This is a genomic window from Adlercreutzia sp. ZJ138 (assembly GCF_011038935.1).
Taxonomy (GTDB): Bacteria; Actinomycetota; Coriobacteriia; order Coriobacteriales; family Eggerthellaceae; genus ZJ141.
This window is the reverse complement of record NZ_JAAKEA010000007.1, coordinates 1-101436: the sequence shown is the minus strand read 5'-3', so window position 1 is coordinate 101436 and position 101436 is coordinate 1. Positions and strand designations below refer to the sequence as shown.

The 101436-nt window shown below is 55.5% G+C and carries 80 protein-coding genes; 24 read left to right on the top strand and 56 right to left on the bottom strand.

The features are described from left to right. The first annotated feature begins 283 nt into the window (after positions 1-283). The 4 genes from G7Y43_RS04730 to G7Y43_RS04715 all read left to right on the top strand — a co-directional run bounded on the left by G7Y43_RS04730 (position 284) and on the right by G7Y43_RS04715 (position 3873). Positions 284-787 carry an NYN domain-containing protein gene (locus tag G7Y43_RS04730; protein ID WP_165044614.1) on the top strand — a complete coding sequence of 168 codons (504 nt, stop codon included), beginning with the start codon at positions 284-286 and terminating at the stop codon, positions 785-787. Positions 788-1027: 240 nt separating this feature from the next. Beyond that, the gene (locus G7Y43_RS04725; protein ID WP_165044612.1) at positions 1028-2170 is read left to right on the top strand and encodes a hypothetical protein; all 1143 of its coding nucleotides are present in this window, start codon (positions 1028-1030) and stop codon (positions 2168-2170) included. A 252-nt stretch (positions 2171-2422) separates the two neighbouring features. Then, positions 2423-3466, top strand: a complete 1044-nt coding sequence (locus G7Y43_RS04720; RefSeq protein ID WP_165044626.1) for a branched-chain amino acid aminotransferase — start codon at positions 2423-2425, stop codon at positions 3464-3466. A 41-nt stretch (positions 3467-3507) separates the two neighbouring features. After that, positions 3508-3873 (top strand): histidine triad nucleotide-binding protein, encoded by a 366-nt coding sequence (locus tag G7Y43_RS04715; RefSeq protein WP_165044610.1) that lies wholly within the window; start codon positions 3508-3510, stop codon positions 3871-3873. Between the two features lie 110 nt (positions 3874-3983). Here the strand turns inward: G7Y43_RS04715 and G7Y43_RS04710 are convergent, their stop codons facing one another. Next, positions 3984-4949, bottom strand: coding sequence for a DMT family transporter (locus G7Y43_RS04710; RefSeq protein ID WP_165044608.1), 966 nt, complete (start codon positions 4947-4949; stop codon positions 3984-3986). Positions 4950-5111: 162 nt separating this feature from the next. Here G7Y43_RS04710 and ybaK point away from each other — a divergent pair, with 162 nt between their 5' ends. Further along, entirely contained in the window at positions 5112-5591 is a 480-nt protein-coding gene (ybaK, locus tag G7Y43_RS04705) for a Cys-tRNA(Pro) deacylase (RefSeq protein ID WP_165044606.1), read from the top strand. 89 nt (positions 5592-5680) lie between these two features. Here ybaK and G7Y43_RS04700 read toward each other — a convergent pair whose 3' ends face one another. Both G7Y43_RS04700 and G7Y43_RS04695 read right to left on the bottom strand, forming a co-directional pair. Next, entirely contained in the window at positions 5681-6109 is a 429-nt protein-coding gene (locus tag G7Y43_RS04700) for an Rrf2 family transcriptional regulator (protein WP_165044604.1), read from the bottom strand. A gap of 85 nt (positions 6110-6194) precedes the next feature. Beyond that, complete coding sequence (locus tag G7Y43_RS04695) at positions 6195-7280, bottom strand: HipA protein (protein WP_165044602.1); 1086 nt, start codon at positions 7278-7280, stop codon at positions 6195-6197. A 408-nt stretch (positions 7281-7688) separates the two neighbouring features. Here G7Y43_RS04695 and nifS point away from each other — a divergent pair, with 408 nt between their 5' ends. Together nifS and nifU are read left to right on the top strand one after the other, a co-directional pair. Next, entirely contained in the window at positions 7689-8912 is a 1224-nt protein-coding gene (gene nifS / locus G7Y43_RS04690; protein ID WP_165044600.1) for a cysteine desulfurase NifS, read from the top strand. Between the two features lie 92 nt (positions 8913-9004). Beyond that, complete coding sequence (gene nifU / locus G7Y43_RS04685) at positions 9005-9436, top strand: Fe-S cluster assembly scaffold protein NifU (protein ID WP_165044624.1); 432 nt, start codon at positions 9005-9007, stop codon at positions 9434-9436. A 366-nt stretch (positions 9437-9802) separates the two neighbouring features. On the opposite strand, the gene cysK is transcribed toward nifU, so the two are convergent. The 5 genes from cysK to G7Y43_RS04660 form a co-directional block, all read right to left on the bottom strand. Continuing rightward, positions 9803-10732, bottom strand: a complete 930-nt coding sequence (gene cysK, locus G7Y43_RS04680; protein WP_165044598.1) for a cysteine synthase A — start codon at positions 10730-10732, stop codon at positions 9803-9805. A 170-nt stretch (positions 10733-10902) separates the two neighbouring features. Further along, the gene (locus G7Y43_RS04675; RefSeq protein WP_165044596.1) at positions 10903-11613 is read right to left on the bottom strand and encodes a thiamine phosphate synthase; all 711 of its coding nucleotides are present in this window, start codon (positions 11611-11613) and stop codon (positions 10903-10905) included. Between the two features lie 141 nt (positions 11614-11754). Next, a complete protein-coding gene (locus G7Y43_RS04670) occupies positions 11755-12051 on the bottom strand; it encodes a thiamine-binding protein (protein ID WP_165044594.1) in 297 nt (98 codons plus the stop codon). Positions 12052-12638: 587 nt separating this feature from the next. After that, positions 12639-13613, bottom strand: a complete 975-nt coding sequence (locus G7Y43_RS04665) for a hypothetical protein (RefSeq protein ID WP_165044592.1) — start codon at positions 13611-13613, stop codon at positions 12639-12641. Further along, positions 13601-14017, bottom strand: a complete 417-nt coding sequence (locus G7Y43_RS04660) for a group II intron maturase-specific domain-containing protein (RefSeq protein ID WP_165044590.1) — start codon at positions 14015-14017, stop codon at positions 13601-13603. Before G7Y43_RS04660 ends, G7Y43_RS04665 begins: the two co-directional genes overlap by 13 nt. A 311-nt stretch (positions 14018-14328) precedes the next feature. On the opposite strand from G7Y43_RS04660, the gene G7Y43_RS04655 reads away from it, so the two are divergent. Together G7Y43_RS04655 and G7Y43_RS04650 are read left to right on the top strand one after the other, a co-directional pair. Next, positions 14329-14679, top strand: coding sequence for a type II toxin-antitoxin system VapC family toxin (locus G7Y43_RS04655; RefSeq protein WP_241158160.1), 351 nt, complete (start codon positions 14329-14331; stop codon positions 14677-14679). Positions 14680-14816: 137 nt separating this feature from the next. Further along, complete coding sequence (locus G7Y43_RS04650; protein ID WP_165044588.1) at positions 14817-15446, top strand: TetR/AcrR family transcriptional regulator; 630 nt, start codon at positions 14817-14819, stop codon at positions 15444-15446. Positions 15447-15594: 148 nt separating this feature from the next. Here the strand turns inward: G7Y43_RS04650 and G7Y43_RS04645 are convergent, their stop codons facing one another. The 3 genes from G7Y43_RS04645 to thiM form a co-directional block, all read right to left on the bottom strand. Further along, complete coding sequence (locus G7Y43_RS04645) at positions 15595-16392, bottom strand: ABC transporter permease subunit (protein WP_165044586.1); 798 nt, start codon at positions 16390-16392, stop codon at positions 15595-15597. Positions 16393-16562: 170 nt separating this feature from the next. Beyond that, positions 16563-17285: an ABC transporter ATP-binding protein gene (locus G7Y43_RS04640; protein WP_165044584.1), complete on the bottom strand. Its 723-nt coding sequence runs from the start codon at positions 17283-17285 to the stop codon at positions 16563-16565. A 216-nt stretch (positions 17286-17501) separates the two neighbouring features. Further along, a complete protein-coding gene (gene thiM, locus G7Y43_RS04635) occupies positions 17502-18332 on the bottom strand; it encodes a hydroxyethylthiazole kinase (RefSeq protein ID WP_165044582.1) in 831 nt (276 codons plus the stop codon). Positions 18333-18632: 300 nt separating this feature from the next. Here thiM and G7Y43_RS04630 point away from each other — a divergent pair, with 300 nt between their 5' ends. From G7Y43_RS04630 to G7Y43_RS04620, 3 genes are all read left to right on the top strand, one after another. Beyond that, positions 18633-20060 (top strand): amidophosphoribosyltransferase, encoded by a 1428-nt coding sequence (locus tag G7Y43_RS04630; RefSeq protein WP_165044580.1) that lies wholly within the window; start codon positions 18633-18635, stop codon positions 20058-20060. Positions 20061-20188: 128 nt separating this feature from the next. Next, on the top strand, positions 20189-22354 hold the full coding sequence (locus G7Y43_RS04625; protein WP_165044578.1) for an ATP-binding domain-containing protein: 2166 nt from the start codon (positions 20189-20191) through the stop codon (positions 22352-22354). Beyond that, on the top strand, positions 22347-22862 hold the full coding sequence (locus tag G7Y43_RS04620; RefSeq protein ID WP_206215090.1) for a phosphatase PAP2 family protein: 516 nt from the start codon (positions 22347-22349) through the stop codon (positions 22860-22862). Before G7Y43_RS04625 ends, G7Y43_RS04620 begins: the two co-directional genes overlap by 8 nt. Positions 22863-22885: 23 nt before the next feature. Here G7Y43_RS04620 and G7Y43_RS04615 read toward each other — a convergent pair whose 3' ends face one another. The 10 genes from G7Y43_RS04615 to G7Y43_RS04570 form a co-directional block, all read right to left on the bottom strand. Then, positions 22886-23938 carry an inorganic phosphate transporter gene (locus G7Y43_RS04615; RefSeq protein ID WP_165044576.1) on the bottom strand — a complete coding sequence of 351 codons (1053 nt, stop codon included), beginning with the start codon at positions 23936-23938 and terminating at the stop codon, positions 22886-22888. Between the two features lie 124 nt (positions 23939-24062). Continuing rightward, the gene (locus tag G7Y43_RS04610; protein ID WP_165044574.1) at positions 24063-24737 is read right to left on the bottom strand and encodes a methionine ABC transporter permease; all 675 of its coding nucleotides are present in this window, start codon (positions 24735-24737) and stop codon (positions 24063-24065) included. Positions 24738-24748: 11 nt separating this feature from the next. Then, positions 24749-25531, bottom strand: a complete 783-nt coding sequence (locus tag G7Y43_RS04605; RefSeq protein WP_165044572.1) for a methionine ABC transporter ATP-binding protein — start codon at positions 25529-25531, stop codon at positions 24749-24751. Between the two features lie 139 nt (positions 25532-25670). After that, positions 25671-26528, bottom strand: a complete 858-nt coding sequence (locus G7Y43_RS04600) for a MetQ/NlpA family ABC transporter substrate-binding protein (protein ID WP_165044570.1) — start codon at positions 26526-26528, stop codon at positions 25671-25673. A gap of 360 nt (positions 26529-26888) precedes the next feature. Beyond that, complete coding sequence (locus tag G7Y43_RS04595) at positions 26889-27779, bottom strand: DegV family protein (RefSeq protein WP_165044568.1); 891 nt, start codon at positions 27777-27779, stop codon at positions 26889-26891. Positions 27780-27918: 139 nt separating this feature from the next. Next, the gene (locus G7Y43_RS04590; protein WP_165044566.1) at positions 27919-28344 is read right to left on the bottom strand and encodes a 6-carboxytetrahydropterin synthase; all 426 of its coding nucleotides are present in this window, start codon (positions 28342-28344) and stop codon (positions 27919-27921) included. 79 nt (positions 28345-28423) lie between these two features. Next, the gene (locus G7Y43_RS04585) at positions 28424-29656 is read right to left on the bottom strand and encodes an acetate/propionate family kinase (protein ID WP_165044564.1); all 1233 of its coding nucleotides are present in this window, start codon (positions 29654-29656) and stop codon (positions 28424-28426) included. Then, a complete protein-coding gene (locus G7Y43_RS04580) occupies positions 29653-30039 on the bottom strand; it encodes a LytTR family DNA-binding domain-containing protein (RefSeq protein ID WP_165044561.1) in 387 nt (128 codons plus the stop codon). Before G7Y43_RS04580 ends, G7Y43_RS04585 begins: the two co-directional genes overlap by 4 nt. Before the next feature lie 193 nt (positions 30040-30232). Further along, entirely contained in the window at positions 30233-31462 is a 1230-nt protein-coding gene (locus G7Y43_RS04575; protein ID WP_165044559.1) for a hypothetical protein, read from the bottom strand. Between the two features lie 18 nt (positions 31463-31480). Beyond that, complete coding sequence (locus G7Y43_RS04570) at positions 31481-31651, bottom strand: hypothetical protein (protein WP_165044557.1); 171 nt, start codon at positions 31649-31651, stop codon at positions 31481-31483. Here G7Y43_RS04570 and G7Y43_RS10775 point away from each other — a divergent pair. Then, positions 31619-31693: an ABC-three component system middle component 8 gene (locus G7Y43_RS10775; RefSeq protein WP_370514639.1), complete on the top strand. Its 75-nt coding sequence runs from the start codon at positions 31619-31621 to the stop codon at positions 31691-31693. The two genes, G7Y43_RS04570 and G7Y43_RS10775, sit on opposite strands and share 33 nt — an antisense overlap. Positions 31694-31815: 122 nt before the next feature. Here the strand turns inward: G7Y43_RS10775 and G7Y43_RS04565 are convergent, their stop codons facing one another. The 5 genes from G7Y43_RS04565 to G7Y43_RS04545 form a co-directional block, all read right to left on the bottom strand. Further along, complete coding sequence (locus tag G7Y43_RS04565) at positions 31816-33450, bottom strand: class I SAM-dependent methyltransferase (protein WP_165044555.1); 1635 nt, start codon at positions 33448-33450, stop codon at positions 31816-31818. Further along, positions 33447-36455 carry a DNA methyltransferase gene (locus G7Y43_RS04560; protein WP_165044553.1) on the bottom strand — a complete coding sequence of 1003 codons (3009 nt, stop codon included), beginning with the start codon at positions 36453-36455 and terminating at the stop codon, positions 33447-33449. The genes G7Y43_RS04565 and G7Y43_RS04560 overlap by 4 nt, the downstream gene beginning before the upstream one ends. 91 nt (positions 36456-36546) lie before the next feature. Beyond that, complete coding sequence (locus G7Y43_RS04555; protein ID WP_165044551.1) at positions 36547-36750, bottom strand: hypothetical protein; 204 nt, start codon at positions 36748-36750, stop codon at positions 36547-36549. Positions 36751-37027: 277 nt separating this feature from the next. Continuing rightward, positions 37028-37195, bottom strand: a complete 168-nt coding sequence (locus G7Y43_RS10770; protein ID WP_370514638.1) for a hypothetical protein — start codon at positions 37193-37195, stop codon at positions 37028-37030. A gap of 41 nt (positions 37196-37236) precedes the next feature. Then, positions 37237-38127, bottom strand: a complete 891-nt coding sequence (locus G7Y43_RS04545) for a methyltransferase domain-containing protein (protein WP_165044547.1) — start codon at positions 38125-38127, stop codon at positions 37237-37239. Between the two features lie 225 nt (positions 38128-38352). Between G7Y43_RS04545 and G7Y43_RS04540 the strand changes: the two genes are divergently transcribed. Continuing rightward, on the top strand, positions 38353-40410 hold the full coding sequence (locus G7Y43_RS04540) for an elongator complex protein 3 (protein WP_165044545.1): 2058 nt from the start codon (positions 38353-38355) through the stop codon (positions 40408-40410). Between the two features lie 84 nt (positions 40411-40494). Here the strand turns inward: G7Y43_RS04540 and G7Y43_RS04535 are convergent, their stop codons facing one another. Together G7Y43_RS04535 and fdhF are read right to left on the bottom strand one after the other, a co-directional pair. Beyond that, positions 40495-41349, bottom strand: a complete 855-nt coding sequence (locus G7Y43_RS04535) for a formate/nitrite transporter family protein (protein ID WP_241158159.1) — start codon at positions 41347-41349, stop codon at positions 40495-40497. A gap of 33 nt (positions 41350-41382) precedes the next feature. Continuing rightward, entirely contained in the window at positions 41383-44094 is a 2712-nt protein-coding gene (fdhF, locus tag G7Y43_RS04530) for a formate dehydrogenase subunit alpha (protein ID WP_165044543.1), read from the bottom strand. Positions 44095-44647: 553 nt separating this feature from the next. On the opposite strand from fdhF, the gene hydE reads away from it, so the two are divergent. The 8 genes from hydE (at position 44648) to G7Y43_RS04490 (ending at position 51580) form a co-directional block, all read left to right on the top strand. Beyond that, a complete protein-coding gene (gene hydE / locus G7Y43_RS04525; RefSeq protein ID WP_165044541.1) occupies positions 44648-45700 on the top strand; it encodes a [FeFe] hydrogenase H-cluster radical SAM maturase HydE in 1053 nt (350 codons plus the stop codon). A gap of 185 nt (positions 45701-45885) precedes the next feature. After that, positions 45886-47340, top strand: a complete 1455-nt coding sequence (hydG, locus tag G7Y43_RS04520) for a [FeFe] hydrogenase H-cluster radical SAM maturase HydG (protein ID WP_165044539.1) — start codon at positions 45886-45888, stop codon at positions 47338-47340. Between the two features lie 149 nt (positions 47341-47489). After that, a complete protein-coding gene (hydF, locus tag G7Y43_RS04515) occupies positions 47490-48710 on the top strand; it encodes a [FeFe] hydrogenase H-cluster maturation GTPase HydF (protein WP_165044537.1) in 1221 nt (406 codons plus the stop codon). Between the two features lie 265 nt (positions 48711-48975). Beyond that, positions 48976-49221, top strand: a complete 246-nt coding sequence (locus tag G7Y43_RS04510; protein ID WP_165044535.1) for a TM1266 family iron-only hydrogenase system putative regulator — start codon at positions 48976-48978, stop codon at positions 49219-49221. A gap of 202 nt (positions 49222-49423) precedes the next feature. Next, the gene (locus G7Y43_RS04505) at positions 49424-50134 is read left to right on the top strand and encodes a DUF3990 domain-containing protein (protein ID WP_165044533.1); all 711 of its coding nucleotides are present in this window, start codon (positions 49424-49426) and stop codon (positions 50132-50134) included. Continuing rightward, positions 50118-50798, top strand: a complete 681-nt coding sequence (locus G7Y43_RS04500; RefSeq protein ID WP_165044531.1) for a helix-turn-helix domain-containing protein — start codon at positions 50118-50120, stop codon at positions 50796-50798. The genes G7Y43_RS04505 and G7Y43_RS04500 overlap by 17 nt, the downstream gene beginning before the upstream one ends. A gap of 160 nt (positions 50799-50958) precedes the next feature. Continuing rightward, on the top strand, positions 50959-51156 hold the full coding sequence (locus G7Y43_RS04495) for a type II toxin-antitoxin system HicA family toxin (RefSeq protein ID WP_165044529.1): 198 nt from the start codon (positions 50959-50961) through the stop codon (positions 51154-51156). Positions 51157-51178: 22 nt separating this feature from the next. Beyond that, positions 51179-51580, top strand: a complete 402-nt coding sequence (locus G7Y43_RS04490; protein WP_165044527.1) for a type II toxin-antitoxin system HicB family antitoxin — start codon at positions 51179-51181, stop codon at positions 51578-51580. Between the two features lie 61 nt (positions 51581-51641). On the opposite strand, the gene G7Y43_RS04485 is transcribed toward G7Y43_RS04490, so the two are convergent. The 7 genes from G7Y43_RS04485 to G7Y43_RS04455 all read right to left on the bottom strand — a co-directional run bounded on the left by G7Y43_RS04485 (position 51642) and on the right by G7Y43_RS04455 (position 72925). After that, positions 51642-53018: an ATP-binding protein gene (locus tag G7Y43_RS04485; protein WP_165044525.1), complete on the bottom strand. Its 1377-nt coding sequence runs from the start codon at positions 53016-53018 to the stop codon at positions 51642-51644. Positions 53019-53223: 205 nt separating this feature from the next. Continuing rightward, positions 53224-67584 carry an InlB B-repeat-containing protein gene (locus tag G7Y43_RS04480; protein WP_165044523.1) on the bottom strand — a complete coding sequence of 4787 codons (14361 nt, stop codon included), beginning with the start codon at positions 67582-67584 and terminating at the stop codon, positions 53224-53226. A 5-nt stretch (positions 67585-67589) separates the two neighbouring features. Continuing rightward, complete coding sequence (locus G7Y43_RS04475; RefSeq protein WP_165044521.1) at positions 67590-68453, bottom strand: hypothetical protein; 864 nt, start codon at positions 68451-68453, stop codon at positions 67590-67592. A 75-nt stretch (positions 68454-68528) separates the two neighbouring features. Next, complete coding sequence (locus tag G7Y43_RS04470; protein WP_165044519.1) at positions 68529-70220, bottom strand: signal peptidase I; 1692 nt, start codon at positions 70218-70220, stop codon at positions 68529-68531. Then, positions 70207-71358: a hypothetical protein gene (locus G7Y43_RS04465; protein ID WP_165044517.1), complete on the bottom strand. Its 1152-nt coding sequence runs from the start codon at positions 71356-71358 to the stop codon at positions 70207-70209. The genes G7Y43_RS04470 and G7Y43_RS04465 overlap by 14 nt, the downstream gene beginning before the upstream one ends. 136 nt (positions 71359-71494) lie before the next feature. After that, the gene (locus G7Y43_RS04460; RefSeq protein WP_165044515.1) at positions 71495-72220 is read right to left on the bottom strand and encodes a hypothetical protein; all 726 of its coding nucleotides are present in this window, start codon (positions 72218-72220) and stop codon (positions 71495-71497) included. A 15-nt stretch (positions 72221-72235) separates the two neighbouring features. Beyond that, a complete protein-coding gene (locus tag G7Y43_RS04455) occupies positions 72236-72925 on the bottom strand; it encodes a signal peptidase I (RefSeq protein ID WP_165044513.1) in 690 nt (229 codons plus the stop codon). Between the two features lie 458 nt (positions 72926-73383). Between G7Y43_RS04455 and G7Y43_RS04450 the strand changes: the two genes are divergently transcribed. Next, positions 73384-73899, top strand: a complete 516-nt coding sequence (locus G7Y43_RS04450) for a GNAT family N-acetyltransferase (RefSeq protein ID WP_165044511.1) — start codon at positions 73384-73386, stop codon at positions 73897-73899. 153 nt (positions 73900-74052) lie between these two features. On the opposite strand, the gene dxs is transcribed toward G7Y43_RS04450, so the two are convergent. The 7 genes from dxs to efp all read right to left on the bottom strand — a co-directional run bounded on the left by dxs (position 74053) and on the right by efp (position 81487). Beyond that, a complete protein-coding gene (dxs, locus tag G7Y43_RS04445; RefSeq protein WP_165044509.1) occupies positions 74053-75954 on the bottom strand; it encodes a 1-deoxy-D-xylulose-5-phosphate synthase in 1902 nt (633 codons plus the stop codon). An 87-nt stretch (positions 75955-76041) separates the two neighbouring features. After that, a complete protein-coding gene (locus G7Y43_RS04440) occupies positions 76042-76335 on the bottom strand; it encodes an exodeoxyribonuclease VII small subunit (RefSeq protein WP_165044507.1) in 294 nt (97 codons plus the stop codon). Further along, the gene (gene nusB / locus G7Y43_RS04435; protein WP_165044506.1) at positions 76325-77092 is read right to left on the bottom strand and encodes a transcription antitermination factor NusB; all 768 of its coding nucleotides are present in this window, start codon (positions 77090-77092) and stop codon (positions 76325-76327) included. The genes G7Y43_RS04440 and nusB overlap by 11 nt, the downstream gene beginning before the upstream one ends. 13 nt (positions 77093-77105) lie before the next feature. Next, positions 77106-77450, bottom strand: coding sequence for an Asp23/Gls24 family envelope stress response protein (locus G7Y43_RS04430; RefSeq protein ID WP_165044504.1), 345 nt, complete (start codon positions 77448-77450; stop codon positions 77106-77108). Further along, on the bottom strand, positions 77447-78805 hold the full coding sequence (gene accC / locus G7Y43_RS04425; RefSeq protein WP_165044502.1) for an acetyl-CoA carboxylase biotin carboxylase subunit: 1359 nt from the start codon (positions 78803-78805) through the stop codon (positions 77447-77449). Before accC ends, G7Y43_RS04430 begins: the two co-directional genes overlap by 4 nt. Continuing rightward, on the bottom strand, positions 78805-80682 hold the full coding sequence (gene accB, locus G7Y43_RS04420) for an acetyl-CoA carboxylase biotin carboxyl carrier protein (protein ID WP_165044500.1): 1878 nt from the start codon (positions 80680-80682) through the stop codon (positions 78805-78807). The genes accC and accB overlap by 1 nt, the downstream gene beginning before the upstream one ends. 244 nt (positions 80683-80926) lie before the next feature. Beyond that, positions 80927-81487, bottom strand: a complete 561-nt coding sequence (gene efp, locus G7Y43_RS04415; RefSeq protein ID WP_165044498.1) for an elongation factor P — start codon at positions 81485-81487, stop codon at positions 80927-80929. Between the two features lie 408 nt (positions 81488-81895). Between efp and G7Y43_RS04410 the strand changes: the two genes are divergently transcribed. Continuing rightward, the gene (locus tag G7Y43_RS04410) at positions 81896-84184 is read left to right on the top strand and encodes a hybrid sensor histidine kinase/response regulator (RefSeq protein WP_165044496.1); all 2289 of its coding nucleotides are present in this window, start codon (positions 81896-81898) and stop codon (positions 84182-84184) included. Between the two features lie 83 nt (positions 84185-84267). Here the strand turns inward: G7Y43_RS04410 and G7Y43_RS04405 are convergent, their stop codons facing one another. The 14 genes from G7Y43_RS04405 to G7Y43_RS04340 form a co-directional block, all read right to left on the bottom strand. Beyond that, positions 84268-85398, bottom strand: a complete 1131-nt coding sequence (locus G7Y43_RS04405) for a M24 family metallopeptidase (protein WP_370514637.1) — start codon at positions 85396-85398, stop codon at positions 84268-84270. Positions 85399-85547: 149 nt separating this feature from the next. Next, a complete protein-coding gene (gene aroQ, locus G7Y43_RS04400) occupies positions 85548-86069 on the bottom strand; it encodes a type II 3-dehydroquinate dehydratase (protein ID WP_165044494.1) in 522 nt (173 codons plus the stop codon). A gap of 68 nt (positions 86070-86137) precedes the next feature. Then, positions 86138-87250, bottom strand: coding sequence for a 3-dehydroquinate synthase (gene aroB / locus G7Y43_RS04395; RefSeq protein WP_165044492.1), 1113 nt, complete (start codon positions 87248-87250; stop codon positions 86138-86140). Next, a complete protein-coding gene (locus tag G7Y43_RS04390) occupies positions 87232-87786 on the bottom strand; it encodes a shikimate kinase (RefSeq protein ID WP_241158158.1) in 555 nt (184 codons plus the stop codon). Before G7Y43_RS04390 ends, aroB begins: the two co-directional genes overlap by 19 nt. 109 nt (positions 87787-87895) lie before the next feature. Next, complete coding sequence (gene aroC, locus G7Y43_RS04385; protein WP_165044488.1) at positions 87896-89068, bottom strand: chorismate synthase; 1173 nt, start codon at positions 89066-89068, stop codon at positions 87896-87898. Positions 89069-89167: 99 nt separating this feature from the next. Next, positions 89168-90109: a shikimate dehydrogenase gene (locus G7Y43_RS04380; RefSeq protein WP_165044486.1), complete on the bottom strand. Its 942-nt coding sequence runs from the start codon at positions 90107-90109 to the stop codon at positions 89168-89170. 209 nt (positions 90110-90318) lie between these two features. After that, positions 90319-90894, bottom strand: coding sequence for a YqeG family HAD IIIA-type phosphatase (locus G7Y43_RS04375; protein WP_165044484.1), 576 nt, complete (start codon positions 90892-90894; stop codon positions 90319-90321). Positions 90895-90996: 102 nt separating this feature from the next. Continuing rightward, a complete protein-coding gene (gene mltG / locus G7Y43_RS04370) occupies positions 90997-92175 on the bottom strand; it encodes an endolytic transglycosylase MltG (RefSeq protein ID WP_165044482.1) in 1179 nt (392 codons plus the stop codon). 19 nt (positions 92176-92194) lie between these two features. Then, positions 92195-92605, bottom strand: coding sequence for a Holliday junction resolvase RuvX (gene ruvX, locus G7Y43_RS04365; protein WP_165044480.1), 411 nt, complete (start codon positions 92603-92605; stop codon positions 92195-92197). 205 nt (positions 92606-92810) lie between these two features. Then, positions 92811-95447, bottom strand: coding sequence for an alanine--tRNA ligase (alaS, locus tag G7Y43_RS04360; RefSeq protein ID WP_165044479.1), 2637 nt, complete (start codon positions 95445-95447; stop codon positions 92811-92813). A gap of 86 nt (positions 95448-95533) precedes the next feature. Beyond that, the gene (locus tag G7Y43_RS04355; protein WP_165044477.1) at positions 95534-96847 is read right to left on the bottom strand and encodes an AI-2E family transporter; all 1314 of its coding nucleotides are present in this window, start codon (positions 96845-96847) and stop codon (positions 95534-95536) included. 36 nt (positions 96848-96883) lie between these two features. Beyond that, positions 96884-97570 (bottom strand): DUF948 domain-containing protein, encoded by a 687-nt coding sequence (locus G7Y43_RS04350; RefSeq protein ID WP_165044475.1) that lies wholly within the window; start codon positions 97568-97570, stop codon positions 96884-96886. A gap of 152 nt (positions 97571-97722) precedes the next feature. Continuing rightward, positions 97723-99069, bottom strand: a complete 1347-nt coding sequence (locus G7Y43_RS04345; RefSeq protein WP_165044473.1) for a replication-associated recombination protein A — start codon at positions 99067-99069, stop codon at positions 97723-97725. 463 nt (positions 99070-99532) lie between these two features. After that, positions 99533-100849, bottom strand: coding sequence for an ATP-binding protein (locus G7Y43_RS04340; RefSeq protein ID WP_165044472.1), 1317 nt, complete (start codon positions 100847-100849; stop codon positions 99533-99535). Between the last annotated feature and the right edge of the window lie 587 nt (positions 100850-101436).

The window sequence follows — 101436 nt, the reverse complement described above, 5'->3', positions numbered from 1 at the left end:
GTGAAGGCAGGATTGTTGGAAACCTTCGACTATGAAGGCCGCACCTGGATAACTCGCCACAGCGTGGAAGCCCGCAAGGCCGAATCCCCTAAGGCGGGACGCCCCAAGAAAGCGATACTTGCTTAAATATCGCACCTCACAAACACTGGTTCTCTCACCCGACAGCTTCAACCCCGCGCACGAAGACATCGTCATACGAGCAACCGACGACCACATCATAGAATTCGGCGGCCGAGTAGTCTGGTTCCAATCAAAAGACGAGATGGAATGAAGAGATGACATCATGAGCAATATTGCGTACATAGACGGCCAGAATCTCTACATGGCAACTACCATGGGAATCGACCCGTGGCATATGGACATGCGACGGTTTAGAGTGTACTTGCAACAAAAATACCACGTAGACGAAGCGTACTATTTCATTGGCGCATTCGACGATTCCAAGATCGACCTGTACAGTTCACTTCAAAAAGCAGGCTATATCGTCATATGGCGCTTGCACGGCATTAAGCTCAAAAGCAACAAGAAGGGAAATGTGGACGTTGATATCACGTTTCAGATGATGCGAGACCTATACGAGCGCGGGAGCGAGTACGATAAGGTGCTGCTCGTTTCCGGAGATGGCGACTACTACAGAGTCGTGGAGTACTTCGATGAGAAAGACAAGCTAGAAAAGGTGCTTTTGCCCAATAGGCAGTTCGCTTCGTCGCTGTACAAGCGGCTAACACGCAGCAAGTGGGCCTACGTCGACACGCCAGATATGCGTGAGAGATTGAAAAACAGATGAGACGGGGAGCTAAGGTATTAACCGTCGCGGCCCGCCTCGTGTTGATACCTTTATGCTAGCAGACCTGCGCAATAAGTCAAACTCTTTTCTCCGTCTGTTTTAGAAAACTTGACAAGCGAAGGCGATGCTGGCTTAAGGACGATTCGAACGCAAGAATCCCCGCGCATATGGGCGGCAACCCTGCGCGGGGAACAGCAAACACCCCTGCCGACGAATCGGAAAGGCACGGTGAATTGTAACATGGCTAATAAGAAACGCCGTCGTTCATGGGGAAGCGTCACAACTATTACCCGCGATAAGCACGTGTTACGGTGGATGGAAAACACCGAAAACGGCCGCAAACGCCGGTCGCGCACGGTGCGCTGTAGCTATCGCGAAGCGTGCCAGGAACTCGCGCGTTTACAGGTGGCACACGCCGACGATCGCCCGGTGCCAACTGTCGGAGAATGCCACGACGTCTGGTGGCTGCCCTGGATGCAACGTCGCATAGCCGATGGCCTGACAAAGCAAAAGACATTCGACAACTACGAGCTTAACTGGAAAACCCACGCGAAACAGCGCTGGGAAAATGTACCGGTCGATTCGGTAAAGCCGGTTGAAGTGCAAAAGTGGCTACTCGAGTTGCCACATGCTACAGCAAATGTTTCTCTAACCATACTCCGACGCATCTGCGACTTTGCCGTGCAGTACGAGGTAGTTGAGTCAAACAAGTTCCGTATTTCATACGAGATACCTAAACAAAGCGCATACAAGAAACGTGGTGGCCTTCTTACGCTTGAACAAGCCGATGCAGCGCTTTCCGAGCTGCGCGGCTCCTTAGTGGAAGCGCCTTTTATTCTTGCTTGCTTCGGCGGAACACGAACAGGTGAAGCGTGCGGGGCCCGTGCCGACGAAGTTACCTTGATAGAGTTTCATGGTGTGCGTATGGCGTTAGTTCCCATTGTTCGCATGGTGGGCGAAAAAGGATGCGATGCGACACCAGACGGCGTGCTTAAGAACGCGCAAAGCGTAAGAACTGCTGCTATACCCGAGCCGTACGGCACGCGGCTTCATGAGATAGCGTGCGCCCTTCTATCAGACGGGCGCGAGTGGCTTGCCGACCGTGGCGACGGGCTCCCGCTGAACACGCATGCACTCAATCGCTTGTGGGAGCCTTACTCTTTAGCATCCGACGTTCCCTTCGCCAACTTGCGCAAATCATGGCGCACTTTCGCGCAATACGATTGGGGCATCGACTACGACACTTTGGAGCTTTTAATGGGTCATAAGCTTCCCGGAGTAACCGGCACACATTACCTAAAACCATCGCCAGAAAAGCTCGCCGAAGCCCTCGCAAAGGCGTACGCAAAATCAGGCTTTCTTCGCAAAGTTCAAGCAACTTAGGATAAGTTAGGATATTTTACATTCATGAATTACAAAACACCTGGTCAGAATAGGGTAAATATTACACGAAGTTAAAAGTGGATGAAATTCGCCGTGCTCGCGCTTCGCTTCGGTAAAGCAGGAGTAAGATGAGCGCGGCAACAAAGCGGCGGGAAAGACTCGACGGATGCTGCTCTGCGCCGCCTACACGGTGCATTGCTCTGCCCATGCCCTTCCCACCCATGCAAGCACAAAGGTTTTCATAAGGAGACGATACCCATGGAAAAGAAGAATCTGGACTGGGGCAACCTCGGATTCGCCTACATGCCCGCCGATTACAGCTACGTGTGCAACTACCGCAACGGTGTCTGGGAAGAAGGTGGGCTAACTACCGAGCACTCCCTCACGCTGAGTGAATGCGCTGGTATTTTCCATTACTGCCAGGAAATCTTTGAGGGCTTGAAGGCTTATACCGCCGAGAACGGTGACATTGTTTGCTTCCGCCCCGACCTAAACGCCCAGCGCATGGGCGATTCGGCGCAGCGTTTGTGTATGCCCCCCTTCCCCGAAGACCGCTTCGTGGAAGCCGTGAAAGAGGTCGTGCGCGCAAACGCCGCATGGGTGCCACCCTTCGGTTCGGGCGCCACGCTATACATCCGTCCCTTCATGATTGCAACCGGCAACGTTATCGGCGTGAAGCCCGCTGACGAATACCAGTTCCGCATCTTCGTTACGCCGGTGGGCCCTTACTTCAAGGGTGGCGATACCGCCATCACCATCACCGTGGCCGACTACGACCGTGCTGCACCGCACGGCACCGGCAACATCAAAGCCGGCTTGAACTACGCCATGAGCCTGTACCCGGGCGAGAAGGCGCATGCTGCCGGCTATTCTGAGAACCTGTACCTCGACTCGCAGACCCGCACCTACGTGGAAGAAACGGGCGGCGCGAACGTGCTGTTCGTGGATAAGCAAGGCGATCTGATCGTGCCACAGTCGGCAACCGATTCTATTCTTCCCTCCATCACACGCCGTTCGCTGGTTACGGTGGCCAAAGACTACCTGGGACTTACCGTCATCGAGCGCCCCGTGAAATTCGAAGAAGTGTTAAACGGCGACTTTGTGGAATGTGGATTGTGCGGCACCGCTGCGGTTATCTCACCAGTGGGCCATATCGAAGCCGAAGGCGTTGATGTCACGTTCCCCGACGGCACAGAGACGTCCGGCCCCGTGATGAAGAAGCTGCGCGCCACGCTCACCGACATCCAAGCCGGCAAGATCGAAGGACCCGACGGCTGGGTCGTAAAGATCCTGTAACATCATACGCCCGCAACGCACGCGCATCGAAAGGACACCTTATGAGCAACGACTGCCTGTTCTGCAAGATCGTGGCCGGAGATATCCCGTCGGCCAAAGTGTACGAAGACGACCTGTGCTACGCCTTCGACGATATCGAACCCGAAGCGCCGGTGCACACATTGGTAGTTCCCAAACAGCACTTCGACAACCTGCAAGACGGCGTTCCCACCGACCTTTTGGGGCACTTGCTGTCCGTTGTGCCCGAAATTGCAAAGATTAAGGGCGTAAGTGAGTCGGGCTACCGTACTGTCATCAACACCGGCCCCGATTCCGCCGCCACCGTGGGCCATTTGCACCTGCACATACTCGGCGGCACGAAGATGGGGCGTTTCACGTTCGAGAATTCCCAACGCGTGGAGGGTTAGGAAAACAATAGAGAAGAAGACGATCGTGTGCAGGCTTATTGTGTGGCCTGCGCACGATCGTCTAGACGCTGATTAAAGCCGTCCCGTCTGCGCGGGGCTGGCGGAATTAATCAGCGTTTCCCTAACCACGCAGGCACGCACTCACTCACCACAATGGCGGCGAACACGAGCACAAAGCCTGCCACCATAGAAGCAGTGAGCACTTCACCGAGCAACGCCACGCCGAACACCGTGCCGAATATCGACTCGGTCGCCAAGAACAGCGACGCCGACGAAGCGGGTATGTTCGCCACAGCGATGTTTTGAAGACCAAGCGTGATAATGCTCGCCGGAATAGCCAGATACGCCAGCCCACCGATCATCCGCGCATCGAATACCTGCGGGTCAAGCGGCACCCCAAACACCACGGCCCCGATAACTCCCATGACCCCGGCCACCAGGAATTGCAGCCCTGTTATCACCATGATGTCACATCCTGGCGCATATTTCGCCGTTGCCACCAGATGAAGTGCGCAGAAGAGCGCCGACACCAACGTGATGGCATCACCCCACCCAAACCTCGCGCCCTCCGTTGGCTGTAACGCAATAAGCCCTACACCGGCAATACAGAGTACCGCTGCCAGAAGGCTTGTCGACGAAGGCTGGATACGCTGCATAGCCCACGCCACAAACGGGACCATCACGCAGTACGTGGCAGTGAGAAACACGCTTTTCGACGCTGTTGTATCTAACAGCCCAGAGGTGTTACACAAATACGTTGCTCCCGTGAGTACACCGAGGATTATGCTGACGCGAACATGCTTCGCGTCGAAGTTCGCCTTCATGCGGCGAGCCATCACTGCACACAGCACACCGCCCGCAACCAGAAAGCGAATGCCCACAAGCCACACAGGGGCAAGCGCATCCACGGAGTCTTTGATAACGATGGTTCCCATGCCCCAAATAGCCGCCGCAAGCAGCAACATGCAACCGTATCCCCAGTAAGGAATGCGGCTCTGCTTGGAAGGCGTGGCAGGCTTAGGGCTCACGTCGTATGAAGAATGCGTCGCGCGGACGCTGTCAGATGTGTGCTTCATAGCAAACGATTGTATCAGACGCCGTGCAAGGTTTCGTTACTCCACCATCTACCCACGGCTCAATGCCAGTGGTAAATACCGGTACGCAACGACAAAGCACAACAAGCCCACCCGGCACGTTTTTCACCCCATACGGCACTTATGCGCTAAGATATTGGCACTATGACGAAACCAGATGGAAAAACCAACGCCATCCGCACGCTCGATGCAGCGCACGTTACCTACACCTTCCTTACCTTCGAATGCGACGGCGCGCTTGCGGGCACCGAGGTGGCAGCTAAACTCGGACAAGACCCCGACTGCGTGTTCAAAACCTTAGTCACGCAAGGGAAATCGGGGGAGTCTTACGTATTCATGATCCCCGTTGCTGCAGAACTCGACTTGAAGAAAGCCGCTGCGGCAGCTGGTGAGAAGGCTATTCATATGATCAAGTCACGAGATCTGTTACCGCTCACCGGGTACATTCACGGAGGATGCTCGCCCATCGGCATGAAAAAGCGCTTCCCCACGTTCGTCGACGAAACTGCCCAGCTGTTCGATCGCATCATGTTCTCGGGAGGGCGCATCGGTTGTCAGATCCAGCTTGCCCCCGATGATCTGGCAGTAGTGGTGCCGTTCTCATACGCCGATCTGACTGTTTAGGAAAACACGAAGACGAAAAAACACTGGTGAATTCCGCCAACCCTGCATTTACAGGGAGACTTTAATCAGTGTCTCCTTGCGAAGAACCGTCAGATCACATACATGTTCACATCGGCACCGCGTTCGAGCACGTCTTGCAACGTGATACTCGCAAGATAGTCGGCCATAACGCGTTCGAGTCCGAGCCAGATGTCCTTCGACAGGCAAAAGCTATCGCGCGGACATGCGAGCGCGCCATTCGCGCAATCGAGAAGCCCCAGGCCGTCTTCGGTGGCTGCCACAATATCGGCGCAGGTGATATGACGAGGATCGCGCGCAAGCTCGTAGCCACCTTGGTTGCCCCGTGTCACATGCAGCAGCCCTGCCGATACCAGCGGTGCCACCACCTGCTCCATATACTTCTTCGATATCTCCTGCCGCTCAGCAATGTCGCGAAGCGCCACACGACCTGCTCCCCAATGCTGGGCGAGATCGATCATGAGCCTCATTCCGTATCGAGTTTTTGTCGAGATCCTCATTCGAGCTCCCTCCTCGCTCACCACCCCGCCCCTCTTATCGAGCATATCTTTGAGGCGAAGTGCGTTGCGGAAATGCGTACTTCGTCTACGCCAAAATATCAGTGATCATGCGGTCCTTCAGGCGGTTAACGGCGGCGAGCTTCCATGTGGGGTAGCCAAGCCCTGGATCGGTGTACTCGAAGTCCATGAGCGCTATCAACTTCGCGCGAATACTGGGCGTAAGCAGCGCGCGGGCTATGCTTACGAACGTTGTGCCGATCTTTGGTCCAATCATGCTCAGGTAAGTGTCGAAGTCATCGTACTCCATCATCATAGGCAGACATGCCATGTTCTGATCGAACAGCGGCGCCATATGCAAAATTTCGCCCGTGTCGTTGTCGACCAAAAAACCGTAGTTGCCCGCATGACGGTCGACATTGGCCGTGACGGCATCCATGACAACCATCTCGCGAAAGCGCTCTTCTGAGTTATTGCGCTTACAAAACGCAAGCATATCCTCGATGTCGAAAGGTCCATCAAAGAAGCGATGAGCCGACACGAATCCGACTTTTTCCGAGGTAAACAGAGGGCACTTGCTGGCAAGCTTGCCATGATAGTTCACGATGGTATAGGGAACATGATCGATGCTTGCTGCATCGAGTACATTGGATGCGAGCACCTCCGAATAGGGCTCAAACCCAGCGTTTGCATAGCCCGACGATCCGCGCTTGAGAAGCGAGATTTCATTTCCTTCGCGAACCCAGCATTTCGCAAAGGAACCAGAGGTGGCGTACTCGGGCGAAGTGGGAGAATTCTGTCGGCCGTACATGCCGGTTCCGTCGAAAGCAATGCGTGCAATCACGTCGTCAAACGGATTGTGATACAGCGATACCTCGTTCCAAGAGATGTTCTCGTCTGCCCGCTTCATCCAGAACGTGTCAGTGAGCGAGAGACAACGTGCCATCGCAATAAAGTCGTGTCGCGTGGTAAGTCCTAACTCGCGCATGAGTTTTTCGATTGATGTGCGATGCTTGGCTATTTGACGCCCATCAATCCAGTCATTGATGTTCACAAACCCGTAAGGAAGATATGCGTCAAAACGCTCAATTACGCTGTATCGATAATCGTCGAGCTGTTTCTCTTCCCGATACGTTGCCACAACCACATCTTTGTTCATCAGCTGGTAGAGCATCAAGCACCTCCTCCACGTTCATTGCTCGACTTCCCATTATACTACCAGGCTTTCGTGTTTCGATTTCCTTGCTGAGGGATTGAGGAAGGGGTCATATGTCGGTCATGCATCCGTTGAGTGCGTAAGAGGCTGCTCTTGATGCTTAGAAAACCGAGCACGTTACTCAGAGAAGAGGGGGCAGGCATGCCGTGCTCACACAGTGCTCGCTTCGCTGCGCAACTGCGCGCGGCACACCTGCCCCCTCTTCTCGAGCGTTGCTTTAAGGCGAGGTGCATTGTGGGCATTGGGCTTGGTTTCACGTCCGTTCATCTAAAACCTACCATTTCACTTGACTATCGTTTCGGTCGAACGGTAATATTCCTAGTATTCTACTAGGAATACGAACTTGCATCTGAGAGGACCAAGCACATGAGAACTATATACCTCGACAACGCAGCCACCACGCGCGTTCGCGACGACGTACTGGCAGCTATGCTTCCCTTCTTCACCGAAGAATACGGCAACCCGTCATCCATCTACCAGTTGGGACAGAACGCCTCCGATGCCGTGGCCGATGCGCGCGAGACTATCGCGCACGCTATCGGAGCGAAGCCGAAACAGGTGTTTTTCACCAGCGGTGGGTCGGAGTCGGATAACTGGGCTATCAAGGGCACAGCGTGGGCAGCGCGAGATCGCGGCAACCACATCATCACGAGTGCGGTCGAGCATCATGCTGTGTTACACGCCTGCCAGGCACTCGAGCGCGAGGGTTTCGAAGTCACTTACTTGCCTGTTGACGCCGACGGCCTGGTGAGTGTACACGATTTCGAAGCTGCCATCAGGCCCGATACCGTACTCGCTTCCATCATGTTTGCAAACAACGAAATAGGCACGCTGCAACCCATACGAAAGCTTGCCGCCATCGCGCACGAACATGGCGTCATTTTCCACACCGATGCCGTGCAGGCACTCGGTCACGAACACATTGATGTGCGCGAACTTGGCGTCGATTTGCTGTCGGCCTCGGCGCACAAGCTGTACGGCCCAAAGGGTGTGGGGCTGCTCTACATCGGCGCAAACGTGAAGCCGCGCAACTTGATCGACGGCGGACAGCAAGAACGCGGCCGACGCGCTTCCACCGAAAACGTGCCTAGCATCGTTGGTTTCGCGAAGGCAGTCGAACTTGCCTGCGCTGAACGTGAAGCTGAACATAAGCGTCAAACCACGCTGCGCGACCATGCCATACGTCGCATCATGGACGAGATTCCCTACAGCAAGCTGAATGGGCATCCCACGAAGCGCTTGGCGAATAACGTAAACATTAGTTTCGAATTCATCGAAGGCGAAGGTATGCTGCTGCAGCTATCGTTTCGGGGAATATGCGTCTCCAGTGGCAGCGCTTGTACGTCTGGCTCGCTCGATCCCAGCCATGTGCTGCTGGCCATTGGGCTTCCCCACGAGATCGCCCATGGATCAATGCGCCTCACTATCGGACGCGACACCACACGTGACGACATCGACTACGCGGTTGACACCCTTGCGCAAACCATCGCGAACCTGCGCGCAATGAGTCCGCTTTGGGAAGACTTCCAGGCAGGAAACGCAACCTCGATTATCGAAGAGCGCTTCTCTGGTATGGCTGCGCAGGAATAACGAACGACTCGCTTGCGGCTGTGTACTGCGTTCGCAAGCACGCTCAAATACAACGTAAACTCTCCCAGTGAACAGGAGCACCTATCATGGCAATGAATTATTCCGAGAAGGTTATCGATCACTTCACCAACCCCCGAAATGTCGGCGAGATCAGTTGCGCATCTGGTTGCGGTACCGTCGGTAACGCGGTGTGCGGCGACATCATGCGTGTGTATTTGGATATCGACGACAACCAAGTGATTCGCGACGCGAAGTTCAAGACGTTCGGCTGCGGCGCGGCCATAGCCACCAGCTCTATGGCAACGCTGCTCATCAAAGGCAAAACCGTTCAGGAAGCACTTGAGGTTACCAACAAGGCAGTCATGGAAGCACTCGACGGCTTGCCGCCCGTGAAAGTACACTGCTCTCTTCTGGCTGAAGAAGCCATCCATGCGGCACTGTGGGACTACGCCGAAAAGCACAACCTAACCATTGAGGGGCTGGAAAAGCCCGTAGATGACATCGAAGAGCTCGAGCATCACTAGCGCCAAGATCGCGAAAGACGCACGAAACAGCAACGCCCTTACCTTCGCACAATCAGCGGAGATAAGGGCGCTTGTGTTACTTCGCGCACGGTACGCGCGGTGCGCACAGGGATGAGCGAGGTGTACCGTATTCAAACAGTGCTCGCCATTCCCACAATACGCCTCACTTCAAAACTACGCTCCGAGAAGAGGGGCGGGGCACGCCGTGCTCACACAGTGCTCGCTTTGCTGCGCAACTGCGCGCGGCACGCCCCGCCCCTCTTCTCGGGAATGCGCAACTGCGCGCGGCATACCCTGCCCCTCTTCTCGGGAATGCGCAACTGCGCGCGGCATACCCTGCCCCTCTTCTCGGAGTTGAACGTGTATTTAGAACCCGAACATCGCCGTGGTCAGGTAGCGCTCACCGGTGTCGGGTAATATGACCACGATCATCTTGCCCTTGTTTTCGGGACGCTGCGCGAGCTTCGCCGCAGCCGCTACGGCAGCACCCGACGATATGCCTACGAGCAGCCCCTCTTTGCCAGCCAACTCGCGCCCAACAGCAAACGCTTCTTCGTCTTCGATAGTGAGCACCTCGTCATAAACGCTGGTGTCGAGTGTGTCCGGCACGAAACCCGCACCAATACCCTGGATTTTATGCGCCCCCGCACGCCCCTGCGACAGCACCGGAGAGGACGCCGGCTCCACGGCAACCACCTTGATATCGGGGTTTTTCGACTTCAGGAAACGGCCCACGCCAGACAACGTACCGCCGGTTCCCACGCCCGAAACGAAAATATCGACCTTGCCGTCGGTCGCTTCCCAGATTTCCGGACCGGTGGTTGCTTCATGGACAGCAGGGTTCGCAGGATTAGTGAACTGACCTGGAATGAACGAGTTCGGAATCTGCTCGGCCAGCTCGTTTGCCTTCTCGATGGCTCCCGTCATACCCCGCGCCCCGTCGGTAAGCACGAGTTCGGCACCGTATGCCTTCATGAGATTGCGGCGTTCAACCGACATGGTTTCAGGCATGGTGATGATGATACGGTTGCCACGCGCAGCAGCCAACGCGCACAGCCCAATGCCAGTGTTTCCCGACGTGGGCTCGATGAGCACGGTGTCGTCGTTGACCAGACCAGCACGCACTGCTTCCTCGATCATGTTCTTGGCAACGCGATCCTTCACCGATCCAGCGGGGTTTACCAGCTCAACCTTGCCGATGATGGTTGCCTCAAGCCCGTTGTTGCGCTCAAAGTTGCGCAGCTCCAACAGCGGGGTGTTGCCAATCAGGTCGGCAACGCTTTGATACACGGTCATTGTGAATCCTCTCTTTCGTTTCAACAGCGAATACCAAATGTGCAAGCAAGTCCGGAATTTGACCATCAAGCTAGCGATGAGATCAACAGCAACGCCCACACAGAGCACTCGTAACGAACGAAACCTGTTTAATAGCTGTTATCCTACTAGTTACCTAGGTTTTGTCAACTTTAATTGTTGCCTTCACGCGAATCTTCCGCACGCCATGCGTCTACCAAGCTTTTCGCTGATTCATATGGGTTGGTGGCACCGCATACTGCCGACACCACGAAAAAGCCCGCCACACCCGTGCTGCGCACAAGCGGCACATCAGCCAACTTCACGCCGCCGCCAACCACAATAGGAACGGGACTTGCCTGCGCGAGCTGCCGGAGGTCATCGAAGTCTTTCGTGATGACGTTGCCTTGCGCATCCATGCCGCAATCGGGCTTCGTGGCAGTTTCGTGCAATGGCCCCACACCCAAGTAGTCGACCACACTCATGTCGGCAGTCTTCACGTACTCGAGCATCTCAGCCGTCCGCGCCGACAGTCCCACGATAGCATCCGGCCCCAACAGCTCACGACACACGTCAACGGGTATGTCGGATTGCCCCACATGCACGCCATCGACCTTCGCTCCTCGCGCCCGCGCGGCCAATGCCACGTCAACGCGGTCGTCCACCAAAAGCGCCACCTGTTCGCCCATACCCCGCCGAGCAATGACATCGGCAACAGCAACTGTACAGTCGATAAGTTCGCGCGCTGAGCACTCCTTCGAGCGCACCTGCACACACGTAAAACCCGCATCGATAGCCTGCCCCACCACGTCGGCCACAGCACGACCGTTTGTATTCTCGGGGCCTATCACCAGATAGGCAGAAATATCCAACGAACCTTTCATAGGTAAACCTCCCCTTCCCTTCTCTTCAATCCTGCGGCTTTGTGAGAGTGCACTACGGAAACGCTGATTAAAGGGTGAGAAATGTGCCAAAGGTCACACCTCATAGCACGCTCTCACCCTTTAACACTATAGAACACTCCGTTACTTCAGAATCGCGTCGACTTTCGCCACTTTCTCTTCCATCATATTCTCGAAGCCCGGGCGTACGTCGGCCTTTAGCACCACCTCGGTGCGAATACCCTTCTCTGCCAGTACGAACGTGGCATCACGAACCACGCGAAACACCTCGTCCCATTCGCCCTCGATCTCGGTGAACATAGAATTTGTGCGATTCGGCAAACCTGATTCGCGAATAACGCGCACCACCTCGGCAACCTCGGCGGCAAGCTCATCTCCCACACCGAGTGGTGCAATAGCAACAGCAACAAGCGTATTCATAACGTCTGACTCCTTTCGTCATACCTTCATTTCCCCAAAGAAAGCTCGTACGCGAACGGCAAGCAAACTATGGCGTCGCCATAGGGTCACACCTAATACCTTTGGCACATGTGACCCTGTACATTTCTTTCCAAATTCGGATCATTTTACGGCATGGGAAGTTAGGGTTCGAAGGAATTTTACTCTGTCAGTCTGTTTTCATAACTACCTGCTACAATCAAGCTGTCCGTGCGGGCCGTTTCGGACGTAAGTCCAAGGGCTACAATCGTTGACATCAAATAGCGTTAATACCTGTCATATGAGTCACAAAAGCCGCCGAACGGTGAGGAAGCACCTTCTGGAGCTTTCGTTTCTGTCATTCAGCGACAAGCTCTTCGACCTCGGTCTTGTTCACGGAATCAGTCGAAAAGCAGAGCGCCCCTTCCTTTGTGGCACAGCAGTGTTCATGGTGCTCCTTTGGGTAGGGATACTCATCTTCTGGCTCTATCAAATTGGCCAGACCCCCCTCTAGCCCCTCAGCACGTCCCCATCACGGCATAGAGTATCTCTTCATTTCTCTTGCTCTTTGGCCGTCTCGGCACAATGGGCTACGAACGAACAGACGCACTCTGTAACCCACTGCATCCGTTTTCGATTATTCCGTCAATAATGGCTTTCACAACATATGGATTGTTATACCGCCCGTACATCGATACACCTCTGCGCATCAGTTCAGCATTGGCTCTGTAACAACAGTCAAGCACAACATCTTTGTCTAATGCACGTCGCATGCTGTCAAGATCGCGAAAGCACAGCCTGAAACTGTTCGGGAGCGATTTATAGGAGCCCCGACGCCGTTTGATGCCTCTCGGCAAATACCCACCTTCCGGCTTTTTCACGTTGATGAAACCACATACGCGCTCTCTGCCCCAGTGTTTGTCCTTGTAAATGACCAGCGTTTCAGCGTTTTGAACAGATACACAACAAAGCCTTTGTCCTCTACCTGTGGACGGCAGGGCCGTAGCTATCCAGATTTTCCCTGCTGTATCAGATGGTGCAGCTATAGTCGCATTTACGTATGTTTGCAGGATGTCGAGAATGTGTTCGAATTCAGAGAGCTTCGCAAGTCTCTCGAATTGATCCAGCTTGGCTGCATCTTCGTTGAAAAGAAATGTTGACTTACGTTTAGGAAGCTTTTCTCTCTCCCAAGGTATCGGCACGCCCCAACTGTCACCAGTATCCACCATCACGACGTCATTTCCTCTTGGGCGTCCTGTCTTCATAACGTTTCTCAGCGAATAGCCCTTGGATTCTAATGCAGCGATAACTTGCGTCTCGGCGAAATCGAGCTGCTGCACATCGCCTTGGACAGGTGCCCACCACATGCGCTCGATAACGCGGAGAGGTTCTTCCTTGGCATATTCATGTTTATGTTGGACGTGTCTGTCTCGCACGTCTTTAGACTTGCCAACGTAATACATTCCGTCAGTGAACCTGTATACATAGATCCCAAAGCAGTTATCTGACGTGAAGTCTCCCGAAATCGAGTCGCGATCAGGAGTGGCTATTTCTACGAACTCCAAAGTAATCTCCTATAATCGCACAACAGCAAGCGTTCAATGTAGTCCGAGAAAAACAGATAGCCTTGACGGCGTAACTGCTCGGTTTTGATTGCCATACTCATTATTGGACTTCCTGCTACACGCCAGTAAGCCTTACGAGTGTTGGCAAACTCCCACGCCTTGCCCTTTTCAATGCCACATTTCTGTAGCATCTTGAATCGGGTGCGAACACGTTTCCACTGCTTCCAGTAGACCATGCGAATACGTCTGCGCATCCATTGGTCAGTGTCTTTTAACAGCATCTTTATGTCCGCCAGCTTGAAGTAGTTGACCCATCCATGTACAAACCATGTTACCGCTTTTGGTCTGTACTCATTAGACATAGCATTGCTTCGTGCGGTGAGTTCTCGAATGCGCTCTTTCATCGTCTTGATGCTTTTGGGATGTACACGAAAGCAGCACGTGCACCACACGGTCAACTACGGTAGGTATTCCGAGTTTTCTTACCTTGCCTTTCTCTTTCTTAGGAATCTCTACCCTAAGCACAGGGCTTGGGGTATACCTTCCCTCTTTGATTTGTATTGCAGCCTTACCCGCCCACCTACGCCTAATGCGATTTCTGTTCGTCAGGCCAGAGGTTTGCCTTAAGGCAACCTTTCAGATTCCACCTCGCGATGGACACCCTTGCCTTTGGCTATACACTTCCCGCTATCGGGCGTGCTAGGGACTTTCACCCATGAGAAACGTGCGCATGCTCGGAGAACAGCTGATAAGCTGCGATTTATTTCGCGTTGAAGTGCGCAATTCTTTTTGGAAGTACGTCGTCGCTCAAATAATGTCTGAGGAATGTGCACAAAAACGAGCAGCTATCGCCATCGACTATGTTGATACATACATTCCTATTGAAGAACTCAGCGACGAAGCGTTCCTTGAAGCAATCCGACACAAGCACCCCGTATACGATATGCTCTACTTTTGTTTAGCTCGGCGTAAGGGTGCAACCTTGATGACGCTCGACAAAAAACTCGCGAAACTCTGCCAAGACACCGGCGTGAACTGCATCGAAGAAGTGGCGCTTTACGCTTAAGCCCCTCGGCGGGGCACTAGGAACGAACAGAGACACTGGGGATCTGTTGTTCTTCATATACTTACCGTGGCAGAGACTATCCATGCGCTACTATGGTGTGCAGTTGCTGACCGACGAGTCAACAAAGGAGAGCTGCCGTGGCAAAGCATGGAGATTTCGACCACCTTCCAAAAGATCGTCAAGAGGCCCTGATCGCAGCTGGCGTGGAAACGTTCGGGCGTGTGGGCTACAAGGATGCCCGCACCGATGACATCGCGCATAGGGCCGGCATTTCCAAGGGGCTGCTGTTCTTCTATTTCCACAACAAGCGCGACTTCTATTTTTACTTAATACAGTGCATGCGAGAAAGAGCGGTGGCTGCAGTTGTTGGTCCGCAGTATTGGGAAATTGACGATTACTTTGATTTGATGCGGTATTGCGCCGAGACGAAGATGGCTATGTTCGCGCAGTTTCCCTATTTGATCGAGTTTTGTCTGCGTGCGTTCTACCCGCAGCACAAAGATGTGAGCGACACGGCAATGCGCTGGATGTATGGGCAGGTGGACGAGCTACTTGAGCAGTATTTTCACCATGTGCGCACCGATAAGTTCCGTGACGGCGTTACTATGAAGCAGGTGACCGACCTGCTCATTTGGTTAGCTGACGGCTATATGCACCAGCAACAAAGCCTAGGACGCGCCATTGTGTGGGACGAGATGATGGTCGAGTTCAAGTCGTGGTGTGAGATGGTACGCGCATGGGCTTATCGCCCGGAATATCTGGGGTAGGAAGCGAAACAATCGGATGCAATAAGCGAAAGCAGCAGACGCGATGAATGAAGCTGACAGGTGGCGCTAGCTTAGGATAGCGTGCCGCTAGCTTAGGATCGCGTAGAACAGCTCGACGCTTGTGCGGAACAGCCAACAACGTTTGCGCCTATACGCTTAAATCGCGGCGTGTGAAGGCCAGCACCCCCAAGGCGAACAGCCCGCAGCCGATAGCGCCCAGCAGCAGAGCATCCGTCACGGCACCGGCGGTATTCGATACCAGATCGGTTGCTTGATACAGCTCATAAGGGTTCGCTACTTTCAGAATGTCCCAGTCTTTTTGCAGGTCAGCAAGCATTCCCATAAGATAGAACAAAAGGCACACTCCGGCTCCCGCAAAGAACCCTCTGTCGGGGCGAGACAGCACACACACGCCAAGAAAGACGAGTCCGCCCATAAAAAGCCAAAGTCCCAGCAGTCCCGCATTGGCCCGCAGCAGAGCGGATACATCCAAGTCGCCGGGGAACAGCAGTGCCGCGCACGCTATTTCGCACAAGGTAGTGGCCACAAGTAGGCCAATCAGCAAAGCCGCGAATGCACCGATAAAAGAAAGCACAATGCAGCGACGCGTCAACGGAAGAGCTAGCGTGAAAGCAAGCGATCCGCTTTCGAGGGGCTTGACCAGCTTCTTGTGTACCGCCATCAGCATAAACGCCAAGGGGAACAGTACCAAAAGGAACTTCTGAAGATAGTTCACCATGAAATCAACTAACGTGGTTGTGGGGGAAGCCATGCCGAAAGCGGCAAACAGTTCCGGCATGGCTTCTTGCATGGTGCTCAGGCTGGCTTCCAGCGAGGGGTCATACATGATCACGATGCAAACTACGTACAGCGCTATCACGCCGAAAAACATCAGTGCGGAAAACAGGTTCGATTTGATTTCACGTCTCACAAGAATCAGGTTCATGGGAGTTCCTTTCGTCGCCTACGTTAACTGGCGTTATGCTGTGCGTTGGTGAGCATTGTGTCAGCCGGCCGGTGAACGAGCGCCACACTACGTGGTGACCAACTGGCGAAGGGATGTCGTGCCTTGTGCCAGCCCGCGTTCTTGCTCGTCGGCGTCGTTCCACGTGCTAGCTAGCTGGCGTCGTGCCATGTGCCGGCCAGCGCGTCTTCTCCGTACAAATTAACCAGCGCGCCATCCATGGTTAGCTCGGCCGGTTTACATTCCATGATGCGTCGCCCATGGCGAATGAACAGAACGCGATCACACAGCCGTTCCACCTCTCCCAACAAATGCGACGACATGAGCACCGTAGCACCCCGCGCGCGCTCAGCTTGCACAAGCTCGACAAAACGCCGTTGCATAAGCAGATCAAGACCGGTTGTGGGCTCATCAAGCAGCAGCACGTCGGGTGTGTGAAAAAACGCGCAGACAATTCCAACTTTCTGCTTGTTTCCTTTCGACATGGACCCTATGCGCATGCTGGAGTCAAGCTCGAAGAATTCGATGAGACGCTGTATGCGCCCCAGGTCGTGCAGTTCGCGCACCTGCGCCTGAAAGCGCAAGAAGGCGTCGGCGGTCATGTGGGGTGGCAGGGCCAATTCTCCGGGCAGGTAACCAAGCGTGCGCTGGATGCGATCGCGATGCGCAAAGCAGTCAAGGCCTGCAATGCGGGCGCATCCCTGGTCTGCGCGGATGAAACCCATAAGGGTGCGCAGCGTCACGGTCTTTCCAGCGCCGTTTGCCCCCAGAAAGCCCAGCACTTCACCGGGTGCAACGGAAAACGTCAGGTCAAACACGCCTCGGTTGTGCCCGTAGTCTTTGGTGAGCCCCTCTACGTGAACGATGTCAGCCATGGGCGTTTCCCTCCTGTCGCGCCGAAGAGCCGGCGGTTGAGTACCTGATAGCCACAACCTTAGTGTGTTGACTCGATTTAGGAAGCCCCCTGTGCTGACATTTCCTCAGTTTTACTGCTGCCAATTTGGCGCAAATTGACCTAACCCTATTGTCACAATCAACCTCACAATCAAGCGGGACAAGAGACCATCCCTGTTGTCCCGCTTGTATTACGCCTACTCGACCGTAAGCTCGCAGTGTGCAATGTCGGTGGGCTGGATGAGATAGAGTTCGTCGATAAACGCCTGTTTGAACGACGCCGGTGCCGCGTGTGTAGCGGCCGCACGCAGCCCCACGACGTTGTAATGTGCCGTTGCCGCAAGCGCCGCCGTGAACGGATCGGTTACGGCAGCATACACGGCGCAGACGCCGCCCAGTGAGCAACCGAAACCCGTCACGCGCTCCATCAGCTCAGAGCCACCCTGCACATGAACGATCGTCGTACCGTCGGTCACCAGGTCAACCTCACCCGACACCGCAACCGCACCACCCGTATAGCGAGCCAGCGCGCAAGCAGCACCTCGTGCTGCGTCAACCGCATCAGTCGTATCAACGCCATGAGCACGTCCCAGCTCCGATGCGTCGCCTTCAAGCTCCCATAAGCCCGCAAGCGCAATGATCTCCGACGCATTGCCACGAACGATTCGCGGCTTGAACGGCTTGAGGGCGCTTAAGATATCGGTGCGCAGCTGTCCGATGCCAATACCCACCGGATCGAGCACGCATGTTTTGCCCGCAGCGTGCGCGGCTTTCACAACCGCGGGGATTGTCTGCTCGTGTACCGGCAGTAGCGTTCCCATATTCACGTACACGGCGTCACCCGCTGCCACCAGCGCTTCGCCCTCGTCAGGCAAATACACCATGGCCGCCGATCCGCCGACGGCAAGCTGGGCGTTCGCCACGAAGTCCGTGGTTACACCGTTGGTTACCGAACCCGCTAACGGTCGCCGCTCGCGCACGGCAAGCACGGCTTCCTCAATGCCCTTTCTCAATTGTTCCGCATTCATTCCACTCCCCTTTCTCATTCGCTGGCTCAACACCCATCCCAACGCCGTGGGCCTTCGTTTGGGTGCAAACCAGCATCCAATGACTCAACCGGGAAGTATATACAGAAGCCACACGGCACAGACACACCGTGCAGCGCAATGAGTCAAATTTTTCGACGGATGATTTCCTCTACTCCTGCAGAAAAACAGACAGCATACGGAAATCGTGACGTTTTTCACTCCTGTAACACACAGTTCACGCCGTTCGGCTATGCTTGCATCTTCACTGGGCGGCAGAACATGAAAGGTGCGCGAACAGCAATGGGTGGATTCTTTGGGGCAACGGCAAAGCACGACGTGGTGCTGGACGTCTTCTTCGGCGTCGATTATCATTCCCACCTCGGAACACGCCGCGCCGGCATGATTTTCCACGACGATGAGAAGGGCTTCCAGCGACAGATCCACTCCATCGAGAACACGCCATTCCGTACCCGCTTCGAAGAGGATCTGCCGCACTTTTGCGGCACTGCGGGCATCGGCTGCATTAGCGACACCGATCCGCAGCCGCTGCTGGTGCGATCACATTTGGGCGTGTACGCTATCGCCACAGTGTGCGCCATCAACAACGCCGAACAGCTGGTGGAAGACTACTTCACCGACGGTTGCAGTCAGTTCATGGCAATGAGCTCAGGGCGAGTGAACTCAACCGAGCTGGTGGCGGCGCTCATCAACCAAAAGCAGGACTTCGTGTCGGGCATCAAGCACGCGCAGAAGCTCATCGATGGCTCGCTCACCCTTACTATTATGACCGCAGACGGGTCTATTATCGCTGCACGCGACGCGCTCGGCCGCCTGCCCGTGGTTGTGGCCAAAGCGGAAGACGGTTACTGCGTGTCGTTCGAGAACTTCGTGTACCAGAAGCTCGGTTACGTGAGCGATTACGAACTTGGCCCCGGCGAGATTGTCCGCGTAACGCCCGACGGCTACGAAACGTTAGCGCCCGCCGGCAACGACATGAAAATCTGCGCCTTTTTGTGGGTGTACTATGGGTACCCCAACAGCACCTACGAAGGCGAAAACGTGGAGGTCATGCGCTACCGCAACGGTGCTATCATGGCGCGCGATGAACGCAAGCGCAACGGACACCTTCCCGACGTTGACTTCGTGGCGGGCGTGCCCGATTCCGGCCTGCCGCACGCCATCGGCTACTCTGCGGAAAGCGGCGCGCCGTTCGGCCGCCCCTTCATCAAGTACACCCCCACCTGGTCGCGATCGTTCATGCCCCAAAACCAGACCATGCGCAACCATGTGGCGAAGATGAAGCAGCTGCCCGTGCCCGAGCTTATCGAAAACAAAAAGCTGCTGTTTGTCGACGACTCCATTGTTCGCGGCACGCAGCTGCGCGAAACGGTTCGATTCCTGTACGAATCGGGTGCCGCGGAAGTGCACATGCGTAGTGCCTGCCCGCCCATCATGTACGGATGCAAGTACCTCACCTTCTCTAGCAACAAGTCGGATATGGATCTTATCGCCCGCCGCACCGTGCAGGAACTCGAAGGTGACGAAGGCCAGAAGCACCTTGACGAATACGCCGATGCCACCACCGAACGCGGCAAGTGCATGCTGCGCACTATCTGCGAACAGCTGGGCTTCGACTCGCTGGAGTTTCAGTCGCTTGATGGCATGATCGAAGCTATTGGCATTGATCCGGCGAAGGTGTGCACCTACTGCTGGACCGGCAAGGAATAGGTGAAGAATTAACACGAAACAGAAATGACGATAAGCTCACGCTGTCACAAGTGCTCGCTTCTGGAAAAATCGAATGTGCTACCATAGTACATTCGATTTTTCAGTTTGAGACATCGCAAGGAGGCAACGTGAGCACAAGCGTCACCGCACCGCAGCCAACCGAGCAGACCGACCCCGTATTCGAACACGAGCAGCAGCATCTGACGACGACTTACGAAAAGCTAAAAGCTATCGCCCGCGATGCGCAACGCAAGCTCGAGGAAACGGCGCGCGCCGCAGCGGCCGATAAAGAGTCGATGACCGCCGACATTGCGCACAACTTCACCACCGACGATGAAGCCATGGAAACCTACGCAGCCATTGCCGCCGTGAACCGCATCATCGAGGGGTACAACATTTCACAAGAAGTGAACTCTCAGCGCTTGGCCGATGCGCAGCTGCTGCTACGCCAGCCGTACTTCGCAAAGATTTCGCTGCAGTTCAAGCCCGATGAGGACCCCAAAGAGCTCTACATCGGCAACGCGGGCATGTCGGACGAGAACTGTAAGCGGCTCGTTGTCGACTGGCGCTCGCCGGTTGCTGAGGTGTACTACAACCAAGAAAACGGTGCCACCTCATACGTGGCGAACGGGCGCACTATCAACGTTGATTTGCTGCTTCGTCGACAATTCGACATTTCCGAAAACGTGCTTGCCGCCTACTTCGACACGAACGTGGCTATCCAAGACTCGCTGCTGCTTGCGTCGCTTTCCAAACAGCGAACCGCGCAGATGCAGGCCATTACCGCGACTATCCAAAAAGAGCAGAACGTTATCGTGCGTCACGATGACGTTGACGCGTTGCTGGTACATGGCATTGCCGGCAGCGGCAAAACTTCGGTGCTGCTGCAGCGCATCGCGTATTTGTTCTATCAAAACCGCGACACCCTGCGCCCCGACGAGGTGCACTTAATCACACCGAATCCCGTGTTCGGACGCTACATCGACAACGTGCTGCCCGACATGGGCGAACAAAACCCACACATCGAAACATGGGCTGATCTCGCAGAAAGCCTGATGCCTCAAGGCCGCGGTCGCGAGCGTAGCCATGCCACCATAGCTGACCTAGCCGCACTTGATCGCGGCATGCGCGAGCTTGTACTCGACCACGGTGATTTCAAGGAAATTACCTGCGAAGGCACACGTTTTGTGTCGGTCGGGCAAATCCAACAGGCAATTGGCAAGTTCAAGAACGTGCCAATTGGGCCTCATCGCATTACGCTTGCGCGCGAAGAGCTGCTCAAACGTGTCCGCTCGCGCATCGCACAGCTTGCCGCAACCGAACGCGCCCAAGATGAGCTGCTGGAATTAAGTACCGACGAGCAGCTTGAGCTGTTCCGCGAAACCATTGAACCACAAACCGAAGCGGAACTGAAATCGTACACACTCCGTTACCTGAACACGAAGTACGCAGGAGCCATCGAAGCCGTCGAGCGCGATGAATGGCTGCGCATCGACCGTATTGGCATGCGCATGTTGGGCGCACAAGGGCTCGATCCCGTCACGTGGCTTTACACGAAAATCTGCCTAACTGGATTGGGGGACGCCAGTGCGAAGTACGTGATGATCGACGAGGTGCAGGATTATACCGCCGCACAACTTGCCGTGCTTGCCCGCTACTTCAGATACGCCCATTTCTTGCTGCTCGGCGACGCTCATCAGGCGATTAAGGAAGAGACTGCCACCTTTGACGAGATACGACAGGTGTTCGAACGCGAACGTGGCTCGGTCACATCCTGTAGCTTGATGACCAGCTACCGATCATCACCCGAGATTACCAACTTGTTCGCAAGCCTACTGCCACAAGACGAACAAGCGCACGTGTCATCGGTCCAGCCCGAACACACTTCACCGAGCATTGAGGTGTGCCTCACCGAAAACGAACGCATCGCACGAATTGCCGCTATCATTATCGAAGCCGGCGACCAGGCGGGGCTTGCCGCCATCATAACACCCGACTCCAATCAAGCCCGCCTACTACATGCCGCCCTACTGCCTACGCTGGGAGAGAAAACACCTCATGTTATGGACACCACGATGACGCTTCCCGACGACGGCGTTGTTATCGTGCCGCTCAAGTTGGCGAAGGGCCTCGAGTTCGACTGCGTGATCGTGCCTGACGCATCGGCTCGCGTGTTCGGCGAAGACGAGCTATCGCGCAACCGCCTGTACACTACCATCAGCCGTGCCACTCACCACCTTCACATCGTGTCGAGCGAGCCGCTGACCCCGCTGCTGCAACGCCGTGGTGCGTAAAACTATGAAGCAGGAAAGCTACCTTCGGCTGCATACATTTTTGCGCGGCCACCCACGCTTGCTACGGGTGGCCGCCGGCGCAAACACTGCCATCACAGGGGCCATCTACCTGGCGTATCCCTGCCTTATTGTGTGGCTGTTCGCACACGACGGCCTACTGGCGGCTTTTCGCGCTGTGGTTGTTCCAGCGGTTGGATTTGTTGCGGTCACGCTGCTGCGCCAGGTCATCGATGCACCACGACCTTACGAGGTGTTCGGCATTGAAGCATCCGTACCGAAAGATACTCGCGGAAAGTCGTTTCCCAGTAAGCATACGTTTTCTATCTTCGTTATCGCAACCGCGTTTCTGGAATGCCTCGCTACGCCGGCACCTGCCATTATCGTGTTCGCGCTCGGCGTCGCACTCGCCACGCTACGCGTAATCATTGGCGTGCATTTCCCCCGCGACGTAATAGCAGGTGCGCTCGCAGGCACGCTCACCGGACTCATTGGGTTTGCGCTGATCTAACATGACAAAGAAACAAATGGGTGCTACATAAACGCGAGGAACACGTGCGTGAACGCGAACGCCAACAGGCCACATCCGGGAAACGTGAGCACCCAGGTGAGTATCATGGATCCAACAAGGTTCCATTTCACCGAGCGAATGCTCTTCTCGGCACCCACACCCATGATGGCGGTGGTTTTGGTGTGCGTGGTGGAAACAGGCAGGCCGGTAAACGTAGCAAGACCAATGCAGAAGCATGCGGCAACACACGCCGAGAACCCCTGTGCTTGATCCATGCGCACCATGTTCATACCCACCGACTTGATGATCTTACGACCGCCAACTGCCGTACCCAATGCCATAGTCATCGACACGAGAACGATTACCCACAAAGGGAAATTGACGTCGGAATATGCCACGCCGTCAACGCCTAACATGATACCTAACATACAAAGCGACAAAAACTTCTGACCATCTTGCGCGCCATGGAGCACGGCAACACCTGCGCCCGATATAATCTGCAGCCATCGAAACGCCTTGTTCGCCGCAGCACGCTGAACATCGCGACACACGATTTTCAACAGGCGCATGAACAGCCAGCCGCTCCCGAAACCTAAACATGTTGACACAAGCAGACCGTAGATAACCTTTACCCATTCGGCACCATTCACGCCTGCAAGCCCGCCCTGCAACGCAATAGCGGCACCCGTAATACCAGCGATCAGCGAATGGCTTTGGCTCGTGGGTATGCCGAAATACCACGCCGCAACACCCCATACAATGATAGCTACCATGGCAGCTGCCAGCGCAACCAATGCTGCGTGGTTGTCGCCTCCGAAATCGACCATGCCGAAGATGGTTTTCGCCACCGCCGATGAGATCATGGTGATGCCCACCAAGCCTATGAAGTTACACACCGCGGCCATCGCAATAGCGGCGTTCGGGCCCATCGCACGAGTACCTACAACGGTGGCAATGGCGTTCGGCGCATCGGTTGCACCGTTCACTACCGTTGCCCCCAGCGTCAACACGACAATGAGCGCCAAAGCGGGATCGCCCATCATGGCCTGAGCAACTGTGACGAGACCAAAATCCATTCCCTACCCCTACCTTCCGTCATCGGGCATACACGTTCTTTATAATCGTGCATACGTGTATGATGACAGATAAGTGAGTGTAAAGGTCAGGTAAAGTTAGACAAAGCAGTGCAAATTAGGTTTTTTACCGCCGCTTATCGATGCGGTTAACCAGAAAATCGCCGCCAGCCTGAAACAGAATAACAATGATCACGCACAACGTAACGGACACCAGCATCACGTCGCTTTGGAAACGCTGGTAACCATAACGAATGGCGATGTCACCCAAACCGCCGGCACCAACGGTACCTGCAATGGTAACGTACCCGAAAAGCGTAACAAACGTAATAGATACGCCGCGCACCAGCGAAGGCAACCCTTCGCGTAGAAACACCTTCGACACCACCTGCGGCACGCTTGCGCCAAACGACAGCGACGCTTCAACCAGCCCGCCGTCAACCTCGGCTAAGCTCTGCTCAACGATGCGAGCAACAAACGGGGCTGCTGTAACCACCAGGGGCACCATCGCGCCCCGCACACCAAGTGAGGTTCCCACGATCAAGCGCGTGATAGGAATTAATGCCACCAGCAAGATTACAAACGGTACAGAACGCCCAATGCTCACCACCCAGCTGAGCACCGTGTTGAGCACTCGATGGGGACGCAGACCCCCTGGTGCAGTAACCACCAGGGCAACACCTAACGGTATACCAATAAGATAGGCAATGAACGTGGCACCAAACGTCATGACCAGCGTGTCGATTGTGCCTTCGAACAGCAGCTCGCCATATTCAGCGAAAAAAGCAGCTACGGACTCCATTGTCAGATCACCTATCTTCCAAACCGATTAGCCGAAGCAAGACCATCGAACTCCAAGAGCTCGCGCGTTACCGGACTTTTGGGATTCGACAGCACCTCGGTTGTCGTTCCCTGTTCGACGATGCGCCCTTCATCAAGCACCACAATGCGGTTACAAATACGGCGCGCCACGGCTAGCGAATGGGTGATAAGAACCAACGTGACACCTAGCTCTCGATTGATCTGCTCGAGCAGGCTTAAGATGGAAACCGTCGTGCGCGTGTCAAGCGCACTTGTTGCCTCATCGCACAAAATGATGCGCGGGTTGTTCGCCAAGGCGCGAGCAATAGCCACCCGTTGCTGCTGCCCACCCGAAAGTTCACTGGGATACGAGGTAGCCTTCGCCGATAACCCCACGATGTCGAGCAGTTCCATTGCGCGGGCACGCATGGCTTCCGCCGAACGCGGCTTACCCTTTGCCACCCCGCCAATTTCCAAGGGAAACGTAACGTTTTGTACTACGGTGCGCTGCTGAAACAAGCTGAAGTTCTGAAACACCATACCAATGCCCTTGCGCAGCTCGCGCAGTTGGGCCCCGGAATAATCCGTCACGTCAACCCCGTCCACCAGCACGCGCCCCGATGTCGGCCGTTCAAGCAGATTGATGCAGCGCACCAATGTCGACTTGCCCGCACCCGACTGCCCGATAATACCGAACACATCACCTGCGTTAACATGCAGGCTTACATCGCAGAGTGCATGGTGTTCTCCTCTGCGGGCGTCGTAGGTTTTACTCACATGGTCAAACGTGATCATCGATTAATCGCTCCTTTTCACGGTAGGCGCAGCGCACTCACGCCCAGCCTTATGAGCGGCTGGGCGTGAGCAGCAAGGTCATCGCAGGGCTATCGTAGCACCCTTGAACCGTAAGGGCGCAGACAGGATACCTTATGGTTTAAAACACCGGCACAACCGCGCCGTCATAAGTGATGCCAATGTAGTCGCGCACCTGGTCAGACACGAGCGCGTTCTTGAGCGCCTGAACAGCCTCGGAATCCTCGTTGCCTTCCTTCACTACCAGCACGTTGGCGTAGGTTTCGGCTCCCAGCGAGTCGGCACCCTCGGCAGCAAGCGCGTCGGCAAGCGAAAGACCAGCCTGTGAAGCATAGTTACCGTTCAGGCAAGCGATGTCAACATCGGCAAGCGTGTTGGCGATAGTTGCCGCTTCGAGCTCTTTGATCTCAAGGTTAAGTGGGTTTTCCTCAATGTCCTTCGGCGTTGCCTCAAGACCCACGCCTTCCTTCAGCTTAATGAGACCCTCCTGCTCGAGCAGCAGTAATGCGCGCGCCTCGTTGGTGGTGTCGTTGGGCACTGCCACAATGGCACCTTCCTTCAGATCCTTAAGGCTTTCGATCTTCTCGGAGTAAATGCCAAATGGCTCATAGTGCACTGCCGCCACCGACACCAGATGCGTTCCCTGGTCGGCATTAAAGTCGTCCAGGTACGGCTGGTGCTGGAAGTAGTTTGCGTCAACCTCGCCAGCCTCCGTTGCTGTGTTCGGCAGCACGTAGTCGGTGAATTCCTTCACCTCAAGCGTGTAGCCCTGGGCTTCAAGCAGCGGAGCAACTGCGTCGTTGAGAATCTCGGCGTGGGGCGTGGGGCTTGCCGCCACGGTGATGACTTTGTTCTCGCTCGCACCGCCGGCGGTATCGGAAGACGAGCCGCAGCCCACCAAACCAAGCGAGGTAACCAGCGCTGCAGAGGCACCCAGCGCCAGAAACTTCCTACGGGTAACGCGTGCATTCAGGTTCATCTGTTTCATCCTTTCACAGAAGAAGGGGCCACTGCATAGGGCCTCCCAGTTTTCAGTCGTTCGCCAAGCCGCAACCGTCTCATCAGCCCTGTTCCGGATCAAGGTGATGCTTACAGGCGGTTGCAGGCCTTGAGGAAACACTGACTAAATTCGTGTTTCTTCAAGCGATGGATTCGATTCTAAAGGCAACAGCGAAGTTTGGGAATTTCGAAAACCCGATGCGACGCCATCAGAGAAAGCGATGACGATACTACCGATGCGTAGCTATCGAACGAAGCGATAGGAAACATATACGCGAAACGGCAGCCTCGAAGATGGGCTACCGTTTCGCGTATACATGAGCAACGTGAGATTTGTTCGCTAATCGGCCCAGCGCACCGACGGCATATGCGCTAACCCCACACCCAACGCGTCGGGGCCGATATGACAGCAGATAGCGAGCGGCAGGTCGCCATAAAGCACCTTCATGCCAGGGAACGCCTCTTCGAGCTGGGCGATCCACTTCGCTGTTTTTGTCTCAGACGAGCTCCCGGCTGCAAGAAGTGCGATGCTTTTTGCTGGCAGGCCGCCTGCCAGCAGCTTCTCGAGGTCTTTGCGAACAGTATCGATCATCGACAAGCGCGCCTTTGCCATACCGCGCGCGGTCTTCGCCAGCTGCAGACCCTTAGCCGTAAACTCTACGATAGGCTTCACGTTTAACGCCTCGCCAATTACCGACACGGCCTTCGGAATGCGACCGCCGCGCTGAAGGTATTCAAGCGTGTCAAGGGCCACATACGTGCATGACTTCATGCACGTGGCCTCGAGTGTCTTGCGAATTGTTTTGGCGGGAAGGCCGTCTTCAATAAGTTCGCACGCATCCATGACCGAACGCAGCTGCGGAGCCGACACGCGCTTGGTGTCGACCACGGTCACGCGCCCTTTATACTTGGAATCGCGCGCCAACTGACATGCGGTGTCGTACGACCCCGACAGCATGCTGCCAATGGGCACGTACACGATCTCGTCGGCTGTACGCAACGCAGCGTCCCATGTTTCCATCAGCTCACCTGGTGCGGGCTGGAATGTGTTCACAAGAGCACCGTCGCGCAGCATCTGCATGAATTCCTCGCGCGAAATGCTTCCGTCCTCGCGAAAAATCCGCCCGAACACGCCATACGACGCCGGAAGAACAGTTACGCCTAACTGCTCGGCAAGTTCTCCGCTGATTCCACAGTGGCTATCGGTCACAACACCTATTCGGTTTGACATGGGCTCCCCCTCAATCATCTCATGTCTCAAGTATCGCCGAAACGAAGCGATGCCACCCACACCGCACGTGCATAAGCATAAAGAATCAACAGGATGTGATGTGATGCATTAAGGGGTCATGTGCCAAAGAGTCACGTGACTACGAGGAAGCAGTCCAATACGCGCAGTTGTTGGGCGTTTCGTACACTTCCACCCGCGACACGGGATAGCCTGCATCCTGCAAGCGACGTGCAAAATGAGCTGCGAGGTTTTCCGCCGTTGTTCGCCAGGGCACCACCGTAAGCGAAAAACCCTCGGCATGCAGGCATTCCATAGTCTGAGGGGCAAGCGAGCCCTCTTCCACTAGGAAGGTGTGGTCAAACTCATCGACAATGGCGCGGAAATCGCGTTTGAACACGCCGAAGTCGATCACCATGTCACGCATCGTGCCTTCGGTCTGAAGTGCCGCTTGTTCGATAAAAGCAATCACGCGCCAGCGGTGCCCATGTAAGTTCTCGCACTTTCCGTAGTACTCGGTGAGGAAATGTGCCGCATCGAAACAGTGCTCGGTCTTCAGTCCGTACATTTCCGCGCCCCTTTCTCAAGCCTTCCCATCGCTCACACGCCAGCGGCACCTTCGGATGCTGCCGCACGCTACCCTGCCGTTAATCGCTGTACGGATCGGATATGTCCACACCCGCAGCAATAAGCGACACGTCACGCGCGATTTCGGCCTCTTCATCGGTTGGCACCACCAGCACCTCAACCGTGGAATCGTCGGTGGATATGCGCCGATCGGCTTTGCCCACCTCCATGTTGCGTTCCTGGTCGATACGGATACCGAACGGCTCAAGCCCGCGGAAAATCAGACGCCGCGCATACGGGTCATTCTCCCCCACCCCAGCGGTACACACGATGACGTCCACGCCGGCCAGCTCGAAGAAGTACGCGCCGATCATGCGACGAATTGAGGTAAGGAAGATGTCGTAGGCAAGCTCGGCTCGTTCGTTGCCAACTGCTACCGCCTCTTTGAGCTCGCGCAAGTCACCCGACACACCCGACACGCCTAACATGCCCGACTCGCGGTTTAGCACCGCATCCATTTGTGCAGGTGTGAGGTTTTCGCGTTCCATAATAGTAGTGATGATAGCCGGATCAACCGACCCCGACCTCGTGCCCATCACGATGCCGTCAAGCGGTGTGAAACCCATTGAGGTGTCCATAGAAATGCCGTGATCGATGGCACACACGCTGGCACCTGCACCCAAATGACACGTGATCATCTTAAGGTCGCGACGACTCTTGCCCAGAAACTCCGCCGCACGGCGGCTCACGTACTTGTGCGACGTACCGTGGAAGCCGTAGCGCCGAATGCCCATGTCGGCGTAATAGCGATACGGAATGGGATACACGTAGTTGCGCGCAGGCATGGTTTGATGAAAGGCCGTATCGAATGCGGCAACTTGCAATTTGCTCGGCCCGAACAAGCGGCGGCAGTGGTCGATAACCGCAAGCGCCGGCGGGTTGTGCAAAGGCGCCAGCTCAGCGAACCGCTCGATGGTGGCAACCACATCGTCATCAATGGCAACCGAGCAGGTGAACACGTCGCCGCCGTGCGCGATGCGATGCCCCACCGCCTGCACATCATCCAAGCTGGCCAGCGGCGCACCGTCGCCTTCCACCAAGCTTGCAAGCACATGCTCAAGCGCACCGGCGTACCCCTCGCCCGCAACGTCTTGCACCACAGCCCCGCGCTTATCGGTACACACAAAACGTGCAGGAGCGCTTGAACTGCCAATACGCTCCACCACACCGCGCGAGAGCACACATTCGCTTTCTGATTCGAGCAGCTTGAACTTCAGCGAGCTTGAACCCGCATTCAACACCAAAACGATCACGGACGCACCACCTCTCGCTGGTAGCTTTCCTCAATGAGCGCCACAATCTCATCGAGCTTTCGATTGTCCACTGGCTTCACCAAAAAGCCCAGCGGCTCCATGCCAAATGGGTCATCCATCACGTCGCTGTACGCCGTCATATAAATAAACATGGGAACCTTCGGAAAATCAGGCAGTGCGTCGGGCAGCATCGTAGTACCCGCGCCAGCAATGTTGTGGTCGACAAACACCACATCAATGCCGCCCTTCCTTAATTTGGCGATGCCCTCTTGCAGGCACACGGCCTCGGACACCACATGAACGCGACCCGTACGTTCGAGCTGATTGGTTAGCTCAACACGCGCCGGAGCCTCGTCGTCAACAATCATCGCTTCAAAAATCATAGTCTTTCGCCTTTGCAAACAACGTAAACATGCAGCTTTTCATTACACCACATTCCAGCACACCGGCGAGCAGATAATTTGAAAACTGCGAACACGCAAGTAAGCGACACTGCGACGCGACGTGGCAATAGGGTCAGGGCGTTTTGTGACACAACGGCGGCGGGTTGCCAACCACCGTCCCCGCCGGGCATCCCTACCGCGCGATATGGCCGAGCACGTCGATCCTCTTCTTCACCTCAGCGACGATAGTTGCGATGCGCCGTTCGGGAATGTTAGGGCTGCAGCCGAGAACGGCGCGTACAGTTTCGGGATAATCGGCAATAGCCTCAATGTCGAGCCAGTCGAAGTACCCTTCAAAAAGCTTCACCTGCTCTTCTGGACGCATGCCGCCCATCTTGAACGGCTTGGCCATGTATAGGAAATCGGCAGGCACGTCCAAGAACTCAGCGTCGGACCAGAGACATGAACCCGTATCGAAAACAGGAGCCACACGCGTCACCTTCAACGTCTCCACGTTGCGGATGATGCCGAAATTGCGATAATGGCGATCACGATTGGCTACAACGAAATCCCCCGCGAACATTTTGGCAAGCTTCGTCATGACCACATGGCCGTCTAAGCCTACGTCAGTGCATCGTTTTACGTAGAACTGCAGATCGGAAAGGTTGTTCGGCTGCTTCGCACCGCGAATGACATCCCATGCGGGAATAAGCTCTTCGTCGGGGCCGAGCAGGTTGGCGCATGCCGAATACACGCGTCGGCCATCTTCGAACAGCCAATAGGGCACGAACTCGCCGGGTTCCATGAGGCGACGATGCAGCTCGGTAGCCGCAAGCTCGTTGTAAGGTTCCTGATTGAACGCGCCCAAACCCGACTTCAGCAGCACGCGCTGCCCGCGAACGATCTTCCACTTCTTCAGTAGATCGCCACCAAGCGTGCCGTTAGGCGACGAAAAGTTCACCGAGCCATAGTCGAACGCGTTAAGCGACGATCCCGCCGAATCCTGACCCAGCGTAAGAAACCCCAAGTCGTCGCTAAAATCGTTATCGAAAAAGTTGACAACATCCCAGTTTTTCGGATCGCGCTCGTCGTTGAGCCAATAGCAATCGGAAAGCGAGAGGCCGAAGCTCTTCTCGGCAAGCTCCAACGTACTTTCAAGCTTCAGGTTTTCCAGCAAGAGCTTGATCTGCGTGCGCGAAGCGGGAATGGCGCGGTGGTGCCACCAGTAATTCAGCTCTTTTTTCGAAACGCGTCCGTGGCGATCCACCATACCGAACGGCGCCGCTTCCACATTCCTACTATCGGTGATACGCACGGCTTGGTGACTCTGCATGTCGTATTCGAACGAGAGCACAGGCGTGTTCTTGTTCATGAGTGTATAACGAACAAGCTCCATGAGCACCACCACCTTTCGCATCCTCACGCACGAAGAATGCTTTCATTATATGACAGGGGCAAAACAGAGACAAAATCGCATGTACCATGCGCAAGGAAACCCGTCAACACCACACTTCAGCGCCGCGATCCTCTCGTCGCGCTCGGTGACTGCCTTCTCCCAGTCCACACCACTCACCTGCGACTGCTCTTCCTGCTTGGTGCCGTTGACTACCACAAGAAGTCTGACGCCTTTGAGTACGTGGGGGCGGCAAAATGATTATCAGACTGTACTGCAATAAAGATGAATTCGAAGATATCGTGTTCCACAGTGGATTCAATGTAGTTCTCGGAGAAATCTTTGGACTATTTGTCCAGTTGATGTCATGATCACCTACCAAACTATCTCGTACTGCGTCCCAGACGTCTGGCCTGTAATGTCTGCCATATTCGCCGGCATCCTTTACACACCTCTTCGTCAAATCCCATATGATCGACTAGTACGGCCCTGTCTACGTAATCGAGCGCGGTCTCTATGTTCTCTCCTGTACGTATTACATCGTCCACTCTCTCTATCACGTCAGATTTCAAGGCGTCATCAATAGCGAGCTGCGCGGGATCCAGCACTCTGATGTTGCCGACCTCCTTGGGCAATATCTCAAGTACTCCACCTCCATAGCTCCTGCCACAAAGCTCGGTGAACGCAAACGCGATGCTGTTGTAATATGCGATGACTGCCAATTCTGGATCGACGCCGCCTTCGAATTTCATTCTGTGCATTGTGTCCGTCGAAATAGCGTTGCATCGGTTGAGCACAAACTTCGGATAGAGGTTGTTCCTTCTAAGGAAGAAGGCGTCAGGTATCCAAATTGAAGGGACGGCATACCAATAACCACGAATGGAGCACTTGTAGCCCTTATCCTCCCCGCGCTCTTCGCCTTCATCGATATAGGCCCGCTGCACCTTTGTCATCTTTGCGTATTGACCGTCTTCGAGTACGAGCAACCTGGCCCTTTTGCCTTGGCTTCGATTTCGCTCCCAGTCGTCGTTTGTGAAGAATACGCCTGACGCATGAGAACTCCTGCCTATGAGGGGGAGAGTAAAATCGTCTAACTCGTATGCCGCTGATGTCTCGTCGGTCAAAGAGAAAAATGAATTGTTGCCAGTCGTTACGCCGACGTTGATGATAGCAATGTCGGAAAACGACACAAGGCGTTCATCCTTGTAGAGACTATTAAGTACCTTCGCGTCGCATGCATTTATGAAGTATCTCGTCCATTTCTCGTCGAAAGATACGAAAGGCTGAAATTCGACTTCATCAAAGGATCGCCCCATAAGGTCTTCTACTCTATCTGCCTCGATTACGCGGATGGAGCTTTGGTCAGCTCCCTTCTTGCCAATGAAGACAACGATTTCCTGTTCGATATCGCTAAACACGAGTTTCGTGAATGCAAGTAGGGTGATGTTGCTGTAGTGGCGTGCTAAGAACCTCCGAAGGTCTTCCGCATAGACTACTTGCAGGATATCGGCTGGGATTACGAATGAGAGCGTCCCTCCCTCGGCAAGAAGGTCGGTGCATGCGACCATGAAGCCAACCCATGCGTTTACTAGCTTATTTGCTCTCATTCCCTGCCGGTTTAGTATGTCCGCGAGCAGCGTGCGTTGCTCAGGCTCAAGGTATTGATAGCGAATGTAGGGTGGATTGCCAACGATGAGGTCATAACTACCAGGCTTGGCCTCCTCATAGAACTCAAAGAAGTCACGATGCTGGTAGTTCACAGTTGCTTCGCCGCATTGAATACTCTGAGCCTTAAGTAAGGCTTCTTCGTCTATCTCGATCGCATCCACCAAAGCGTCGTTACGAAGGTCTATGCACTCGCCAAGCGCCTCGATGAAGACGCCGTCTCCACAACTTGGTTCCAGGATGGCTTTGGCGTCGCTAACGCCTGAGAGTCCCACCATTACCTCGGCTAGACTCTTAGGCGTATAGTAGGCGCCCCGCAGCTTCTTATCAGTGTTATGTTCCTTCAACCTCATGCGAAATCCTTCAATGCATAGACGCCATCTATCAATTTGCTGATGCGCCTGATAGCTACCTCTTTCTCCCTGTTCAAAATGATTTCCTTCCGATGTGATGGGGTATTGAGCAGGTCTTCGTTGATTTTCTGGATGCGCTTCGAGAGGCTCGTAACCTCATCATGGAGCGCCTTGTGCTTCGGATTACCGAAGTCAAGTTCGATGAACGGCAAGGTCTCCTGGAGTGAGGTGCCACGAGATTTGAAGCCGCCCTCGAAATCGCTTCCAATCATCTCAAATATCTTCTCGGTGTTCCCATTTGTCAGCCACGCCTGCATATACTCGAGCGAGTACGGGCTGCCAGCCTTGATCCTGGCGGCACAATAGCCTGCGGTGCCGCCAGCCGCAATTATCCAAAAATTACGGTCAATGTAGTAGAGGGGTTCCCTGCTCAGCACCCCGATAATTATCTTCTCCCTGCCATTGAAGGTTGTGAGGTGCTGTGTGCGTCCGTACTTGTACCAGTTCTGTTCGGTTGCATCGGGCACGTCTCTCGTCCCGTTTCCAGTAAGCTGCTTAGGCCAAAGCTCGTCCTTCCGGCTAAGCAGGTAGCGCCATGCACCCGAGTAGTCCCGTTCCATTTTCTCGATGGGTATCAGCTGGCCGTCCCTGTCATAGGGGAAGATAATCCACTTGTCGCAAGTCAAGGCGCTGTAAGAGTTGAATCCATGCTCTTGTGTTGGCTTGAAGAAAGGGCGAAGTATAGCGCGCTCTATTACCCATTCGCTTCCGTTGCGCGAGAAGGTGATGCTGGCGCCGTCTTGCGAAACAATCTCGCTGTGAAGGAACCAGTATGTCTTCTTCCTTTCGGCGCTGGTCTGTATGCCGTTGAAGAACTCGACGTGCTCAGTTATGGGGACAGCAACCGTCTCCAACGCCTTTAGCTGCTTGAGAAACTGGATATCGGTGGAAAGCTTCCAGGGCTTATCACCAAGCGTGCTGCTGTCGAGCGCTACGGATCTCTCTTCGCTTTCAAGCCACAAGTCGCTCGGCATGGTGACTGACGAATAGGTGAATTGCGGGTGATCACATTTTTGCAAGCAGACGATTGAGCTGTAGATAGTCTTGTCCTCGAATAGCTGCGCGTCGCCGAAGTCGTCAAGCGATGTGAGGTAATGCCCGACGGAGATGACCTTGCGTAGCATCTTGCCAGAGGCGATCTTGAAAAACTTGTTCGGGACTATGAAGCAAGCATAACCACCTTCGACAAGGCGGTTGAGCGCCCTCTCGATGAAGAGGAAGTACTTATCGAATTGGCGGTAGGAGGACGCATACGCACTCTTGTAAGCCCGGAACTCGGCATCAGGCAGAAAATTGTGGAGGTCTTCCGTCTTCACGTACGGCGGGTTACCGACGATGGCGTGGAATGGCCTGCCATCGTTGATGAGCGCCCAGTCGAGTGGAACTATGCTTTCAAGGTCGTGGTTGTTCGCGTTAGCCTCCCTGGCCTCATCGGGCGTAACCAGGGCATTGCCGACCACAATGTTGTCGTCGAGGTTGGGCAGTATGGGTTGGACTGACTCAACAGTTGGCGCGGTCTCCTCCTCGATGAGCTTAATCAGGAGTGAGAACTTTGCAATTTCAACCGCGTGCGCGTCAATGTCTATACCGTAGAGACACGATGCGAGGATTTCCTTTTTCATTTCGAGAGGCAGCTTGTATCTTCCGCCCTCAATAGGAATGAGCTTCTCGCGGGCGTTCTCATACATCCAGTCGAGACATCGGTCCATCAGAAACTGGAACGCCTCGAGCAAGAAGATGCCCGATCCACACGATATGTCGGCGCAGCGCAGCTCCGTGATCTGGTCGGGCGTCTTGCCTTCGCATAGGGGACGCAAGGTGCAATCGACGATATAGCGAGCAATTTCAACTGGGGTCGCAACGACCGACCGGTCCTTGTATTCGCGTTTTCGGGCAAGGCTGGGCGTGCCGTCATTTGATACGACAATATGCTCGGAAAGGAACATCTCATAAATCTGGCCGAATATGTTCGAGTCGATGATATCGAAGAGGTAGGGACTCTGCGGATAGTAGAGAGCTTTGACGATCTCAATAACAACCTTGCCATCGATATAGCTGATTGCGGAAGTCTGAGAGAACATTCCTGAATTGTAGCGCCTGTCGGCTGCACGGAGTAGCTCCATCATCGATGTTTCGACATCATCCTCGTTTAATTCGCAAAGCTTATGGTAAATAGGAAGATTCTTGTCCTCGCAGATTCGCAGGAAGACGATCTGATTGATGAAGTCCTGAACGGCGTCGTTCAGTCGCTCTTCATCGTGAAACAGGCTGTTGGCCGAAATAAGCGACTGCGCAATCATCAGCCTCCACTCGTTGATTTGGTCTAGAAAGACGTTGTCAACTCGTTCTTTGCCGCTCCCAGAACGAGGGAATTCCTTTGCTGTAAGCTCGTAGTAATATCCATCGTACACGCTTTTCCGCGACAACAGCGCATATATCTCGTCAAAGTGATCGACATACTCACAATGGTTGTATCGCCTGTATCTGGCCGTATTGGGTCCGTCGCCTACCTTGGGCATTACGCAGGTGTCGAAGATAACGAGGTCTTCGAAGTTTGTAAGTACAGATATGCTGTGACCAGCATTCCATCCATACTTGCGTGCCTGTAGGGCGGGTTCCTCGTCATGAATGATGTTAACGCTTGGCTTTTTGGCTTCGACAAAGAAGCAAGGTTGCCCGCTAACGGTCATGGTGTAGTCAGGCCGCTCACTTTCGGAGGAATAGTTTTCTGCAATTACCTCACGGTACTGAGGTGCGATGCCTTTAACGTTCCCAACGTCCCAACCGAGGATCCTGAGGAACTCGTTAATGAAATCGTCGCGGCACGAGTGCTCGTTGTAGTTCTTGGAAGGGCTTGTGTAATAATCTGCGTGCGCATCATAACGTGCAACAAGTTCAGCAAGTTCTAATACGCTTTCCGCACATGGCGATGGCTTATCTGACATCAAACTCACCTCCCTGCGTTTCGCTTGCTAGAGGGCACACAATAACATGTAAATTGGCCAATAATTCGTGACGGAAGTAACCAGTCATGTGTTAGTCCTTCTTGGTCAGCTTCTCGATGAGGCACTGCTTCACGAGCGAGGTGAAGGTGAGCCCGTTGAGCGTGGCGTACTCCTTGGCGGAGTCGCGCATCGTGCGCGGAAGCCGGAACGTAACCGTAACCAGCTCGGAATCGGTGAGATAAGCTTGCATCTCTGGGGTCGAGGCACCCGATTTGACGAGATCCTTGTAGCTCATAAGAATCCTTACCGAGTAAAGCAAACGTAATTACATAACGCAACGCATTCTAACAGTCCGCAACGGTTCAGAGCTGAGCGCACGGCTAAGAAGAGCGCGAAAGGAAGAGAAGAAATGAGTTCCATATGCCCTCAGAATTCAAACAGTGAATAATTCAAGCAGACACACTTTTTGAGCCATAACCCGAATTCTCGCCCCATAAACAACTAGAGCCAGTCCCAGTAGGACCGGCCCTTACAAAACCTCGAAGGTTTTTGCGTCTGCAAGTATAGTGGCATCAAAGCCCCGCCGCGTCAAGCACCTTCGCAACCAACCCAAGATGGGAAGCTAGGGGGTTCTGCATCCCGTAGCGTTTCACGCAGTGCAGGTAGAACGTGAGCATCGTCCCGAAAGGGATCACCTCAAGGAGCACCCACACGGGCATCTTGTTGCGGTAGTGGTCTATCAGTGTGCCGGTGTACTCGTCATCGTGGCATCGCCGCGAAACTACCGCGCGATGCGACGCAGCACCAGATATTCGTTCAGGTTGCCCGTGCGGCCATCGGCGAAAAAGCGCGTTTCCACCTGCGCGCAGTCGGACACCTCGCGCACCAGCTCGTCTACGTCGCGCGAAGTGAAGTTGTGGCAGTAGCGGTATGCAGCACGCTCGTGCTGCCACCCTAAAATGAAATCGCCCTCGTCAAGGTCATCGGGTGCAAGGCCTAGGTCGGCGAGCGCACGCTCATGCGACAGCAGCGCTTTTTCGCGAAGGCGGTCATCACGCAGAAAGCCCCAGAACGACACGATAACGTATCCACCTGGACGCACGCTTTGCACCAGCTCGCGCAGCAGACGCACGCGAAGGTGCGCCGTGGGCACATGGTGCATGAACCCAAACGCCACCGCAACATCAAAGAGGGGAGTGGAATTGTGAACAGCAAGGCTGCAAATTACGGAATCACGAGAAGCGGGGCTACAGGTAACGAGATCACGGGTAGTGCACCCCGTGCGCAGTACGCCGATGACATCGAGCTCGCAAAATCGCACGTCAAATGGCACCGTGCCAGCAGCCTCGCCAGGGTCATCCACGTGTGCGATGGCGAACTCGCCCGCAAGCGGTGCACAACTGTCAACCGCACACACATCAAAGGACACCTGCGGCACCTGCTCGCGCAGAAACGCTTCGAAACGTAAGTTTCCACACGCCACATCAAGCAAGCGACACCGACACTGCAATGCGCCCTGACTCGCCACGTTCTGCGCCGCGTTCTGTACGTAAGGCAGGCAGTGTTCCCATCCGGGCCATGAGGTGCGCCTCGTTTCGGAAAACGACTTCGCCTGCGCGGCGTAAAACCGCTCGTTCAGCGCAACCAGCGTGTCAATTGTCGCTTCATTCATGCGCCCCACCTGCCTTTCGCCTTCGCCACTTCAAAGCGGACGCGCCATTCCGCACACCGCCCTACCACACGCATTACTCGCCCGCACACCACCCTGCCACGCTCATTTCGCGAACTACACGCACTGCACCCCACGTGCCTTTCGCCATAGATGCGCAAGTAAGGCAAGCCACATAATCACGCCACGCGCTCCGTTTTCTCATTCTAGTATAGAATTCCCCTTGCTATGGAATCGCTTCTCTTGGACATACTTGCTCGCCTGAACGCTGACGAACAGCTCGACGCCAAACGGCTCGAAGCGCTCGTGCGCTCACACAGCGGACGGGCAGACGCCGAACACACCCGCTATTCAAAGAAGATGATTCTCCCCTTCTACCTGAACGTAAAGGCAAACGACCCTGCCCGGTGGCAGCGCTGGCAGATAAGCACTGAAACCGAACGGCAGTTGTTTGAGCTGCTGCGAATGAAACCGCGCCGCACGGCGTCGGGCGTGGCCACCATCACCGTAATCACGAAACCGTGGAAATGCGGCAGCAACTGTCTGTACTGCCCAAACGACCTGCGCATGCCGAAAAGCTACCTATCGGAAGAGCCCGCCTGCCAACGCGCAGAGCGTGTGTGTTTCGACCCGTACCTGCAAGTGGTATCACGTCTGCAAGCGCTCATGCACATGGGACACGTCACCGACAAGGTTGAGCTTATTGTGCTTGGCGGCACCTGGAGCGACTACCCGCACGCATACCAAATTTGGTTTGCAACCGAGCTCTTCCGCGCCCTGAACGACTGCGGTGCGCACGAAGCAACGCAGCCAGATGACATCGCGCGCTTTTGTATCGCCGAGGTCGCCCAACAGCACGCCGGGATGCGCCGCGCGTTCTACCGCGCCTGCGGCGTGCCAACCGAAAAGGACGACGCACGCGCTTTTGTGGCCGAGGCACAAGCGCAGGTGAATGCGGGTAAACTCACCTACAACCAGGCCGCCGAGCAACTCTACGAGCACGGCGAAGCATGGAGAAATGTCGCGCGCATGCAAGTGTCCACGCTCGATGACCTGAAGATGCAGCAACGGAAAAACGAAGCCGCGCGCCACCGCGCCGTTGGCTTCGTCATCGAAACGCGGCCCGACACCATTACCCCCGATAGCCTTTTCCTTATCCGACAGATCGGCTGCACGAAGATTCAAATGGGCATCCAAAGCCTTGATGCACGCATTTTGAAAGCAAACCGGCGCGGCATCGGCCCCGAGCGCATCGCCCGCGCATTCGAGCTCGCTCGTCTGTATGGTTTCAAGCTGCACGCGCACTTTATGGTAAACCTGGTGGGTGCCACGCCCGACGCCGACAAGCGCGACTACCTCAAACTCGTAAGCGATACCGCCTACTTGCCCGACGAGGTAAAGCTCTACCCGTGCGCCCTGGTGGCAGGCACGGGGCTGTGCGAGCACTACGAGCGGGGCACGTGGCGCCCCTACACCGAAGACGAGCTTGTCGACGTGCTGGCAGCCGACATGCTGGCTACGCCTGCCTACCTGCGTATCTCTCGCATGATTCGCGATATTTCGGCAGGCGACATCGTGGCGGGTAACAAGAAAACGAACCTTCGACAGCTTGTCGAACAGCACATCGAGCAACAAGCCGAAGAAAACGCCGCACGTCTCCTATCTGCGAGCACGGCGCGGGAAGAAGCACTTTCGGGCACCACACAGGAAGAAACACTCGCGGACGTCGCGCAGGAAGAAACACCTGCAGACGCTACTCACAAAGAAGCATTCGCAGACACCACACGCAAAGAAGCGCTTTCCGTTCGCGCTCCCCTGCGCGAGATCCGCTACCGCGAACTGGGCTCGAGTGTGGCCGATGCGTCCGATCTTACACTCGACGTTATTGCGTTTGACACCTCGGTTACCTCAGAGCGGTTTTTGCAGTGGGTCACACCTGAAAACCGGATCGCAGGGTTTTTGCGGCTGTCGCTTCCCCACCAACACGTGGTGCGCGAACGCGCCACCGACCTGGCAATAGGCCCACATGAAGCCATGATCCGCGAGGTGCACGTGTATGGCAAGGTGGCCGGCATCGGCGGGCCGGGACAAAATGCACAGCATTTGGGGCTTGGTCGCACACTCATCGAACGTGCTTGCGCCATCGCCCGCGAGCACGGCTACACCACCATAAACGTGATCAGTGCCGTAGGAACCCGCGAATACTACCGCCACCTTGGCTTCCACGACAACGAAAACGGGCTCTACCAGCAACGTCTCCTGGTAGAGCCCGACAGCGCCCACTGACAACTCCCGCTAACAGCGCGAAGCACAGCAGATTGGCAGTATGGGGCTTAAGCGCAACCCTGCCCTCGAGCTCAATAGCGCCCGCTACGCCTTCTGACGCCCGTAGGCAGCCCAGTACAGAAGCCCAATGAGTACCGCACCGCCCACGATGTTACCCAGCGTAACAGCCGAGATGTTGCTCAGCAGCCCCATCATGGTAAGCGCCGACACGTCAGCCGCACCACTGTACGCAAACCCACTTGCTTGCGTGATCATTCCCATGGGAATAAGGAACATATTGGCGACACAGTGCTCAAACCCGCAGGCCACAAACGCAAAGATGGGAAAGATCGACGTAAACATCTTGTCCACAACGGTGCGTCCCGCAAAGCCCATCCACACAGCAGCGCACACAAGCGCGTTACACATGATGCCGCGGAAAAACGCTACACCCCACGGCAGCGCTGCCTTGCCAGCGGCAACTGATATCATCGCATCGCCCACGCCGCCGCCGTTCATGCCGGCAAAGTTCGCAAACAGCAAGATAACTACCACCAAAAGCGAACCAACGAGGTTTCCCACATACACGATGCCCCAGTTTTTCAGCATCGCGCCCCACGACACCTTCTTGTCAGCCACGGCGGCAACCATCAGGTTGTTTCCGGTGAAGAGCTCAGCCCCAGCAATGATCACGCACACCAGGCCCACCGAGAACACAAAGCCGCCCAGAAGCTGCGATGCGGCAAATCCCAGCTCGGCATCGCCTTTCACCAGCAGCATAAACGTGCCGCCAAACGCGATGAACACGCCTGCCAGCACCGAAAGCGCAAAGCAGCGCAGCGGTGCCGAGCCAGCCGTGCTGGCCTTGCCCACCGCAATGCCCTGAGCCTTCTGAAGCAGAGCAGCCCCCGACACACAGTCGGGCTTGGCCGCCAACACATCCTCTTTCTCGATCGTCATATTCCTCGCTCCTTCCCGTAGCGATTCTTTAGGTTAAGCCTTCTCCACCGACACGGCGCACACCTTGTATTCGGGTGCCTTCGCAACACCATCCAGCGCAGCATTGGTGAGCCAGTTCGAATTTCCGTCCTGGAAATGGAACGGCATCCACGTTTCTCCCTCATTCGTCTTGCCGCTCACTCGTGCGGTCGATTCAATGCTCCCGCGGCGGCTCGACACCTTCACGCGATCGCCGTCGGCAATACCTAAACGCGCGGCATCCGCATCGTTGATTTCGATAAACGACTCGCTGGCGATCTCGTTTAAACCTGCGGTTTTATCAGTCAAAGCACAGGCGTTGTACTGGTACAGAATGCGACCCGTCGACAACATCAGTGGGAACTCATCGTCGGGCAGCTCAACCGACGGACGGTATTCGGCCAGCGAGTAGCCACCCTTGCCGCGTGCGAATCCACCTACATGCAGAATGGGCGTGCCCGGATGATCGGGCGCGGTGCATGGCCACTGCAAGCCCCGGCCAGCAATCTCGGCGCTGTCAAGACGCGCATGACTGATACCCGCAAAGCTGGGCGTAAGGCTGGCGATCTCGTCCATAATCTGCGCAGCGGTCAAATGAGGTTGCTCATACCCCATCAAGTTCATAATGTCGATGAAGATGTCGGTATCAAGCCTCGTGTCGCCCGACACCTCCACCGCCTTACGCACGCGCTGCACACGCCGCTCGGTGTTGGAGAACGTGCCTTCCTTTTCCGCATAAGAACGGCCCGGAAGCACCACATCGGCGTACTTCGCCGTTTCGGTCATGAAGAGGTCGTCCACCACCAAGAACTCGAGCGATGAGAGCGCTTTGATAACGTGATGCGTGTCGGGGTCGGTGCGAACCGGGTCTTCACCGCAGATAAACAGGCCGCGAATCTCGCCTTTAATCATTTTGGGGAAACACTCGGTTGCCTTGGTGCCCACCTTAGGGTTAAGAGAAATTCCCCACGCTTGCTCGAACTTGCGCAGCACATCGGGGTTTTCCACCTTCTGATACCCCGTGAAATCGGTAGGCAGCGCGCCCATGTCGCACGCGCCCTGCACGTTGTTCTGACCGCGAATGGGGTTCACGCCGCAACCGGCGCGTCCAATTTTGCCACATACCATGGCGATGTTCGACAAGCTCATAACGCCATCGGTACCCGTGGAATGCTCAGTCACGCCCAAGCAGTACAGAATGGGCGCACGGTCGGCCTGCCCATACAGCAGCGCTGCGGCGATCAGGTCGTCTTCTGGAATGCGGCAGATCTCGGCCACGCGCGCAGGTGTGTAGCTAGCCACCATAGCGGCCAGCGCGTCAAAGCCCTCGGTGTAGCGGTCGATGAAATCACGGTCGATAAGCCCATGCTCTATCAGGATATGCACCATGCCATTCGCAAACGCCACGTTGGTGCCGGGACGCAGCTTCAAATGGATGTCGGCGCGGGCAGCCAGCCCAATGTCGCGCGGGTCGACCACGATGAGCTTCGTTCCGCGCTCAACGGCAGCGCGTATCTGCATGCCAAACACCGGATGAGCTTCTTCGGGGTTTGTTCCCACTAGCATAATTACGTCGGAATTACGCGTGACGTCGTAGATCGGATTCGTCATAGCTCCCGAGCCAAGTGTCGTTGCCAGACCGGCAACCGTGGGAGCGTGTCAAACACGTGCGCAGTTGTCGACGTTGTTCGTCCCGAACGCACAACGCGCCATCTTCTGCAGCATGTACACGTCTTCGTTCGTCGATCGCGAGCAAGCGAACGCGGCGAGCGCATCAGGCCCTGCCTGCTGCTTGATGCGCGTGAAGTTGCTTGCCACGTAGCGCAGCGCCTCATCCCACGACGCTTCCTCAAATTCGCCGGTTTGCTTGTTCTTGATGAGCGGCGTACGCAAACGTTCGGGGCTGTGAACGAAGTCGAAGCTGGCCGAACGGCCTTTCACGCACAGCATCGAATGGTTCGACGGACCGGCTACTCCCTCGGTGTCAACGATGCGGTTATCCTTCACCACCAAGTTCAGCTGACATCCCACAGCGCAATGCGGGCACGTGGTTTGAACCTTTCGCGTTTCCCATTCACGATAGCTGGCACGACGCTTTTCAGTGATGGCCCCTGTGGGGCACGCCTGAGCGCAGTTGCCGCAGTTTTCGCAGTCGGTCGCGCGCCAATTCTCGCCGAACGGTGCCTCAATCGCTGTTCGCACACCCCGCTTGCTAGTATGTAGCGTGTGGTTGCGCGCCGCCCGGTTGCATGCCCCCACGCACCGCTGGCACGCGATGCACAAGTTTGGATCGAACCGCAGAAACGGGTTGCTGTCGAGCACGGCCTTTCGCGGCTGAGCCACGTAGTACGGCGATTCAACGACCCCCTGCTCACGACAGACCGTTTGCAGCTCGCACGCGCCATTCTTCACGCAGCTAAAGCAATAGTTCGTGGAATCAAGACCATGACGTGCAAGTATCAGCTCGAGCGCTGTCTTCCGCGACGATCGGACGCGCTCGGAATCCGTTGTCACAACCATGCCTTCGGCAACAGGCGTGTTGCACGCCGTTACTAGTTCGCTTCGTCCCTCAACTTCAATTGCGCAAACACGACACGACCCGATGTTACTTACATGCTTTAGGTAACACAGCGTGGGAATACTCACGCCAGCCTGGCGTGCAGCTCCCAAAATGGTCGTGCCCTCCCTCACGCTTATCGCACGGCCATCAATGGTCACATTCAGCATCTTTACCTCACCCCATTTCTCGCTCGCTTCGCCTTCGCCGCTTTTGAAACGCGCTACTTACGCACCGTTCACGACAAAGGCTTACCGCGATAAATATTCACATCTGTCGTGTTTCGCAGGCGTTTCAACTATGGTCAAGTTCGGTCAAACGCCGCTTTGTTGTTTTGAGCGGCGCGGCGAAAAGAAACGGGAAAGAGACAGGGGGAAAGCCGGGGGGAACCGAAAAGAAGGCGGGGAAGGAGGCATGAAGAAGGCGACGAACCACCCGCTCGCCACACCGCGCCACCCGCCCGGCGCATCGCATCCGTTGCGCCACCCGCCCGCCACACCGCGCCACCCGCCTGCTGAAACAATTCGGTGATGCGACCCATGTATACTTATGTGCATGCAAGCGACACCACAGCAGGGGCACACCCTTTCTGAGGTGCCGCGCGCGATACGCACCTGATATGAAGGCGAGTCGTCAAAGCGGGCTCCATTTTGCAGGAAAGGCCTTTAAGCCCCCTTCGAAGAGACTCTTGGCAACTCGTGCTGAAGGAAAGGTCGGACTACTATGAGCAGCACACGCTACCTTGTGGACAAGCTCGCCGAAGAGCGACGCCTGTCCGTCGAGCAGTACGAGCAGATCATCCTCAACCGCTCACCCGAGCTTGCCGCTCATGCACGCGAGCTGGCCTGCGCGCAACGCAAAGCCGCATACGGCACCAGCGTGTTCATACGCGGACTCATTGAGGTGAGCAACTACTGCAAAAATGACTGCTACTATTGCGGCATCCGCAAAAGCAATGCTTCATGCAGCAGGTACCGCCTAAGCGCCGATGACATCTTCGACTGCGCACAAACGGCCTACGATCTGGGGTGCCGCACGTTCGTGTTGCAAGGGGGCGAAGACCCCTGGTTTACCGACCAGCGGGTTGCAGAAATTATCGGCCAGCTGAAGCACCGCTACCCCGATTGCGCCATCACGCTTTCCTTAGGCGAGCGGAGCTTTGAGAGCTACCACGCGCTGCGGCAGGCCGGTGCCGACCGCTACCTGTTGCGACACGAAACAGCTTCGGCACGCCACTACCAAATGCTGCACCCAGCCGATCTGGCGCTGCAAAATCGCCTGCGCTGCTTGTCCGACCTGCGCGACCTTGGGTTTGCCGTGGGTAGCGGGTTTATGGTAGGAACGCCCGGGCAAACAGCCTACGAGCTTGCATGCGACCTAAAGCTCATCGAAGAGTTACAGCCCGCTATGTGCGGCATCGGCCCGTTCGTGCCGCACCACGCAACCCCCTTCGCAAACGAGCCGCAAGGGTCAGCCGAGCTCACCTGCTTTCTGCTGTCGCTTCTGCGCATCATGCGACCCAGCCTGCTTTTGCCCTCCACCACCGCCTTGAATTCCATTCAGACGGCTGGCATGGAGCAAGGCATTTTGGCCGGCGCGAACGTGATCATGCCGAACTTGTCGCCGTTTTCGTGTCGCAGCAAGTACGAAATTTACGACAACAAGGTTTTCGGCATCGAAGACGCCGCCGCGCAGTTGGAAAGCCTGCGGAAGCGCATCCGCGCAATTGGCTACGAAATTGTCACCGACCGGGGTGACCCCCAAGCCCCTGCGTAGTGCGCACGGCACGCGACCGAGCACACCGCACAACGCTACGAACCCGGCACGCGGGTACGTAGCACGCACGGCACGCAGACGCGCAACACGAACCGAAACTACACGCCTGCCACGCAAGCAAACCGAAACGGACCGAACCGCCACCAAACCACCGCCGAGCGGTGCCAACGAGAAAGAAGGACCTCATGACTACCTGCACGTATGACCCGAAATCGCCTCACGCCGACGAATTCATCAATCATCAGGAAATTCTCGACACGCTTGAGTACGCACAACAGCACAAAAACGATCTCGAGCTCATCGAGCGCATTCTGGAGAAAGCCCGCCCGAACCTGCATCCCGCGCGCGACCACTGCTCGGTTATCACCCACCGCGAAGCCGCAGTGCTTATGGCCTGCGACGACCCAAAGGTCAACGCCGCCATCAAGCAGCTCGCGCACGACATTAAGCTGGCCTACTACGGCAACCGCATCGTGCTGTTCGCGCCGCTGTACCTGTCGAACTACTGCGTGAACGGCTGCTTGTACTGCCCGTATCACGCCAAGAACAAGCAAATTCCCCGCCGCAAGCTCACGCAGGACGAAATCCGCGCCGAAGTTATAGCGCTGCAGGATATGGGACACAAGCGCTTGGCTATCGAAGCGGGTGAAGACCCGAAGAACAACCCGCTTGACTACATTCTGGAAAGCATGGAAACCATCTATTCCATCAAGCACCGTAACGGCGCCATCCGCCGCGTGAACGTGAACATCGCCGCAACCACGGTTGACGACTACCGTCGGCTCAAAGAGGCCGAAATTGGCACCTACATTCTCTTCCAAGAAACCTACAACCGCGAAAACTACGAGCGACTTCATCCCACAGGCCCCAAGCACAACTACGCGTGGCACACCGAAGCCATGGACCGCGCCATGGAAGGCGGCATCGACGACGTAGGATTAGGCGTGCTGTTCGGCCTGGACAACTACTTGTACGAGTTCGTCGGCCTACTCATGCACGCCGAACACCTGGAAGCCGTTCATGGCGTGGGTCCGCACACCATCAGCGTGCCGCGCTTGAAGCCTGCAAGTGACATCAACCCCGACGACTTCGATAACGGCGTGCCCGACGACATGTTCGAGAAAATTATCGCGTGCATCCGCGTTGCCGTGCCCTACACAGGCATGATCATTTCCACCCGCGAAAGCGAAGTCGTGCGCGAACGCGCGCTGCGTTACGGCATATCGCAGATATCGGGTGGCAGCCGCACAAGCGTAGGTGGCTATACCGAAGAAGCCCGCCCGCACGACACCGAGCAGTTTGACGTGTCGGACCAGCGCACCTTAGATGACGTGATCAGCTGGCTTATTTCGTGTGACCACATACCCAGCTTCTGCACGGCATGCTACCGCGCGGGGCGCACCGGCGACCGCTTCATGAGCTTCTGCAAAAGCGGCGAAATACTGAACTACTGCCATCCCAACGCGCTCATGACGCTGCAAGAGTATCTGACCGACTACGCCACACCCGAAACCAAACGGGCAGGTGAAGCCATTATCGAGCGTGAGCTTGATAAGATCACGAACGAGAAGACCCGCAGCATTTGTGAGGCCCGCATTCGAGACATTAAGGAAACCTCGCTGCGCGACTTCCGCTTCTAGCGCAGCGTGCACTACGGGCGCGCATGTTGCTGCTCGTGACGCGCCCACCACGTACACCCACACCGCAGCGGCGCCCACCGCGTGCGCCTGCCACGCGCACGCGCCGTACCGCCCCACACCCGTCCCGCGACCAAGCAAGGAGGCCTGCAATGGGACTGAACGATACCCCCGCGAGCGAGCGAGCGACCATTGGCTTTTTCGGCATCTGCAACGCCGGCAAGTCGAGCGTCGTTAACGCCGTCACCTCGCAAGACCTATCCATCGTGTCAGGCACACCTGGCACCACCACCGACCCAGTGCGCAAGACCATGGAGCTTTTGCCTTTAGGGCCCGTGGTGATTGTTGACGCCCCTGGCATCGACGACGCGGGCGAGCTTGGCCAACTGCGTGTGCGCAAGGCGAAGCAAGCGCTTGCCACATGCGATATTGCCGTGCTGGTAATCGACACCGCGCGCGGCGAGGAAGCAGCCGATCGCGAGTTGGCACAAGCCGTGCGCGAGCGCGGCATTCCGCTCGTGCGAGCATGGAACAAGGCTGATTTGCTGTCACCAAGCGAGCGGCAGCGCATGCAACGCCGCGAAGGCGACGTGCTCGTAAGCGCCGTCACAGGCGAAGGCATCAACGAGCTGAAAGAAACGATAGCTCGCAGCGCCCGCACAAGGGAGAAGCAGAAGCGCCTGATTGCCGACCTTATTCAGGAAGGTGATACGGTGGTGCTGGTTGTGCCTATTGACTCGTCGGCGCCGAAGGGCCGGATTATTCTTCCCCAGCAAATGGTGCTGCGCGACGTGCTTGACTCACACACCCAGGCGCTCGTGTGCCAACCCTCGCAGCTGGCAGGTGCGCTTACGTCGCTTCGCCAACCGCCGCGCCTTGTGGTTACCGATTCGCAAGCGTTTGAGCAGGTGGCACGCATTGTTCCGGACGATGTGCCACTCACGTCGTTTTCCATCCTCATGGCACGCTACCGGGGCGACCTGTCGTCGTTTACAGATGGCGCGCGCGCACTTGCCGGGCTGCGCGACGGCGACCGCGTGCTCGTATCGGAAGCGTGCACGCACCACCGCCAGTGCGAAGACATTGGAACAGTGAAGATACCGCGCATGATTCGGGAATGTACTGGAAGCAACCCGACGTTTGAGTTCACATCGGGTGCGCATTTCCCCGATTCGCTTGCCGGCGTATCACTTGTCGTTCACTGCGGCGGCTGCATGATCAGCGACGCACAGATGAAGGCACGCACCGATGCGGCACGAAGCGAAGGCGTGCCGCTTATCAACTACGGCATGGCGCTCGCGTACATGACCGGCGTGCTGAAGCGGAGCTTACAACCGCTCCCTGAAGCAGAAACGCTGCTCGCGGACTTGTAAGGGAAACGGCAGCAGGCGTGACACAGCGAGACGCGGCAGCGGGCACGGCGGCACGGCAGGCAACGGCACGGCGTGCGCCAAAGGGTTACGCGACCCGATACACGGCGGCAGCAGGTTACCCTTCGTGTCTTGCTGCCGCAGCCTTTCTTGACACTTTGTCACCCTGCTCCGTCACCCAACCGGCGACGAAGCTAATCCGTCGCCCCCGGCGGGGCGGCGACACGATACAATAAGGCAAGTGGAACCGAAGCCAAAGGAGGCTGCCATGGACACCAGGGTTGCTGCAATATCGATCATCGTCAAGAACACCGAGTCGGTCAACCAGCTCAACGAGCTGCTGCATGAGTACCGCGACTACATTATTGGCCGCATGGGCATTCCCTACCGCGAACACAACATGAACGTGATCATGATCGCCCTTGACGCGCCGCACGACGTTATTTCGGCACTGTCGGGCAAAATCGGCGCACTCGACGGCGTCACCTCAAAAAGCGTGTGCTCCGCACTCTAACGCTTTAACGACCTAACATCCTAACGGTCTAACGCTCCAACAATCCAAGCTCGTAAAAACGCCCCTGTCACCCGCGCAGGGGCGTTCTTGTGTGCTCTTGTGCCCCTTGATTCCAGCTGACTCCCCTTAATTCCCCTTAATTCCAGTTTGCTTCCCTTCTGGTATACTATAACTCTACAGAGTCATAGTGTTTGGAGGGTTCATGAGTGCGCTACTTCTCTATCACGGTTCCACAAGCGCGGTGCGTCATCCTTGTATAGAGCGGTGCCGCCCTCATAATGATTATGGTCGAGGCTTCTATTGCACTCCCACCGCGGAAATGGCCAAAGAATGGGCTTGTCAAAAAGGAACCAATGGGTTCGTCAGCTGCTATGAGCTGCCCTTGAGCGGACTTACGATTGTTGACTTAAACAAACCAGAATTCACCCTTCTAAACTGGCTCGAAGTGCTGCTGGATAATCGCTTGGTGCGACTCAGCACACCTACCATGCAGCGGGGTGCCCAATGGCTGAAAGCAAACTTCGCTGTTGATCTTTCCACTGCCGATGTAGTAACCGGCTACCGTGCAGACGATTCCTACTTTGGCTTCGCCCGCGCCTTTCTGCGAAACGAAATCACCTTCGGTCAATTATCAGCCGCCATGCGCTTAGGTCAGCTGGGCACACAGTACATGATGAAGAGCGAACGTGCCTTCGCCGCCTTACGATATATAGGCTGCGAACCAGCAGAAGCTTCAATCTACTGGCCTTTGCAGGTAGAGCGCGAAAACAAGGCACGTGCCGATTTCGCGACAATGCTCGAAGAAGCACCCCGGGGCTCCGCCGCGTTCTCTACCGAGTCCGACACAGATAGTCTTTACATCAGTGATCTTATGCGCCTGAACTGGGAGGATACTTATGCCCGCCTACGCTGAAAGCTACCTTATGGACGCAATGGAAAACCTCGGCGAAATGGCTGATTGTGCCGCGGCAGCCCCGAATGTCAGTCTGGCCGAATTCTGGCATGTTTTCGTGTCAAGCACCGTCGCGCGCGAAATCGCCAAGGGATCACCCTTTACCATTGTGGGGAAATCGGGGCTTGAGTTGGCAAACGAAGTCTGCGAGCAGGGAGGCCTCGCCTTTCCCGATGACCCGAACACCCTTTCGGTCAGTGACAGCTTCAACCTTTCGCCCTCGTATTGGTGCGGCTGGATTCTTGCTTTCTATCAATGGAGCACAAGCCTTACCTTTGCGGAAATTAATCGTCACCTTCCCATTAGCACCGTGTTCAACATGTACAGAACATATCATGAGCAATCCGAAGACCGTTTCCGAGAAGCAGCCGATGAAATTATCGCCGCCAGCAGTTACCCGCAGGGGCTGAAACGCCAGCGCACCCTTATGGGGCTTTCCCAATCGCAACTGGCACAACGCTCTGGCGTGGGAATTCGCGCAATACAGCAATATGAACAGGGCTCGAAAGACATCTCGCGGGCGTCGTTTGACAACGTGCGGAAACTCGCCAAAGCGCTGCATTGCCAACCACAAGACCTCATGCCGCCAGCACGTCGATTCGAATACGGAGTAGTGGCACTGTAAAAAGCTTCAATGAAACTGAACTTACAACAGGATTACGACCCCCTTTGCAGCTTAGCCGTAGCGGGGAATACCTTGAAGGTACGACAATAACAAATATTCTTCTATGTGTTATATACACTTGTTATTCTATTCGTTATACTGATTTGCAGGAGAGATAGGGTTGAAAAGCTATTCGTCACGAGAGATCATCGCACAGCTCAAGGCTGATGGGTGGTACGAGGTCGCAGTAGTTGGAAGCCACCACCAATTTAAACATCCGACAAAACACGGACGAGTCGCAGTGAAGCATCCAACAAAAGACATACCACCAAAGACGCTAAAGAGCATCGAGACGCAGTCGGGGCTGCGATTCGAGTAACCCTCCCTCGAAAGGATCATACATGAAAAAAGCCGACCGGTACTTCTATCCAGCAATTTTTACTTACGAACAGGGGCAGGAAATCGCGGTAGAGTTCCCTGATTTAGGAGTAGCAACAAGCGGTGTAGATGACAATGACGCGCTGCTATCCGCACGCGAACTTTTGGGCTGTGTACTGTTCGGATTAGAAGAAGACGGAGAAGAAATACCAGTTCCCACACCTTTAAGCCAATTAACCGTCGAATCGAATGAGCGCACCGTACTCATTGACGCATATATGCCCTCAGTGCGGCAGGCCCTATCGTCTCGAGCAGTGAACCGCACCGTAACGCTTCCCGCATGGCTGAATGCTTTGGCTGTCGAACATGGTGTCAATTTCTCGCAGACCTTACAAACAGCCTTGCGCCAACAGCTGCGTGTGTAGCAGACCCCCGAAATGGTTGCGATTACAACCATAAGGGAAAGGGTTTTACTTTGTCGAGCGTTTAACCGAGCTTGGGTAGCGTGATGGTAAACGAATCTTCAGTGTCGACACCTTTTCTCAATCCAAGCGCTTCGGGAAGGCAAAGGGCTGCATACCACGGCAGATACACCACCTTGTCACGAACCTCTACATTAAGACGCGAGAACACAAAACCACGCTTGATATCGTAATCATCCGTAGCCAGCAACTTATTCAGTGCTTCGTGAGCCCGGGGAGAACGGCCAGACTTGATTTCAATAGGAACTACTTCCCCACGGGCACCCTCAACAAGGAAATCAACTTCGCCGCGCTTGCGATTCATGTAATAGTACAGAGAGCAACCACACGATACGAGCGCTTGAGCAAAAACGTTTTCAAACATAAAGCCCAGGTTAACCGTACGATCATCAGTGTAGAGTGCGCGTGCAACTGAAATGTCGTAACGACTTGCCAGCATGCCCGTATCCGACTCGTACAGTTTAAAGTTGCCTGAATCCTCCGTTGCCTTAAGCGGGCTTTTCGGATTGCGTACCACATTACACTTAAGCCCAACATGAGCTGATACAAGCCAATTGAAATCGAGACTAAGCTTGTCGTAGCGGGCCTTAGAATCCAATGAATTCAAGCGGAAACGCTGAGATTTCGCATCAAGCTGCACGGGAAGCTGCTCAAAAATAGCGCGCACATTCGGAGCTGCGTTTTTCGCGTATTTTGTAATATCGTGAACGTAAGACACGACAAGCTCGCTTTGCACCGTTCTCACCGACCGCATGTTGCCACCGTCATCCACAAACGCCTGCACAGCTGCAGGCATGCCGCCCACCACCATGTACGTGCGAAAGTAGCTAAGGAGCGATTCGTGCAGGTAGTCGGGCACAGGCGTAAGCGCAGCGCAGCACTCGCCTACCACACCCAACACATCTGGCTTCAGGCCGTTTGCCCAGCAGAACTCTTCGAAATCCATGGGGTACATGGTTACTTCCGTTACGAATCCCACCGGATATGAACACACATGCCGCAACTCGGTACCAAGCATCGAACCAGAAAACGCATAGCAGAAGCGACCGTCCTGAACGAGTGCCTTTACCAAGGTCATAAGATCGGGAAGCTCTTGAATCTCATCTATAAATACCAACGTTTTGCCTGCAATGAGTTCGGCATCCGAAAGCAACGACAACCGCACAATAAAATCTTCAACACTCGAAACATCCGAGAGAACACGCTTCGCATCTTTATTGAGAACAAGATTGACTTCCGCAACAGACTGAAATCGCTGCCGACCGAGATGTTCGATCAAGTAGCTCTTGCCGATTTGCCGCGCACCAGTAACAAGGAGAGCCGTCTGACCCAGCCTGTCTGCCCAACGCTCAAGCTGATTGTAGGCTTTCCTTTGAAACACGTTGCTACCTCGTCAATCTAGAAGAGTATTTGCAGGTATCAGGAAGTGTGCAATTTTGCTAATCTTTACTGCTGGATATTTTACAATTTTGCTAGTCTTTATTTCAATCTATTCCGCAATTTGTAGCTTCTTTAATAAGCAATAATGCTGAATTTCCTACCGTACGAAACAGGCGACCCCTGGTTGAGAGGCCGCCTGCTTACCACTAACGCACGATGAACGTGTAGAATACGTCGTCGTCGTTTTTGCTGGTGCCGGTGATGGAGAATCGCACGCGATAGGTTCCTTTGGCGGCAGGGATTGCAACGTTGGCTGTGGCGGTGGCCAGCTGAGGATCGCCTGCAGAACCAGATGACACTGTGGTCGGCGATATAGTTTGCGAAGACGAGCCTTCGATCGCCTGGAAATTCCCCAGAAGGGTGCTTTGCTTTTCCACAGTCACAGTAATTGTGGAACCGGCGTTTGTGGTGCAGTCGAATGCCACCAAATGATCCGGATTCGTCGAATCCAATACACGACTGCTCTGCTGCGGATAAGTCACCTTAAGCATTGGCTGTGCGGCGGTAGGCACGGTAAGGGCGCTCTGGACTTCGTTGCTGCACACGTCGCGCATTATATTGAGCGTTGTGTGTGTCGCACCAGCTGCCGCACCCGGCGTGTTGGTTCCCGCACCTGCTCCGCCCGGCGCGCCAGATCCTGCATCCGTTGCACTTTGCGCTTTGCCTGCGCAGAGTTTCCATGTGATGTTGTATGAGCCTTCGGGCAGTCCGACGAAGGAGAAGGAGTGACTTCCTGCCGCAACGCTTTCATAAGTACCTAGCTCGAACGCCACGGTATTGCCATTTACCCAAGTGCCTTTGATATCGGTGCCCGCAGAATTCAGGGTTGCTGTCGCATCGAAGGGAACCGCGAACGCTGAAGTACCCGCAGTGTCACCCGTCTTGCTCAATGTACCGACCAAATACACCTTCGAACCCTTGAGACGTTCTTCACCCGCAGGCGCAGTATTCACCGTAACGGAGGTATCGATTGCCGTAATCGCGCCAGGGGTCACCGAGGTTACCGTGTAGCTCACTGGGTCACCCATCTTATATGGATCAGCGTTCTCAGCCGGAATCAGCGAGAAGGTTACCGAACCGCCCGCCGGGCTAGCATTCGAACCAAGCTCACCGAAGTCGGCACTGAGCAGGAATTTTTCACTTTTCCCTAACGCGCGGTCAGTAAGCACAGGCGGGGTTGTCTCTGTGGTTCCCATCTTGGTGAAGTCCGAGAACTTAACGGTTGTCGTGCCGCCAGAAGGAACCAAGTAGTGGTAATACGCGTTTGGTGCAGCCTTGGTATTGGGATCAGTATTTTCCTCGGCAAGCACCGTGAGGGTAAGATCGGTGCCAGCAGGCAGGGGCTTTTCAAACGTAACCTGATAGTCGCGCCCAGTTACATTTGCGCCATCGCTTACCAGCTGTGCCGTCCATGCGCCGCGTTGCGAAACCGAAACTTGTTTGTCCGTGTAGCCGCTTTTGAAGCTCGTAAACACCCTGCCGCTCTTGATAAGCGCCGTCCCTGTCGGGTTCACCCAAGCATGCACGGTGAGCGTCTTTGTGCCATCAGAATCAGCGGCACTCATGTCCTGGGATGCGGTATTCGCCGAGAGCTTCGTCTTACCATACAATCCGCTCGGCACGGCCTCAGTATCGAGCAAGCCAAGACGCGTCGTGCCATCCTCGTTTGAAATATACCAGCAATTGAATTTATCCTTGTCATCACCCGTCGGGTCTGCCGGTATACCATTAGGAGGATCAACGGGCTCGGCTGCACCATCAGTTTGAGTACGCAGCACAGTGGGTAGTCCGTTCAAGTCGAGGTCCAAGCTGCCCGTGTCGTAGGCGACACGGTAATGGTCCTGCACCAAGTTGCCAGTAATCTGCGGGTTGCTTTCCGTCTTCACAAACGTGAAAGTGCTGTTCTGAGCTCCACACGCACCGATGGTGGCCGCCGTAACGTTACCGCCATTAATGGTAACCGTGGAAGCAGTGCTTGGAGTAATTGCACCGTCGGCTCCCGTAGTCGCAGCGCTGCCACCATTGCTGCCTAAGTTTTTGGTTCCGCAGTTTGCCGTCACATTGTTCAAGGTCATATTGCCCTTGACCACCACATCGGCATTGCCAGTAAGCTTGCCACCTGTTTGTTCATAGTTGCCTTCACCAGTCAGACCCGCCTCATACGTCACGCCATAGTTGGCTGCGGCGTCTGTATTCGCGTTCTCAACGGTGAGCGTCTGGCCCGCCGCAACCGTAGTCGCACCAGTCACCTTAAGGTTGCCATCCAAAACCACCTTCGCATCATCGTTGATGGTCAGCGTCCCCACGGTCACGTTTTTCGACGTGCTACCCACGGGTTGCGCCGGTTGCTGCACCGTGATCGTCTTGTCCTCGCCAAGGCTGGTCACCGTTAAAGACGGAGGTGTATCAGGAAGTTGCTTTTCCTCCAGCAGCAGGTAGCTCAAGCCTGCATGATTATGCGTTACTGCATCTTGTGTTGCACCACCAACAGCAATGGGGGTTTGCGTTACGCCCTCTGCATTAATAGCGATACTGCCATTACCTACCTCGACCACTTGGACACCATTGATTGTTACATCAGAGACGGCATCTTGGATCACCATCTGACCTGTAAACAATTCTTTAGTCGAACCATTACCCGTAAAACTTGCCTGCAACGTTGTATTCGAAACGGTAGTTGTGCACCCATCAGTACCAATCATAGCTCTATCGGTCAGCTGGCTCTGGTATTCCTGATAGACCTTACAGTTGATAAACTCTAGACTCTTTTGTGCATGAATTGGCTCTTTTATCGGATTATCACTCGTGCCAATGCTTGGGCAATTCTGCAGCGTTACCGCAACGCCATCTATTGCACGCGCACCATGGTTGCTGCTGGTGGCATCTTGACAAAGCTGCGTATTATCCATAGTCACACTAGGTACGCTGGTACCACCAATCCACGCACCTTTGTATTGCCCACTCGCGCTCGTTGCTTCCTTCACAGTTATTCGGCTGTTTGCTATTGACACATTGCCGTACGAGTTTGTTTCTCCGGGAGACACTTGATTCCCAGATCCGATACCCGAAGAAATCGACGGAGCATTCAAATCCATCGACACATCGACCTTCTCCAAGGTGATAGCGCCGTTTGCAGGATTATCGCTCGTGGTACCAATTGCAGCTCGGTTTGGCACCGGCGCAAGCTTGATGGTCTTGTTTTGCGAGGCATCGCTTGCATTATAACCCCCCGTCAACGTTAGGTTCGTACCTGCGGGAACGAGGATGTTCTTTGCTTTGATGTTGCCTTCTTGCGTCAGATTCACCTTGGTAGAAACAATTTGTCCGCTTGCATCTTTGTTTATCAGCTCAATGGAATCGCTGCTCGCAATGTTCAGGTTACCAAGGGTAATCGTACGTGGCTCGTTCGCATCCTGGCTCCCTGATTGCACCGGGATATCCTTACGATTCAGCAGATCTCCGTTCAACTTGAGCACATTGTTAGTCGAATGGGAATCTGCGTTATCGTTCGCGTCTTGCAGAATTCGATAGTTACCTGGCCAAGTGACCATTTCGGTACCGTAAGCTTGATTCGCCACTTGCTTGAATCCGTCTGGGAACAACTCGATGGTACCGTTATCCAGGTAAAGATCCATCGTGTTGCTATAGCTGATAGTCACTTCACTTGCTGGCATAGTAAAGACATAGCTGCCGTTCTGCTCTGCGGCACACGTATCCAGACGATGCGCTTTCGCGTCCCCCTTCTCGTTTTCGGCATACGTTAGCGTGATGTACTCCGCTGGCTGATTGGCGTTCGGAGTAAAAGTAACTTGGGAGTGATAATTCACCTGGGCTTCAGAGGCATTATTCTCGAATGCCACCGTTGGAGCCACTGCGTCATTTGCACCTGCACTGTAAGCAACGGTCCATGCGTTATTTGGCAGGGTGTTATCTTTCTTGAGCTTGTATTCCTTAGCTACATAGTCGGCCTGCACCGTAACTTTACCGTCTTTTAGTTCTTTCTTCTTCGCCGTGCTATCTGAACCAAAAACATCCTCCAGCGACAGAATCTTTATCGAGGACGCCGTGCTAGATCCACCGGAATCGCTATCTCCGTAGCTCCATATTGTCGTCTGCGTATCACTTTCTAGTGTGTGTTCTTTCAGATCATAGCCCTCCAGCGACAAAGTGTCTTCCTTTGATAACAGACTTGAACCATATGCTTGATTTTCTGTGCAGGAATATGCATTAGCATCCGTTGCCTGCGTAAAGACATGGTTAGTCTGAGGCTGAATCAACTTCAGTTTATTCTTTGCCTCTGGCAGATTTGCTTGATATTCCACGTTGTAGAGGGAAGGTGTCAATTTCACCGTGACCTTGTCCGTCAACTTCTGTTGCGCCAGTGTATTTGGATCACCTTTTGTAAAAGCATACGAGATATCGAAAGTGTATTGTGATTCTTGGGTCATTACCTTGGAATGATGCAACGTCAGAGTGATATTCCAGCCCTTTCCGATATGCTGATACTCAGAACTGCCAGACCCAGTCCTTTGTCCGAGCTTGTATGGCCCACCTCTCGCCAAATCAACCTCATAGGAAGTGCCGCCCTTTTCCAGTTTCAGCGTAATGGCAACCGTGTCGTTTGCTGTATGCGGAGCGTTGCTGGCATCTGTCCAATTCACATCGTATTGGTGCTCCTCCATATCCTCCTTACTAACCAGCTTCAAAGTGCTCGAGCTTTCCGAGCTAGCCGGATTGGTAAGCATATAGCTCAGTTCGCCTTCTTGCATACTGCCAGGTAAGGTATAAGATGCGGTAGATACTCCGATGCTGGCGGGATTAGAGTTCGCATTCAGTTCCTGCTTGATACTCTGCTGGGCAACATAGGCGGTATAGACGTTGATATCGTACTTGTTGTTAGCACTTTGGTTTGTTTTCCACGTATCAATGTTGTTAGTGTAATTATTATTTGTGTACTCCCGTGCTGAATCAACGATAGTGGAATCCACATACCAGCCTGCTAAAGCATAACCACCATCTGAAGCGGTTAGCTTTGAATAGCTGCTTCTCGGATCCCTCTTATAACCCGATTCTAATTCGTCGTAAGGATAGTCCTCGTATGTGTTCCAGGGAGAAGAATACATAACCTTGCTCTGAGTTACACCATTACCGTCCACGTATTCTTCGATGAACACCAAGGAGCGTTCACGGTATACACTATACAAATCAATTTCACTGCCCGTAGGATAGTCAGGCACCGTGAAGTTCGTAAGATTTTTGCTTGCCGTAGCACCTTCTACATCCTTGCGATACTTTTCATCATCAGGAAGGAAGAATATGTCACCCTTGTCGAACATAGTGCCACTATTCAACATGTTAGTGACTGCACTTGCATACTTAAGATAAATACTGTTTTCGCTAGTTTTCGTGCTGTCGCCTGGATCGAGCGCTGCGAAGGTCGCGCCAAGCATGAAACGCTTAGTATCATCTGTAATGTTCGTGACGCTCGGGTTATGGGCATGCCACTGTGTCTTATCTGGCCAAGTACTATCAGGACCAATGGCTTCGCCCACCGTGACATTACTAATAGCCGCATTGCTAGGATTAGGTGTATTAAATGCAGACTCGTACCCATCGGTAGTACCATCCGCTTTTTTGTAATTCTCGTCTTTGACGTGAAGGTTTAGAGTATAGGTGTTCGGCGTCCAGTCTGCCACCAAGTTGAGATTGTTAAAACGGGGAGCGCACCCATAGTGGACGGTAGGAGAGGTTTTGTCGCCTTCTTCTTTCCAGCCGTTGAAGGTGTAACCCTTTCGCGCGAGTGTTTTGCGATAGTCGTTGGTCACGAAATCGCTATTATTTTTGAAGTAACCACTCGTTGTACTGTGCACAGAATACGTAGTGCCGTCAGCGCTTTGCGCCACGCCAAGCTTGTCATAGTTGGTTGAGCCTGAACCATCCACAGAGTACCCCGCAAGTGGATCCCCATATTTCGGCTTATGTTTGTTGTCTACGAACCCAGAGCCCTTCCACACACCGCCATTCAGATCATACGTGACCTCCACCGGGCTATAGGACGCATACAACGTCAACGCAGGCTCTGTGTTGGAGCCTTCGACATATTTCTTAGTAACATCAAGCTTGTCAATAATTAACTGATCCAGCTCGCTTTCACTGGTGACTTCGCAATCCTTGCCATTCTTCTCGCTATGATAGAACCAACCCTTAAAGACATACCCTTCGCGCCATGCAACAGGAAGTGCCTCGATATTTTCAGGGCCACCGCCAAGCAGTGTTATGCTGTCTTTATTCGGCAAAGTATCGTACACCCAGGTATAGTTCAGCTCATGCTTGGGATCTTGATTAGCGTCCGGAGCAGTAATATCTGCCGTCACCCAACGGGGTTCGTCATCAGAAAGCTGGCTTTCTTCAAGCGTTTTTGCACTGAACTGCACCACATAGGTGTTCGGTGTCCACTTGGCATACAGCGTAGTAGTCTGATTGTCATGCAAAACCTTGAGTGTTGTCGTGGAATTAACTTTCGTTCCCTCAGTACACCCCTTATCCGTGTACCAACCACCAAAAGTATAGCCTGGCGCAGTCGGATTGATCAGACCATCCCCGCCATCTGGCTCACCCGAAACCGCGAATTGCTCGATGTCGCCCAGTGTACTCGTGATGGGCTCGTAGACGGCTACCTGATTAGACGTGTTACCGCCAGTCAGGTCTTTCTCTAACGACAAATTGAATATCGCATCTTTCGGGCGACCCTTATCTTTCTTGTTCTGATCCAGTGTAACCTTAATCTTCTCTACTTGGGTGCTCGTGACTTTCAGAACCAGCGACGTATTCCCGCCAGTTACATAAGCATCCGCCATTTCCGGCGTTACTATATCGGTATCGGTATGCTGAATGACACGGTTGTCATAAGAGACTTCCAGAACACCAAGCGTGTTGGTGGTATAGTTCTGCAAAAGAACGCCCTGGGCTGAAAGAATCGGGTCACCGTAGGCAACAGAAGCCTTCTGATTGAAGCGATACAGATTCTTGCCGTCCGTCCCCTCTTTAACAAGATTCATGGTCGCAGAATCGTACTCGCTTTCTTCTACTTCGATTTGAAGCTCGAACTCAACCTTAACCTTCTCCCACTTGGCTCCCAGATAAATGGTACTGGAATTGGTTTTGTCGATTTTGTCAACTTCTGTATCGTTCTTAAACTTCTGTGTTTGAGGATCATACTCATACCAACCAAGGAACTTGTAACCACTGCAGGAAGCGTCTTTGGTGTAGTAGTATTTATCTTCATCGCTTGCGCCGCTTGCAACGACCGTGTAATAAGGTAAACCTGATGCCTGGTCAAGATTGGGATTGCTTACTTTATCCACATCGTCTTGAAGCAGGACATCTTCTGGCTGAACGACGTAGTGAACGTCTACCATTTTCGTGCCGTACACGTTTTTCTTAAGCCCTAACGGGTCATTCGCAGTATCAATGTAGCTGGAGTTGCATTCGCCCTCGCCGATAGCACCATAAGCATCGGTGGTATAGAGATAGGCACGATTGCCGTCAGCATTTGCAACTTCAATTCTGCCCGACTCACCCTTTGGCACATTGGCACACGCGTAAGCGGCATAGACTACTGAGCCATTCTGGATAGTAAGGTTCTTGGCAGACAGCTGATTGACCACGTTCACGGCAACTTTATCATGCACCCTGTCATCGCCGATATATGTATTGTTGCACGTTGCCCCAGTAGCCCCGTCGATGGTTATGTCACCACAGTGGGCTATCATGTTGTGCGCCTGAATGGCGGTGCTGGCGCCAGAAACGTTTATTATGCCGTAAGGCATGAGTATGGAGCCGCCCTTTTCAGATGCGCTTAATTCATTGATCGCGCCACCGGTTACCTTTAGCGTTCCGCTGTAATCGGCAGCCGAAGTTCCATGTGTACTTGCCTCAGTCTCAAGAGCTGTCTGTTGTTCTTTTGTGATACCAAGAACAGCACCCTCGCCCAAGTTTACCGTGCCGCCACTGACGTTGATGCCCGTACGAATGCCACCGAGATATGGAACCACATCACCTTCGGTGGCGCCTGCTGGACGAGCCACATTGACCGTGCCGCCCGTGATGTTGACCGTAGCGCCTACAGGGATCCTTTCGTAGGTGTAGATGTATTCCTCACCTTTCCTGGGTACATACTGCGTGTAACCGTAGAGTTTGCCGGTAGTTCCGATAGCCGGGGCATTGACGGTACCGTCCTTAACGGTGATCTTGCCGTTCACGTCACCGGTGATGTATTCCTTGGCTGTTACCGTGCCGCCGTTGACCACCAGGCCGGGGCAGTTCTTCCCGTCGTAAATGTATTTTTCGGCAGCCATGGCATTCCGGAACTGGCCTTCTGTTTGGATTTGGAATTCATTTTCGCCATTGTAGAAGCCGGAGACGATAATCCCGCCCGCCTCCAGCGTCGCGCTGTCGTTCACCTGAATGTCCTCACACAACAGGTAGCCGGTTCCTGTCTGCCCGGCCTTGACCGTGCTTGTGTCGTCGGACTTGGTACTGTCACCAATTACCAGCTTATTCAGACGGGCGTGCTGCTCCAGAACCAGGGTCGCGTTGTTTGTGAGCTTTACTTCCTGCGGAAGACTTCCCGCACCCTGATACACCCGATAGGTTCTGCTATCATCCGGCACGCGAAGGGACAGATCCAGGGTGGCGTTATCTATGACCAGGCTATTCTTGATCCTCAAATAGAAAGGGCGGGCTGGATCTGTTTCGGTGGCACCGTTATCCATGACGGTGATCTTTGAATCGCCTTTTATGGTGACGTTCTTGCTTTGGTCACAGAAGGATCCCGGCCAGTCTCTCGATATCTTGAGGGTTATTTCGCATCCGTCAAAGATCACGGTTCCGGCATTATAGGCAAAATAGCTACGGTTATACCAGCCGCGATTTCCTGTTCCTACCTGCGACGATTTATATCTGCAGTTTATGTACTGTACGGTATTATCGCTTGATTCTTTGCTGTACCCCAACGCTCCAAGCAAACCCTGTTGTCTGCCGAGAATGGTCAGGTCCTGCAGGGTGATATTGCCCGCCTTACCAGTAAAATTGCCAATGGCAGCAATGTCGTGGCCGATCAGCGCATCTCCATTGTAGATCGGATAGATCGCATCCATATTCCTGTCGTTATTTTTCCCTTTGACCGCGAAGTCGGAACCCTGAGGAACATATATGCGACAGGTTCGTATGGCTCCATCCACCAGAAACTTGACTTTTGCCCCTACTTCCAGCTCGATGCCGCGAGAAGTGGGGGTTCCGTTCTGGTAAATCCGGCGCAGGGTTACCGTTCTTCCACCTGCGCTGTTGTCAAAGGCGTCATCTACCAGAATTCTATTAGTGGTTTGAATTATGTCATTATTGGACTTCCTGGGCGCAATCAACTGTTCCGACGCGAGGGCATTATTACCCGCATTGACAACAGTATCTATATCTTGATATTGCATATCCTCTTTTATGGATCCCTGATGGATCACCAGATTGCCTAGGTAGTGGAAGGTGGAATCCGTTCGCTCAGGCTCTGCGTTGGCCTCGGTACGAAAGCCGTCCTCCAAGAGGGTATAGGAAGCTTTATCCAAATCCAGTTCCACTTCATTCGCGGCAAAGATCTCCACGTCGGAATTGGGCATGGTGAAGCTGATTTGACCATTGACACTTCGATCGGGCAGGACACTGTGAATGAACCCGCTGCCGTCGATGTACCAGAAGACGGAATAATCCTTCGCCATAGTCGAATCCGCAAATGTCAGCACCACTATTTTTCCGGCAGTGACAGTTGCGGTGGGTGTTTCGCCTGCATCCTCCGTTTTCGTTATCGCTTCACCGTCGCAGGTAATGTTCGTAATCTGGGAAGCGCCCGCCTTGAAAATCAGGTCGTAGCTGCCTTTGACGGCGTACAATTTCATCTGGATTCGATCGTATGCGCTTTTTTCTCCATCAAGCGCACTGCTGCCGTTTTGCGGTATGCCCGAACCGGATATTGAATCCACCTGCTTGCCGGTCAAACTGTCCCAAGTCCAGCTTCCGTTTCCGCCGCTTGTGTCAAGGACATGAGGAGCAGTAAAACTCAAGGAATTATTTGTCCATGTCTGCGCTGCAAAGGTTTCCTCCTGTTTCCAGGTGGTTTCAAAGCGCAGTGTATTCTGGTTCGCGGGCGTTCCGTTATTGTTGAACAGCGCCGAATCGAAGATATAGTTGATGTACACGTCGTGGTAGATTTTTGGTGTATCCACGATAGTGGCATTCTCCCCGATGGTGACGGTGCCCTTCGGCCGATTCATCTCTGTGGGCCCTTCCGCATCAGACACCCGTTTTTCAAATGCGCCGATCCTGTCCGCCGTCACCGTGCCGCCCTGGATGTCGGTACGCTTCCAGCGGATGGTCTTATCCTTTAAGGTTGTTTTAAGATTGTAGGCGTTGCCCACTGTGGTGGCGGTAATGCTGCCGCCGGTGACCGTCAGGTCGCCCTTGCTGCCAAAGGATCCGTTGCAGGTGATGGTTCCCCCGGAAACGGTAGTGTCGTTATAGAAGGTGATATTGCCCGCAGCGTAAATCTCAGCTCCGGAGATGTCAACGGAACGCCTTTGGCTGTAGTAATCGTTGCTGTTGCCTAGGACGATGCACTCGTTGTTCTTCAGACTGCTGGTTTTTACTGCGTCCTTCACAGCATCGATATTCACAGTTGGGCTTTCCACCAGGTCGCCCTTGGCATCGAAAAGCGGATTCATAAAGTGTGCAACTGGGTTGTCACTATCTGTTGCCTTCACCGTGGAATCGTATACTTTGTTATTTGCCTTATAGTGTCCCAGCAGGTAGATTTTGCCTCCGCTGAAAGTATAAGTATTCGGCTGCTCACTTTTGTGGTGGTATACAGTAAAGGGGTAGTTGTCAGAATTGCTTTGCGATCTCTGTGTCTGATTGTTCCCGACCGGATCATAGCTATATTCATGATTGTTTGGATCGTACTTCCAGAAGCCCACAGCCTGGTTGGTGATCTGGTTGGCAATGACCGTGCCACCCTTGATGCCACCGACACGACCGAGAACCAGCGTGTTGCAGATCAGGGTTCCGGCTTGCCAGGTGCGGTTGGAAATATCGCAGAAGGTTCCCTTGACAATAAGCAAATTATCCTGCGACTCATCCGTTATGCCTTTTTTCTCAGATGTATCTGAGTCAGCCCAGTGGTGGAAGTTCATCTCCAGATTACCATCGATGACTACTTTGCCGCCTTTTTCAAGGCGAATCGGGATGCTGCCCAGCCGTACATTTTCATGTATGCGCATATAAGAGTTGATCACTTTGACCGTCCGGCCAACACAGAGACTAAAAAGCTCTACCGTAGAGTTTGTAAAGGAAACCGCCTTGCCCGCGTCTGTCAGACAACCCGCATGCACGTTCTTACTTGGTGCCTTGATAACGGCGTTATTAACCACACCGCCCGTTTGATTGGCAAAGTAAAACAGATATTTGAAGTCGTTCGGCTTGTTCTCCTTGGTATATTCCTTTACCGAGATATCAAACACCGTATACTCGAAGTTACCGAAGGCGGTACCAAGCTTAACGGTGCCATTCTCGATGCCTTGTAGTTTCAGAGAATTAATGTAGTCAATGTTCGCCCGGAATTTATCCTGCATGATCGCACCGACCGTGTTATTTGCTCCCTTGAAATACAAGGTGGTGGCGTAGGTTTTCCTGTTGGTGTTATTGACGACAATGTTAGCGTAATCTGCTAGATTAACATTCTTGAGACCTGCCTCGACTTTTTCAGAGGTATAGTCAGTATGTGTCTTAATGGAACTCTCGCAGTCCACGTTGTCGATCAGGCTTCCGTTGGCATTGTTCACATAGACATCGCGCATTTCAAGGTTTACATCTTTAAAATACACGCCGTTTGTTAGGGTATTTACCAACGTCAACTGGTTTTTGGTGGCTTTATTTTTACTAGTAACACAAAACTTGTCCGTGAAATTCCACTGATAGAAATAGGCGCCTTCAGAAAGGGCGGTAGTTCCATCCTCCTTTGTGCCGGATAACATTTTGCTCTCATCCCGAGACAGCGGCGTCATGCCATCAATGAGGTCGGCATACCAGAAACCATTGACAGTACGACTGTTGTGATTCACGTTCTCTTCGAACGTAATGGGGCTTTTGGCGATGTCTACCCAGATCTCCTGTCCCTTGCCATATTTTGCCGTTACTTTGGCCGCAGGCATAGCGAACGTGTAGAGAAACTCTGAATTACCGGAGTTGTGCCCCTGTTCCTCCGGAAGGATCTTGTTGCCATGTTCGGTCGAGGCACTCGATTTAAAATCCCATAAGCTGAAATTCTGGGCGCTCGCCACTTTCGTAGTAAGTGTTACCGTGCTGCCTTGCTGCACTTGGATAGTGCCACCTGTTTGACTCTTTTCACCGATGGTTTTCATGGCACCATCTGAACCGGTATAGGTCAGACTCCATCCCTCTGGCATAGCATCTGGCAGCGTCAAACCGTAGCTCATCACACCCCAAACAGCGTTAATCGCAGGATTGTTCTTACGCAAGTCTTCTTGATACTCTGTCAGCTTCTTTCCGCCCGGTGTGAGCATACCCCCTTCGCCGTAGCAAAGAGTGGTTGCATCATTGATAGCACCCGTAGCGCTCGACCAACCGCTAAAGGTTTGCGCTTTGCCGTCTGGAGTCGTGTCCTGCAAAACAGGGAGAGTGCCTTCAGGCAAGTCTTTGAAAAATTCTTTTAAGTATGCGCTAATACTCTGGCCATAGGTTATTTTACTGCCAAACGTAATCTTTCGATCAGCCACAGTTACGCTTGGAGTATTGTTTAACTCCTCAAGCGTTATATAAGTTGTCCCACCATCAACTGAAATCTTAAGATTACCCTCATTCTCTACACTCGAGCCCAAGAATAGGGTGAGATCAAACTTGTCAGCCTCCCACTGAGCCTCCATAGTAACGACGGACTGTTCATTTTCAAGCTTACAATCCGCCATCACTACCTTGTAGGATATTTCCGTCCCACCAGTGTAAGAAAGAACCTTTTCGCCAGAACCACTGGTTATCTTCCATCCTTTGAACTGATAGCCAAAGCGAGAAGGAACAGGGAGAGTAATCAATTCATCGAGCTTGGAGACTATCGTTTTCTGTCGTTCGGGAAGATTTCCATCAGCATCCTTGTCATTTGTGTAAGAAGTTGGACCGAAACCAAGGTCCATCTTTACGGCAACTGCGCCTGGTTCCAACACTGCCAACAAGGTGATTTTGCCATTTACAGCAGTAATTGCTTTTACGGGGTTTTCGGAATCGCTTAACTTCCAGCCTTTAAGGTTATATCCAGGTTTCGGGGAATCCCCTGGAAGAGGAACAGTTGTGTCTGGCGTATAGGCAGTACGAGTGTGATAGCCTTGAATCGTTGCGTCAGTAAAGTCGGTAGAACTCGCAGAACTGAGTTTGGCACGATAAGCAACCGACCAGCTTTCTAGCGGTTCAACAGTCGCATCATCGGACATATAAGTGATCGCGTAGTCATTGTAATACGTAGTATTGTCGCTAGAAGCAATAGTGCCGATTCCATCAATCGAAACCTTCAAGGCACTGTCTGCTTCACACCCTACCGCCGTGACGTTGGAGAATGCATTGCTTCCACTGAGCGTGAGTGTTTTCTGAGTGTTTGTATCTGTACCCGTATAACCAAACAGCGACGCATTATTCACTCGGCCATTCGCCATAGAAAGCGCATCGGTTGCAGTGACCGCCTGATTATTCGCATCCACTGTCACGCCGTTCAATGACAGGCTCTTAGCAGAAATACCCTTGTTTGCCGTTACGGTTCCACCATTAAGGTTTACCGTTCCCTGACTTGCAAAGTCTCCAGAAACAGTGAGCGTACCGGCACCAGTATTAGCATCTGTTATCGTAAGCGCACTATTCTGACCCAGAGTAATGCTTCCTATCGCTAGATTTTCAGCAAGGATTATTTCTAGCTTGGCATTATCTCCTACCACCAGCGCACCCAAAGAAGAGGCAACATCAACAGTGATAACCGTCGTCTTATCGTTGTTTGGACCTACCGGCTTGATAGTCATAGTGCCGGCCATATTGAGAGATCTCAGAGAAATGGGGATATCCGCATCCAATGGGTTGGTTTTATTATTCCCCGCTACAGCATGGTTGCCGATGATGATGTTGCGCTCTGAGAGAGTGTTTTCCCCCGTAATGCAGTAGCTTCCACTACTGTTCGTAATTTCGCCATTAGCGTTTGTATAGTGCAAATAATTGTAAATTTCCAAGTCCCGGTTCTGGTAACCATTGAACATTACGTCAGTCTGACTCGAAGCCTCTCTCGTTAGCTCGCTGGCTATGGCGGCGGTGCCGGTTGGGCCGAGGCAGGTTAGGACTAGTAAAAGAGAGAGCACTATCGAGAGCACGCGCTCAAAGGTGGTGTTTCTTTTTTTGTTCGTTTCCCTTGCTATCATCGTTCTTACTCCAGCGTTATTACTGTACCGGTGCCTGATTTTTTGGCGCCATCGTTATAGCGGTCTGCGGTGTGCTTGAAAAACAGCAGCTTGTAGGTGGAGTTGGGCTCAGCCGTAAACGTGCCTTGCGAACTGCCCGGCGTAGCACCGTCTATGCTTGCATCTGTCCACGACGACATCAGTTCGTTCGTGTTGTCGGGCGAGAACCTGGTGTTGTTCCACTTCAGCGTTACTTCACCAGCGTAGTCGTTGGTTTCGACCGTCACTAATACCGTACCGTCGCCCTTATCGACAATCGTGTAGCTGGGCACACTGCCGGCAACCGTAAACGTCGCAGTGAGCTTCTTGTCGTAGGGAGAAGTCGTTTTCACCGTCACCGTAATGGGATTGTCTGGCGAAGTCGGTTTTGTGGGGGTCACGTGGAGCACCTGTTGTGCTTTGCCATCTTCGCCCGTTGCCTTCGCGAGCTGATAACTACCGCTCGCACCGAGGTCTATCTCCGTCCCATCAGCGGCTTTCACGCTCACCGTCGCGTTTTGGGCTGTCACCGTGTACGCAATGTCCACCTGCGAGATAAGCGCGACGTTTTCTTTCTCATAGTTGTATAAGTGAATGTCGAAGGTGTCTGCGTATGGCACAACACGCGATACAGGATTTCCTTCCTCAGTAAGCTCAACAAGATAGTCGGAGCTTATATGGAATACAGCCGACTCCATTTCGGAGCTGTAAGGGTTTTCCGTCACGTAGCGCGCCGCCACGCTGCCAACTGCTAAAGCCACCACGCAAACGATCAGCGCCGCCCATGCGACAGCACGTTTGCCGCCCTTGATGGGCGCGCTCTCGGCAATCTGTCGTTTATCGTTTCGCATTCCTACTCTCTCTTCCGTGCTGAGGTTTCGCTAGCCTGCTCGGACGCACAACGCGCTGTGCAGGCTGGCGGAGTCTCAGTCAATCTGCTCTGCTCTCACAGTTAACTTCACTTCCGCAACAGCGCTGCGCGAGGCGTACTTCGCGTCGTTTTTGTTATTTGGCCAGCGCACGGTGAGCTTATACGTGTCGGTGCGCTGCGAAGCGGCCTCAAAAGTTCCCGCCTGAGCCTCTGCTGTCGTCGTGCCAATCGTGGGACCTATGCTCGTACCACCCGGGGAACCTGCCTCCGCGCTGCCCGAGGAACCCGCATCCCCATCTGTCAGCGCCACGGAAAGCACCGTGTCGACCGGACCGGTTGGGTTCGTTGGATCTGTTGGATCGGTTGGGTTAGTCGGGTTTGTCGGGTTCGTCGGGTTCGTCGGATCAGCGCCACCTGTACCCTGGCCATCCACTTTCTCAATCGTGCAGGTAAGCGGCATGCTGCCGTTCAGCTCCACCGTGAACAAGCAACGCAGCGCCACTTCGCTTATCGTACTGTCCTTTTTGTTGCTTACCGTGAAGGTGTACGTTGCTTCGTCGCCTGGCTTTTCGATTTTGCCCGTGTCATAAGTGATTTTTTCTGAACCCGGCATCGTGAATGCGAATGCCGCCACACGAGCGCTGTCGCTGGCGGAGCCATCCGACGCAAAGCGGGCTCCCACGCCCACAGCCAGGCACAAGCATACAACCAGCGCCAGCAGCGCACACACCGCTCTGCCGGTGTTTATAGGACGCATAACCTGAGACATGGAGACCTGTGACGCAGCGACCTGTGAGTGGTCTGTCGCAGACGCATTGCACTTCGAGCCCTCTGAGAAACCTCCCCTATTAGAGCTGTCCATAAGAGTCACACCCGTCGCGCACATGGCTTGCGATACAGCGCGCTGCGATATGACATAGGCGCCAACAGTCTGCGAAGCTGCGCCCGTATATGCGTCCGCATGTGTGTCCGCAGATACATCTGCGTGTGATCCCCGCAAAGGGCCCTTGGAGCGCGCGTGAGACAGCTGCTCCCTTAAGCTGGACACTTCGTTTTGAAGATCGTTCAGCTGCGCTTCTTCCCTGCTGCGATGCGGGCGGAATGACAACCACAGGAAAGCGACGGCAGCCAGCAGCAGCGCCGCGAACGTCGCCGGAGTTTGCAGCGCGCCAACCGCTGCGTCCACATACGGAACACTAAACACCACTGCGCCCTGCACGGCGTTTTTGTTGATAGGATCGTCGGGTGCGTTGTTCGCGTCGCCTTGTGTGGTAAGGGTGTCGCCTTCGCTCGCAACCACCCGATGCATCACCAGGTTTTGCCCCGACTGGTACACAACAACATCGCCCACCGCGTAGCTCTCCTGCGGCCGCACAACAACCAGGTCGTCAACTTCGAGTGCTGGAGACATACTGCCCGACATAACCACTGCCACGCCAAACCCAAAGGGCATAGGCAGCGCGTCGTCCTGCGGCGCCGTGGCAATGCGGAATGCGCCGAACCCCAGCGCAATGCACAGCAGCGCAACAACGATGAAGCGTACCGCCGAGAGGATGCGATGCTCTTGTGCGTGGGGCTCACAGGAAACGCTGACTTCGCGGGACATATGGAACTCACAGAACTCGCGGGATTCATGAGACTCGGGCACGCGGGACTCGCGAGACACATGAGACTCACGGAACTCGCGAGTCTGGGCATGCTGAACCTGGGAGCGCCCGTTTCGCCGCATCGAACTACCCGCGCGCATGGTCAGCGTCCTTTTCTCGTTTGCGGCGCGCTATCACTACCACAATCAGCGCGCATGCCGCAACAGCCAGCAAACACGCCGCCACAAGCGCAAGCGTGGAATCACCCGTTTGTGCTAGCAGACCAGCGACGATATCTTGTGGGGTTTTCGGCGTTTCGGCGGCAGGTGGCGCAGGCGCTTGCTCTGCCCGCACGAAGATAGTCGCCTTCACACCGAAGTCTTCGAGTGCTGCGTGGTCGCCGTGTGCCGTATCGGCAGCATCCGCTGCGCTTGTGCCGCCTTGCTCGTACGCCCAGCGCCACTCGATGGCATAACCCGCTTGACGCCCGGCATCAAGCGTGGCGGCATCCAGCACGCTAACGTTTTCGCCGTGCGGCTGCCAGTCGCTTACAGGATCACCAGCCGCGGTAAGCAGCCTCCATTCCAACGGAACACCTACGGAAGATGAAGGCTCTTCCGTTGTTGCAGCTGAACCCGCCGCGTCGGCAACACCTGCGTTATCTGCTGCACCTGCGGACCATGACTCAACCTTAAGTGAGACTTCGTAGCCCAGTGGAACCTCGGCATTGTTGCGCAGCGTGAAGTCGTAGCGGTTTGTCGTGCCCGGAGCGATGAGCTTGTCGCCATCGGCGGATGCCACCGTGTTGTTGTAGTTGCTCCGGAAAAGATCGACTTGTGTTTCGGTGCTCCACACCTGCGGGGTTCCGTAGACTTGCATCTCTCCAGGTTTCGCAGCGGCCGCAGGATCGCTTGCCGCAGAGCTTTCGACAGTTGATCGTGCGGAAACGGAACTATCGCTTGTTTCCGCAGAGTCGACCGATGCGGAATTAGCGCTTTTGGCGGCAGGCTGCGATGTGCTTTGCGCTGCTCCACTGCTCTGCTCGGCTGCGACCGATGTTGTCGAAGCGGATGTATCACTCACAGCAGCTACGTCAGTTTCGGCAGCGTCGGGCACAAGAGGAATGGCGCAGGCATCAGGCGCAGAGAAGCGCCCTAAGCTGCTTCCGAGCAACGTAGCAGTTAACACAACGCCAAGCGCTGCCAGCACGCAAAGCACTGGCAGCCACGGAGTGAGGTTCTTCTTTTGAGAGTTGGCGACCTGCCCAGAGGCCGCTTGATAGATGTATGGCTTCTTCACAGGACACCTCCTCGCAAAAAAGCGCTTTGTTCAAACCTTTACGTCCCCTCTTCAAAACGAGGGAACGCCCGCTTCCTCCCATCACAAGAGGAAGCGGGCTTTTCCGCGCTTCGCGCGGAACTACGCTGCGTGTGGGTTAGTCGATCTGAGTGACGGTGGCAGTATAGGTAAACGCGATCGTCGGAGCAGTCGTCAGATTGCCAAGCTTGGTATCCTTGTCGTCAGTTTGGAAAGGATTGCCGTCACCAGCAAATGCCCAATTCCAGGTAACCAAGTGGTCATACTTGTCTGACAATGGAGTATTGGGGGCGAATTGATTACTGCTATCCGTTTCTGCTTCGTTAAGAGCAGTTTTTACGGCTGTTTCAAATTCTTCAATCGAGGCATATACGTGATTAGTCTCGTTCGTACTATCTCCCATCTTATACGGAACGCTATCAATGGTGATAACAATGGGACAATATTCCGTATTCCCATCAATAGTCCAATCACTGAGATCAAGACTCGCTTCAGTCTTCACCTTGACCGCTACCTCAGGAGTGCCGGTGATTGAAGCATTAATCAATGTGCCTGATGTACCCGGCGCAACAACCTTGCTCCGGGAACCGTCTACAGCCGCGTTAGCTTCAACAGAATTTCCAGCAGTTAGAGTAGTCGATGTTGCAGCCTTCATATAGGTTGATTTAAAAATTGGATCGGTATTACTCACACTAACATCCACACCCCACTTCGCGACGCGTGCGGTGTCAGTCGCGGTATCTGAGGTCACGTACTTTGCGTAGGTTGCTCCGACGACACAGATAGTTAGGAGCACCAGTACGAACAGCCCCGAGGCTGTGCGCAGCGATCTGTTCTTCTCCATATAGCCCCTCTCCTTTCACATTTGGCTGTTTCGAGCTCGCAGTTCTTCGAGCTCACTTTGCAGCAGGCTTGCTTCGGCCCGCATGCGCTTCTCATAACGGCGGCGGCGCACGACATCCCACGCCACCAACAACAGAATTGGGCACACAACACACAAGATGATGCCCGGAACGGTTTGCATAAACATGACCACGCTGCCAACGCCCGGCAAGCGTGTTTGATAGATGCCCACCAACTTGTCAGCTGGCACGGGCGTGGCGTCGTCGGCGTTATTGGCAATGCCGCGCGTAATCCACGAAAGCCCCGCTTCGCCATTTTCAACCTGGGTTACCGCATGCGTAACAATGCTGGTGCCGTTGCCCGCCGGGTCGAAAAACGCGATGATGTCGCCCACCTGCACCTGCTCGGGGTCGGTAGTGTGGCAAATGATAAGGTCGCCACCTTGAATGTCGGGATACATTGAATCGGTAACCACAATAAGGGGGAACACGCCACCGATACTGGGCACTTCGTTGGGGTTGATAAAACTGCGCACGATAAGGGTGAGGTTTACAACCAGCATGGGCAGCAAAATAACGCAGAGCACAATGCCGACTGCCGTGCCCAGCTTATGACGAAAGCTGGACGCCGGCGTGCCGCCCGTGCTCTTTGCCCGAGCCGCCGCGTAGCTACCCGGACTTACGTTCATGCGCTCGTGTTGCGCCATCGTAGTCGTACCTTTTCTTACCTAAGCCTTATAGCTTGCCCTCCCCCAGCAAGCACTAGCTGTATTTTGTTTGTCTATGTCAGATGCCGACATTGTACCTATAAGCCCTCTCACAGACAATGTGAAAACGACATTTGTCTCAGCAAATCTGAGGATTATTTGCGCTTCTTGTAACATAGTGAGGACCCCATGCCGATTCTTGCGGCTCGTATGAGTGTAACAGGGTGACAGTAGGGACGGTGTGACAGTGGGGGCAGGGCGTTTTGTGACAATAGGGTCAGGTCACACTCTGAGAAACAAGTATCGGGAATGCACATGAGAGGGGTAGACTAAGCGAGAACACAAGACAAGCAGCCCTTTGCGTTGCGTGATGCTGGACATTACCCAAACAGTGCCTTGGTAGCACCTGCGCGCACGCTCAAACAACGAAGAAGAGTTGAAAGCACAAAGGAGGATTCATGACAACCGCTCGGTTTACCCCCGTTGTAACCGCCGATGATCAGGCCGCGCTCGCGCGCATGGCAAGCGACATTTGGCACGAGTACTGGCCCGCCATCATCGGTGAGGCGCAGACCGATTACATGGTAAGCCACTTCCAAAGCCTTCAGGCCATTCAGACCGACATGGCCGACAACGGCTACGAATACTGGTTTGTGGAAGATGCCGATGGCACTGCGCTCGGCTATACCGGCGGACATGCAGAGGCCGAAACCAACCGATTCTTTATCTCGAAGATTTACCTTGCAGCGCACGCACGCGGCAAGCACCTGTGCTCGCAAACCATACGCTTCTACGATGAGCTGTGCTGTGAGCGCGGGCTTTCGACCATGTATCTGACCGTGAACAAGCACAACGAACTGGGCGTTCGCGCCTACCAGGGAAACGGCTTTCGCGTTATCGAATGCGTAGTAACCGACATTGGAGACGGCTTTGTTATGGATGACTACATTATGGAGCGGCCCGTTTCCGCCTAAGAAAACACTGATATAAATCCGTCTTGCCTGTGTTGACGAGACGAATATCTGATAGCTAAAAACCGAGTGCGCACGTGTACGTACGCAAATGAGGTCTGAAGCCCTCAGGCGCCGACTCGTCGGCACAGGGCTGGTGGGTTTAGACGTGTTTCCTTAACGAAGGCGTTCGGCCACCGTACTCGCAATGCCGTCGGCGTCAAGCCCGATGCTGGAAAGCAGCACGTCGACACTTCCCTGCGGAATGAACTGGTCGGGAATACCCAGCGTAATGGCGGGCACACGGCTTTCCAGCTTCGCGAGCTCGGCGAGCACTCCTTCGCCAACGCCGCCAGCAAGCGCGCCTTCCTCCACCGTTACCACCAGGCGCGACGAAGTTGCCGCTTCGGCGATAGCAACGGCATCAAGCGGCTTAGCCCACCGCATGTCCACCACGCGCACCTGTAAACCCTGGCCCGCCAGCAGCTTCGCCGCGCCTACGCTTCTGCCAACCATGCGCCCGAACGCGAGAATGGTTGCGTCCAACACACTTTCGACAGCAACGCTGGGCTCGTACACCACGCGCGAGACGCCTTCCTCAAACACGCACGGTAGCTCGGGTACGGGCACGCCTTCGGCTTCGCCGCGCGGATAGCGTATGGCAACAGGGCCGTTCAGCGTAAGCGCGGTGTGCAGTGCGCTTGCAAGCTCGGCTTCGTCTGAGGGAGTAAGCACGCGCATATTGGGAACCATACGCGTGTACACCAGGTCAAACACGCCATGATGCGTGGGGCCGTCGTCGCCCACAAGGCCGGCGCGGTCGATGGCAAACACCACGTTGGCGTTTGCCAGGGCGTTATTCACGATAAGCTGGTCGACCGCCCGCTGCAAAAACGTGGAGTACAGCGTAACCACCGGCTTCATGCCGCCAAAGGCTAAACCACTCGCCATACCCACCGCATGCTCTTCGGTGATACCTGTGTCAATGAAGCGGCTGGGGAACTCTTCGGCAAACTTCGCCAACCCTGTGCCACCCTTCATGGCCGCCGTCATGGCGACGATACTGGCATCAGTGTGCGCCTCGCGCACCAGAGCGTCACCAAACACGCTGGTGTAGGTGGGAGCCGACGCAGGTTTCTTCTTAATTTCACCCGTAGCCACGTTATACGGCCCAACGCCGTGGAAGGTTTCGGGGTCGTTCGCTGCGGGGGAATAGCCTGCGCCCTTCTTGGTGACCACATGCATGAGCACCGGACCATCGGTTTCCAACACCATTTGCAGCGTTTCCTTCATTTGAGCAATGTCGTGCCCGTCAATGGGTGCGGTGCACAAGATGCCCATCTGCTCGTAGATCATCGTACGCGGCAGCACAAACTGCTTCATGGATTCCTTCATGTTGCGCCCGAAGTTCAGCAGTGCCACCGTAGCCTCGTTGGAATGCTCCATGCGCTCTTGCAGGTTGTCGCGCACCTGGCGGTACTGCGAGCTGGCACGCATACGGCCTAAGTGCCGCATGAGCGCGCCGGTGTTGCGCGAAATGGCCATTTCGTTGTCGTTTAGAATGATAACCATCGGTGTTCGAATGAACCCGATCTGGTTTAACGCCTCGAATGCCATGCCACCGGCAAGCGCCGCGTCGCCAATAAGCGCCACGACTTTTTGGTTGTCGCCGCGCAGGTCGCGCGCGCGGGCGTACCCGAGCGCCACCGATAGCGAATCGGACGCATGACCCGACGGATGGCTATCGTACGGGCTTTCCGACGGCTTGGGAAAGCCCGACATGCCTCCGTAGCGGCGCAGCGTGGCAAACTGCCCCAGGCGACCCGTCACCAACTTGTGCGCATACGCCTGATGCCCCACATCGAACACGAAGCGGTCGTGCGGGCAGTTCAAAACGCTATGTACGGCGAGAATGATTTCCACCGCACCCAGCGACGAGGCAACATGCCCGCCATTGCGCGAGGTGACGGTGACTATTTCTTCGCGAATTTCCTGCGCCAGTATGGACAGCTCTTCATTGGAGAGCAGCTTTAGGTCGGCAGGAGATTTCACCATGTCCAAGATACGCTGATCGTCCATATCGCGTCCTTTACGCATGCGTTTGCGCGAGCCCGCCGTGTTGCGGGTTCGCGCTCAGTTTCAATCAACCAGAATACAGGCGCGTGCCTACGATGCCGCTTCGGATGGGCTTATGGCGTCGCCCTCCGCTGTGCTGGATGCAGGCTCGCTGTGGTCGGGTTCGCTGCTTCCAGACTCGGCGTTGCCAGGTTCGCTTCTTCCAGACTCGGCGGAATCCACATCCTCTTCCAACATGTCGCTTGCTCGAAGCCCTAAGCCAACCGCTTCTTCGCACAAGGCCAGCGCTTCATCGAGCGAGGTTTCTTCGTCGTTTACCGCATCGAGAATCTCATCGAGACGCTTCTGTACATCAGCGAACGTCTCACCTGCGCTATTCGCCATGCGCGGTGCCTTCCTCGGCTTCGCGCGCTGGCTCGGGTTCGCTTTCAACTTCGGCTACCGCTTCGTCCTCAGCGGCTTCACGCAGCGTTTCGGCTTCAGGCGCGTCAGCTTCAGCTTCACTTTCGGCGCCGTCGGTCGCATCCGCTTCCACTATCGCGGCCGAAACGGGCGGTTCAAGCACTTCCCCTGCTTCGATGCCGCGGGCGATGTTTCCCAAAACACCATTGACGAACTGGGACGACTCGTTTTGCCCACCGAAGAACTTCGCCAAGTCAACTGCCTCGTTGATAGAAACGGAAATGGGCGTTTCATCAACGCAGAACATCTCGTAGGCCGCCAGGCGCAAAATGCACCGATCGGCTACCGGCATGCGTTCAACCGACCAGTTTGAAGACACGGCGCCCAGGCGCTCGTCGATGGCGGCAAGGTTTTCGTCAACCCCTTCGACAAGCATCAGCGCGTAGTCAGGCAGCGGTGCCACACCAGCATGAACCGACATGTCGATGTCGGCCAACACCGGCTTCTTGGCGTATTCGTCGCCCTGCTCAAGTTGCTGCTGCCACTGCTCGTAAAGCGGCTCCCACGCAGCCACCGCTTCAGCGATGGCGCTTTCCAGCTCGTCAAGCACGTCGCCGGTGTACAAACAGCATCCGTCAACGACCGCACCGGCCGGGTGAATGCCCTGCACCTCAGCGGCATACAGCGCCTGAATGGCGCACCAACGCGCATGCGTGCGCACATGTCGTTTCGTCGTCATGTGGCGCATCCCCCTAGCGGGCGAATTGGATGCCGTCAACGTACACGTCAACCGACGAGATAGAGGCCCCCACCTGAATGGCGGCGGCGTCTACCACGGCCTCGCGGATTTTGGCCGCCAGCTCGGGCAGCACCGTTCCGTAATACGCATCGACATGCACCGAAACGCTGAGGTTATCCTGTTCGTCAGCCACCACTTCGACGCCCTGTACACCCTGCTTGCCGCCGAGCCTCGAGCGGAAGCCCGACGCACTCGATCCAAGAGAAGCAACGCCTTCAACTTCAGCAACAGCAATGGAGACGATGGTTTCCAGCACGCCGGGAGCCAGCGCCATGCCATCGATGTTCAGATTCGTCATAATACGTCTCCCATCTGGGTTTCAATGAAATCAGTGGTTACATCGCCTGCGCGAAACGCCGCGTTTTCAAGCACGCGACGGTGAAACGGGATGGTGGTAGCAATGCCGGGACCCTCGATGACGAACTCGTCGAGAGCACGCGCGGCGCGGGCGAGCGCTTCTTCCCTATCTTGCCCGCTGACGATGAGCTTAGCTATGAGCGAGTCGTAATGCGGCGAAATGCGCGAACCCGACTTCACATAGCTTTCCACGCGCACACCCGGACCTGCCGGCGGATCGAACAACGTGATAGTTCCCGGGCAGGGACGGAAGCCATGCTGAGGATCCTCGGCGTTGATGCGGAATTCGATGGCGTGACCCATCGGCGTAAACGGCGCGCGGTCGGCGCAGCTCATCGGTTCGCCCGCAGCAATGCGCAGCTGCTCTTTGATGATGTCGGTGCCGGTAATTTGTTCGGACACGGGATGTTCAACCTGCACGCGCGTGTTCATTTCCATGAAGTAGAACGACCCGCGCTCATCGAGCAGAAACTCGATGGTTCCGGCGTTGCGATAGTTGGTTGCACGCACCGCCTTCAGCGCCGCAACACCCATCGCCCGACGCAACTCTTCGGTAAGTGCCGGCGAGGGCGCCTCTTCGATCAGCTTCTGATGGCGGCGCTGGATGGAACAGTCGCGCTCGCACAGCGCCACGCTGTTGCCGAAGTTGTCGGCGAGCACCTGCACCTCAACGTGACGCGGGCGCAAGACAAGCTTTTCTAAGTACACGCCGTCGTTGCCGAATGCCGCACCGGCTTCGGTGCGGGCCGCTACGTACTGCGACTCCAGATCGGCCGGGTCGTGCACTTCGCGCATACCCTTGCCGCCACCGCCCGCAGTTGCCTTAATGAGCACCGGGTAACCCACCTGTTCGGCAAACTCGCGCGCCTCTTGGACGGTATCCAAGCAACCATCGGAGCCGGGAACGGTGGGAACCCCGCAGGTTTTCATGGTTTCGCGCGCCGAGCTCTTATCGCCCATGCGCTCGATACATTCCGCAGACGGCCCAATAAAGACCAGCCCCTCTTCGCAACATGCACGAGCGAAATCGGCATTCTCGGCCAGAAAGCCGTAACCCGGATGAATTGCCTCGGCACCGGTGATTTTCGCCGCCTCGATAATGTTTGCCATAACCAGATAGCTTTTCGCCGCAGGAGCAGGCCCAATGCACACCGCTTCATCGGCATAGCGAACCGGGTACGTGTCGGCATCTTCAGTTGAATATACAGCGACCGTACCAACGCCGAGTTCCCTGCACGCGCGCATAACACGCAGGGCAACCTCGCCACGGTTCGCTATGAGCACCTTGCTAAACATTACTCAGTCTCCGAAACGAGCGGAACACTGGCATGAGGTTCCACATAGAACAGCACCGTGCCGTACTCGACCGGCGCGCCGTCTTCCAGGCACACTTCGCGAACCGTGCCCATTTCTTCGGCTTCGATCTCGTTCATGAGCTTCATGGCTTCAACGATGCACAAGGTTTGGCCGGCCGATACTTCGTCGCCCGCCTTCACAAACGGCGGCTCGCCGGGTGCGGGGGCAACGTAGAATGTGCCTACCATGGGAGCTGTCACAGCGTGCCAGTTGGCCGGACGCTCATTTGCGGCGGGCGCAGGTGCGGCTGCAGCAGGTGCCGCCACAGGGGCAGCAGCGGGTGCGGCTACCGCCACCGGAACGGCAGCGTTTTCGCCTTTTGCCCTGATGGAGATGCGCATTCCCTCTTCCTCCACCACGATTTCGCCGACGCCGCTTTCCTCGGCGACCTTTACCAGCTCGCGAATCTGATTGATGTCCACGTAATCGTCCTCCTTGGTGCCGCTGCTTTCCTCTTGCATTAAGAAGTCAACTTTTTCATGTGCGCGGTGCTTGCTTAAATACGTGCGGGCCTCGTTGGGGAACAAGGCGTACATGAGCACGTCTTCCTCGCTCTTCGCCAGTTCGCCAATTTCCTCGGCAACCTCGTTGTAGGTGGTGGTGACAAGCGAGCCGGGAGCCACATCGGGCGGCAGCATTTCGGCGTTGCCCACCACCTTGGCAACCACGTCTTTGTCCATGCGCCCAGGTGCCTTGCCGTAGTAGCCGAGAATGTAGTCTTTCATTTCCTTCGACACTACGCCCCAGCGCTTGCCGGTAAGCACGTTGAACACTGCCTGCGTGCCCACGATCTGGGAAAGCGGGGTAACGAGCGGCGGGTAGCCCACCTCGGCGCGAACGCGCGGGATTTCGGCCATAACCTCGGGCAGGCGGTCGGCAGCCTTCTGCACTTCCAGCTGGCTGACCAAGTTGCTCATCATGCCGCCCGGCACCTGATGGGAGTACACCTGCATGTGGGTAAGCGACGACACGCCGCGCTTGTAGTGGCCGCGCTTGCGCACTTCCTCCCAGTATTCGGAGATTTCGAACAGAAGATCGAGATTAATGCCCGTGTCATAGCGGCTTTCCTGCAGCGCTGCCACGATCATCTCGACTGCGGGATGCGAGTTGCCGAATGCCAGCGGTGCGTGCGCCGTGTCGGCAATAGCCGCGCCCGCTTCGGCGGCCTTTAGGATGTTGGCCGGAGCCATGCCACCCACGTAGTGACAGTGCACGTGCACCGGCAGGCCAATTTCGGCGTTGAACGCCTTCACCATGCGCTCGGTGCGGTACGGCGTAAGCATACCCGCCATGTCTTTGATAGCAATGGAGTCGGCACCGAGGTCTTTGAGCTGCTGGCCGTATTCCAGGAAACTGTCGAGCGTGTGCACCGGGGAAATGGTGTAGGAGATAGCACCTTCGAAGTGCGCGCCGCATTCGCGAATGGCCTCGGCGTTGTCAACCACATTACGGATGTCGTTCAGCGCGTCGAACACGCGGAATACATGGATACCGTTGCGGTTGGCCGCCTTGATGAAGCGGTTCACGATTTCCTTGGAATAGTGCTTGTAACCTACCAGATTCTGACCGCGCGACAGCATGGCCAGTGGCGTGTTCGGCGTGCTTGCCTTGATGGAGCGCAAACGTTCCCACGGGTTCTCGTCCAAGAAGCGCAAGCAGGAGTCGAACGTCGCGCCGCCCCACGCCTCGATGGCCCAGTACCCAACGCGGTCCATGAGCGGGAGGATCGGCTGCATGTCGCCGATTGACATGCGCGTGGCCCACAGGCTCTGCTGGCCGTCACGGATGGTGGTATCCATGATCTGAAGCCTTGGCATGAACTCACACCTCCTTATCGGTGAGAAGAGTCAAAGATCGAAACCAGAATTATAGGAGAAGAGCGGCGCCGCGACGCGTGCTGCAAGGAAATTCACCGACAAGAAACATGCTTCGCGAGCCGGGCGGCACGGACGGTTTGTGACGGCGAAGAAAAAGCCCCGAACACGGGGCTTTTCTATGCGTTGCGCTTCGCTTGTGCACTTGTGCGCTTGTACGCGCCAGCTTGCTGTTACACGCTTGCTACTACACGCGCTTCACGAAACGACCGTCGCGAGAGTCGATCTGCAGCACTTCGCCAACTTCGATATACATGGGAACCTGCACCACAGCGCCGGTTTCCAGCGTGGCAGGCTTGCCGCCGCCCTGCACGGTGTCGCCCTTAAAGCCCGGCTCGGTTTCCACAACTTCAAGCTCTACGAACATGGGAGGCTCGATGCTGATCAGCTCGTCGCCGGCATACAGCAGGCTCGCTTCATCATTCTCTTTAAGCCACTTGGCCACATCGCCCACAATATCGGCAGTAATAGACATCTGCTCGAAGGTATTGTTGTCCATAAAGTAGAAGTCGGAACCGTCGTTGTACAGGTACTGCATCTTCTTGGTTTCCAAGCGAACGGTGTCGAACTTGGTGCCGGCATTGAAGGTGTAGTCGACCACGCGGCCGGTCTTAATATCACGCAGCTTGGTGCGCACGAACGCGCCGCCCTTTCCCGGCTTCACGTGCTGGAACTCAACGATGGTGCACATCTTGCCGTTGTTGATGATGCACATGCCGTTCTTGAAATCGGCGGTGGAAATTGCCATGGTCTTCCTCCTGCTGGCCTACTTGCGCTCTTTCGGGTTGTTATTTAAACCTGCACAGTATACCCGACTTACCAAAAAAATGGGAGAGGTCACTTCCCAAGCCCGTTCAAGCGACCTTTTTGCCGCTCGGCCTGAATTGCCAACTTAGTGCAAACTTCAACAATCAACCTTCTCAATTGTGCTCAGCTGCTTGACACCGAAACCAAGTAATTACGCGGCGTGTGTCAGAACTTCCAGACCGATGCGGCAAGCGCACGTGCAACATCTATCACACTTTGTGACAGATAGACAACATTTTGTGTGTAGTGCTTGTTTCGCATTACAATATCGGCGTTGTAACGAAGAAGCTACAGACGCGATGCAGCGTATGCAACAATCGCGTGCGGCTGATCTGGTAAGGAACCAACCGTGAACAAACTTGCGGCTGCCTCCCTTAAGAATACGACCAACCAGCGATTGTTGCTGTCGGCATTCATACTCGCCGCTGCGATTATCGCCATCCTGACGGCGGCGTTCGTTTACCATACGACCGAAGAAGTCGAGTCGAACGCACTGCGAAACGCCCAAGAACTCGCCGATCACGATATCGATTTCTTCCAGTCCCAACTAGACGCACGATGGGACGAACTAGCCAGTATTGGCTCAGAGTTCGCACTCTATCATGATACAACCATGGCCGACGTCCAAAGCCGCCTTGCCATTGAACAACAGGCGAGCAGCTTCAACACGCTATACCTTGTCGACGACGCCGGCAACCTGTACTCAACTACCATGCTCGCAAAAACTGCCTCCGACAACCCTTACATCGCCCAGCTTGCCTCGGGACTTGATCGCAGCGCGCTGCGTTACGACACCGACGAACTCATCGACGACAATATCGGGGGCGACCCCGTGCCTACCATCGTCTACACCGTGCGCATTAACCCATATGATGTTGAGGAAACATCCATCGTCGGCATTATTGGACTTCGCCACGTTGACCTGGTACAAGAGCATCTGCGTATCGAATGTTACAATGGACAGGGTTCAAGTACCGTCGTTGACAACCACGGCGACTACGTGGTCAACATCGATACCGACGCCAGCGACACCGAAGCGAACTTTTTCGGCCTGCTGGCAAGCGCGCGATCGGTGGAGGATGGCGTCGACAGCGTGATCGAGCGCATCCAAGCCAACAAAGCGTTCACTTTCTCGTGGGTAAACGCCGACGGCAAAAAGATGGTGTCTATCGTGCGCCCCATCAACAACACCGACTGGCAAACCGTAATGGCCATTCCCGAAGCAGTGTTCTCGGAACAAAGCATGCGGGTTATCACTATGACCACCATCGTACTGGTGAGTATTGTGGGTGTCGTAGTAGTGCTCGCTGCGCTCGTGTTCCGCGTGAGCAGGAGCGCCGTGAAGGCAGAGGCCGACGCTCAAGCACGCAGCGAGTTCTTATCGAATATGAGTCACGAGATTCGCACGCCCTTAAACGGCCTGGTCGGGCTCAACTACTTGATGCGCGAAAACTTAGAAGACGACCGTAAAATGCGCGATTACCTGACGAAGTCGTCAACCATCACGCAGTACTTGCTGTCGCTTGTAAACGACATCCTTGACGTGAGCAAACTGCAAGCGGGCAAATTTGATATCGCGCACGATCCGATTAACCTCAGCGCGCTCATCGACGCCGTATACGCCATGCAGCGCGACACGTTCGCCAACAAGGGTGTTTCGCTGTCAGTGTCGAAACAGCTTACAAGTGAGTGTATTCTCAGCGATGAAACGCACGTTAAACAGGTGCTCATGAACATCTTGAGCAATGCCGCAAAGTTCACTGACAAAGGTGGTGCAGTCGCGCTCCGTGTGAGCCAGAGCGAGCCAGCCGACGGCATGGTGACCACCACCTTCGAGGTAGAAGACAACGGCTGCGGCATGGATCCCGAGTTCATGGAGCATATCTTCGACCCGTTTGCACAGGAGCGCAACAAGATTAAAACAAGCCAAAAGGGAACCGGGCTGGGAATGTCTATCAGCTCGCTTCTGGTGAAGCAGATGGGTGGCACAATATCTGTGCGAAGCAAGCGCAACGTGGGAAGCTGCTTCACCGTTGTGCTGCCCGCACCGGTAAGCGACAAGCGTCCGTGTAATGAGCCTCCACTTGGCAAGCCCGCCGCGCAGACATGCGACGGGAAGGCCTGCGACCAGGCCGGCGCTGCGGTGGACGGCGGGGCTGGCGGGACTGGCGACAAGGTGGACAACGGGGCTGGCAGAGCCAGCAACAAGATGGACGGTACGGTCAGCGGAACCGGCGAGACTGACAACGAAACAGGACAGAAGCGTCCGACGCACATTTTGGTTGCCGAAGACAACGAACTGAACGCCATCATTCTGACAGAAATCCTGCGTGGCGTGGGCTACTCGGTCGAATGCGCCGCAGACGGGCAGGAAGCCGTGCGCATGGTAGAAGAATCACCCGTTGGTTATTTCGAGCTCGTGCTCATGGACGTGCAGATGCCTATCATGAACGGCTACGACGCCACGCGCGCTATCCGTAAACTCGACCGCGATGATACCGACGACATCGTAATCTTCGCCTGCACAGCTAATACGTTTAAGGAAGATCGCGACCTGGCTATCGAAGCAGGCATGAACGGATTCTTAGGCAAACCGGTCAACGTCGAGGAAATGATACGGAAGTTCTCGACGCTGTAGCAGGTGCGCTGCAACAGCGGCAAGTGTGGATATGCGGCGGGGGCGACATATCGATCACCACCGCATGTCCACGAGCAAAACTGCTACAGTACCACCATGTCGTGCGGTGAGTGCGTGAATACCTCAAAGCCGTCCGACGTGATAACACCGAAGTCCTCGAGTCGCATGCCGAACTCGCCCGCAAGGTAGATACCCGGCTCAACCGTGACCACGTTGCCGACAACCAACGGCTCGGTGTTGCGCGAATTCAAGCACGGTTCCTCGTGAATATCGAGACCCACACCGTGCCCCAGCCCATGGCCCATCTTCCCGCCGAATCCCGCATCGGCAAGCACGCGTTCGGCAAGTTCGTGCATCTCGATGCCCGTGACGCCGGGTTTCAAGGCTGTCGCAACCGCTTCATTCGCCGCCCGCATGGCTTCATAAGCAGCGCGCATGCGCGAGGTTGGTTCGCCCAAGAACACCGTACGCGTCATATCGGAGCAGTAGCCGCGTAGCTTCGCGCCGAAGTCCATAACCACGCACTGCCCTGCCTCCAAGCGTGTGTTACCCGGAATAGCATGAGGGCTTGCCCCGTTCGCGCCGCAGGCGACAATACTGGGAAAGGCAAGGTCATCCGCACCAGCGCGACGCATGAAGTCCTCAAGCTCGATTTGCACCTCGCGCTCGGTCATACCCGGGCGCATGAAGCCGATAACGTGTTCGAACGCCGCATCGGTAATGGCCTGCGCGGCGCGCAATCGCTCGATTTCGGCGGCGTCCTTCACCGCCCGCAAGCCTACCACCATGCCGCTGGTTTCGCGGAAGGGGGTATTGGTTGTGGCCACTTCGGCGAACGCCGCTTCGAGCCGACGGTATTCCGCGAGTGTGATGGAGTCCTCAATACCAAGCGGGCGCACGCAAGCAGCGTCGGCTGCGCACGCACCAGCAACCGCACCCGTAGCGTCGGCTACGCTCGTGTCAGCTGTCGCGTGCTCGTCGCAAGCGGTACTTTCGCCCATCAGTCGCGCCGCGAACTTTGCATGACTCACCCGCTCAGAGTTCACCTGCACTCCCGTGCCGCGCGCCGCGCGCTCACATGCGTCGGTATAGCGCGAATCGGTGTGCAACACCGCGCGATCAGGCGTGACGAGCAGCAGGTGAGCCGCCTCGCTGTCGAACACACTATCGAACGCCGTGAGCCACGCAATGCTCGACGTGTCGCGCACGTACATGCCATCAATGCCTGCGGCCGCGCACGCTTCACGCAAACGAGCGATGCGCGCCTGCGACAACACAGCCGATGATGCCACGCTGGTCGGTGCCGTCGTCGACTCGGATTCAGCAGCAACGCTCTCATGCGCCACCCGAGCTGCTGCGGCCATCATTGCTTCCCTTCCCTTCGCGCGCTCTTTCCGGCAATGATCACCTGACCAGGCGCGTAGACTTCCTCAAATCCTTCGCCCAAGCGCTCCGCCGCTCCATCAAGCAGGATGTCGAGTGCATCGCAATATCCCTGAAAGCCGCGGCCTTTCACCTGAGCCACGCATGCTGGGGCAACCACCGACACGTTGCGCCATGCCTCGCGGGCGCTCACGTCGGAAATGTGCACCTCCACCACCGGCGTAGCGATCGAACCCACCGCATCGCGAATAGCGTACGAATAGTGCGTATGTGCACCGGGGTTGTACACCACGCCATCGAAATTGAAATGCGCCTCGTGCAGCTTCTCTACCAGCTCGCCTTCGTGATTGCTCTGGAAGCACTCTGCCGCTACACCACGCGACTTCGCGTAGTCACAGAACATCCGCTCGAGCGACTCGAGTGTGTCATTCCCGTACACGCCCGGCTCACGTATGCCCAACATGTTCAAATTCGGACCGTTTATCAGCAGTATCTTCTTCATGTTTGATTCCTTTTTGCAACGCAACCGACGCGACAATCGCGGTGGTTGTTCGAACGCAAGCTCTTCCCTTACGCTTTCGATGCTGTCCATTGCTGCAGGTGAGCGCGCAGAATGTCATCGGACACCTCGACGAGCTCCCAATTGCCCACGTCACGCGGCAGCACGAAACGCACCTGGCCGCCGCGCGCCTTCTTGTCGCGCTTCATCGCGTCAAGCATGTCGACAGGCGATGCCGACCACGACAAAGCGGGAAGTCCCAGCGCGTCGAGCAGTTCGTCTTGTGTTTCCACCAACTCTTCGGGCGTACCCAGCAAATCAGCAGCCAAGCGCGCGGCAAAGCGCATGCCCTCGGCCACCGCCGCGCCATGACTGTAGGTGCCATAGCCCGATAACTTCTCTATCGCATGAGCCAGCGTGTGCCCGTAGTTTAAGCATTCACGCACGCCACGGCTTTCAGTTTGGTCTTGTGCCACCACATCGGCTTTGAACACCACCGAGCGAACGATGGCCTCTTGCACGACGCCTTCGTCGCGCGTTGCTAGTTGGTTGGCATGCTCGAGTAGCCAGAAGAAGAAATCGTCAGAGTCGATGACCGACGCCTTGGCTATTTCGGCACAGCCACACGCCCATTCGCGCTCGTTGAGCGTGGATAGCGCGTTGATGTCGGCACACACATACGTCGGCTGGTTGAACGTTCCCACCAGGTTCTTCCCCGCGCTGAGATTGACGCCGGTTTTGCCACCCACCGACGAGTCGACCATCGCCAGCAGCGTGGTGGGCACCTGCACCACCGAAACGCCCCTCATGTACGTCGACCCAACAAAACCGGCAATATCACCCACCACGCCGCCGCCGAGTGCCACAACTACGCAGTCGCGCCCGAGCGAGCAAGCCGCCATGGCTTCCCAAATCTCGCCAGCAACTGCGATTGATTTCGAGTCTTCACCTGCGGGAATGGTTATGTCTGACACGCGATAGCCTTCGGCTGCCAACGACCGCTTCGCCTGAGCCAAGTACAGTGGGGCAACGTTTGAATCGGTTATCACGAGCACACGGTCGGCTTTGCCACCCGCTGCCGTGGCACGCACGTGCTGACCAAGCCGGTCGAGTGCGCCTGCACCCACCCGCACGTCATATGCAGACTCACCGGGGATATTCACCACTACTTTTGTTGTGGGCATAACACGCCCTCCTTTTCAAGTATGCCGCGCACTTCGTACGCGATGGCGGGCACGCGCCTTCCAGCCGTTGAAATGGAAACGTCGGCGACTTCTGTATACAGCGGAAGCCGGTTAGCCGCTAACGCTCGGGCGGCTTCCACATCTTGGAATAATGGGCGGGTCGACACGTCACTGATCCTGCCGCGCGCCTCATCGACGTCGACCTCTAAGTGAACCACAAAGCCAGACGACTTTAAAATGTCGCGATTCTCGGGCCGCATAACAATGCCGCCGCCACACGAGATGAGTAACGGGGGCTTTTCCGACAGCTCGCGCAGCACGTCGGTTTCGATGGCGCGGAAGCCCTCTTCGCCCATTTCTTCGAAGATTCGCTTGATCCGCTTCCCTTCGCGGCGCTCGAGGTACACGTCGGCATCCACCGAACCGACGCCGCACACACGCGCCAGCCGCCGCGCCACGGACGACTTGCCTGCACCCATAAACCCAATGAAGAACACCGGGCGCGTAAGCTCGAACCGTTCGTTTTCGTCAGTCACCCACATCTTCCTTTCCGATAACAGCGTTCAGCAAAACGCACGAACCAATGTCGTTTGGTTAAGCACCACTGTGTCAATGCGTCAAAGGGTCACACCCTACGCCTGCGCGTTACTTTGACACGGTACGGAGCCGCTGCTTGTACGACTTCACTGCGGCTTTAATATCGGCCATATTGTCGCGTCCGAATTTTTCCAGATAGGCGTTGGCCAGCGCGAACGCCACCTCCGATTCGGCCACCACCGCGCAGGCAGGCACGGCACAGGTGTCGCTTCGCTCCTTCGACGCAAGCTCCACCTCCAACGTGTCCAGGTTCACCGTTTCAAGCGGTGTCATGAGCGTGGGAATGGGCTTCATGGCTACCGTAGCAATAAGCGGCATTCCTGAGGTCATGCCCCCCTCGAGGCCGCCCGCGTTGTTTGATGTGCGGGAGAACCCGACACCCCGTTCAAGCACAATGGGGTCGTGCACCTGCGAACCCACCCGCCGCGAAGCCTCGAAGCCCAAGCCGAACTCAACGCCCTTGATTGCAGGAATGGAAAATAGCGCCGCACCGAGGCGCGAGGTTAAGCGGTCAGCCGCCGTCGCGTAGCCGCCCACACCAGGCACAAGACCCGTGGCAACCACTCGAAATGTTCCGCCCAGGCTCTCGCCCGCCGCCTTCGCCTGATCAATGGCGTCCTTCATAGCCTGCGTCGCCTTCGCATCGGGACAGCGGACCTCACTCGTTTCGATGTCGAGCGGTTTATAGTCGGGCGCGGCAACCATGGGATCGTCTTCCTCAAAGCGCGCACTGCCAATGGAAGTAACATAGGAGAACACCTCGACGCCCAGCTCGGCCAGAAACTCCCTCGCAATGCCCGCCGCCGCCACGCGCGCGGCAGTTTCGCGCGCGCTCGCGCGTTCGAGAATGTTGCGGCAATCGTCGGTGTTGGTTTTCAGCGCGCCCACCAGATCGGCATGACCTGGGCGCGGCGTGACCTCGCGCACCAAGCCTGCGGGCACGTCGCCGAAGGGTGCCATACGGTCGGTCCAATTCTGCCAGTCGCGGTTTTTCACTACCAGCGTCACCGGCGTGCCAAGGGTACGGCCGAACCGCAGACCCGACACCACTTCAACAGTATCGCGCTCGATGGTCTGTCTGCCACCCCGGCCATACCCCGACTGTCGACGGGCGAGGTCGGAGTTGATATTCTCTTCAGAAACCTTCAGCCCCGCTGGAACACCTTCGACAATGGCGGTAAGCTGCGGGCCGTGGCTTTCACCTGCGGTGATGTAATGCATAGCATGGTCGCTTTCTCGCTGCAGACAACGTTTCGCCGGCGCAAAACAAGGGTGTGGTCTGCATTTTTTTATTCGGAGCTATTGTAGCGCAAGTTCGTACTACAGCGCGAACCCGGCGGCGCGAGCCATAACGTCGAGCAAGCCGTCGAACCCAAGCGTATCGGGTTCGCCGGCAGCCTGTAAGAACAGCTGCACGGCGGCAACAGCCTGACCAACCAGCATGCCGCCCCCGCTGCGGAATGTGCAACCCGCCGCCTTCGCGCCGGCAGCCAGCGCAGTTTCGCCATGGCCGTACACGGCATCAAACACCCACTGACCCTCATGCAGTGCGCTCACGTCGAAAGGCGCAGGGTCGCCCGGCTTCATGCCCAACGGTGTCGCGTCGATAACGATGTCGGCGCACGAGATGAGGCTGCGGCTGTCGTCGTACGATACACCTTCAACACGCACCTCGCGTTTTGAGCGGGCTTCGCGGGCCGTTTGAGCCGTTCGGGTCGTTTGGAACGCGCAGACCGCATGCTCATCGTGAGCCACGCAAGCAGCATAGGCCGCACGCCAGGCCTCCACCCGCTCGCGCGCGCGCTGCGCGTCGCGTCCGAGCATGAGCACGCTCGCACCTGCATCAACGCACGCACAGAGAATTGAAAATGACGTGGGTCCCGTGCCACACACAACCACACGCGCTCCCTCAAAGCAAGCACCTATGCTCTGAAGGTACGTCACACAACCAAAGCCGTCGGTGTTATGTGCAGCAAGCTTGCCATCAATCTTCACTAGCACGTTCGCGCCACGCGCCAACCGTGCTGCCTCACTCGCGGTGTCGGCGGCAGCAAACGCGAGTTCCTTATACGGCGTGGTGATGTTTAAGCCCAGCCAGCTGCGCTGTTCAATGAACGCCTGCGCCTCGTGCGAATGCTCGATATCGGCGAAACCGTATTCCCACGGCAACCCAAGCGCCCGATAGACGGCGTTGTGCATTGCCGGCGACTTCGAATGACCCACCGGATGACCAAGCACGTACAGCTTCTCAGTTGCGCCCATAACGAACGCGCTCCTTTCCCCACTTTTTTCATCATGTTTATGCCCACGCACCTAGGGAAACGCTGATTAATTCCGCCAGCCCCGCGCAGACGGGACGGCGCCTGACGGTCTCAGACCTCGTTTGCGCACGTCAGTGCGCGCTCTCGGTCTTCGACCGCCAGCCATCCGCCCCGCCCGCGCGGGACAAGACGGCTTTAATCAGCGTTTCCCTAGACGCTCTGACTCTGGCTCTCGCTTGCCTGCGACGCCTTTGCCGACTGCACCTCTTCTACGGGCACGGCGGTTGCGGCCCCTTCGGGCTGACGACTGCCCAAAATGATGCGTTCAACCTTGCGAAGCACCAGCGTGTGTTTCAGGTCTTGCTCGACAAGCGGCGCCACCAAATACGACTTCATGCCCAGCATGTTAGCGGCCACCACATCGGTTGACAGCTGATCGCCAATGGCCACCGTGTCGCAGCGCGCGCCACCGATCTTCGCGCGACCAATCAGCACCCCATGCGGCAGCGGCTTGCACGACTTCGCCACAATGGGCAGGTCGAGCTCTTCCGCCAAGCTAAACACACTCTGGTGCCAATTGTTTGACACCAAGCAGAACGACACTCCGGCCTCACGGGCGCGCGTAATCCAAAACCGCACGTCACGAGGCACTTCATGCGTGTCGCGCGTGAGAATGGTGTTATCAATGTCCAGCAGCACGTGCACAAGGCCGCACTCCAGCAGATCACGCTCGATATCGATGCGCGAGACGCGAGAAAAATACCTGTCAGGCTGAAAGATCGGCATGGCGGCCCTCCTTCACGAAAGAGAAAGCCCGCAGCACGCCTTCATGGGGACCGCTGCAGGCTTTCGCTCGGGGTGTCATGTCGGAACTGGTACGCGCCAAGCCTAGCCCGCGTTCTGCGGCGTGTTCGCGATAGCCGCCTGGTGCTCGTCATAGGTGCGAGAGAAGGCATACTGAAGGGTGCCGTCTTCACCATTCCAGAAGTAGAAGTAGTAGTTGTCGGATTCAATAGGCGAGCACACGGCCTTCAGGCACGCCAAACCCGGAGAGCAAATAGGCGTCGGTGGCAGACCCTTGTACGTATACGTGCTGTACGGATCGTCCGCATGCACTTCTTCAGGAGACGGATCGTGACCCACCACGTACGCCGTGGTGGCGTCGGACTGCAAGTAGCCCGCCGTCTCGCCGAACTCGTTCGTTAGGCGGTTGTAGAACACACCGGCAACCTGCGCGCGAATGTCATCGGATCCGGTCGATTCCTTCTCAACAATGGAAGCGAGCTTCACCACGTCGTACACGTTGAGACCAACGCTTTGGGGATACGTGAGATCAAGCGTCGAAAATTCTGCGTTGAACTGGTCGAGCATCATACGAATGATCGAATCGGCCGTAGCGGTATCGTCAAGCTCGTACGTTTTGGGGAACAGGAACCCTTCAAGGCTGTTCTCGCCCGCATCGGCGAGGAAGCTGTAGTCGGCCGCATACACGCTCGCGTTCGATGCGGCTGCAGTGAAGTCCTCGGCGGAAACGCGGCCCTCGGTAGCTTCCGCAACCGCTGCAGCGATATCGGTTAGCTTGTAGCCTTCGGGCACGGTGAGCGTTGACTCCGCCTGAGGACCAGCTTGGATAGCCGCAATAATGTCGTCAACGGGTGTTTCGCCGGCGAACGTGTAGCTGCCAGGCTTCAACTGGTCGGCAACGCCCAGCTCATCCACACGCGACGAGAAGTCTGACGATCGAGCGATAAGCCCCGCTTCGCACAGCGTGTCACCAATGGTCTTGGCGCTTTCCCCTGCCTCAACCGTGATGGTAGCCTGCTCGTTCGGGCCGATTAGTTCAGCGCCGCCCCCCGAGCAGCCCTTCATCATTGTAGAGATGGCGAAGACGGCCGCAACCACGATAGCAATAGTAACCACTGCAGCAAACACCAGTGGTGCCTTGCTCTGCTTCGGGCGGATGTAACTGGTGTCGTACGTTTTGAATTGACGAGCACCGCGCGCATGTGCCGAACGGGCGGCATGATTGGGGCGTCGGGAATATGTCATTTGTCGTCTGGGTGACATAGGTTTGCAGCCTTTCGTGTCAATGGCGCGCGTCGAGCCACGCCTGCAAGAACAAGCTAGCGGCTATCATATCTATTTTGCCCCGCATCAAACGTTCGCCGTATCCCTTTTCACGCAAACTCCGTTTGGCTTCACGCGAGCTCAAACGCTCGTCGGTAAATTCGACGGGAAGTCCGCACGCAGCACTGATGCGCACCGCGGCTTCTCGAATGCGTGCAGCTTGGGGGCCTTCCTCGCCCGCCATGGTATACGGTAGACCGCAGAGCAAAAGCTCAGGTTCCCAATCTTCGAGCACCCGCGCGAAGGGCTTTGCGCACCCCAGCACCTCTGCTGCTGGCAGCACACATACCGGTGAGGCAACGCGCATTCCTGGGTCGCACACTGCAATGCCCACGCGCACCTCACCTATGTCCAAAGCCAAAACCCTCATCGAACGCCTTTCTCTTATCCAGGAAACGCTGGATTACTCCGCAAGCCCTGCTCGGGCGCGCCGGACTCGGCACACGTTTCCCTCGCGCCGTCTTATACGACGCCAATCATGCCGAAGGCCCCAGTGGGGCCTTCGCACAAATAGGCTTGAGCGGTGCCAGACGCACCTTTACGCCCAACTCCGCAAGCCAAATAACGCAATCGCTCTACAGCAGCAAGTCGCGTGCGATGTCGAGCGCTGCATCAATACCACTTGCATCCTTTCCGCCAGCTTGTGCCATGGTCGGCTTTCCGCCGCCGCCACCTTGAATGGCCGGCCCCATTGCCTTGATGATAGCCCCAGCATTGAATCCAGCAGACACCGCTTCATCAGTGCCGGCAGCCATAAGCACGGGTTTACCGTCCTTTTCACCAGCGATAACAAGTGCGCCCGGAGCGCTCATACGCGCACGCACGATGTCCCACATGTTGCGCATCTGGGCGCCTTCGCGAATGGCCGTGCGGGCAATGATAACCGGGTAACCGCCCTTCGCGGAAACCACAGCCGCCAGTAACTCGTTGATACCGTCGTCGGACACAATGTCTTTCGCACGCTTCGCCTTCTGCTGAATATCTTTCAGCGCCTTTAAGTTCGAAGCAGTACGCTCACTCACGTCGAACAGCGGCACGCGCAGCTCGGCGGCAGTTTCCTTCAGCTCGGCCTCAATTTCGTTCACGTATCCCAAAGCACCGTAGCTGGTTACCGCTTCGATGCGGCGCACGTTAGCACCCACACTCGATTCCGAGGTAATTTTCATGAAGCCGATTTCTGCGGTGTTGCGCACGTGACACCCGCCGCACAACTCGCGACTGAACTCACCTGCTTCAACCACGCGAACGCGCTCACCGTACTTTTCGCCGAACAGACCCACGATCCCTCGCTCGCGGGCGTCGGAAAGCGACGTTTCGTAGATTGTGGTGGGAATTGCCTCCATGATGTGCTCGTTGGCAATACGCTCGACCTCGGTAAGCTGATCGGGTGTCATAGCCTCGAAGTGTGTGAAGTCAAACCGCAGCCGGTCGGGCCCCACGTAGCTGCCGGCCTGCTTCACGTGGTCACCGAGCACCTGACGCAGCGACGCATGCAGAATGTGCGTTGCGGTGTGGTTGCGCTCGATGGCGTGGCGACGGCGCGGGCTGACGCTCGCGTGCACCACGTCACCCACATGCAGCACGCCTTCCTTGCAGTGCACGGTGTGTACGAACAACCCTTTTTCGGGTGTTGCAGTTCCCTGCACAAGTACATGCAAACCCTCGGCATCGAAGGCACCCATGTCGCCCACTTGGCCGCCCATCTCGGCGTAGAACGGTGTTACGTCGAGTACCACCTCGCCCAGGCCATCACCGGCAAGTTCGTTTACTCGCTTGCCATCGCGCAGCAAAGCGAGCACGCGGGCATCGCATTCCAGCTGATCGTAGCCAAGAAACTTCGTGGCACCTACCTCGTTTAGTGTGTCGGTATACACGCCGCCGTAGGTGCTCCATGCCGCTTCGATATCGGCTTTGTTCGCCGCACGAGCGCGATCACGCTGTTCTTCCATGCACTCGTGGAAGCGATCCATGTCAACCTGAATGCCTGCATCAGCCGCCAGCTCGCAGGTGACCTCTACCGGGAAACCATACGTGTCGTGCAACACAAAGGCCTGGTCGCCAGAAAGCACCGGCCCCTCTAGCTGGGCAAGCGCCTCGTTTAGGAACGCCCTGCCCTGGCGCAGCGTGGCACCAAAGCGCTCTTCCTCGGCAAGAATAAGCCGGCGCTCAAGTTCGCGGTTTTCCACAATTTCGGGGTACACATCACCCATAAGGCGGACAATCTCGTCAACATACTCGTTTAAGAATGGTCCCTCAATGCCGATAAGATGTGCCTTCATGATGGCACGACGCAGCAGACGGCGCAGCACGTAGCCGCGCCCTTCGTTAGAAGGAAGAATGCCGTCGGCAATCATAAATGTAACCGCACGGCTGTGATCAGCAATGATACGCAGCGCGAGGTCGGCAGCAGCGTCGCTTCCGTACGTTGCACCCGACAACCGCTCTCCAACCGCCACCAGGCTGCGCAGCACGTCAGTTTCGTAGTTCGACTGTACGCCTTGCATAATGGCAGCAATGCGTTCAAGGCCCATGCCGGTGTCGATGTTTTTCTTCGGCAGTGGAACAAGCGTGCCGTCCTCTTGCCCATCAAACTGCGTAAACACGCAGTTCCAGTACTCCAGGAAGCGGTCGCAATCGCACCCGGGCGCGCAATCGGGCTTGCCGCAGCCGAATTCGGGACCCTGGTCGAAGTAGATCTCGGAACACGGGCCGCACGGACCTGTGGGGCCACCACGCCAGAAGTTGTCATCTTCACCCAAGCGCGAAATATGGTCTTCCGGCACGCCGAGGCTCTTCCAAATCTCGATGGTTTCGTCGTCGTCTTCAAACACCGTGAAGTACAGACGCTCGGCCGGAAGCTCAAGCACATTCACAGAGAAGTCGTACGCCCATGCGCACATTTCCTGCTTGAAGTACTCGCCGAACCCGAAGTTGCCCAGCATCTCGAAAAAGCTCTGGTGCCGCCCGGTGGTACCAATGATATCGATATCGTTGGTGCGCACGCATTTCTGCGCAGTGGTGGTGCCAATATAGGGTGCCGGAAGCTGCTTTTGTTGTAGGAAGTACGGCTTAAACTGAACCATACCCGCAACCGTGAGCAAAAGCGATGGGTCGTCGGGCACCAGCGAGCTGGAAGGCCAGCGCTGGCAGCCCTTTTCTTCGAAATACTTCAGGTACTTCTCGCGGATTTCCGCACTTGTCATGTACTTCATCAATGCAATCCTTCTGATGGTTCGTTTGTCCCGATAACACTTCCGCCCCTGCGTAGGGCGTCTCTCACAAAGGTTGGCTCAGATTGTCAGAACCCGTCGCCACCCTTTCGTTTCACTTCGCGAACGGAACTTTTCGCCGACCCCTTCACCACCGGATGAGCGGCCGTAGCGTCGGCCATAGGATCAACCACAGCGTCATCGCCTTCGACACCGCCTTTGAAGAACACCCCATCGGGTGCCACAATGCGCCGTCCCGTACGCTTTTCGAAATAATACACGAACACCGACTTTGCCATAGCAACAATGGGAATGGAGAACAACATACCGACAAGTGTACCCATAACGCCGTAGGCAGCGCCACCAAGCGCTGAACCCACCATAAGCGCAACAAGCACAAGCGCCGGATGCGCATCAACCGACCCTTGCATGATGCGGGGGTATACCACCGTTGCCACAAAGCAGTGCACCAGCACGAATCCCAGCACGGCCAATGCCGCCACAACTACGCCATCGAATACGCCCACTACGGCAAGGATGATGCCACCCACCCACGGACCGATAACGGGAACGATGTTCACAATGGTCATGATCACGCCCAAAACCGCGGCGCTTGGCATACCAATGATTGCAAACCACACGCCCGAGCACACACCAACGATGGCGCTTTGCAACAGCGTGCCACGAATGAAGCCACTCATCACGCGCGTAGCGGTGATGTGCAGCATTTCAGCCTCTTCGCGATGTTTGTCACTGACAAGACGATTACATTCTCTCCCGATGCCAGGAAGTTCAAGGAGAATCCAGAACGACACCACCAGTGCAAACAAAATCTCGAGCGCCGCGTTAACAAGCCCAGCTCCCAACGCCACGATGCCGTTCGCGCTGGATTTTGCGAGCTCGGAAGCCATCGCACTCAGCGACGAGAGCGTTTCAGTTCCCCACTGCTGGATGGCGTCACTTTGGAAGAGATAGGAATAGCGCTCGTACAGCTGGTTAAGCAGCGCGCTTATATCGTCGATGCGAGCAGGCATGCTGCTCACAAATTCGCTGACTTGGCCGATCAAACCATGCGCGGGCGAAAACATGAGCAGGCACACGCATGCGACTACTACAAACATAAGCACGAACGCAGCGGCCGTCGCCCAGAAACGGGGCATGCCGCGGCGTTCGAGCGAATTGACCGGACCGCGCAAGCAGAATACGATAATGACCGTGAGAATAAGGATGGCAATGGCTATGTGAAGTACGCTTATGGCCTTCGCTGCTACCAGAAGCAAAAGAACAGCACCAATAGTACTCCAAATGCGCAGGCACAACGTGCGAGCCTTCAGCTCCGCACGATCAAGGCCGCCTGGCACCCCGCAAACTGATACGGGTTCCTCCGAACACTCCCGAGACAAGCGAAACGCCCCCTACGCTTTCAAACCTTCGGCACTCTACTGCTGGGCATCTACTGATGCGGCAGCCACACCGGACGCAGCCTGATCGGCCGGTACTACTGGCTGCGGAACCGTAACGTAGCCATCTTTGGAGCCATGAGCACCCTCTGACGAAGCTCCCTCACCAGCGCTCACAGGTTCCCCCTTCGCGGAATCGCGCGAAGCGGCAGCGCTTGAAGCAGCGTCTTCTTTGGCGGGATGTGTGGACTGCACAGCCTTGGATGCAGCAGCCTCGGCGGCTTTCGCCTCGCCCAGCGCCACCGATGCATCACTTGCCGCCTTCGGTTTAAAGGCGTCGCGAATGCGCGTCGAAGCCGACGCGATCAGGTTCAGCGGTGTGCTGGCCACGGCATCAACCGCATTAACAGCTGACGTTGCCGTGTCGGTAATGTCGCCGACGTTTTCTAGAATCTGGTCGAGACGCATGACTTCCAAATTCACGGCATCAACCGTTAGCGACACGCGATCAACCAGCGGGTCGGCTTTCGCAATGAGAGGCTTGCACGCCTCGGTAATTTCTTCAACGTTAGCAAGCGTTGGCTCGAGCTGCTTATGCATAGCATCGACGGTTTCCCTGGTTTTGCGAACCGTCGCGACCAGCTCAAACGCGAGCCACGCCAACGCCGCAACGGCAACGATGGCAACGGCGATCAGCACGATACCCAAAATATCAGTGGCACCCATGACGAACCTCCTTGTTTACCGTAAAAGATTCATTCACTATAGCACGTCAAACCCGTAGTACCGGAGAATCCTCGCCGCTTCGGCAAAGCGTTTCCATCTTGCAACCAATACCTAACCAACACCCCTACCCAAACCTACACCAACCACAACGATCAGTGCTCGTTGGTATCGTGTGAGTCGGCTTCGGCGGCATCGGCGCGGTCACGTGCAGCAGCATCAGCGCGATACGCCTCCCACCCGCGCGGCCCTGGCCGGTAGAAGCAGCCCCGTTCCAAACCGTCGGGCAAATAGCGCTGGTCGACCCAGCCCGATGGGTACGAATGAGGATACTTGTAATCGCCGTAGTTTTCCGAACCCGGCCGGTGCCGGTCGCGCAGATGATTGGGAACTTGACGGGCGGGGCCATGGCGAACTTCGGCCAGCGCGGCATCGATTCCTGCTTCAGCGGCATTGCTCTTCGGGGCTAGTGCTAGGTAGATGGCAGCTTGCGCAAGATTGATGCGGCATTCTGGATAGCCAATAACCTCAGCTGACTTAAACGCCGCCTCAGCTACGAGCAGCGCCTGCGGATCGGCATTACCGATGTCTTCCGATGCAGCTATAAACATGCGCCGCGCAATGAACTTCGGGTCTTCCCCACCGTCGATCATACGTGCAAGCCAGTAGAGCGCGGCATCGGGGTCAGACCCTCGCATGGATTTAATGAACGCAGATATGACGTCGTAGTGCATGTCTTTACCCTTGTCGTAAGGCAAAGCGCGATGCGGCACAGCAATGCGCACATGTTCGGCTCCCACCCGCGTGGGAGCTGCTGGCGTTCCCGGTTCAAGCATGCCCGCGGCAAGTTCGAGCGTGGTCAGCGCCGCACGGCCATCGCCACCAGCAAGCAGTACGATAGCGTTCAGCGCTTCATCATCCAGCTGGTACGTGCCACCAAGACCCCGATCGTCAGCCACCGCACGCCGCACCATTTCGGCGATGTCGGCATCGGTGAGACTTTTCAGCTCGATGATGCGCGAGCGGCTGTTCAGCGCGGAGTTCACTTCGAAAAACGGGTTTTCTGTTGTGGCACCCACCAACACGACAATGCGATCTTCCACCGCATGCAGCAACGCATCTTGCTGACTGCGGTTGAAGCGGTGGATTTCGTCAACGAACAGAATAGTGCGCCGCCCCGACAGGGCAAGACGTTCATTGGCGGCGTCGATTTCGCGACGAAGATCGGACACAGTGCCGCCGATGGCCGACACCTCCACAAACGCCGCTTTTGTGGTTTCGGCAATGACGTGGGCAATAGAGGTTTTACCCGTGCCAGCCGGGCCATACAAGATAAGCGAGCTTAAACGGTCTTGCTCGATGGCGCGGCGCAGCCAGCTGTCCGGGCCAACGGCATCTTGCTGACCGACAAGTTCGTCAAGCGAGCGCGGACGCATGCGCACAGCAAGCGGAGCCACCGTGGCCCGACGTTCGTTTTCCATTGCTGTGAATAACGTATCCATACCGCTATGGTATCACACGAACAAGTGTTTGTGCAAAATGTTCTTTGGCTTCACCAAAAAATGCGTTGTTCTTTGGTTTTCGTCCACGAACCAGCCAGTGGGGAAACACTCTTTGCGTCGTTTCGGAGTCAGCCAATGGGGAAACGCTTATTTGCGTCGTGTGCGCCTTTACTTCGGAAACTGCCACATGTCAAGACTTCAATTGACGCGCTCATAGCGTATACTCATAAGTGGTTCCACCCCCGCAACCATACTTTGCGATGGACCGACGTATTTTACTTGGGAGCCTCAGATCGCTCGTGAAATGGAGATTCGCATCCGTTGATGCGAAAACCAGGAAGCGCGCTGCGGGCACCCACCTTGTTCAAGGTGGGTTCATCCTTCTGGTCGGGGGTGGGCCTTTTTTGTGCCGCGCAATACGTAGCTCCATCGAGCACATAGACGATGGCACCCCATGCCGACGTTAGGGTTCCAGCGCAGTCAGAGGCACAACATACACGCCGCTTTCTTCATCTCGCCGCCAGAACGGCGACGTGGCCGTGAGTACCATCATGAACTCTGGTTCGGGGTTGCGCGCCGCTGGGTTGGCAGCGATTTTTCCTGCAAGTCGCTGTAGATTAGCAATGCCCCTGGGAACCTTGTCTTCCCCAAGCTTCACCTCGATAGCCGCCCAGCGGCCATCGTTCAGATCGAAGACGATGTCGGCTTCCAAACCATCAGCATCCCCGTAGTAGCGCAACGAACTCGCATGACTACCTGGCAGCAGGGACGCGAATACGCGTAGCTCGTGAACACACAGAGATTCGAAGAGTAAGCCGAACGTTTGGGAGTCCGACAACAGTCTTTCAGGCCCCATCCCCAACAGCGACGCAGCGATGGAGGGGTCGGCGAAGTAGCGTTTGGATTTCGTACGCAAGCGCGATTTTGAGCGCACGGGAGCATCCCACCCAGGAAGCTCTTCAATGAAAAAGAGGTCCTCGAACATGTCGAGGTAGCGCCTGACCGTGGAGCGCGCCAGGTCGACATTGTCCTCTCCTAGATCGGCGTCCGCAGCCAGAGTGTCGAGCGTGGCCGACGTCGCCACGTTCCGCGCAAGCGACAGCGCCAACCTGCGCGCGGTTTGGGGCACACCGCCTTTTTTTGGCACACTCACGTCGAAAAGCGCGCCAAGGTACTGACTCACAACCTCGGCAGCATCTTGCGGTGTTGCTCCGACCAGCGCTGGCCACCCTCCAACACAGATGGCATCTGCAATCTGTGCAAGACCAAATTCTTGCGCAAGACCCGACTCGAAGTTGCCGGCAAACAGGCCCGAAAGCGACACACCGCCCCGAGCAATTCCTCGCTCGAGAAGCGTCATCGTGCTCATGTCGATGCGAGCAATGCGCCCGGCTCCACTATGCGACACCTTGTCCTTTTCGGGTGTTGAAGAGCCAGTGAGAATGTAAAGTCCCTTGCTGCCGCCCGAGCTGTCGATCGCTCTGCGCGCGGCGTCCCACACGGCAGGCACCTCCTGCCATTCATCGATCACGTGTGGATTCTGTCCGCGCAACGCCAGCCGAGGGTCCGCCTTAACGAGGGTGCGCACATTCTCGTTGTCCAAAAAAATTGAACTCTCACCAAAGGCAAAGGAACTCCAGGATTTACCACACCACTTAGTTCCACGCACCTCAACCGCACCAAACAACCCCAGCAGCCTCGCAATCCGCGCGTCTATGAGTCTAGGAGCGTAGCCTTCCGGCTTATCAGATCCGTAGGTGATCTGTTTCCCGTAGAACACCACGACCTGGCCTCCTTTATTGTACACTTCATTTTCGAGGATTAGTGTACTTCATTTTCGAGGATTAGTGTACTTCATTTTCGAGGAATTACACGCTTTATTTTCGAGGAAGGTTGATTGCGTGGTTGATTGATCTTTGCCATACGAAATATCGCGATCCTGTATCCACCGGATTGTGAAGAGCTTTTGGTCGCTTACAATTCTAATGACAAAAAATCACGCTTGCGGGAAAAAATGTCATTAGAAGGGACAGCATGAGAATTGAGCGGGATAAGTACGTGCACAATTTGGAGCTGCGCATGGGCTTTCCTTGCAGGTTGATGACCCCTAACCACACTGTGAAAGATCCAAGGCAACGAAAGAAACTTGTTTTCTGCAAGAAATCTCTGATAAGGAATGTGTGCCAATCAGCAGCACAGCTTGACGCATCACACTAAGGCCCTCGGAGAAATGACGTATACCCCTAATCCCGCCGGAACAAGTCGCGCGTGTATACCTTGTCGGCCACATCGGACAGTTCATCTGACCAGCGGTTAGCAACGATGAGGTCGCAGCGGCTCTTGAACGCGGTCAGGTCGTGGGTAACC

What these genes read in the sequence shown, in the direction of transcription:
- G7Y43_RS04730 (WP_165044614.1), top strand. Translation starts at nt 284, where the DNA reads ATGAGCAATATTGCGTACATAGACGGCCAGAATCTCTACATGGCAACT.
- G7Y43_RS04725 (WP_165044612.1), top strand. Translation starts at nt 1,028, where the DNA reads ATGGCTAATAAGAAACGCCGTCGTTCATGGGGAAGCGTCACAACTATT.
- G7Y43_RS04715 (WP_165044610.1), top strand. Translation starts at nt 3,508, where the DNA reads ATGAGCAACGACTGCCTGTTCTGCAAGATCGTGGCCGGAGATATCCCG.
- G7Y43_RS04710 (WP_165044608.1), bottom strand. Translation starts at nt 4,949, where the DNA reads ATGAAGCACACATCTGACAGCGTCCGCGCGACGCATTCTTCATACGAC.
- ybaK (WP_165044606.1), top strand. Translation starts at nt 5,112, where the DNA reads ATGACGAAACCAGATGGAAAAACCAACGCCATCCGCACGCTCGATGCA.
- G7Y43_RS04700 (WP_165044604.1), bottom strand. Translation starts at nt 6,109, where the DNA reads ATGAGGATCTCGACAAAAACTCGATACGGAATGAGGCTCATGATCGAT.
- G7Y43_RS04695 (WP_165044602.1), bottom strand. Translation starts at nt 7,280, where the DNA reads ATGCTCTACCAGCTGATGAACAAAGATGTGGTTGTGGCAACGTATCGG.
- nifS (WP_165044600.1), top strand. Translation starts at nt 7,689, where the DNA reads ATGAGAACTATATACCTCGACAACGCAGCCACCACGCGCGTTCGCGAC.
- nifU (WP_165044624.1), top strand. Translation starts at nt 9,005, where the DNA reads ATGAATTATTCCGAGAAGGTTATCGATCACTTCACCAACCCCCGAAAT.
- cysK (WP_165044598.1), bottom strand. Translation starts at nt 10,732, where the DNA reads ATGACCGTGTATCAAAGCGTTGCCGACCTGATTGGCAACACCCCGCTG.
- G7Y43_RS04675 (WP_165044596.1), bottom strand. Translation starts at nt 11,613, where the DNA reads ATGAAAGGTTCGTTGGATATTTCTGCCTATCTGGTGATAGGCCCCGAG.
- G7Y43_RS04670 (WP_165044594.1), bottom strand. Translation starts at nt 12,051, where the DNA reads ATGAATACGCTTGTTGCTGTTGCTATTGCACCACTCGGTGTGGGAGAT.
- G7Y43_RS04660 (WP_165044590.1), bottom strand. Translation starts at nt 14,017, where the DNA reads ATGAAAGAGCGCATTCGAGAACTCACCGCACGAAGCAATGCTATGTCT.
- G7Y43_RS04655 (WP_241158160.1), top strand. Translation starts at nt 14,329, where the DNA reads ATGAGAAACGTGCGCATGCTCGGAGAACAGCTGATAAGCTGCGATTTA.
- G7Y43_RS04645 (WP_165044586.1), bottom strand. Translation starts at nt 16,392, where the DNA reads ATGAACCTGATTCTTGTGAGACGTGAAATCAAATCGAACCTGTTTTCC.
- G7Y43_RS04640 (WP_165044584.1), bottom strand. Translation starts at nt 17,285, where the DNA reads ATGGCTGACATCGTTCACGTAGAGGGGCTCACCAAAGACTACGGGCAC.
- thiM (WP_165044582.1), bottom strand. Translation starts at nt 18,332, where the DNA reads ATGAATGCGGAACAATTGAGAAAGGGCATTGAGGAAGCCGTGCTTGCC.
- G7Y43_RS04630 (WP_165044580.1), top strand. Translation starts at nt 18,633, where the DNA reads ATGGGTGGATTCTTTGGGGCAACGGCAAAGCACGACGTGGTGCTGGAC.
- G7Y43_RS04615 (WP_165044576.1), bottom strand. Translation starts at nt 23,938, where the DNA reads ATGGATTTTGGTCTCGTCACAGTTGCTCAGGCCATGATGGGCGATCCC.
- G7Y43_RS04610 (WP_165044574.1), bottom strand. Translation starts at nt 24,737, where the DNA reads ATGGAGTCCGTAGCTGCTTTTTTCGCTGAATATGGCGAGCTGCTGTTC.
- G7Y43_RS04605 (WP_165044572.1), bottom strand. Translation starts at nt 25,531, where the DNA reads ATGATCACGTTTGACCATGTGAGTAAAACCTACGACGCCCGCAGAGGA.
- G7Y43_RS04600 (WP_165044570.1), bottom strand. Translation starts at nt 26,528, where the DNA reads ATGAACCTGAATGCACGCGTTACCCGTAGGAAGTTTCTGGCGCTGGGT.
- G7Y43_RS04595 (WP_165044568.1), bottom strand. Translation starts at nt 27,779, where the DNA reads ATGTCAAACCGAATAGGTGTTGTGACCGATAGCCACTGTGGAATCAGC.
- G7Y43_RS04590 (WP_165044566.1), bottom strand. Translation starts at nt 28,344, where the DNA reads ATGTACGGACTGAAGACCGAGCACTGTTTCGATGCGGCACATTTCCTC.
- G7Y43_RS04580 (WP_165044561.1), bottom strand. Translation starts at nt 30,039, where the DNA reads ATGATTTTTGAAGCGATGATTGTTGACGACGAGGCTCCGGCGCGTGTT.
- G7Y43_RS04565 (WP_165044555.1), bottom strand. Translation starts at nt 33,450, where the DNA reads ATGAGGTTGAAGGAACATAACACTGATAAGAAGCTGCGGGGCGCCTAC.
- G7Y43_RS04560 (WP_165044553.1), bottom strand. Translation starts at nt 36,455, where the DNA reads ATGTCAGATAAGCCATCGCCATGTGCGGAAAGCGTATTAGAACTTGCT.
- G7Y43_RS04555 (WP_165044551.1), bottom strand. Translation starts at nt 36,750, where the DNA reads ATGAGCTACAAGGATCTCGTCAAATCGGGTGCCTCGACCCCAGAGATG.
- G7Y43_RS04545 (WP_165044547.1), bottom strand. Translation starts at nt 38,127, where the DNA reads ATGAATGAAGCGACAATTGACACGCTGGTTGCGCTGAACGAGCGGTTT.
- G7Y43_RS04540 (WP_165044545.1), top strand. Translation starts at nt 38,353, where the DNA reads ATGGAATCGCTTCTCTTGGACATACTTGCTCGCCTGAACGCTGACGAA.
- G7Y43_RS04535 (WP_241158159.1), bottom strand. Translation starts at nt 41,349, where the DNA reads ATGACGATCGAGAAAGAGGATGTGTTGGCGGCCAAGCCCGACTGTGTG.
- hydE (WP_165044541.1), top strand. Translation starts at nt 44,648, where the DNA reads ATGAGCAGCACACGCTACCTTGTGGACAAGCTCGCCGAAGAGCGACGC.
- hydG (WP_165044539.1), top strand. Translation starts at nt 45,886, where the DNA reads ATGACTACCTGCACGTATGACCCGAAATCGCCTCACGCCGACGAATTC.
- hydF (WP_165044537.1), top strand. Translation starts at nt 47,490, where the DNA reads ATGGGACTGAACGATACCCCCGCGAGCGAGCGAGCGACCATTGGCTTT.
- G7Y43_RS04510 (WP_165044535.1), top strand. Translation starts at nt 48,976, where the DNA reads ATGGACACCAGGGTTGCTGCAATATCGATCATCGTCAAGAACACCGAG.
- G7Y43_RS04505 (WP_165044533.1), top strand. Translation starts at nt 49,424, where the DNA reads ATGAGTGCGCTACTTCTCTATCACGGTTCCACAAGCGCGGTGCGTCAT.
- G7Y43_RS04500 (WP_165044531.1), top strand. Translation starts at nt 50,118, where the DNA reads ATGCCCGCCTACGCTGAAAGCTACCTTATGGACGCAATGGAAAACCTC.
- G7Y43_RS04490 (WP_165044527.1), top strand. Translation starts at nt 51,179, where the DNA reads ATGAAAAAAGCCGACCGGTACTTCTATCCAGCAATTTTTACTTACGAA.
- G7Y43_RS04480 (WP_165044523.1), bottom strand. Translation starts at nt 67,584, where the DNA reads ATGATAGCAAGGGAAACGAACAAAAAAAGAAACACCACCTTTGAGCGC.
- G7Y43_RS04475 (WP_165044521.1), bottom strand. Translation starts at nt 68,453, where the DNA reads ATGCGAAACGATAAACGACAGATTGCCGAGAGCGCGCCCATCAAGGGC.
- G7Y43_RS04470 (WP_165044519.1), bottom strand. Translation starts at nt 70,220, where the DNA reads ATGCGCGCGGGTAGTTCGATGCGGCGAAACGGGCGCTCCCAGGTTCAG.
- G7Y43_RS04460 (WP_165044515.1), bottom strand. Translation starts at nt 72,220, where the DNA reads ATGGAGAAGAACAGATCGCTGCGCACAGCCTCGGGGCTGTTCGTACTG.
- G7Y43_RS04455 (WP_165044513.1), bottom strand. Translation starts at nt 72,925, where the DNA reads ATGGCGCAACACGAGCGCATGAACGTAAGTCCGGGTAGCTACGCGGCG.
- G7Y43_RS04450 (WP_165044511.1), top strand. Translation starts at nt 73,384, where the DNA reads ATGACAACCGCTCGGTTTACCCCCGTTGTAACCGCCGATGATCAGGCC.
- dxs (WP_165044509.1), bottom strand. Translation starts at nt 75,954, where the DNA reads ATGGACGATCAGCGTATCTTGGACATGGTGAAATCTCCTGCCGACCTA.
- G7Y43_RS04440 (WP_165044507.1), bottom strand. Translation starts at nt 76,335, where the DNA reads ATGGCGAATAGCGCAGGTGAGACGTTCGCTGATGTACAGAAGCGTCTC.
- nusB (WP_165044506.1), bottom strand. Translation starts at nt 77,092, where the DNA reads ATGACGACGAAACGACATGTGCGCACGCATGCGCGTTGGTGCGCCATT.
- G7Y43_RS04430 (WP_165044504.1), bottom strand. Translation starts at nt 77,450, where the DNA reads ATGACGAATCTGAACATCGATGGCATGGCGCTGGCTCCCGGCGTGCTG.
- accC (WP_165044502.1), bottom strand. Translation starts at nt 78,805, where the DNA reads ATGTTTAGCAAGGTGCTCATAGCGAACCGTGGCGAGGTTGCCCTGCGT.
- accB (WP_165044500.1), bottom strand. Translation starts at nt 80,682, where the DNA reads ATGCCAAGGCTTCAGATCATGGATACCACCATCCGTGACGGCCAGCAG.
- efp (WP_165044498.1), bottom strand. Translation starts at nt 81,487, where the DNA reads ATGGCAATTTCCACCGCCGATTTCAAGAACGGCATGTGCATCATCAAC.
- G7Y43_RS04405 (WP_370514637.1), bottom strand. Translation starts at nt 85,398, where the DNA reads ATGTACGTGCGCGACACGTCGAGCATTGCGTGGCTCACGGCGTTCGAT.
- aroQ (WP_165044494.1), bottom strand. Translation starts at nt 86,069, where the DNA reads ATGAAGAAGATACTGCTGATAAACGGTCCGAATTTGAACATGTTGGGC.
- aroB (WP_165044492.1), bottom strand. Translation starts at nt 87,250, where the DNA reads ATGCCCACAACAAAAGTAGTGGTGAATATCCCCGGTGAGTCTGCATAT.
- aroC (WP_165044488.1), bottom strand. Translation starts at nt 89,068, where the DNA reads ATGCATTACATCACCGCAGGTGAAAGCCACGGCCCGCAGCTTACCGCC.
- G7Y43_RS04380 (WP_165044486.1), bottom strand. Translation starts at nt 90,109, where the DNA reads ATGGGCGCAACTGAGAAGCTGTACGTGCTTGGTCATCCGGTGGGTCAT.
- G7Y43_RS04375 (WP_165044484.1), bottom strand. Translation starts at nt 90,894, where the DNA reads ATGCCGATCTTTCAGCCTGACAGGTATTTTTCTCGCGTCTCGCGCATC.
- mltG (WP_165044482.1), bottom strand. Translation starts at nt 92,175, where the DNA reads ATGTCACCCAGACGACAAATGACATATTCCCGACGCCCCAATCATGCC.
- ruvX (WP_165044480.1), bottom strand. Translation starts at nt 92,605, where the DNA reads ATGAGGGTTTTGGCTTTGGACATAGGTGAGGTGCGCGTGGGCATTGCA.
- alaS (WP_165044479.1), bottom strand. Translation starts at nt 95,447, where the DNA reads ATGAAGTACATGACAAGTGCGGAAATCCGCGAGAAGTACCTGAAGTAT.
- G7Y43_RS04350 (WP_165044475.1), bottom strand. Translation starts at nt 97,570, where the DNA reads ATGGGTGCCACTGATATTTTGGGTATCGTGCTGATCGCCGTTGCCATC.
- G7Y43_RS04345 (WP_165044473.1), bottom strand. Translation starts at nt 99,069, where the DNA reads ATGGATACGTTATTCACAGCAATGGAAAACGAACGTCGGGCCACGGTG.